We start from the raw sequence: 115,343 nt of genomic DNA, 5'->3' as shown, positions 1-115,343 counted from the left end.
CGATACGGTCAAAGGTATCGCTGATATCCGCTCATCAGAGCAAGGTCGTGAGGGCGTACAAGCGTTCTTACAAAAGCGCAAACCTGACTGGTTAACAACAGATAAAACACAAGATGATAAATAATAACGATGAGACACAGGGATAGTTATGTTTTCTAAAATTTTAATCGCCAACCGTGGTGAAATTGCTTGCCGAGTTGCCGCTACTGCCAAGCGTATGGGCGTAAGTACCGTCGCTGTTTACTCTGATGCTGATCGTATGGCCAAGCATGTCGCTGTCTGTGATGAAGCCGTTTATTTGGGCGGCTCGGCCCCCAAAGACAGCTATCTTAAAGGCGATGCTATCATTAACATCGCACTCGATGTCGGTGCACAAGCAATCCATCCGGGTTATGGTTTTTTAAGTGAAAATGCGGAGTTTGCTCAAGCCTGTCAAGATGCAGGACTGGTGTTTATCGGTCCTTCTGCGGATGCGATTCGAGCAATGGGTGGTAAGTCGGAGTCCAAGCGTTTGATGGAAGCCGCTGGTGTACCCTTGATACCAGGCTATCATGGCGATAATCAAGATGCCGAGTTTTTGCAGCAGCAAGCAGACGCTATTGGCTATCCAGTCCTGATTAAAGCCAGTGCAGGTGGCGGTGGTAAAGGCATGCGTATCGTAGAGCAGAGTAGCGACTTTATTGGATTGCTAGACTCATGTCGCCGTGAAGCCATTACCAGCTTTGGCAATGACCAAGTACTGATCGAAAAGTATGCCCTCAAGCCACGCCACATCGAAATTCAGGTTTTCGGTGACAGTCATGGCAACTATGTGCATCTGTTTGAGCGTGATTGCTCAGTACAGCGCCGTCATCAAAAAGTGCTAGAAGAAGCACCAGCGCCTGGTGTCGATGAGGCCATGCGCAAAGCAATGGGAGACGCTGCAATCGATGCTGCTCGTGCAGTCAGCTATGTTGGCGCAGGGACAGTTGAGTTCATCGTTGAGCAGCGTGCAGGCGAGATGAGCTTTTATTTCATGGAGATGAATACCCGTTTGCAAGTTGAGCACCCTGTTAGTGAAGCCATTACTGGCGTTGATTTGGTTGAATGGCAGCTCAAGGTGGCGGCAGGTCAGGCTTTACCCAAACAGCAAAATGAGCTGACCATAAGCGGTCACGCCATCGAAGCACGTATTTGTGCTGAAAACCCTGATAATGATTTTTTACCAGCGACGGGTACACTTTTTGCTTACCAAAAGCCTGCGCATAGCACCTTTGTCGTTGATGAGGTACGTATTGATGATGGGGTTCGCGAGGGTGATGTGATTAGTCCCTTTTATGACTCTATGATTGCCAAGCTGATCGTGCATGCGCCGACTCGAGAGCAGGCGTTGGCTAAGCTGGATCGAGCCTTGGGACAGACACGTATCGTTGGGTTACCTACCAATGTGGCATTTTTACGTTATATTTTAAATACGGAGTCCTTCAGTCAAGCCAACTTGGATACGGCACTGATTGAACGTGAAGCGGACGAGCTGTTTGATCAGCACCCACTAGATTTATCGACGCTTACGGTCACGGCGATCGTGCAGCAGCTGGCGAGTGAAGACACAGCACAAGCAGGTATAGATCCCTTTAGTCAATCTACTGGCTTCCGTGCTTATAGCGACTATAGCAGATCGTTTAGCTTGATTTATGATGAGCAAACTTACAGCGCCCGCATCAGTCATTGGCATAATGCAAATGGTGTCGACAGCAAAAACGGGAACGAGACTCTCAGCAGCTTTGCGCTGGTCATCGAAAAAGAGATCGCTAGTACTCAAGATGATGGCAATGTCAATGTCGCCGCTCAGACAGAAATAGTTTATGAAGGGCAAGTCAGCTACACCAGTCAAGATGCTCACAATCATACCTTATGGCTTGATGACGCTCGTATCAGCGCTCAGAGCTGGGTACACAATGAGACTGTGCATGTGTTTACTGATCAAGGTCGTGACGAGATTACGCTCATTGATATCATGGCGCATGTGGGCGAAGACAGTGCTGCTGCTGGTAGCTTAAAATCACCTATGCCAGGTCAAGTCGTGGCCTTTAAGGTCGCTGTTGGTGATAGTGTGAAAAAGGGCGAGCCATTGGCGGTGATCGAGGCGATGAAGATTGAGCACACCATTACAGCCCCGACCGATGGTACGGTAGCAGAGCTATTATTTGGTGCAGGTGACTTGGTCGCTGATGGCGATGAGCTACTGCGTATCGACACTGAAGATGGTCAATAAAAAGGACGACAAATATGAATCACTCGTATCCAGATCATGTGCGCATCGTCGATGTCAGCCCTCGGGACGGACTGCAAAACGAAGCCATGACAGTGCCAACGGCAGTGAAGCAGACGCTTATCAGTGATTTGATCGCTGCAGGGGTAAAAAAACTGGAAGCGACCAGTTTTGTTTCGCCCAAGTGGGTACCACAAATGGGCGATAACAGTGAGCTGATGACGGCGCTGGCAGAGACGAGGCGTGATGATATTGTCTATTCAGTACTGGTGCCCAATATGCGCGGGTTTGACAACGCCATCGAGCACCGCCCTGACGAAGTGGTCATTTTTGGTTCAGCCAGTGAGACCTTTAGTCAAAAAAACATCAATTGCAGTATCGATGAGAGTATTGAGCGCTTTGCTCCTGTTGCTGCTGCTGCAAAAGCACAAGGCATTAAGGTGCGTGGCGTCATCTCTTGTACGGTTGGCTGTCCTTATGAGGGCGAGATCGATCCTAGTCAAGTGGCTTATGTCACCAAGCGTTTGGTTGAGATTGGCGCTGAGCAGATTGGTATCGCTGATACTATCGGCGTCGGCACACCGCTAAAAGTGCAGCGAGCCCTACACTCCGCGCTCGAGTATGCCGATATCACTATGCTCTCAGGGCATTTCCATGATACTTATGGTCAAGCCGTTAGTAATACTTTGGCGGCACTGCAGATGGGGGTCAGCGAGTTTGATACCTCAGTGGCAGGGCTTGGTGGCTGTCCGTATGCCAAAGGCGCAACGGGCAATGTCGCCACTGAAGATGTGGTCTATATGCTGCACGGCATGGGCATCAGTACGGGTATTGATTTGGATAAGTTGGTCGTGGCAGGTGAGCGTATCAGTGAGTTTTTGGGTCGCCGTAATGGCTCAAGCGTGGCACGTGCCATTATCAATAAACGTCAGTCTTGACCGATAATGTCAATTCACTATAAAAGTGTTACAGCGTTAGCCTCGCTTGAAGTATTCAACATACATCTACACTCGGTTGTCTTGTAGCACTTTTAAATTGAATTAACTATGGCATCAAAAATACAATTAGTCTTAAGCTAAATGAATAGATAGATAGATAGATAGATAGATAGATAGATGGATTTATGGCTGGTACCAATTTTCTTCGCTTGCTGTGCGACTTCGTCACTCCAGAGGCTTCAAAAAATTTGCCCCAGCCCTATCCTCTCTTTTTAAATTGACACAGCTCTAGGGCGTGTCCTCATTTTAAAAATGGCGATAAAAATGAGATAAATTGCCGTCAAACAAGGAAAATAGCGCAGATAATATCGGGATATTACCTAGCTATTTAACGATGTTTGGCAAGATTTAGCCATTTTTAGCCCATTTAGGTATCCTTCGATTGAATTGAGGACATGCCCTAGTAAGAAACTAAACATCAAAATACAAGGAATGGTTATGAGTTTACCCGGATTGAATTTTCAGCTTGGCGAAGATATCGATGCCCTGCGTGACGTGGTACAGCAGTTTGCTGCAAAAGAAATCGCCCCACGAGCAAGCGAAATCGACAGCAGCGATGAGTTTCCTATGGACTTGTGGCAAAAAATGGGCGACTTGGGTTTGCATGGCATTACTGTACCCGAAGAATATGGTGGCTCGGATATGGGCTACGTGGCGCATATGGTGGCAATGGAAGAGATCAGCCGTGCTTCTGCCTCTGTGGCGCTGAGCTATGGTGCGCACTCAAACCTGTGTATTAACCAAATCAAACGCAATGGCAATGAGGAACAAAAACAAAAATACTTACCTAAGCTGATCAGCGGTGAGTTCATCGGGGCTTTAGCGATGAGTGAAACCGGCGCTGGCTCAGACGTGGTCAGTATGAAACTAAAAGCTGAAGAAAAAGATGGTCACTATGTGCTAAACGGCAGCAAAATGTGGATCACCAATGGTCCAGATGCCGATGTGATGGTGGTGTATGCCAAGACCAATCCAGAGCTAGGCGCCAAAGGCATGACTGCCTTTTTAGTAGAAAAAGGCATGGAAGGCTTTGGTACGGCGCAAAAGCTTGACAAGCTTGGCATGCGTGGTAGCCATACGGGTGAGATGACCTTTAACAATGTCAAAGTCCCAAGCGAAAACGTCTTAGGTGGCGTCGGCAATGGTGTCAAAGTGCTGATGAGTGGTCTCGACTATGAGCGTGCGGTACTCGCTGCAGGCCCTATCGGCATCATGCAGGCGGTGATGGATAACGTCGTGCCTTATATCCATGATCGTAAACAGTTTGGTCAGTCAATTGGTGAGTTTCAGCTCATTCAAGGTAAAGTGGCTGATATGTACACTATCTTGCAAGCGGGACGTAGCTTTTTATACACGGTCGGCAAAAACCTCGATATGCTCGATCAGCGTGGTGCAGGTCATAGCCGAGAAGTGCGTAAAGACTGTGCCAGTGTGATCCTGTGGTGTGCCGAAAAAGCCACATGGATGGCAGGTGAGGGTATTCAGATCTTTGGCGGTAATGGCTATACCAATGAGTATCCACTCGGCCGCTTATGGCGTGATGCCAAGTTGTATGAGATTGGCGCAGGTACCAGTGAAATACGCCGGATGTTGGTGGGTCGTGAATTGTTTAACGAGACCAAATAGTAATAATCTACAAGTGAAATAATTGATTCTCAATTATTTTATCTTATTGGCGTAGGCTGGGTTTTTAACCCAGCCTACGAAGCTATTTTATTATGACTATTTACTATGATCAAAATAGCGTGACAGACCATTTAACAATAGATCATCACGAATACGGACAGAACGATTGACGTGTTGAGCGATAATATGAGCATCGCCACCCGTCATAATCAGCTCAAAATTTGGATGACGGCTGCTGATTTCATTCACTGCACCGACGATAGACAATAATATCCCGCGATGAACGGCATCTTGGGTTGTTACGCCTTGGCCGACACTATCAAAGCTACCGTTCGAAATGGTGATTTGCTTGGTACCCGAAAACAGCGAGTCACGTTGCAGATAAATACTGGGGAAAATATAACCGCCCAAATGCTCAGCGTGATCAATCAAGTCGATCGTCACAGCAGTACCACAGCCGATAACACACTGGCGCTTTTGTTTGTCGACGGCGCCTAGCATCTGTAACCAGCGGTCACAGCCGAGCTGATTGGCATCATAGGAGCTGGTCATCAGTGGATGCGCGGCATCGACATGGACAAACTCAAAAGGGATATCGAGTCGGCTTAAGGTCTCTGATACCTTTACATTCAGCTCATCACCGAGTACAGACGAGATACCGATGAAGTCAGGCGCATAACGCTCAAAGCGATCCGTTAGGCCCATGAGCAGTTCGGCAGGGGCTTGCAGGTGCTGTTTGGCCTCGTGGGCTACGATTTGACCGATATCATCGGTAAGCCAGTATTTGAGACGGGTGTTGCCAAGATCTAACCAGAGCATAAAAATCCCTTTATATGGTGCTCGTTAAGTATGAGGTCTAAGCTTTACCAATCACATCAATGCGACCGGTAAAAAGCGTAGAAAGCTTACCGTTATCTTGGCGTAATTGCAAACACCCATGCTCATCAATACCGCAGGCAGCGCCAGTAATGGTGTTGGCATCGCCATGATGCTCTTGGGTGATACGCAGTCGCAACCCTGATAACGCATCTAGCGCTGCAAACTGCTGCAAAAAATGTTGGAGATAGTAAGTGTGGCCAGTGGGTTTTTCGATATGCAGATGCTCAAAGCGTGTTATAGCCGCAATTAAGGACGCACTCATTTGTTGATACAAGGTTTGCAGGCTTGGTAGAGGCGTGCTCGAGCTATTGGGTTTTAAGGATTGATAAATGTCTTGTAAGCTAAGCGCTTGATAGCTCATGCCTTCACAAGTCTGCGCCGTGAGTTTTGGCGCTGTTTGGACGTTAAGCCCCACACCCATAACGACACCAACTAACTTGCCGGCTTGTATGACAGGCTCAATCAAAATGCCAGCCAGCTTGCTAAATGGCGTCACTGACGTGTCTGCTACGGTGTTATCTGCTGTCGGTAAAAACTGATAAAAGCCCAAATCGTTGGCCCATTTTACCCCGATAGGTGTCAAATGCTGCGCCTGAAGCTGTTGATTAAGCGTTTCAATAACTGGCATTTTTGCCAGCTCAACCCCGATGATTAACGACAATAAGCCACTAATGGGCATATGCACAGGATGGTATAACGACAGATAGACATTGCCGCATGGCGACTGCCACGAGCGTCCCCGTTGGCCACGTCCTGCGCTTTGGGTCTCGGCGGTCAATAGATGCATCTGCGCGGCATTTAGCGCACCCTTCTCTACGTCAGCGATTAGCTCGCTGTTGGTAGAAACACTGCGCTTGACGTGACGGTGGCTAAGTTCAGATAAATGAACAGATAAGTGAGCAGGTGATGGCATAGTAATGGTCGATGAATATAAATGAGTAGTGCGAGTCAAATTACCTGGCACGGTTTTAGGTTGCATCAACAAAAGCGCTGTACTTTAATGATGCAAATATGTTGGCTATTATTATATAAAAATAACCATAATAAAAGGTGGTCCTATGATTTGGTTTGTGCTGGCAGTGCTTTTGCTGGTTTAGCAGGTGGTCAGCTGCCATTAAGCGAGATTGGGGATTGTGATTTACTCCTCATCAATCGCATCTAGCCCCAAACGTATCCATTTGCATGCCAGCTCACTATGATCGCTAAGCGAGTTCCATAGTCCATCTTCGCTAAAGATAGAGTAGGTCTCGCCTGAGTGCTCAATCGGTAGATCTGCTTCGCGGTCTGCCATCCATTGCGGGCTAAAGTAATAGTTCTTTAGCTCTTGTAGCAAGGCTTCAGCTTGTGCAAACTGAGCTTGTGCCTGCACTTGCTCACGGTACAACTGGCACCATTTCTCGTACTTTTGTTGCATGTCTTGTGGGTCGTATTTATCAAAATTATCTTCAGTCATTTTAACTCCTTTGGTCTTGAGTATGCAGACCAGTCATTTATATACTAAGCTCTAGGGCATATTCTCAATTCAATCGATAGCCATCTAAATGGGCTAAAAATGGCCAAACGGTGTCAAATAGCTGACTAATATCTCGATATTATCTGCGCTATTTTCCTTGTTTGACGGCGATTTATCTCATTTTTATCGCCATTTTTAAAATGAGGACACGCCCTAGTATAGCATCTCGCACAAAGCCTAAAAACATTGCCCGATTTCAGGTAGAATACCCGCCTGTTTTTGTTAATCTCATTGATCCTTCATGCGTCTAAAATCTCTCAAGCTGGCAGGCTTTAAATCCTTTGCCAATCCGACGACTTTTACCTTCCGCCATGGCATCACCGCTATCGTCGGGCCAAACGGCTGCGGCAAATCCAATGTCATCGATGCCATACGCTGGGTGTTGGGTGAAACCTCTGCCAAGCAGCTGCGTGGCGGGGCGATGAGTGATGTCATATTTGCTGGTACGCAGGATAAACCTGCCAAGAGTGTCGCCAGTGTCGAGTTGACTTTTGAACACACCCAAGATGAGCAGACCGGCATCCGTCATGAGCTCAACCTGTATCAAGAGTTATCGGTGCGCCGTCAAGTCAATAAGGAGGGACGCTCGGATTACTTTATCAATGGCACACGGGCACGGCGCCGTGATGTCGTGGATGTGTTTCTTGGTACTGGGCTTGGCGTACGCAGCTATGCGGTGATTGAGCAGGGCATGATTGGGCGTATTGTCGATTCAAGTCCGATGCAGTTACGTGAGTTTATCGAAGAGGCGGCAGGTGTCTCACGCTATCAGGCAAGGCGAGTAGAGACCCAAAACAAACTAGAGAAGACCCAAGAAAACCTGGCACGTCTGCACGACATGCAAAGCGAGCTGGTAAGCCAACAAAAGCGCTTGTCTAAGCAAGCCAAAAGCGCTGAGAGGTTCGAGGCGCTGACAGTAGAGCTGGCTGATATTAGACAGCAGCTTGCCATTCAGCAGCTCTATGAAGCCAAACACAATCAGCAGCAGCAAAAAACCGCCCATGAGCATAGCGCTCATGAGGTCGCCGGTTTACAAACCAGTTATGAAGCACTAAAAGCCAAACAAGATAAGTTGGCGGATGCTATCAATCAAGAGCAGTGGCTAAAAGACGATGCCCAAAGCAGGCATTATCAGCAGCAGCTTGCACTACAACAAGCCGAGCATGAGCTCAATGATGCCAAGGCACAGCTCAAAGTAGTCGAGCAGCAGTTGACCAGCATAGCGCAGCAGCGTCAGCAAGCCAGCGATGAGATTGAGCACTTAACTGCGGAGCAAACGGAGCAGCAACACGCACTGGAGGCGTTGCGACCCCAGCTTAAAGACCTGAGCCATAAACGTGATAGCCATAAGCATGACGAGCAACCATTACAGCATGCCTATCATGAGGCACAAAATCAGCTGTCACGGCTACAAGACAACCATCGTGCGCTTGAGCAGCAGCAAGCGCTCAACAACCAAGCCCAAAAACGCCATCAGCAAAGCCATCAGAAATGGCAGCATCGTCAAAAAAACTGGCAGCACTTATGGCAGCAGCTGCAACAGTCACTATCTGGTCATCTCGATAGCGCCAATGGGCAGCAGCATATCGAAGTAACTACTTTGCAGCAGACTTTAGAATCGAAAATTGCTGAGATAAACCAGCAGCTACAGCAAACTCAGCGTCAGCAAGAGCATATCAATGAGCAGCTGTCTGATTGGCAGCCACAAGCACATAAGTTAGAGCAAAGCTTGCACCAACAGCAGCGACAACTGCGTGAGGACGAAAAACAGCATGCGATATTGGCAGGAGAGTACGAGACTCTGCATCAGATACTACATCCTAAGCCACCCCCAAAATCGCAACCGCTTATTAATACAAATGTCGATATCAAAAATGAGCTGGGGAGCGAGACAGCCAGCGACTATAAAGACTTGGCGATCACAACCTTACGAGCACAAATTGAGTTAAGCCCAGAGGGGCAACAGCACGCAGCGCTACTCGATAGCGTATTGGCGTTATGGCTGGATAGTCATGTACTGGCTTCTAGCCAATCAAGTCATAAAAAAATGAACGGCGACGCTCAAGAAGCAACTGGCTTATGGCAGGCACTTGAGCCTGACTTAACAGCTTTGTTGACTTATCAGACTGCGCAAAATGAGCGTAGTAATAAAGAGGAAGCATCATCAATAGAAGCTGGCCATAGCTTGTGGCTGTCTGCTAAGCAAGACGATGTAGATACAAGTTCACTCGTTAGCGCATTGCCAGATACTTTGACTGGCAAAGTGGTGCCGTTATCTCAGCTGATTGCTGCGCCACGCTTAATGCTCTGGCAACACTGCTATTTATATATAACAGCGCCAGGAACAACTCAGCAGCAGACCATTGAGGTACTTGCCAAAGCCTTAACATCTTTGCCTTCTTCAGCTGTTTTACTAACGACTGATGGTTGGCTGCTCAGTCGTCAAGGCACGATCAATCTTAGCAAGTTTACGAGTGGGAAAAATGATCAAGATAATGGCAACAGTCAATTTTTGACGCAGCGGCTACAACAGCGCAGTCGCTTGCAAGCGTTAGAAGATCTGCTCGATACGCTTGAAGATGACATCCAAGATCAGCAACAAGTCATGACCAAACATCAGCGTGACCATGATGCACTCATGATCAATATACAAGAGATGCGTGCACAGGCTGAGCAGCTGACTCGTGACCAGTATCAATACCAGCAACAGCTGACGACCCAGCGCAGCATAGCAGAGCGTTTGCAAGCAGACAGCCAGCGCTTAATATCAGATAAAGCAGCGCTTGAGCAAGAGCGACAAGAGCTTGAGACAGAACAGCAGACCCTCGACCAAGAACAGCAAGAGGTCCAAGACAAAATAGCAGCGCTAACGCCACAACTTGCTGATGCTCGTATGACGATTCAGCAGTTACAAGTCCAACGTCGTGAGCTTGCTCGTACTCGTCAAGCAGATGATGACGCTTGGCAAGCATTACAGCTAAATATACAACAGAGCGAGATGCGTTTAGAGCATAGCGTGAGTCGTCTGAAACAATTACGTGAGCAATGTGACCAGTCACGACAAAACGAGAAAAATCTAAAAACGCAGCACAAACAGCAGCAAGACAAGCTGCCAGCACTTATAGAAGCATTGCAGCAAGCACAGGCTGCACGTGATGAGCAGCAAGCACTACTGATAGAGCGCAATAAGACGCTGACAGCGCTCAAACAAGACTATACTCAGCAGCAAGCAGCGCTGGACTCGCTACAACACGCGCTGCAGACTCAGCAAAGTCAGCTTGCCCATCATGCCACCGAGCTGGCACTCAGTACCGCTCGCTTAGATGATGCCAGTGCATATGCACAAGAAAGCCTCGATGCCTATTATAAGGTCAGTAAAAAACATAAGGCCGATCAGGAGTCTCAGCAGCAGGTGTTAAGCGTCGCCAATCTCTTGGCGGATTTTATCGCTCATGATCGCCGTGTACGCCCTGATAAAATCACTGAGCTTACCAGTACCCAGACCAAGCTTGAGCAGCAAATCAGTAAGATCGGTGCAGTCAACTTGGCGGCTGTAACTGAGCTCAATGAGATTAACGAGCGCTTAGAGCCGCTGGCACAGCAGACGACAGATATTGCCGCCAGTATGCAGACGTTGACGGCAGCGATTGCCTCAATTGATGAAACCACCAAGACGCTATTTATGCAGACATTGGAGGCGGTCAATCATGAACTGGCTCACTTGTTTGCCAAAGTCTTCGGTGGCGGGCAAGCCAGCTTGACATTAAATGTAGAGGATATGCCTGCAGATACCCCAAGATCAGAACACTGGCGAGCAGGGCTAAGCTTAATGGCGCAGCCAAAAGGCAAGCGCAATAGCCGCCTTGCGGTATTATCTGGTGGGGAGAAGACGCTCACCGCATTAAGTTTGATTTTTGCGATATTTAAGCAGCATCCAGCGCCATTTTGTGTGCTTGATGAAGTCGACGCACCACTTGATGATGCCAATGTCGGCCGCTTTACCGGCTTAATTGGCGAGCTGGCAGATGACTTGCAGTTTATTTTTATCAGTCATAATAAGCTTTCCATGCAGATTGCTGATGAGCTCAAAGGTATCACCATGCCAAGCGCTGGTATTTCCACCTTGGTGAGCGTCTCACTTGCTGAAGCTGCCCACTATATCGAGGACTAGAATCTGCTTAGTCGACAAACGGCCTAACAAAAACGAGTGTTAACGTTGATATAACAGCATTTGTTGTAATAACTGCCATAATAAATGGCACAGTATAAACGGCGACTATATGATGACGATAATAGTCAGCCATGCTAGACTATTGCCAGTTATTGTGCCTTTTTTATCCCTCTTTATCATAGTTATTAGGATGTATTTCTCATGACCGCTATTCAGTTTGTATTAATTGCCATTGCTGCATTTATTGTGCTTGCCGGCCTGTTTATGGTCATGCGCAGCTTTCAGCGTCGCAATAGCGCAGAGATGACAGCCGTCAATTATGATAAAAACGGTATTCCTATTATCCCGCGTCATGAGCGTAATATCGTTGATGAGCCAGATTTTGATGACACGGTCGCTGGTGAGACGACCATCGCTCCTGACCGTGAGTATCTAAATGCAGTCATCGAAGAAGAGGCCTTGACTGAGACACACACTCAGGTCGATGCGCAATTGACCCAAGGCCGTGGTGAAGCAAATAAAGCCAATGACCATGCCGACGATAAAGACTATATGCGCTGGCAGGCTGAGCAACAACGTGAAGACGATCTAGAGTTTGCAGAAATGGCCAATCAAATGCACAGCAATAACGAGCAGGAGCCAGATGCGTTTTCTAGCTTGATGTCTGCTACTGACAGCTTGATGCCTGTCATCGATACAGCAGACGAGCCAAGCTTCGATGACAACAGCCCCATCTTGGATCAGCATTTACTTGAGCCAGTAGACGAGGCGCAAAATGGCCCACTGATCAACGCTAAAGACAACATCAATATTACCATTTTGCCACACCAGTATCGTGACCGCCCACCAATGGTGATTCGAGGTCGTGATTTGTTGACGCTCATTGATAAGTACGGTCTGCGTTTTGGGGCGATGAACATGTTCCATCGCTATGAGCAAAAAGATGGGACAGGCATGCTTTGGTTTAGCATGATGGGCATTACTGATAGTGGTATCGCACCGTTTGACCCACATAGCGTGGCTACCAACACTTATGATGGCATCGTGGTGTTTTTGTCGCTGCCGCATCCGCAAGCGCTGCGCAGCTTTGATAGCATGATGAGCATCGCCTATATGATGGCTGATGACTTGAATGCGATGATACTTGACGAAAACAACGAGCCGATCACACCTGAATATAAGCAGCAGCTGCGCAATCAAGTACGTGATTATGATCTGTAAGTCAGCAAAAAATCGATAGGTATTTTTCTATAAATAGCGTCAATCTTTGACGCTATTTTTGTTTCTAAGCCGTCCTCGCTATCCAACTGAAGGCATAAACTTGCTATCATATCGATATCTTTAAATAGCCTAGATACCGACTATGACTGACTCTTTAAACTCTGTTGCACAGCCTGATTCAAAGCCTAGCTTGATCGATGACACCATAACGACACAAATGCGCACCCTCATCGATGCCATAAAAAAACACAACTATGCCTACTACGTGCTCGATAATCCAATCCTAGAAGACAGTGAGTACGATCAACTGCGTCGCTCCTTGCTTGAGCTAGAAGAGCAGTATCCTGAACTTGTTCAGCCAGACAGCCCTATCAACCAAGTCGGCGATGTGCCGCTATCCGCCTTTACTCAAGTCACTCATGATGTACCTATGTTGTCATTAGGAAATGTGTTTGATTACGACGGTATGCGCAGCTTTATGCGCCGAGTGAACGAGCGCCTAAGCGAAGCACAGCGGAATACTGAGTATGAGATGGAGCTCAAACTAGATGGTTTGGCGGTCTCGCTTAAATACCAGCGAGGGCAGTTTGTACAGGCGGTCACACGTGGCGATGGGCAGATAGGTGAGGACATCACTCAAAATGTCAAAACCATTCGCAATCTGCCGTTATGGCTGACGGACGCTGCTGACATTGAGCAATTAGAAGTACGTGGGGAGGTGCTGATGCCAAAAGCAGGTTTTGAGCGCCTAAACCGCCTAGCACAGGAGAGTGACGACAAGACCTTCGCCAATCCTCGCAATGCCGCTGCGGGCAGTTTACGCCAGCTAGATCCAAGCGTGGCCGCCAGTCGTCCGTTGGCTTTTTATGCTTATTCAGTCAACCAAGGCTTACCTGAAGCTATCAAGACACAATCAGCGGCATTAGCTTGGCTGCAGGATATGGGCTTTACAGTCAGCGCAGTCAAGGTCGTCAACAACCCACGTGAAGCACAGGCTTATTATGAATCCGTCATAGAAACCCGTGACGAGTTACCGTTTGAGATTGATGGTATGGTTCTTAAGGTCAATAACTTAGCCTTGCAGCAGCAGCTTGGCTACTTATCCCGTGAGCCACGCTGGGCGACGGCTTATAAGTTTCCGGCCGAAACCGTCATGACCCGTCTTAATGATATCGAATGGCAGGTTGGGCGCACCGGGCAAATCACACCAGTCGGCAAGCTTGAGCCGGTCAAAGTCGGCGGCGTCACCGTTAGTAATGTCACTTTGCATAACTTTGGCGAAATTCAGCGTTTGGACGTCAGGGCAGGGGATATGGTCAGTGTGCATCGGGCAGGCGACGTCATCCCCAAAGTCACTCGTGTCTGGCATGATCAGCGCCCAGATGACGCTCAGCCCGTTGAGTTACCAGCCGCTTGTCCAGTATGCGACTCGCCTGTGGTACTGCCTGAAGGGGAGGCGCTTGCACGCTGCAGCGGCGGTCTTATTTGTCCCGCGCAGCAGCAAGAGGCGCTCATTCATTTTGTCTCACGCCGAGCGATGGATATCGATGGCTTAGGCGAGCGTTGGCTCATCAGTTTCTTTGAGCACGGACTCATCAGAACTGTCGCTGATATCTATCAATTGCATAAACACCAAGACGATCTTATCACCTATGAAAAGCTGGGCGAAAAATCCGTCAATAATATCATCAATGCGATTGAAGACAGTAAGCAGACCACTTTAGCCCGTTTTATTTATGCGCTGGGTATTCGTGGCGTTGGTGAGACTACAGCGCAGAATTTGGCACAGCAGTTTGGTGACCTCGATAGCCTGATGGCAGCGGATATCGATAAGCTCTTACAAACGCCGGACGTGGGCGCCATCACCGCTGAGCTGATCTATGAGTTTTTTCGAGCACCGCACAATATCGAGGTCATCAGGGCTCTAATAGAGGCAGGTGTGCATTGGGATAAAGTCGAGCAAACCCTATCTGCTGATCAGCCGCTTGATGGGCAAACGTGGGTCATCACCGGTGCGCTCGACAGTATGCCACGAGATGAGGCCAAAGCTAAACTACAAGCGCTGGGAGCAAAGGTCACAGGTAGCGTTTCTGCTAAAACCAGCGCCCTGCTAGCAGGAGACAAAGCGGGCTCAAAGCTGACCAAAGCGGAGAAATTAGGAGTAAAAGTGGTCAGTGAACAGGAGTTTGTAGCGATGTTGGAAGAGGATTAAGTTTAAGCGGTAGGGTGCGCCCAGTGCAACATTAAGGAACGTATTTTGAATTTATAAATATTATTTTGTAAATAATTCGACTTGGAGTAATTTTCACGAATAAGTGTTTTAGTCTATTACTTCATATTCATGTGTCGGTGCGCACCCTACTATATTTAAATAAATCTTTAAGGATATAGGATGAAAAGATTAGTTGAGGGTTCATTAATTTGTTTAATAACTTTTTCAGCCAATGCCAATAATTGGTTTTATATAGATACGACTAAAGATGGTATTGATCATTATATGAATGTTAATACCTTAAGAATAGTTGATCGAAATGCTCAAATAGTGACTGTTTTTGTGAAAATGCGAGGCATAGAGAAAACAAATTTAAGATTTGACAATATGGTTGTTAGTTCTACTAGTTTCAAATTCGCTTTTGACTGTAGAAATGAAACTGGAAAAGCAATGTCCCATATATACTATGGTACAAACGGAGACGTTATTGATTCTGGTGATTATCATACCGAGCAATTTACCGTAATTCATCCAGGAACAAGCCAATACATGAACATGTATTCTGCTTGTGCTATGACAGGTTTCAAAAGTATTAGGGGCATACTCTAGGAAGAGAGTCTCATTTTTTCAATATATTATGAATATATATAACTAGCTAAGACTTCTTTGTCGCACCTAGCAGCCCTCAATTTTATTTAAAATGACGCACCCCAGTGTATATGGAAAGCCGAGTAGGGTGCGCCCAGCGCACCCTTAAGAAATGTATTTTGAATTAAAAGCGTTATTTATTAAATAGTTTGATGTTCAAAGTTTTTTATAGATAGGTGTTTTTAATCATTATTTTGTGTAAATGCGTTGGTGCGCGGGGCGCACCCTACCATTCTTTAATTCTATAAAGAACAAGCTACTCCAATTTATCCGAAAAATGCTTTGAGAAATCCATAGAACTACCACCCCAATCTTCCGAATAAAAACCCTGTCTCACGCAGCGATGAAAGCTCGAATATGGCCAATCTACAACCTTTTCAACCAAGCCATGCTTAACAGGGTTGTAATGTAGATAATCCATATGCTTAACAAAGTCTGCTTCATCCCTTATTTGATGCTCAAAAAACCGGCGTTGCCAGATGCCTTTCTCATATCTTTTGACCTTTGAATGGCTTAACTCATCTATTGATAACTGGTATTGTGGACAGGCTTGGGTGGTTAAGCGTTTTATCTGTGACCAACGCATACTGTAATCAGCATCATTTTCAGGCATTTTCCAGATACAATGCAAATGGTCAGGTAATTGTACCCACGCAATAATCTCGAAAGGATATTGATGTTGGATTTGTCTTATACTACTTTTAAATGCTTTGAGAAAGTCAACTTCGTATAGTATTTTTCTTCGATTATATGATACCAATGTAAAGAAATAAAAAGCGCCTTGTGTGTAAGAGCGAATATATTTGGACATTTTACTTCCTGCTTATTTTTCATTTTTAATAGGTGCGCGAGGCGCACCCTACATTTAAGCTCCTACAACTCGTCGTCTTTTTCAACCTCACCTTTCACCCCCTCCGGCTGAATCACAATCGGCAGCACCAACCCTTTAGCAAAGTCATCAGCCAACACATAGTCATAGCTGCTGGCAGCGACGTCAGACGTAGTATGAATGACAAGGGTCATATCTTCGCCGTCAGTCAGCTCATGCGAGGTATAGCTGTCACTGACCTGATCGAGCACTTTTGACAGGGCTTCGTTGCTAGCCATGCTGACCGTTAGATTGTGTTGAGCAGTTGCATCATCTACTTTGAAGTACTCTGCATAATCTTGTACATTTTGACTGTCTATCGCAAATGGATAGTCGTAGTTAGCAAGATTAGCAGCAGGTTCATCGCTCTTAATGACAGACCAATCAATGGTTTTAATCGTCGCTGACGGCTGTGATGCCGACTCTGCAACGGCTGTCTCTGTAGCCGGCTTAGGATCTTCAGCGCAGCCTGTTAACGCCCACATGCTTGCTGTCGTTATTATTATCATTCTTATCAAGCGATTGCTCATTGACACATCCTTTTTGCTATCGATCATAAATCGTGCGTTATATAAGATAAACGCTATTTTGACAGCTTTTTCATGGCTTCTCTAGTCTTATAAGACAGACAAAAAAACAGCCATAACCAATGACTGTTTATCTTAATGTTATACATCTTAGTAATAGATCGACTATCTGCCTATCTGACAGTTGACTTGATACTCTTTACCATTAGCCCACTTCATAGCCAAGATACCTTGGTCTTCTTTCATGTGCCAAGCGTAGATAATATCTGGATTAGAGTCATTGACATAGCTGGCAGTATCGCCTTCTACGCCGCCATTTAAGATGACGTTTTGCTGATCCCAACCTAGCTGAGGCACAGTGGCAGTGATTGTGGCTTGTTGTTTATTGATAGACTGCTTTGCCAAGATTTGACTGTCATCAGTACAGGTATAAGGCGCTGGTGCCATGCGATCATACGCTGAATCTGGCATAGTTTCAGTAGGGGTGGTTGGGGCAATAGGCGCTGTGGTAGCACAGGCACTAAGCAGGGCAAGGGCGGGTAATGCAGTTGCCAATTTGGTTAAAGTATTCATAGCAGTCTCCAAAAGGATAAAAATGATCATGTCGTTGTTTTTGACGATGCGCTAAGCATCTGACGATATAATAACCAAAATGACGGCTGCTCAATGTTAGAAATTGTTTGTTAGCTGTTAGTGTCGTTACTTAAAAACCGACAGATGTGGTTTTAATATGGTCTATTACCTCTGATTTAGACGTGAGAGCAGTTCAACTAATAGATGAGCTAAATGAAAAAAAGCGCACATAGACTAATGGCCGATGTACGCTTTTAAAAGCTTATTTCTACGCTAATAAGTCAGTTAGGCTACTTGGTTTTGCGTGGGGGCAGGCCAGTATGCTGAGTTTGGAAATTGCCTTTGCTCACTCTTTTTTTAGTTTTTTTGCTAGCCATATTGTTATTGGCTGCGCCATTGCTACGCTTGACTGAGTCGTTGCCGATACGACTGTTCTTTTTGCGTGCCGAGCGATAGCTGCCCTGCGCGGCATCACGACCTTCTAAATGCGCATTAAAGGGCGGTATCAGGCAGCCTCGATTTTTACCAATCAAATCACTGCGTCCCATATCTTTTAGTGCTTGACGTAGTAACGCCCAGTTTTTGGGATCATGGAAGCGTAAAAAGGCTTTGTGCAGTTTACGCTGCTTGCCCGACTTAACGATATCCATATCGCCTTCACTGCGGCTGACCTTATGTAGTGGATCTTTATGGGTGTGATACATGGTGGTTGCGGTCGCCATCGGGCTAGGATAAAACGCCTGCACCTGATCGGCACGATAGCCATTACGTTTTAGCCAAAGCGCTAGGTTCATCATGTCTTCATCAGTGGTGCCTGGATGAGCGGCAATAAAGTAAGGGATGAGGTATTGCTCTTTACCTGCCTCTTGGCTGTATTGCTCAAACATGGCCTTGAATTTGTCATAGCTGCCCATGCCAGGCTTCATCATTTTTGCCAGTACACCTTCTTCGGAGTGCTCAGGAGCAATTTTGAGATAACCACCGACATGATGGCTGACCAGCTCTTTGACGTATTCAGGGTCTTTTACCGCTAAGTCATAACGCAGGCCAGAGGCGATAAGGATTTTTTTCACGCCATTAATATCACGGGCTTTACGATACAGTTGAGTCAGATTGCTGTGATCGGTAATGAGGTTTTCGCAGACATCAGGATAGACACAAGAGGGTTTGCGGCAATTTTTTTCAATGGTTTCATCTTTACAGTTAAGACGATACATATTGGCTGTCGGCCCGCCCAAGTCTGAGATGACGCCGGTAAAGTTGGGTGCGGTATCACGAATGGCTTCAACCTCACGCAGGATAGAGTCCTCTGAGCGGTTTTGAATAATACGCCCTTCGTGCTCGGTGATGGAGCAAAAGGTACAACCACCAAAACAGCCACGCATGATGTTGACAGAGAATTTAATCATATCAAAGGCGGGGATGCGTGCATCGCCATAGCTTGGATGGGGCAAGCGAGCGTATGGCAGGTCAAACACATAATCCATCTCTTCAGTTGAGAGTGGAATCGGTGGTGGGTTGAGCCAGACATCGATTGCCGTGTGTGAGTTACCAGCGCCGCTACCATGACGCTGCACCAGCGCACGAGCATTACCAGGGTTGGTCTCAAGATGCAGGATACGGCTGGCGTGCGCATAAAGCACAGGGTCAGATTTGACCTGCTCGTAATCTGGCAGACGAATCACTGTTTTATCACGAGCTGGCAGCTTAAGCTTATATTTGCGTGCGGTTTTGGGTTTGTAGGCTGTGTCGTCAAAACCTCGCAACTGGACCACTTGAGTATCGTCGTTGACTTGCTCGGCATTAAGGATTTTATTGGTGACCGGCTCTGCGACAAAGCCTTGGTATTGTGACGAAAACGAGCTTTGATTTGGCGTTTGAGTGGGGCGATCTTGTTCAATCTGACAGCTATCAACATCTTCAGTCATGACATACGGATTAATAATAGGATCAACACGGCCGACCGTATCGACATCGTTGCTGGCCACTTCGGTCATATCCGCTTGCCAGTGACGACGGCTTGGCGTTAGCAAATAAGCGGTGCCACGTAATTTACTCATCTGCTCAAAGGTATAGCCTTTTGATAGACCATGTACCACATCGACGATGGCACGCTCGGCATTACCGTATAATAAGACATCGGCACGAGAGTCAAGCAAGATGCTGCGGCGTACCTTATCTGACCAATAGTCATAATGCGCAATACGGCGCAAACTGCCTTCGATACCGCCTAGGATGATTGGCACATCAGGATAAGCCTCACGGCAGCGCTGACTATAAACGATAGCGGCGCGGTCAGGACGTTTATCGGCCACGTTTCCTGGAGAGTAAGCGTCATCGCTACGAATCTTGCGATCAGCGGTATAGCGGTTGATCATACTGTCCATATTGCCGGCTGTTACACCATAAGCGTAGACGGGCTTGCCAAGCGCCATAAAGGCGTCTTTACTTTTCCAGTCAGGCTGAGCGATGATACCGACACGAAAGCCTTGTGATTCAAGCAAGCGTCCAATAATCGCCATACCAAAGCTGGGATGGTCGACATACGCATCACCGGAGATGATGATGATATCGCAGGCATCCCAACCGAGTGCATCCATCTCAGCACGGCTCATCGGCAAGTAGGGCGCAGGCTCATAGCAGCTTGCCCAATGTTTGTCATAATCGTATAGAGGCTTGATGCCTTGTTTAAAAGCGGTGCGAGCGATGGTATCGGCAGACATGAGCGGACCTATTGGCTAAAAATGTGGCTGTATATTTTTGATTTTTGCAAGATAAAGATGGGAAATCTTCCATACCTTCAAAAACCGCTCATCTTAACATGAATTGCCTTCAGGTAGCGATAAGTTATTGATAGCGTAAGATAATATTCTGGGGTTTATACCGGTCGCAGGTTTTAGTAGGCGTGATAGCTTTATTCAGCACGAGCTATTATGGGCCAACATATTCATATCTACAGCAAACGCTGTTAAACAAGACCCTATAGCCCCTTAATCAGTATCTCTCATAAAAAACGGACGACTCAACCTAAATTGAATCGTCCGTTTTCGTTGTAGACTATCGTCAATTATTTATAGGTGCTTATTGAGGACACACCCTAATTGGGTTTAGTCTAAATGCTGTTTAAAACCACGCTGCTTATCGCGTTGCCAGTCACGCTCTTTAATGGTCTTGCGTTTGTCATGCTGCTTTTTACCGACAGCAAGCGCAATTTGGCACTTCACCATCGAGCGCTTCCAGTAGCAAGACAATGGCACGCAGGCATAGCCTTTTTGATTGACTGCACCATAAAGCTTATCGATTTCACGGCGATTGAGCAGCAGCTTGCGAGTACGAGTGCTGTCAGGGCTGACATGCGTCGAGCTGGATATCAGCGGCTGAATATGGGCGCCAAAAAGAAAGGCCTCATTATTACGAAAGATAATATAAGCCTCGGTAATCGACATTTTACCAGCACGAATGGATTTAACTTCCCAACCTTGCAATTCAAGCCCAGCTTCAAAGGTCTCTTCGATAAAGTACTCATGACGAGCCTTTTTGTTGGCACAGATTTGATTGTCAGGCTTTTTTGATTTCTTTGACATAGTGTCTGTCCTTGTCTGACTGATTCCTCATCTCAGTTATCTGATGAGTCGAACCGACTATTGTAGCAAAGGCGCTGACAGATATATAGAAGTAGCCATTATGACAAATGTAGCAGATCAGTGTTAAGTTTGAGTAAAGTTTGCTAGGATATGCAGCAATACCATCGACTATATTAGCCCTGTTATGAACTCAGCGACGACTTCTAAAGCTTCAAAGCTACATACTAAGATTTTATATCCTGGTACCTTCGATCCCATCACCAACGGTCATATTGACCTAGTCAAGCGTGCGACCAAGCTGTTTGATGAAGTGGTGATTGCAGTAGCCTCAGGACATCACAAAAAACCACTGTTTGACTTTAATGAGCGTGTCGCTTTGGTTGAGTCCGTGTTTGCAGATTTACCGCAAGTGTCAGTGATTGGTTTTGAAGGCCTGCTCGTAGACTTTATGCGTGAAAAAGGCGCAACAGCCGTACTACGAGGCTTGCGTGCAATGTCGGATTTTGAGTATGAGTTTCAACTGGCCAATATGAACCGTGAGCTTGATGAAAACTTCGAGGCGGTGTTTCTCACGCCATCGCAGAACTACTCTTTTATCTCGTCGACCATGATTCGTGAGATTGCCAAGCTTGGCGGTGATGTTACTAAGTTCGTACCTCCCTGTGTCGCTCAGGCTTTTACAGAAAAGCTGGGTTCGCTTGAAGGGTAAAGGGTCAGATATCGTCAGTCGGATGGGTGTGTTTTATAGCATGATTCATAAACCAACTAAAAGGAGCAGGGCGTGGCGTTATTAATTACTGATGAGTGCATCAACTGTGATGTGTGCGAGCCTGTCTGCCCTAATGATGCCATCTCAGAAGGCGAAGAGATTTATGTCATCGATCCTGATCTGTGCACAGAGTGTGTGGGTCATTTCGATGAACCGCAGTGCGTGGTGATATGTCCAATCGACTGCATCCCCAAAGACCCCAATCATGTCGAGACCGAAAGTGATTTATTGGCAAAATATAAGCGTCTTACGGGTAAATAACTGAGTATTAAAATAATTTCTAAATTCATATGCCAGTCGGCGCAAGATTTGCTATACTAGCGCCCTTGGTAGACTAGGCGATCGCCGCTGCTTCTGGTGACAGACGTAGGGGAGGAAAGTCCGGGCTACATAGGGCAGCGTGCCAGCTAACGGCTGGGCGGGGTAACCCGACGACCAGTGCAGCAGAGAGTAGACCGCCCCGCGTAAGCGAGGTAAGGGTGAAAGGGTGCGGTAAGAGCGCACCGCGTGGCCAGCAATGGTTCACGGCACGGTAAACTCCACGCGTAGCAAGACCAAATAGGCATCGGTATGGCGCGGCCCGCGTTCGATGCGGGTAGGTTGCTTGAGCGTATCAGCGATGATGCGCCTAGACGAATGATCGTCCACGACAGAACCCGGCTTATCGGTCTACCAATTTGTTTTTATGATGTGTTTTTGTGGTTGGTCATACCTATATGACCAAGAATTGGCATAAAATGCACATTTTTTGCAAAAAAACCAAATTAGGGGTTGACGATACCCACCTCTATCGGTATTATACCGAGCCTTAAATGGCGATGTAGCTCAGCTGGTTAGAGCGCACGACTCATAATCGTGAGGTCAAGAGTTCAAGTCTCTTCATCGCCACCATATACCATAAAACTTATCAGTTTTAAAAAGCCAATCTATTATGATTGGTTTTTTTTTGCCTGTCATAAATGGGTTAAAATAACCACTTTCCTATTGCACGATAGACGATAAAAGTCGCTAGAGCGCTTAAAATATAGCGGCTAAGTTTGCTCATTTCTTGCTAAATCATAGGTTTATCTGCTTGCTCACAGATTAATTGTTGTAACTTATGTCCCGCTTACTTATCATAGGGGCTATTTTTAGTGAAGTTCTGTATGCCATGTCTGTAGAGTTGCCTCCGTATCGTCCTATCAAGCACCGTAGTGGCCTCAAAGTCATGGGTGCGGCGTTTCATGCGTTGCTGATGCGTGAGTTACAAACACGCTTTGGCGGTTATCGCTTGGGCTATCTGTGGGCGCCGCTCGAAATCATGTTTCAAGTGGCCATTTATTTGATTATATTTGGCACTATCATGACTCGAGTCATGCCAGGAATAGACTATATGCTATTTTTGGTCGCAGGCTTAGTGCCGTTTCGTATGATGAGTACTATTGCGACACGTTCTTTGGGCGCTGTTGAAGCCAATCAAGGCTTGTTGATGTACCGTTCTGTACGTCATATTGATGTGATTATTGCGCGCTCCTTTTTAGAGCTTATTATTTACTTTTTTACCTTTGTACTCTTACTAGCGATATTGTTTTTTATTGGTATTCCCATCAGCTTTGCCCAACTACATATAGTGCTATTTTGCTGGATTACCTTGTTTTTATTTGGTTTTGGCTTGGCCCTTATTATGATGGTAGTGGGTTACTATGGGGGCGAGATTAGCAAAATTATTAGTTTAGTATTTACGATTTTATATTTTGCTTCAGGTATTATTTACTCTATTCATATCATTCCTGAGCCCTATTTTAGTTATTTATTATATAACCCATTTATTCATAATATTGAGTTAATGCGCCATGCTTTAGCACCAAACTACCCTGCTTATCATATCGATATTGGATATTTTTTAGAGTGGACGATAGCTGTTAACTTTTTAGGGCTCCTTATTTATAAAGCGGTAGAGAGAGATTTAATACGTTCTAAATAAGTGATTTACGATTTTATCAGCGTTTTTATTCATGTTGGTTGGCTTTAATTTATGGCAGATAAATGATTGAAATTAAAAACATCTCCAAGTCATTTATGACCAAGCAGGGTCGGCATTATCTATTTAAAGATTTAAACCTGACCATTGGTGATAAACAAAGTGTGGGTCTGTTGGGTCGTAATGGCGCAGGCAAGTCCACCTTGCTGCGTATTATCTGCGGACTTGATGAGCCAGATCATGGGGAGATCATTACTGACTCCACGATCTCTTGGCCAGTAGGCGTGGCAGGTGGTTTCCAAGGCAGTTTGACGGGTCGCCAAAACGTGCGCTTTGTATGTCGTCTGTACTCTAGCGGTGCCTATATTGATGAAAAAATTCGTTTTGTCGAAGCGTTTGCAGATATCGGTAATTACTTTGACATGCCGGTCAAAAGTTACTCGTCAGGGATGAAGGCACGCTTAACTTTTGGTTTAAGCTTAGCGTTTGATTTTGATTATTATATGCTCGATGAGGCTGGCGCTGTCGGTGATGCTGCTTTTCGTAAGCGCAGCGAGGCCATTCTCGCCGCTCGCCGTGAGCAAGCAGGGTTTTTGATAGTGTCGCATAATATTGGTGACATTAAGCGTAACTGCGATATTGGTATCGTCTTGATGGATCAGACAGCACACGTGTTTAACGAGATAACAGAAGCGATTGAGGTTTATGAAGAGCATGTCCATAAAGCAAAAAAGTAAGATCATTAACTTCTCGCTGTTTATTGGCTTGGTGATCCTGCCTTGGGTACTGGTGATCTTTTATGTGATGACCCTTGCTCATCCACGTTTTGTATCGACCGCTGATGTGGTGGTCAAGCAAGTCAGCGATAGTAGTGTACCAGCTGGCGGCGGTCTCTCAGCGCTACTGGGGGTCAATAGTACCAGTAAAGAAGACGCCACCTATCTGACGGAGTATATCTTGTCAAATGACATGATCAAACGTCTGGATGGCAAGTTTAAGTTTCGTGAGGCTTATCATGTCGATGGCTCAGACCCGATCTATGAGATTGATCCAGAAGCCACACAAGAAGAGCTACTAGAGTACTTTAAAAAACGGGTACATATTAATCTTGATGAGCAAAGCTATATTTTGTCAGTGTCCACTGAAGCTTTTGACTCCACTTATGCCTTTGAGCTCAATAAAGCCATCCTAGGTGAGTCCGAGCAGTTTGTGAACCGTATCTCCCAAGAAGTGGCTCGTGATCAATTGGCCTTTGCTGAGACTCAGCTTGATGAGTCGCAAGATCGTTTAAACGAAGCCAAAGAGAAGCTGCTGACTTATCAAAACACCAATGAGATTTATGACCCGCAAGCCAATGCGCAGATCGTAAATCAGCTGATTGGCAGCTTGCAGGCACAATTGAGCTCACTACGCACCGAAGAGCGGCAACTGCTCAGTTATCTCAATCCAGATGCGCCGCAAGTGGTGTCCCTCAGAAGTCAGATCAAAGCCATTGAAGAACAAATTCGCCAAGAGCAAACCAAGCTGACCTCGCCGAACACCACCAAGCTTAACCGTCAGGCGGTGCAGTTTGAGACCATCAAAGCCGATGTCGATTTTGCAACCGAGCTATACAAACTATCGTTATCATCGCTTGAAAAGGCACGTTTAGAAGCCTTTAAAAAGATGAAAAATCTGATTGTCATCTCAACGCCTTATGAGGCAGAAGAAGCGCTGTATCCACGGCGAGCTTATATTATTTGGACATCGCTTGCACTGTTATTGATGCTCTATGGCTTTGTGCGCTTAGTGATGGCGGTCATTCGTGATCATCGTAGCTAGTAGGCGTTTTGCCAGCTTTGATAAACCAGACTTTAGTAATGATCGATAGATCAGCAAAGGAATACCACTCATGAATATGAAACCACGTCCTATCGTGATGATGATCCAAGCAATCAGTTTGACGATGGTTGTGACGAGCATTCCAGCATTGGCAGCGACCAGTTATGCCGAGCAGATGGCAGGCTCTAGCTTTGGTACCAGCGCTAATAGCAGCCAAAACCAAAGCCGTAGCAATGTTAACGTCTCAACCCAAGCTTTTTCTGGCGGTGTTCCTGGTCAAGCCACGACACAAGAGGCTGTAAACGCTGCAAGCCTACCAAGCCAGTCGGTCATCAATACCACCCGCCCTTATCAAGACATCAATACCCAAGACTTGATGTTTGGTGAGCAATTGTTTCGTGGGGCTTTTGCTACCACTTCTGGCTCGACCTTCAACGACAGCTATGTCATCAATCCTGGTGATAACGTGCAGGTACGGATGTGGGGCGCTTACCAGTTTGCATCGACCATGACTGTCGATCCGCAGGGTAATATTTTCCTGCCTAATGTGGGTCCAGTGCGTATATCTGGCGTCAAAAACGGCAACCTACAAAACGTAGTCAAGAGCGCAGTCAATCGTGTTTATCGCTCGAATGTCGGCGTCTATGCCTCATTAGAACAAGCACAGCCGGTTAAAGTGTTTGTGACAGGGTTTGTCAAACAGCCTGGTTACTATGGCGGGCTTGCGGCAGACTCAGTCCTGTCCTATTTAGATCGAGCCGGCGGTGTGGATCCTACTCGTGGTAGCTATATCGATATTCAAATCAAACGTAATGGCCAGCTGCTACAGCAGGTCAACTTATATGATTTTTTGTTAGCCGGTAAATTGCAGCCCTTTGCGTTTCGTGATGGCGATGTGATTACAGTCGCACCGCAGAAAAAAACCTTTGCAGTCGGCGGACAAGTTCAAAACGAATACACTTTCGAGTTTGATGTCAATGATTTGACCATTGGCGATGTCTTACAAGTGGCCAATCCCGCCGCTAATGCAACCAACGTGAGCATCACTCGTAGTGCAGGACGAGCACAAACGGCAGAGTATTACTCACTTGCTGAGGCGCAAAGTATTCCAGTCTACAATGGCGATCAAATGGTCGTCACCTCAGACCGTTATGCAGGCACTATCGCTGTACAAGTTAAAGGGGCTCATACTGGTAATGGTGCTATGGTGGTGCCTTATGGCGCACGTCTAAAAGATATCATACCGCAATTGCAACCAAGTCCACTTGCCAAGCTGACGCATCTGACGATTTATCGTGAGTCAGTCGCTGAGCAACAAAAACGTATGATTAATGAGTCGCTTGATCGTTTGGAAGAGTTGACACTTGCTACGCAATCAACGACCCGTGAAGAAGCAGCATTACGCCAAGATGATGCCAATTTGGTTAAGCAGTTTGTGGCCAAAGCAAGAGGGGTACAACCTGATGGTCAGATCGTGGTGGTCCCAAACTCTTGGCAGGACATTATCCTACAGCAGGGCGATGTCATCGAAATACCAGCGCAGACCTCAGTGATTACTGTCAATGGTCAAGTTCGATCACAAGGCGCATTGACATTTAATCCAGACTTTACCGTTGGCGATTATATTGCCAATTCAGGAGGGTTTGGTGACAATGCGGATACCAAAGAGATTTTAGTGATTCACCAAAACGGGGCCAATGAGGTGGTCAATACCGCTTATCGCATACAGCAGGGTGATGAAATCATGGTGTTGCCAAAGGTAAAAACCAAGCGTGTGGAAATTACCCGTGGTATATCACAGATTGTTTATCAGTTGGCCGTAGCAGCTAAAGTTATTTTAGACTTATAGCCGTTGATAGCGACTAAAGTATAAACTTTTAAGGGGAAAGCTAGTATGGCAAAGCGTGCGGAAAATCAAGGTAGGGGAGCTGTAGCGCCTACTGCTGATGATGCCTCTTTGTCATCTGTTGCCACCAAAATACCAAGCCACTTAGCAGTGATTGGTAAAGGCATGCGCCATAATAACTTATTGCTCCCTAGTGTGTTGCAAGCGAGTATACAGCGTTGGTATCCGTGGTCAGGGTTGCAGCAGCGCTTTGTCTCAAATGCTCAAGTACCCGAAGCTTTTATTGGTTGGGGGCACAAAAAAAGCTATCAGCGCGCAAAAAAAGCGGCTAACCGCCAACAGCTTACGACGCTGAGCATTGAGGATGGTTTTTTACGGTCATTGGACTCTGGTATCGATAGCCGTCATGCGCTCAGTGTGGTTGTTGATGATGTGGGTATTTATTTTGATCTGACACGTAGCTCACGCCTTGAACAAATGATTGTTGCGCGTGGTAATAGAAGCCCAAGCTCTGACAGCAAGATGTTGGACAAAAAACATGCGCAGCAGTTAATCACATGTATTTGTGAAGAAAAACTAAGTAAATATAATGCTGTCGTGTCTTGCCCCTCACTGGATAAGCTCGTCGCTGAAAAAAACACTACGGTCAAGCAAGACTTGACAACATCGCACGTGCTATTGATAGATCAGGTTGCAGGCGATGCTTCTATCAAAGGTGCGGGAGCCGATAAACGTCATTTTAAGCGCATGCTAAAGACCGCTTGCCGTAACCATCCTGATGCGTATATTTGGATCAAGGCGCATCCAGCAGCGAAATCAGGCTATCTTACTGATTTAAAACTGCCCAAAAACGTACGTTTACTTACCCAAGCACTCAATCCAATTGCATTGCTTGAGCAAGTCGATCATGTCTATACAGTCAGCTCGCATATGGGCTTTGAGGCTCTGATGCTAGGCAAAGAAGTCCACTGCTTTGGGGTCAACTGGTATAGTGGTTGGGGATTGACTGACGATAGCGGCGCACCACAGCAGCTGCTTAAAACCGTCACACAGCGTCGACTCGCATTTGCTGATAAACTGTCTTTGGAAGATAAAGCCTCACTAAACCTTGTAAGGCGTGAGCAAGGCATTGATCGATTTACGCTAAGCAGACGCACATTAAGCAAGCGCCTGCGAAATCTATATAAAACACAGACCTCTATAGCAGACAAGCGCTCATTACAAGTCACATTGGAGACGCTGTTTTATAGTGCATATATTGACTACAGTCGCTACGTAGATCCAGCAACCAAGCAGGCGTGCAATATTGAGACAGCGATTGATTGGCTGGTGACCAACCGATACTGGCAAGCACGTCTAGCAGGAGACTTAACGGTATATGAGTTCAGCCGCTGGAAGCTGCCTTTTGTAAAGGCCTTTGTCAAGTTTCCAACTACCACACTATTTATCAAGCCCAAACCACGTCTAAAAAACCTATTACATCCAGATCACTTACGAGTCAGTTATCAGCAGCCGCTACTGGTATGGGGGTTGGCTAAACGCCAACAAGTGCAAAAGCAGCTACGGCGCAAACTAAAGAAACTGCCATTATCCGCTATGCCAGCTGTGTATTGTATGGAAGATGGTTTTATCCGCTCCAATGGTTTGGGAGCGACGCTACTGGCACCACTATCAGTAGTAATAGATCAACAAGGCATTTATTATGATGCCACGCAGCCATCAGATCTAGAGACGTTATTAAGCAACTGTGCAGCGCTGACACCGCAGCAAAGTACTCGAGTACAGCTGCTGCAAGATAAGTTACTGACTCAAAAAGTCAGTAAATATAATGTTGGCCTTAGTATCGACAATGAGATCGACAGCACTTGGATCACAAAGGCAGCCGCATCTGGCAAACAGCGATTACTTATCGTTGGGCAAGTGGAAGATGACTTGTCGGTACAGCATTGTGGCTCAGACATTAAGACCAATCGAGGCTTGATTGAGCGTGTACGACGAGACAACCCAGATGCTTATCTTATCTATAAGCCGCATCCAGATATTGAGGCTGGACTACGAGTAGGCAAGGTCAATGCCGAAAGCCTGCGACTGGTAGATGCCGTCGCTTATGATACGGCAATGCCAGATTGCCTAGCGAGGGTGGATGAGGTGCATACCATCAGCTCATTGACGGGTTTTGAAGCTTTGCTGCGCGGTCTACAAGTCACCTGTTATGGTTTGCCGTTTTATGCAGGCTGGGGTTTGACAGTGGATGTTGATGCTCATTTGCCACCAAAGTCTATATATCTGGCTCGGCGTAAACGAGATGAACCTTTGTCCCTGGAGCAATTAATACATTGCACCTTAATTCGCTACCCACTATACCGTCTGCCAGAGGGCCATGGCTTAGCGCAAGTTGAGCAGGTGATTGATTACTTATATCCAGTCACAGAGGCGTCGACGATCGTTTTACACCACAAAACTGATGGCTCGACACACAGCTTGATAAGGTCATCCAAGCGATTAAGCTTACCCAAAAAGCAGCTGTCTTCCTTAGTTAAGCGGTTACAACGTCGAGCCATGACTCGTTTTATGCAGCAGCGCCATCAGTGGCATCAGTGGCATCAGCGGCGCAAATCCTCCTCTGGTTTGTAGATGGTCATATCGACTCTAATCTACCACGACATTTAGGAGGTTTTTCGGTATAATTTATTTTAAATTTAGATACTTAGCATTTATAAGCCTTCTCTTGACGATTCACTTTCACTTTTCACTCTGCGCTAAACACGGTATGTAATATTATGGCAGCTTCGATGCAACAACTGCTTACTCATCGACATGTGCTACTGCTACAAGGCAAGATGGGCGGGTTTTTTAGCCGCTTTGCTACTTTTTTGCATACTCAAGATATCAAGGTAAGTAAGATTAATTTTAATGCAGGTGATGCTTTTTTTTATCGGCATAGTGGTGCTTATGATTATACGGGGACTTTGGCAGATTTTTCGTCTTGGCTACAAGCGTTTATCGCAGAACATGAGGTCAGTGCGATTGTCTGTTTTGGTGATTGCCGTCCGCATCATGCCCAAGCGGCCCGTTTGAGTGAGGAGCTGGGTGTCTCGTTTTTTGTGTTTGAAGAAGGCTACTTACGTCCTGACTATATCACGCTTCAAGAATATGGTATCAATGGTAATTCACGATTAAATATTGCTGATATCAAGGCGCTCAAAAAAGCCAATGACCAGCCTGTATATACCCATAATCGTTTTTATCGATTGAGCGTGGCGGCGATTGTCTATTACGTGATTACTCGCTTATATAAGGCGCACTATCCACACTATTATCATTACCGGGGTATGACTGCCTGGCAAGAAGCGATAGCTTGGCTAAAGGCCCCTTGGCGCAAGCTGCGTGGGTATCTACCTGACAAGCAGCTGCAGCAGTATCTGGTCAGCCAGGCGGATAATGGCTTTTTTTTGGTGAGTTTGCAGGTGCATAATGACTCACAAATTACCCATCATAGTGATTATCGAGATGTAGTAGAGTTTATCGATGAGGTGATTGCTAGCTTTGCTAAACATGCAGATGCCAGTCATAAGCTGGTGTTTAAGCACCATCCATTAGATCGTGGTCATCGAGATTATCGTCAGTTGGTAGCGAGCTTAGCACGGCGCTATCATGTTGAGTCTAGGGTTTTTTATGGTTGTGACATGCATCTGCCAACCCTGATGAAACACAGTATTGGGATGGTAACGATCAATAGTACCACTGGGCTGCAATCGGTGTACCACAAAAAGCCAACCAAAGTAATGGGGCGTGCCATTTATAATACACCTAAGTTGACAGACGCAAAAGCGCTGGCACAGTTTTGGCAACAGCCAAAGTCGCCAGATAATGAGTTCTATCTACGCTTTCGTGAGTATTTAATCGAACAAACACAACTAAACGGCGCTTTTTATGGCAAGTCGCCATGGATGTATAAGCATCTGCAGCAAGTAGAGCATACCAAAATAGACACCCATACAGTGAAGTAAAAGTCATCAGTAAACCAAGTAGCTACAAATAAAATCGCCTTACTTTATAATAGAAAACTGCTAGAATATGCAGACGTGCTTGCGTGCTGTATTTGTTTTTTTATTTGTAGCGTTAGCCAATAACCGTTCTATAGCCAGTGCTCTTTGAAGCAGTGAGCCAACGAACGATTATCCAATCACCTTTTATTTAGTAGGCGCTTTGTGACTGCATTAGCCAATATTCGTAATTTTTCTATCATTGCCCACATTGATCATGGTAAGTCGACGCTTGCCGATCGCTTTATTCAAATGTGCGGTGCCTTACAAGACCGTGAAATGCAGGCACAAGTACTGGATTCCATGGACATTGAGCGTGAACGTGGCATTACTATTAAAGCCCAATCGGTCACGCTGTATTATGACCATCCCAATGGGGAGCGCTATCAGCTTAACTTTATTGATACGCCGGGCCACGTCGATTTTTCTTATGAAGTGTCACGTTCCTTAGCGGCTTGTGAAGGTGCGCTGTTAGTGGTTGATGCGGCACAGGGTGTGGAAGCACAATCAGTGGCCAACTGCTACACGGCGGTCGATCAAGGCCTAGAAGTCATGGCTGTGCTCAATAAGATAGACTTGCCACAGGTCGAGCCTGAGCGCGTCATTCAAGAAATCGAAGACATCATCGGCATCGAAGCGATTGATGCACCAAGGGTATCCGCCAAGTCAGGTCTGGGGGTAGATCAATTATTAGAAGCTTTGGTTGATTATATACCGCCACCGACAGGCGATCGTGATGCACCGTTACAAGCACTGATCATTGACTCATGGTTTGACAGCTATTTAGGCGTGGTGTCATTGGTCCGTGTCCGTGAAGGGTCAGTTAAAAAAGGCGATAAAATTTATATCAAATCGACCAAAGAGTCCTATCCGGTAAGCTCGATTGGTGTGTTTACGCCTAAACCTGTAGATACAGGGGTGTTACAGGCAGGTGAAGTTGGCTTTATCATTGCAGGTATCAAAGACATTGCAGGGGCGCCAGTAGGGGATACCATTACTCATGCCAGTACGCCTGATGTCGAGCGTATTCCTGGGTTTAAGCAAATCACGCCGCAGGTCTATTCAGGGCTGTTCCCTGTTGATGCCAACGACTTTGAAAAGTTCCGAGAAGCACTACAAAAACTACAGATCAATGATGCCTCGCTGTTTTTTGAGCCTGACACTTCAGATGCGTTAGGGTTTGGTTTTCGCTGTGGCTTTTTAGGAATGCTGCATATGGAGATTATCCAAGAGCGACTTGAGCGTGAGTATGGCTTGGATCTAATCACTACAGCACCTTCTGTTATTTATGAGATTGAAAAGAAGAACGGTGAGGTGATCTATGTCGACAACCCATCAAAACTACCTGAGCCTAATAATATCGAAGAGTTTCGTGAGCCTATTGCCCGCTGTCAGATCTTAGTGCCGCAAGACTATTTGGGTAATGTTATGACGCTGTGTATTGAGCGCCGTGGGGTGCAGGTGGATATGCGCTTTATGGGCAAGCAAGTACAGTTAATCTTTGATATTCCTATGGGTGAAGTCGTGATGGACTTCTTTGATCGCTTAAAGTCAGTCTCGCGCGGATTTGCGTCCCTTGACTACAACTTTGAGCGCTATCAAGCGGACAAGCTGGTCAAGGTTGACGTGCTGATCAATGGTGACAAAGTTGATGCCTTAGCGATGATCGTACACCAAGACCAAGCCCGCTACCGAGGTAATCAGCTGGTGACCAAAATGAAGGACCTAATCCCACGTCAGATGTTTGATGTGGCGATTCAAGCCGCCATTGGTAGCCAAATCATTGGCCGGAGCACAGTCAAAGCCATGCGTAAAGACGTACTGGCAAAATGTTATGGTGGTGATATTTCTCGTAAGAAGAAACTGCTATCAAAACAAAAAGAAGGTAAGAAGCGCATGAAGCAAGTGGGTAATGTGGAGATTCCACAAGAAGCTTTCTTGGCAGTGTTGCAGGTGGACAATCAATAATTGATTGGGTTGATAACATGACCGTTTACAATACGACTGGCTTTATCTTCAAGGGTCAACTAAACGGTGTTGCTAAACGTCAGCAAGCCTGTGTAATCGATGCAAAACATAAGCTTACCAGAGAAGTAGTGCGTTAATAGGCAGTTAAGTATGGATTTTGATTTTAATTTGATTTTGGTGCCATTAACCCTAGGCTTAGGATTGGTTTGGCTTTTAGATAAGCTGACTTTAAAACAGCGTAAAACCCGTGGGCGTGGCAAAGAAAGCATGCTGGTCCGCTGGGCCTATGATTTTTTTCCCGTACTGGCCGTGGTATTGGTGGTGCGTTCATTTTTGATTGAGCCTTTTAATATTCCGTCATCATCCATGGTACCGACGCTTTATACGGGCGACTTTATCGCTGTGAATAAGTATGCTTATGGGGTGCGGTTGCCACTGAGCTACAATAAAGTCTTAGGCTCTGGCAGTCCTCAGCATGGCGATGTTGCAGTCTTTCGGTATCCTGATAACCCCAGTATTTATTATATTAAACGTGTCATAGGCTTGCCTGGTGATACGGTAAGTTATAATGATGGTCTATTGACCATCAATGATGTGCCAGTAGATACTCAGCCGGTCGATTTTGAGGCGGACGCTGAGCTTACTGCGCAGCTATATCCAGCAGGACAGATTGCTCCAGGTCAAGTATTAACTGAAGCTGAAGCGGCGCAAGCAGGGCAAGAAGAGGAAGCGCAAGCGCAGTACTTCCAAGAGACACAAGGCGACAACCAACATCTGGTGCGCTATGTTGGTGCTACCAACAGTGCGCAGTACGCCCCGTTTTTACAGCAAGCGTCACCAGAAGTGGTCAGTTCAGCTGGGACACAGTGGCGCATTCAAGTGCCAGAAAACCAATATTTCGTCATGGGTGATAATCGAGATCGTAGTGCTGATGGTCGCTTTTGGGGGTTTGTCCCAGATGACAATCTGGCCGGTAAAGCGGTGTATATTTGGATGCACAAACCACCCGGTCTCAACCTACCTACTTTCGCACGTAATGGTGCTATTGATTAGTCAGTGTTTTATTCAGCAAATATTGTGCTAGTATTAGAACATAAACCCATCAGGAGAGGTTATGACGCAGCAGGTAACGGGCTTAAATTCGCAGCGTGGTGCTAGTGTGACAGGCATTGTCTTATTGCTAATCTTCTTGGTAGTTGCAGGAAAGCTCGTCATTGCTATTGCGCCGGCACAAGTAGGTGATTATCAGCTTACTAAGCTATTAAGTGCGCAATTAAAAGAGTCCAACAATAACCATGAAACAGCGAAACAATTCGTTGAACGTGTCAATCGGCAGCTGTCCATTAATGCTCATTATGATACCAATGCAGAAGACATCTTTATTTTCACCAATAAAAAAGCAGGTCAGTTGGCGATTCACAAGCAGTATAATGTCACCAATAACTTCTTTGCCAATGTAGATATTGTCAATCGTTTTGAAGGTGATATTGAAATGGCCACAAACGATTAGTCACCCTGTTATGGATGAGTATTGACTATATTTAGAGGGTTGGTACTTTTAGATAATCTCCTTTTTAAAGTATGAATATCTCAATCCTAGTCTTAATAAGCCAGTACCATAAATAAGTCACGGCTTATAACCCTCTATATTCAGTTAACATTGACCTAAAAACTTGAAAAAGGATAGCCAAAAGCCACGCATGAAATCGACTCCAAAACAGTACCAAGCGCTGTCTGCGACCAAAAAAACGAGCGCCACTATGGAGAGTGTGCCTGTCAGCTCAGACTTTATCCAGCGTCTGGATATATTGACACGTAAGTTAGGCTATACGTTCAATGATGTGAGCTTACCAAAACTGGCTCTAACGCACCGCTCTTTTGATAGTAAAAAAAACTACGAACGCTTGGAGTTTTTGGGTGATGCTTTATTAGGGATGATTGTTGGTGAGGCGTTATACCATCGTTATCCAACCCAAAATGAGGGTCGTTTGACCCGTATGCGCGCCACTTTAGTACGTCAAGAGTCATTGGTAACCATTGCACAAAAATTAGATTTGTCGAATCACTTGATATTAGGCATAGGCGAACGTAAAGGCGGCGGACGAAATCGTGCCTCGATACTAGCAGATGCAGTAGAGTCACTGATAGGCGCTATATATCTCGACAGTCAGGATATGGAGGTGACACGGCAGTGTGTTTTGGCGTGGTATGGTGATTTGATAGATAATGTTAATGAACAACGAGTGCTGAAAGATGCCAAGAGCCGCTTGCAAGAGTGGCTACAGTCCAAGCAGTTTGATTTACCACACTATGAGCTGATAGAAACTCGCGGTAATGCACCGCATCAGATATTTGTCGTGCGTTGTCAAGTGAACATTAATAACTGCTCTGCCATTATTGAGTCTGGCGAAAGTCGCCGTATTGCAGAGCAAAAAGCAGCTGAACTGATGATTAATCAACTGCATAAGCTACCAGGAATTCACAAAAAACGTCTATAAACTAGGGCGTGTCTAATACTGGGCTTTGAATAGCGGTTATTACACCCCACAGGATGACACTTTTATAAGTAATCACCCTGATTTGCCATTTAACCTAAAAGATAATATTAACAATATGAATGAAGACAAGCGTACAAACCAAGCAAACGATATAGAGCCAGAGCACACAACACACACCAACAAAGCGGAAGATAGAAAAATAGGGGCATCATTAACGTCCACTCAACAGCACAGTGATAATGCAGTGGATGAAGGTGCTGACTTCGAAAATAACGACACTACTGATACCATCGATAGCTTTTTTGCATCTAGCGGTAGCAAAGACATCACAGATGACTTCAAAGCAGGTTATGTGGCGATTGTTGGCCGACCCAACGTCGGTAAGTCAACCCTCATGAATCATTTGTTGGGTCAAAAGCTATCGATTACGTCACGTAAACCACAAACCACCCGCCACCGCATCCATGGTATTTTGACGACCGATGAGATGCAGGCCGTGTTTGTAGATACTCCAGGTATCCATCACAATGAAGTACGGGCTATTAATGAGCGTATGAACAAAGCCGCCTTGTCAGCATTGGTAGACGTGGATTTGGTATTGTTTGTGGTTGACTCAGATCAATGGCGAGACGATGACTTACTGACTCTACAAAAGCTCGGTGAGACTGATTTAACGATTGTGTTGGTTATTAATAAGGCGGATACCTTGAGCGATAAGGGCACGCTATTACCACTTATCGAAACCTTTAGTGATAGCTTTGACTTTGCTGATATTGTGCCTGTTTCAGCGCTTAAAAACCAAAACCTTGATCGTTTAGAGGAAGTCATTGCCTCACATCTGCCTACAGCCTTACCGATTTATGATTTAGAACAAATCACCGATCGCTCGGAGCGATTTTTGGCCAGTGAGATCATCCGCGAAAAAATTATGAGAAGTAGCGGTGATGAAGTGCCTTATGACTTAACCGTACAGATTGATCAGTTTAAAGACGAGCCTGCTCATAAAGACCCTAAAACGGGTCGTCCACGCAAAGCCTGTACCTTTATCGATGCGACGATATATGTTGAGCGTAGTGGTCAAAAAGCCATCGTCATTGGTGATAAAGGTCAGCGTATCAAGCAGGTTGGCATAGACGCTCGCAAAGATATGGAGCAGTTGTTTGACAAAAAGATTATGCTGACGCTGTGGGTAAAAGTGAAGCGTGGCTGGTCTGATGACGAGCGGGCGCTGACCAGCTTGGGCTATTAGGGCGTATTAAACTTTAGAGTGATGCTGAGGTAATAGGAAATGCGTAATGAAGCATTGATAGGTTATTTATTACATCAGCGTCCTTATCAAGAAAAACGCGCCATTTATTACCTGTTTTCTCAGCAGCATGGAATCGTACATGGTATTGGCAAAAAAGGGGCGCCGCTGTTTGAGCCATTACAGCTGTTTGCCACAGGTAAGCGAGAGCTGAAAACCTTTAGTCAAATCAACCTCTATCAAGCTCAGCTTCAGCCGCCAACGGATACTTCAGGCGACCCGCCCAAAGACGCTGTGACAGCCAAAGCAACTGCCCCAGACAATAATGCTATTATTGAACCACAGCGTTATCAATACATTAAAGGTCAACAACAATATGCAGCCTTGTATTTAAACGAAATATTGTGGAAGCTACTGCCTACCGAAGACCCAATGCCCGTATTATGGCAACACTATCAACATAGCCTGCAAACGCTAAAGCAGCCATTATCAGCCCATGCATTAAGGTTATGCTTACGTCAATTTGAACATCATCTCTTTAATGAGCTTGGCTTTGCGCTGACCTTTACTCACGATAGTACGCTGACTCCTATCAGCGCTCATGATGAGTATCGGTTTTTACCTGATGTTGGCTTTGTTGTACAGAATCATAGTATGGAGCCAGACAAAACGACGATTTCTACCTTGCAGCCTATGTTTACTGGTACTGAGATTATAGCGATGGCGCAAGTAGGGATTGCCAATACCACTCTAAGCTCGTGGTCACGTTTACATCGATACCTGATAGACCACTTGCTCGATTATCAGCCTTTGCAGAGTCGCCTATTGTGGCAACAGCAACAGCGTTATCAATCATAAAATACAAACACGACAATTTACGTGATGGTTTCTCCTACTAAAGAACGATAAAAGCAATGAAAAGGATCTTTTATGACTATGTTGTCCCAGAATTCCGTTAATAAACCCTTACTAGGTGTTAATATCGACCATGTTGCCACCTTGCGTCAGGCTCGTGGCGTGCGCTATCCCAGTCCATTAGCAGCGGCACTGCTGTGCGAGCAAGCGGGCGCTGACGGTATCACGATTCATTTGCGTGAAGATCGTCGTCATATCCAAGACTCCGATGTCTATGAGATAGCAGCGCAGTTAACGACCAGACTAAACTTAGAAATAGCAGCAACGACTGAAATGTTGAATATTGCCTGTGAGGTCAAGCCATACTGGGTGTGCTTAGTACCTGAGAAGCGTGAAGAGCTTACGACAGAAGGTGGTTTAAACGTTGCAGAGCAGATCAGTTATTTGCAAGGTTATATTAAAAAACTTCAAACAAACGGCATCAAGGTCTCTTTGTTTGTAGATCCGGATGAGACGCAGATTCAAGCAGCCATTGACTGTCATGCTGATGCGATTGAGATCCATACTGGAGCTTATGCAGAAGCGGGATTAGCAGAGGATGTCACCGCCCAAAATGCTGAGTTACAGCGTATTCAACAAGCAGCTGCCACTGCACAGCGTCTGGATGATAAGCTACTCATCAATGCAGGGCATGGCCTTACTCGTGACAATGTCAATGCCATCGCTCAAATCGACGGTATCTACGAGCTGAATATCGGGCATGCACTGATAGCGGATGCTGTGTTTATGGGTCTAGAGCAAGCAGTAAAAGAGATGAAAGCAGCCATGCATAAATGATGCAAGGTGCTCTATTAAGAAACATTGAATAAAGACTAACCGGCGCATCCTGTGTCATGGATGCTGTTGGGCTTGTATTTAATGATACCTACTTGATTAAAAGACACTTGATACATGGCTCGATTGTAGCTTTTGTTAGGACAGTATTTGATATGACCAAAATGACCACGTGGTTTACCTGAGTCACCATAAAACCTGACATAGTGGCGCTTGCCAGCCCTTAGATGCAAAGTGCCGTATTTAGGATTGATATGCTGTTCACTGAGTAAGTGGTCTGTGGTCTGATCAAAATGTTTGTTGTCATTGTTATCGATGAATAACAGCAGTGCTTTCTTGCTGTCTTTATGACAGCGGCCACCTGAGTCTGACAAACAGACCACTAGGTTTTGTCTGCGAATATAGCTTTCAGCTTTCGCAGTACTAAAGGTATTCATTAGGGTGTGTCTGACGCGCTTTGCTTCCATATTGGCGAGTTGTGTCAATATAGAGGGGGTCGCAATCGTGGCTATGATGGCTAAAACCAAGGTGGTGATAACAACCTCTATAAGTGTAAAACCTTGGTTCGCTCTACAATGTATAAACGTTTTTGTACTTCGTGTTTTGTTTTTTGTCACAGTAGGGGGTAAGGACTGCTGGTTGTCAAAGTGAGTAGAGCTGAAGGCTGAGAAGGTACGGGCGATAGCAATAACGGCGGTCTTTACCAAATAAATAATAGCTATCCGCTGACTCTTTAACAAAGACTGACGCAGCATGATCAATATTCCCTATGATTACTATATGCGATATAAACTTTAGTGTAGACGTACAGATAGCTATAGTATTTAGTCCGAAATAAATGGTATTGCACCCCAAGTAAAGTTGATCCATCCTAGACCGTATGCTGTGGGGTAAATATTACGCAGCATCGAGCTGTGTCGGACAAGATGGCACTATAGCAGCAGTCCTGTACTGTCTTTATATTGAGCCCGTGGTTACATTGAGTTAGTGCATACTTACTGAAACGTAAACCCTGCGACATACCATGATAAACAAGTGGCCCACTAGGTAAAGGTGCTATATTTGATAATGTCGATATACAGTAATATAGCAGATAGTTGAAATAATGTTTACTCTTTTGTGCCGTTAGGAAATAAGTAAACTGTCAAAATATGTATCAATTAGTGAATGGCAAGTTCTTATGATAGAGAAAAGATTTTAATTGTAATAAAATAATACTGACTGATAACCAAGACTTGTTTTAAAATTAAAAATAGACTTTTAAAAGTTTAGTAGTGCAAACACTGTTTGTTATTAGTAAAATGAGTTGGTTATTGTGTTTTAGTTACAACACTATCGTGTAATAATGTGTAGCTGTACATCGAAAAAAGTTGTAAACTGAATTAATAATCGATAAGCTACTCCCTAATTAGTTTCGTTGTATTTTTATACGACCGTAAATGATGTCTGTTTTTTAGTTCATCTGGGAAGTGGTTGTGCTTAACGCATCACTTAAATAATCCTTTGGAGGAAGTCCATGAAATTAAATAAAATTGCTTTAGCTATAGTTGCTGTAGCAGCGGCGCCACTAGCGGCAAACGCTGGCGTTACGATTAGCCCACTATTATTAGGTTATCACTACACAGACGAAGCGCATGATGAGCAGCGTGAAATCCTACGTACTGGTAAGCAGCTTAATACTGGCAGTACCTTGAATGGTGGTGTTGCTAAAGAAAGCGGCCTATACACTGGTGCGGCACTAGGTATCGAGCTAACCCCTTCTACTCAGTTCCAAGTAGAGTACGGCGTATCAAACACTGATGGCCAAGCATCTGACGCTTCAGCAGCAGATCCAAAAAACCGCTTTGATATCGAACAAACCATGATTTCTGGTAACTTTTTGATCGGTACTGAAGAGTTCACTGGTTATACTGACAATGCCTTTAAACCATACGTATTGATCGGTGCTGGTCAGTCTAAGATCAAAGTAGAAAACCAAGAACAGTATACAGCTGACTCAGATGTTGCTGGCTATGCAGCTGGTACGAATGTTCCTGCTGGCACTGAAGTGTCTGAGTCAAAAGACACTATTGGTAACCTAGGTCTAGGTGCTATGTATCGTATCAACGACGCACTAAGCCTACGTGGTGAAGCACGTGCGATCCACAACTTTGACAACAACTGGTGGGAAGGTATGGCTCTAGCTGGTTTAGAAGTCGTACTTGGTGGCCACTTAGCACCAACAGTAGCAGTACCACCACAAGTAGAGCCAGATGTCGCAGCACCACCAGTAGTCGTGGTTGAAGAAGATATCGACTCTGATGGCGACGGTGTACCTGATAGCATCGATGAGTGCCCAGGCACTCCAATGAACGTCGTAGTAGACGAGCGTGGTTGCCCAGTAGAAGTTGATATCACTGACGAGCTAAAAATGGAGCTACGTGTATTCTTTGATAACGACAAATCAAACATCAAAGCTCAATACCAGCCTGAAATCGCTAAAGTAGCAGAGAAGATGCGTGAGTATCCAAACTCTACCGCTCGCGTCGAAGGTCACGCTTCTAAGACTGGCCCATCAGCCGCTTACAACCAGCGTCTATCAGAAGCTCGTGCTGTTGCTGTGAAGTCTATGTTGACTAACGAGTTTGGCGTAGCTCCAAACCGTCTATCAACTGTTGGTTACGGTTATGACCGTCCAATCGCAGATAACGACACTGAAGAAGGCCGTGCTATGAACCGTCGTGTTTATGCCATCATCACTGGTGACAAAACAATGACTGTTGAACAAACTAAAGATATGGTTGTTCAGTAAGCACTGACTTAGTAAGTGAGTTACGCTCTATAGAGTTACAAAAAAGTCGTCCAAATGGGCGGCTTTTTTTTAATTTATATTTCTAGGTCACATTATTGCATAAAATTATGATGCAATAATGTTATACTATCGACCCAAACACTTTGTAGATTGACAAAGTGTCCATTAGCAAAGCTATCTTTATGATGGGCTTATCTGTATAACTATCTTACTCTTTTATAATCTATGACCCTATCCTGCATATTGCACGGTAACTCAAGGTAAGAGTTAGAGTATCTACCTGTATGATGATAAAAGCCTATTTAGTGACGCTTATTGCTACTGCATTTTTTTAAGATAAAACGAGCATTTTATATGGCGAACGACATCAAACACCTGCGTAATATTGCAATCATTGCCCACGTTGATCATGGTAAAACCACCTTGGTCGATAAACTATTGCATCAATCTGGCACTTTTGACGAACGTGCAAACATTGCAGAACGTGCAATGGACTCAGGTGATATTGAGCAAGAACGTGGCATTACTATTTTGGCTAAAAACACAGCCATCAGATGGACAGATAAAACAGAAAACACTGAATATCGCATCAATATTGTTGATACCCCAGGTCACGCTGATTTTGGCGGTGAAGTAGAGCGTGTCATGTCGATGGTTGACTGCGTGCTTTTGGTCGTAGATGCGGTTGATGGCCCAATGCCACAAACACGCTTTGTGACCCAAAAAGCGTTTGAACAAGGTCTAAAGCCCATTGTTGTCATCAACAAGATTGATCGTCCTGGCGCTCGCCCTGACTGGGTTATGGATCAAATCTTTGATTTGTTTGACAATCTAGGTGCCACTGATGAGCAGCTAGACTTTCCAGTCGTTTATGCTTCGGCCTTGAATGGTATTGCAGGTTTAGAAGCAGATGACTTGGCTGAAGACATGACGCCATTGTTCAAAACCATCGTTGATGTGGTACAACCACCTCAGGTTGATGCAGATGCGCCATTCCGCATGCAGATCTCAAGCCTTGACTATAACAGCTTCGTCGGTGTTATCGGTATTGGCCGTATTCAGCGCGGTAGAATCAAAACCAATACACCAGTGACTGTCGTTGATAAAAATGGTAAAACCCGTAATGGCCGTATCCTAAAGATTATGGGCTATCATGGTCTTGATCGTATCGATGTAGAAGAAGCACAAGCAGGTGATATCGTTTGTATTACGGGTATTGATAACTTAAATATTTCGGATACGATCTGTGACCCAAATCATGTAGAGGCGTTACCACCGCTTACCGTTGATGAACCAACGGTCTCGATGAACTTCCAAGTAAACAACTCACCATTTGCAGGCCGTGAAGGTAAGTTTGTGACGTCGCGTAATATTCGTGAGCGTTTAGAGCGTGAGCTTATCCATAACGTGGCGCTGCGGGTAGAAGACACGGAGTCTCCTGATAAGTTTAAAGTGTCAGGTCGTGGTGAGCTGCACTTGTCTGTATTGATTGAAAACATGCGCCGTGAAGGTTTTGAGCTGGGCGTATCTGGTCCAGAGGTTATCGTTAAAGAAGTCGATGGTAAGCCACAAGAGCCATATGAGAATGTTATTTTTGATGTCGAAGAAGAGCATCAAGGCGCTATCATGGAGCAAGTTGGTTTACGCAAAGGCGAGATGACTGACATGCAGCTCGATGGTAAAGGTCGTATGCGTATTGAAGCGACGATGCCTGCTCGTGGTCTGATTGGCTTCCGCTCTGAGTTTATGACGCTCACATCAGGCACGGGTATCTTGACCTCTAGCTTCTCGCATTATGGCCCACAAAAGATCGGTGATGTCGGTGGCCGTGTGAACGGTGTCCTAGTGTCTATGGCTACTGGTACCTGCTTAGGGTTTGCTCTGTTTAACTTACAAAAACGTGGTAAGTTGTTTGCTGAGCCTCAGCTTGAAGTTTACGAAGGTATGATTGTTGGTCTTAACTCACGCAGTGATGATATGGTTGTGAATCCAACCACTGCCAAACAGTTAACTAACGTCCGTGCCAGTGGTACGGATGAAGCGTTGACGCTAACCCCAGCCATCAAGTTTACTCTAGAGCAAGCGCTTGAATTTATTCAAGATGATGAGTTGGTTGAGGTGACACCAAAAGCGATTCGTTTACGTAAGCGCTATTTGACAGAAAGTGAGCGTAAGCGTCACAGTCGTAGTAAGACAGCTTAATACTCAAACGTATAAAACAGCACCAAAAAAAGGTTAACCATAGGGTTAACCTTTTTTGTATTTGATACGCTTTAGTCAGTTGATGATAAAGGGGTTATGATTTTATTGGGCGCATGACTAGCATCAATATCACTTATATGCAGTAAGTAAGGGCGTGTCTATAAGCCAAGACGTCTAATTAAGGCGTGACCACCACATAGTCGTCAGTACTGATTAAAATCTCAGATGGCTGATCAACCACAATACGTACCACGTTATCATCAGCGGCTTGTGATTTATAGTAATTGTCTTCTGCCACACTGCAGCCTAAACAGCGACCCATAGCACTCCAAGGCTCAACAAGTAGCTTTTGCTGTGCTTGATCTGCATTACCACCAATTAATGAAAAAGGCAGGCTAGCAAAGTAAACAGCGGTACCTGCAACGGCATTTACGAGCTGCAGCGGCTTACCCGCCACAGTATCGACCACCATCGTCTCATATGAAGGTCCGAAATCAGTCTCATCAATCTCTATTGCTGCTGAGGCAGGCTGCATGATAGCCATAGTAGCGCACATACTGATAATCATACTGAGTACTTTATATTTAGCACTACGCTGAGCGTTTTTTTTAATAGTCATGATGATACCCTAAAACTTATTATTAGCAATATTGTCAGTATCTACCTTATCAGATAGACATGCTGAAACAACAACTAAAAACATGGATTAAATATTACAGATAAATAAATGGTTTGCATTATTTGTGTAAACGTAATGACTATTAAAGCAATATATAGGTAAATAAGCAACAAAAAAGCGCAGGAGGTTTTAAATGCTCCATACGCTTTAGTCTTTACCAAGGCTTTATTTAAATGTGCAATTGATTCTGGTTAAATAGAAGGCTGACAACTGGGGCAGTAAACACTGGCTCGGCCATTGAGTTTTATGTTGTCAAGCGTTGTGGCGCAATGTGGGCACGCTTCACCTTGTCTACCATAGACATTTAGGGTCTGCTGAAAATAGCCTGTTTGTCCGCTCGCTACTGTAAAATCACGTAGGGTGGAGCCTCCTAAATCTATCGACTTTTGGAGGATGGCTTTAGTATGCTCGACTAGGACTTGAATTTGTGTGTAAGGTATTTGATTGGCTGGTGTGGCTGGATGGATGCCAGATAAATATAAACTTTCAGTGGCATAAATATTACCAACACCAACCACGACTTGCTGCTCCATAATAATAGACTTAATAGGGCGCACGATGGGACGTTTTTTGGATTTTTTATCCTGCGTGACGGAGTCGGTAGTTCGCTGAATCAAATGATATAAATAATCTGCAGTGAACTGGTTTGATAATGGCTCGGGACCGAGATGGTTGAGGAGTTTATCTTCATACTCTTCGTACCATAAGACCGCACCAAAGCGTCTGGGGTCGTGGTAGTGTAGCTGCACACACTGGCCATCTGTAGCCATAAAAGTCATCACTAAATGATCGTGTTTACGTTTTTCAGCACCTATCGGATATTGCTGTAAGCTCCCAGACATCCCCAGATGAATGATCAGTTGCTTTTGAGGTATACAGGGCTTGTCATTGGTATTTTTAATACCCTGTAATGCTGCCTTGGTAGCAACAAACTCCAATATAAGATACTTTGCACGGCGCCGAATGCTGTGCAAAGAATAACCGACCAAGTCTGGTAGATCAGCTGGCATAGGCCAACGTAGTTTAGGCTGAAACACCTCTATGTTGGTTGTTTTTTGACCTATTAATGGTTTGAGGCTGGCTTTGGTGGTTTCGACTTCAGGTAGCTCAGGCATGATGTTTTATGGTGACCTTCTCGATAATAGAGGGTGAAAGGTAGGTAGCGTCAGATAATTTATGCTCGTTATGCAATAGCACGGCGAGCATGCAAAATACCTGGCTGTTGTTCAAGCTTGGCGAGTAGTTTGGATAAGTGTGCCAACCCCGAAACCTCAACATGAAATTTTAAAGAAGCGATATTGTCATCGGTGCTTAATGTCTCGACCCTGCGAATGTTGACGCTTTCTTTATCGATGACTTGTGTTAGGTCTCGCAGTAAGCCCCGTCTGTCATAAGCTTCGATATGAATATCAACGGGCTGATAACGGCCAGACTTAGACTTCCAAGCAGCGCTAATTTTGCGCTCAGGATCACGTTCGATCAGTCGTAGATACTCTGGACAGCCCCGGTTATGAACACTGACACCACGAGACTGGGTGATGTAGCCAGATATCGGCTCGCCATGAACGGGATGACAGCAGCCAGCCAAATTGACCTCGATATTATCTAGACCATCAATACAGATTTTATAGGCACCAATTGAGCCCGTCGACTTTGGATCAACGCTCGGTGTATATTCTTCTGGTTCTTTTTCAGGCTCGAGGCGCAATTGCCGAGAAATATGTCCAGTAAGCTGATGTAGTCCAATCTCTCCTGTCACCAAACCAACGACGATGTCATCGGCGTTATTGACATGGAAAAACTGTGTGTAATCATTTAAGTCAATGCTATTTGGATGCACAGATAAGCGTTCAAGCTCTTTTTTGAGCATCTGCCGACCAATTTCAATGTTTTTATCACGGTCTTGTTTGTTGAACCATTGACGTAGTTTTGAGCGCGCACGATTGGTCTGAATATAGCCCAGTGAGGCCACCAGCCAGTCACGATTGGGCTCACGTGATGCTTTGGTAATAATCTCTACTTGCTCACCAGTCTTGAGTTGATAGGTCAGCGGCACGTAGCGCTGGTTGACTCGTGCTGCTTGGGCACAATTACCAACCTGTGTATGCACATAATAGGCAAAGTCTAGGACAGTTGCGCCTTTTGGGAGTTCGGTAATGTCACCGTCACGGCTAAATACATAAATCCGCTCACGCTCATCAAAGTCCACGATTTGTTCGCTTTCTTCGAACTCGCTCAGACTTTGATTGCCACTGTCGTCATCACTTGCTGAGCTGGCATATACCGGATCATTAATAGACAGCAAGTGACGTAACGAGCTGATTTTTTGGTTTAAATAGTTGTCCTTTTTACCTTTGCCGCCTTCTTTGTAGTTGACATGCGCGCACATACCCAGCTCAGCCTCAAAATGCATTTCATGAGTACGAATTTGCACTTCAAGCGATTTGTTTTCGGCGATGACAGCCGTGTGCAAAGAGCGATAGCCGTTTGGTTTTGGATTGGTAATGTAGTCGTCAAACTGCTCTGGTATATACCGCCATAGACCATGTATCAACCCTAGGACGTGATAGCAGTCTGAAGGACTATCCACCAAAACCCGCAGCGCACGAATGTCATAAAGCTGATGAAATGACAAACTTTTAAGTTTCATTTTTCGATAAATAGAGTAAATGTGCTTCACTCGTCCTGAAACGTCAGCAGCAATACCCGCATCTGCTAAAGCGAGGTTGAGCTTATCCTGCATACGCTGGATGTATTCTTCGCGCTCGCTGCGTTTTTCGGACAATAGCTTAGCGATTTCTTTATAACGCTCAGGGGCCAGATAGCGAAAAGCCAAGTCCTCAAGCTCCCATTTTAACTGGGCAATACCTAGGCGGTGAGCAAGCGGTGCATAAATGGTCATGACCTCACGAGCGACACGCTGTTGACGATCGGTGTCAGAAAAAGACAGCTCACGCATGGCAAAAGTACGTTCAGACAGTTTAATCAGCACCACACGTACGTCATTGGTGACAGACAAAAGCATACTATAGATATTTGACAGCTGATCACGTTGGTTGTTGGCAAAGTGATCCTCTAAGCGCTTATTGCTTTCAATAATGGCAGACAGTTTACCCAGTGCTAAAGCATCTTTGACTAAAACAGCGACATCTTTACCAAACTGCTTTTCGATATCATTCAAGCTCACCATCGACTTACGGGCACTACGGTATAGCATTGCAGCGACTAAGGCATTTTCATCTTGATAAAGATAGGTCAGGATATCAGCCATACCGATGCCCATAACATAAGCGCCAGAGCGTTCAGACTCGCTGGTATTCATGCGACTGCGAATAAACTCACAAGCGATAGCTAGGTTGGGTACTGAGTCTTGACCGATACGTTTTGCCACATTATCTAGCCACGCAGGCACATCAATATTAGCCTGATCCAGGTCGTCATTTGCAGAGGCTTTGGGTGCTATGTTTTTTTCATCTACAAGCGTACTATTTAGATACTCGTCTTGTAGTTTGGGATCATGGTTGTGATAAGAGTATTGTGCAGAGCGATCAAAAGTGGTGTGCAGCTTATGAGTGGCAAGCTGTTGTTTGATGTCTAGTGGAAGCTGAGCATAGCTATTGGCAGACTGCTGAGAACGCTGACTGGCAACCAGCTGAGCAGCTAATGATGCACTATCAGTCTGTGTGGTTTGACCATCTATTAATGGTAACCCTTCTCGAATCTTTACCATAGCCGGCTCCTGCTCCTCTTAGCTATTTTTAACGTTACTTTTGCCTAGTATACTTCTGATAAGATAAATAGTTTGCTGGATTGGATTAGCGCTATTATTTTTAGCAGTTTGATCTAGGAAAAGCATTATATTTATAATCTAAGCATCTATTGGTCTCGTGCTTATTTAAATGTACATGTCTGCAACTATTAAAGTTCCATCTTTAAGTTGCGGCTTTGATATGATGATTAATCAAACCTATCAAAGCGGTAATCATAAAAGTAATATAGGTCGTATGTTGACAGAATATGTCATAGTACAGTATACGACTCAACTATTGTACTTCCAATGTCTAAATACACCTCCAAAACGAGCCATGCTTGAGTACCAAGCACAGCTCCAATGTCTATTAAAGCGCCAATATACAATTATGTCATTTCAGGCCTGTAATTCAAGCGAGGCTCTGTAATCAGCTTTATGCCTGCGTAACATAGAGAGAGTACTAAATAAAATCGATACATTAATATTGGCATGCTGCTGGTATAGATTTTCTACGCTTACTGTGCACGTTCGTTGCACTCCAGAGACTGCACAACACTCATCGCATTAGGGCCACCGCTCAGCTATGAAGGATGGCACTGTATAAGAGACTAAAGGGATGGTGATACTTTTTCAAAACGAGCAATTGATTCGACATGACCGGTATGACAGAACATATCCATCACGCCAGCATGAGTGAGACGATAGCCTTGCTCTAATAACGCCTTGGTATCTCGAGCGAGTGTTGCCGGGTTACAAGACACATAAACGATGCGCTCAGCATTAAACTTAGGTAAGTACTGCATGATTTCCCAAGCACCAGAGCGGGGTGGGTCGATCAACAACGCATCAAAGCCTCGATTGGCCCAAGGCTGATCTGAGCAGTCATGGGTCAAGTCTTGGCTATAAAACTCGGTATTATTCAGACCATTACGACGGGCGTTGTCTGTCGCACGGGCAGTCATTGCATCACTGCCTTCTACACCGACCACTGAGCCTGTCTCACCGACAAGGCGAGCAAGTGGCAAACTAAAGTTGCCTAAACCGCTAAACAAATCCAACACTCGCTCGCCTGCCTTTAAGTCCAACAAATCACAAGCAAGCTTGGTCATCTGACGGTTTACCGACAAATTCACTTGGGTAAAGTCAGTCGGAATAAACTCAAAGGTTAAGTCAAACTCAGGCAGCTGATAATATAAGCGCCCAAACTGCTGGCTCATATCATCATCGTCTGTCAAAGCGATACGCTGGATGCTGTCAACGCCTTTTGACTGTAGATATAACTGCCAATTGCGTGCGGCAAAAAACGACTTGAGCTTCTCAAGGTCAGCGTCTGATAAGGGTGCTAAGTTACGCACGATTAAGGCGACAGGCTGATCGCCGTCTGGTAGCTCAGGTATTTGCTCACCCATAGCCAGCTCGAGTTGTGCAATTTTATCACGACTCTCTAAGGTGCTGATAAGCGCTTTTAAGTTTTCAATCTCAAAGCCAATACGGGGGTCTAAGATATGACACTCGTTTAGCTCTGCTAAAAAATTGCTTGAGCGCTCACGAAAACCAACCAAGGCGGTCTCTTTTTTGGCGACATAACGTACCCCAAGTCGTGCTTTGGTACGATAGCCAAGGCGATCTCCGACCACAGGTGCAAGCCAGTGTTCAGGCTCTATATTGGCTTGATGTCTCAGCATCTCCGCCAGTACCGACTGCTTAAAGTTTATTTGCCCATCAGGCTGCCAGTGCTGCAGGCTACAGCCACCACAAACACCAAAATGTGGACAAGGTGGCACAGCACGCTCAGAGTTAGGGTTGGCCGTGATACTGACAGCATCGCCTTCTTCAAAGCTGGCACGGCTGTTGGTCAGTTTGACTAAGGCGCTCTCACCAGGCAGAGCAAAGCTGACAAAGACTTTTTTGCCGTGTTTGTCCTCGATGTGACCGTCATCGGCATCAAACCCTTTACCATAGACAGCGACACCACGGCCATCATGAGACAGGCCATCAATGACAAATGGGAGCGGTTCGGCATCTTTTAGGCGGCGACGAGTCTTTGAGGAAGGTTTGGACTTCTTTTTATTGGGCGGTATAGTAATGGTTTGCTTGTCGCTCGTAAGCGCTGTTGCATCAGACGTCATAGGAGAGTTTGAATCGGTGGGCTGCATAAACCTGCCTTAATAATTGATGATAAATAGCTAAATAATAAAAAACTACAGGGTAGAGTCAGAAACAATCGCTAACGACACGCCCAGTCTATGATTTGGGGGCGGAGGACCAGTCAGCGATAAACTCGTGATGACGTGGACTGCCATCCGCTTGGGTATACTGTGCCAAATAACTCAGGCTTTGCTGCTGCCAAGTGTCAAAACCTTGTGAGGATAGTTGACCAGTCAAACGCAGCCAGCGTAAGTAGATCAGCCAAGTATTCATGACATCAGATTCACAATATATCGATAACGTTTGCCAATCCTCTTGACTGACTAGGTCACCGACCATGCTGCCATCGACATCAGTCTTACCGGGCAGGCCATAGAGGCTGGCGACCACATCCATGGCTTCACGGCGACTGGCACCGTATTGGCTGAACCTGTCCATCAGGTCAAGATGGCGAGTGTGAAAGCGATTGACATAATTATCAAAACGCATGTTTTTGATGCGCTCGCCTTCTTCAAATAGCCATGGCGCTGCCAGATCATATTGCATGGCACGATAGATCAGCACTGGAATATCAAAGCCTGATCCGTTCCAGCTGATCAACTGCGGTAGTGTCTCAAGGTCGCTAAATGCCCGAAAAAACTTAGCAAGAATGTCTTGTTCGCTAAATTTATCTGCCGTTAGAGAAAACAAAGAAAGCTTACCATCTTTGACATACAAGGCTGAAATACAAACGATACGCTGCAAGGGCAGGCGCATAAAATCATGCCCCGCTTCTTGAGTGCGTATCGCTGTCAAGGCACTCAAGGCATCAGCATCACTGAGCTCAGACAGCTGTGGATAGATACGGCGAGCCGCATCCGTATCAGCAACGGTCTCGATATCAAAGACCAGTATCGGGTCGGATGGTAAGGCTTGTGACATAGGTAGACCTAATTAATTGTTAGCTTATTGTGCTGCGTTTTCTGTACCGTTATCAACATTGTCGTCATTAACATTATCGTCATTAACATTGTATAAACCAGTCGATAAATAACGATCCCCGCGGTCACAAACGATAAACGCGATGACGGCATCAGGATTGGTCTTGGCGACCTGCAATGCTGCCCATGCAGCAGCTCCTGAGGATACGCCAGCGAAGACACCTTCGGTCTTGGCCAGTTTGCGCATATAAACCTCTGCCATATACTGATCGATATCCATGACCTCATCGACCAAATCTGCATCATAAATACCAGGCATATAAGCGGCTGGCCAGCGTCGAATTCCTGCAATGGCAGCGTCTTCGTCAGGCTGTAGTCCGATGACCTTAATGTCTGGGTTTTGCTCCTTGAGGTAGCGAGAGACTCCTGTGATGGTGCCAGTCGTGCCCATTGAGCTGATAAAGTGAGTGATTTTACCCTCTGTTTGTGCCCACAGTTCAGGGCCCGTGGTAAGGTAGTGCGCTTGGCTGTTGTCAGGGTTGTTAAATTGATCCAGTACTACCCCTTTGCCATCTGCTTGCATCTGTAGCGCCATATCACGTGCCGCCTCCATGCCTTCATCGACCTCGATCAAGGTCGCACCGTAAGCGGTCATAGCATCCTTGCGCTCTTGGGTTGAGTTGGTTGGCATCAGCAGCGTCATCGGATAGCCACGCATCGCTGCGACCATTGCCAAAGCGATGCCAGTATTGCCACTGGTGGCTTCAATTAACATATCCCCTGGCTTGATGTCGCCACGCTGTTCTGCTTGATAAATCATATTAAAGGCGGGGCGATCTTTGACAGAGCCGGCAGGGTTGTTACCTTCAAGCTTGGCAAGTAACGTGGCACCATTAGTGATCTGCTCCTGCTCAGGCAGTCGTTGCAGTTTGACCAAGGGCGTCTGTCCGACGCAATCAGCAAGAGTGGTCACTTGAGAGATGAAGTTGGGGGTGGACGTGGCCATAGCGGACATAAGACATCCTTGTTATTTTGTTAAAGGTTATATTCTAATATTCGTGATTCAACGTTTTTAGCACAGACAGCATTCAATCAGCGGCTCATATTAATATGAATATCCTACAGACATAAAGTGCCAGCATGAATAAGCAAAACAGCGAGCCATAAATGTGGCTATTATATCATTTTGTCTTTAGCTGCGCTGATGACTTCAAACACTATAGTCAAGGAATTTTAAAATCGCTACAAGGCGACCGACCGCAGATAGTACACTAAGTACATCCAGGGCGAGTAACACCGTAGCGGTTTAAAAGTACTCCGACTATATTGGTAAATAGATACGCATCCAAAACAGGGGAGCGTTTAAGCTGTGAGGTTAAATCTTTGTTACTATATAGTCGATACTAGGGCATGTCCTCAATTCAATCAATCGTCATTTAAATGGGCTAAGAATGGCTAAATGTTGCCAAACAGCGGCAAATAGCGAGTTAATATCTCGAGATTATCAGCGCTATTTTTCTTGTTTGCCTGCCATTTATCTCATTTTTATCACCATTTTTAAAATGAGGACACGCCCTAAACAAAATGGATACGTTATTTGATAATGCGAAACGGGTATAAATTTTTCTAGCTTGCTGTGCCTACGCCGACAGAGGCTGCAGAACCAACATCAAAAAACTAAGCATCCCAGTTTCGCTGTATCTTTTTCATACTGGACTGACTATAGTCGCTATTGAATGATGGGTTGAGTCCTCGAATACTGTTAAAATACCTCATACAACAGGCCTTATGACGTCAACGTCAGCGGAGATGGAAACGAGCATGGCATACAAAAAACGCTTTGATACGAGTAGCGCCTACGGTCAGTTAGTCCTATTGGTGTTTTTACCGATTTGTATATTGGCAGTGGTTGGTGGGATTTTGGTGTTTTATGAAACCATGCGAGCCAGTGACTCAGAACAAGAGGCGCTAGCAGAGGCCGTGCTGATTCGTTATAAGCCAATGGTTATTGACTTAATTCCAACTTTGCTTGAACAACAGCAGCAAATATTACAAGAGCAGGAATCTGCCGCAGCAAAAATCACGGATGGATCTACCTCTGCCGACAACCGCCTAAAACAAGCCCAACTACCCGTGTCACAGGTGCATTCTGATCATTATGGTAAGCTAGGTGCTCAAAGCCTTGATGGCATCCTGCTGTCAGAAGACGTGCTGGGAGGGGTTACCATACCAGCACAGGCGGGTATGTCCATCACTGATAAACAGCTTGAAGACCCAAGCACTGTCGCCCAAGGCGCTATGGCAGCACTGGTGACGATCCGTGATAGATTGAGCCGTATGCACTCTGAACAGCATGTGCAGCGTATAGCGATTATCAATGAAAACAATCACGTACTTGCGACAGTAGGCTATGGTGTTGATGAAAGCTGGCCTCGTATTGACACCTCAAAAAACTTCTTATCCCAACAAGCCACGGCTATCGGGACCGCTTATGGCAGCTTGTTGGGCAACTTTGAAGGACAAAACCTGTGGTTGCTGATAGATATGGATAATGAGCCGCTTTATATTGCTCGTTATCGTATCGCTATGGCGCTGGCTATTACAGGTCTGTTTACGATATTGATACTGTTATTGAGCCTCAATATCTATGCCAAGCGCTGGATTGCGCCTATTTATGAGCTGCGTCTACAGCTACAGCGCACGCATGTCGATAATTTATACAAACCTATACCGGTAGAGTCTGACGGTGAGTTAAATTTATTGCAGCAAGATTTGGTAAAGACCTTACGCCGTTTGCATAGCAGCTTTCAAGACCTCAAGGACCATGCTGAGCAAACCGAAGATGACTTGCGTTTGGCGTTTGATGAGATGGAAATGCAAAATATATCTATCAGAAATGCACGTGATGCCGCCATCTCAACCAGCCAAGCCAAATCAGCATTTTTAGCCAATATCAGTCATGAACTGCGCACACCGCTCAATAGTATCGATGGTTTTATCAATTTGCTCGCTCGTCATGGTGAGCTCAACCCTGAGCAAGACTTGTATGTACATACGATTCGTAAATCGTCCGCTCATCTGTTGGCACTGGTCAACGACGTCTTAGATTTTTCTAAGATAGAAGCGGGCAAGCTGGTGCTTGATCGTCATGAGTTTGATCTTTATGACACCATTTATGATGTGGTAGATATGCTCTCGCCAGTCGCAGCAGAAAAAGGACTGCGGATGGCGGTGCTGTTTTATAATGATGTGCCGATGCGCATCAATGGAGATGCGCTGCGCCTCAAGCAAGTCCTCACCAATCTGGTCGGTAACGCCATCAAGTTCACTGATAGTGGTGATGTGGTCGTGAGAGTCAGCCTAGATGATCATCGTGACAACTATCTGATGATAAGCATTCAAGACAGCGGCAAAGGCATCTCGCTAGAAGATCAAAAGATGCTGTTTCAAAGCTTTAGCCAAGGCGATCCCTCGACGACACGCCAATATGGTGGTACGGGACTGGGACTTGTGATATCCAAACAACTCACAAAGTTGATGGGTGGAGAGATTGGATTTTATGACAATGCGCAAGAGAATATCGCCAATCAAGGCGCAACGTTTTGGTTCCGTATGCCCGCTCATGTCGATGTTTTAGAAGCAGCGACAGGACAAACCATAGCACTCCCCATGCTGGCCCCACTGGCAAGCGAGAGTGATGAGTTTAATGTCTTGGTTTGGATCAATCATGTCGCCTCAAGACAAGTGCTCAAAGCCAGTCTACAAAACCTGCCTATCAAGCTGACTCAAGCCAACTCACTACCAGGAGTGCTGGAATCGCTAAAAGAGTATGGCAACTACTGGGACTGGGTCATCGTCGATAATGATACCCAAGACGACATGATGGCGCTTCTCAAACAAATTAGGCTGCATTATCAAGGTAAACTTGCGGTCTTTGGTTATCAAGTGGCTGCAGATCAGGCGTTACTAAACCGTTATCAAGCCAATATATTGTATGAGCCTTTAGACAAGCGCCAGCTATATACCATGCTTGATACTCAAAAGGAGAGTGAGCCTGAAAAAGTACAAACACTGCGCTGGCAAGGTATCACAGTCTTGGCTGTAGATGATCACTTACCAAACCTACTGGTGCTCGATGCGCTGCTTAGTGAGCTAGGCATTCAGGTGATTACAGCAAGTAGTGGCTTTGAGGCGATTGAGCTGATGAGTAAACAGCAGGCCAAACATATAAAAGACACAACATCAGCACCAAAGAGCCTGACCACTAAAGCTCAGAGCTCAAAAGCACAGGACTATGACAGTATTGATTTAATCTTTATGGATATTCAGATGCCACGTATGTCAGGTCGCGAAGCTGCTCAGCAGATTCGTAATATCGAAGTGGCTGACCATCATATTCCTATTATTGCCCTGACTGCGCATGGGTTGTCTGATGAGCGTGACAAATTGCTCGCAAGCGGTATTGATGATTATGTCGGTAAGCCAATCAGTCAGCCGCAGTTATTACAAGTACTCCAAAAGTGGCTCGGACGAAAATCCACCTCACAAAGCTCAGCCACAGATGCAGACAATTATATGAGTGCTGAGACAGAGCCGTCTGCTGCTAAAGAGAATCATGCGCAAAATAGCACCCCTGTCACTATGTCAGCTGAAAAAAGAATCTCCCGACCCTTATCATTAAAGAAAATCCGTGACGACTATCTGAGGGACAGCCAACCTCGTGATGACCACCTGCGAGAGCCACAGCGTGAAACCCAACCACGCTATCAAAATCTGCCGTATCAAAAATTACAGGCGCAAAGTCAGCTGATAGACTCTGATGTCAAACAAGAATCCAGCGTATTAGCGCCGCAGTCAAAAGACAACCAATGGAAGCGCAGTGGCATTGAGGAGCTTGCAATACTAGACTGGCATGATGCGCTGACTCGTTCTGCCAACAAGCCAGATCTGGCTGCCAAGCTTATAACCATGATGATAGATACTATCGCTGATGAAAAAGAAGCATTGGGACAGGCATGGCAAGCCCGTGATCGTAATATGCTGGCACAGATTGCGCACCGCATATTGGGTGCCAGTCGTTATACCGGTGTGCCACAAATCCGCCAAGCCAGCCAAGACTTAGAGGATAAGTGCTTATTAAATGTACAGCATACGACACCGGCACAGTTTGCAATGCTAAAACCTTATTATGAAACTTTGATACTGGCATTGAACAATCTACAAACATTGGACTTGTCTCCTTATCCGCAGTTGACCTACCACCGTTTAAGCGAAAACGACATGACTTGGAAAATGATTTAAACACCATGCCGTGATTATAATGTGTGTTGTCACCTTAAAAATTAACGGCTCACTCAATCAAACGACCATCATACTCAGAGCCTTGCATTGCAAATCAATGATATCGCTACAGTCAGTTTTTGATACGGTATGGGTGATATAAGACTGCTAAGATTAAAGTTGTATTGTCATTATGACGGTTACTTTATCTTCTTTGTTTACCATTAAGGATTATTATGCACCCTCTTGCTGCTTATGAATATGAGACCTTACAAATCAGTGTTACCCATCAAATTGCCACCGTCACAATCAATCGACCAGCGAAAAAAAACGCCATGAGTTTTAAGGTGGTCGATGAATTGATTGCCGCCGCAGAACGTATCAGCAAAGATAAAGCATTACGAGCTATCATTCTCAATGGTGCAGAAGGAACATTTTGTGCAGGCATAGATTTGGGGGATTTAAACCATCCCAAAAACCAAGCGTTTGCATTTTGGGAGTTGGTAAAGCCAGGGCAGAGCTTATATCAGCGGGTCTGTCTGGTTTGGCGTGAGGTGCCAGTGCCGGTCATTGCGGTATTAGAAGGCCATTGCATCGGTGCAGGGCTACAACTGGCGCTGGCGTGCGATGTGCGTATTAGCCATCCTGACTGTAAGCTGTCTATTATGGAAGCCAAATGGGGTTTGGTGCCTGATATGGGCTTGACACAGTCAGGGTTTGGCGTGGTGCGAGAGGACGTCCTAAAAGAGCTGGCAATGAGTGCACGCATCGTCGAAGCAGTAGAAGGCAAAGAGCTAGGCTTGGTCAGTCATTGTAGTGAGACACCGCTGCAAGCTGCACAGACACTGGCAGATGAGTTTGCTCAGCGCTCTCCTGATGCAGTGCTGGCCAGTAAACGGGTAATCAATGCCATGCATCAGCAGTCTGCCATGACTTTGTATAAAGAAAAAATGTGGCAACTCAAAATGATGCTAGGACGTAACCGTAAATTTGCGGTAAAAAAAGCCAAAGACGCCAGTGTTGAGTTTGCCAAGCGTCAATTTGGCTAGGCCTTGTAGTCAAAACGGACAGAGCCAGTAGACTTTTTATGATTTAGGTTTGTTCTATTAGGGTTAAGTGAGTATTGAAATGCGAGCAGACAGTACGATATAACACGGTCTGCTTGCATAATTGTGTGCAAATACTGCACTATTGAAGGTAGTATCTCAATATGTGCTCATGTAATGCTTAAAACCCATCCCCTTTATATCAATAAAATGGTCTGAAATATGTCTGCCCCTAACTCTTCTTTGCCTAATAAACCTATTGCTTCTGAACGAGTGCGCTCAGCGGATTTGCCTGTGGCATGGATTATGATGCTAGGACTTATTGTGGCAATAGGGCCGCTGTCTATTGATATGTATCTGCCAGCACTACCTGAGATGGCAGAAGATTTTGGTGTATCAACGGCGTTTATGGCCAACTCTGTCCCTGCGTACTTTGTCGGTTTGGTATTTGGGCAGCTGTTCTATGGTCCGTTTAGTGATCGTGTCGGACGGGTCAAGCCTTTATATATAGGTATGACGTTATACGTGATTGCTTCAATCGTTTGTGCGACAACCAGTAACGAGTATGTGCTGTTTGTCGGGCGAACATTTCAGGCGCTTGGCGCCTGTGTTGGCGCAGTGGTGACCCGTGCTGCTATTCGAGACCGGCTTACTGCGAAGCAAACTGCCAAAGCATTCTCTATTATGATTTTAGTGATGGGACTGGCACCAATATTGGCCCCATCGCTTGGTGCGTTGTTTTTGCGGTTTTTTGATTGGCATTCTATTTTTTGGTTCTTGACTGCCTTTGGGGTTCTCAACCTACTATTGACCAAGTTTTTCTTCTTTGAAACACTTACCGAAGAAAACCGTAATGCACGTCCTGCTAGAGAAGTGTTGAGCCAGTATTGGGATTTGTTAAAAGACCCACGCTTTAATTATCCGGCGATTGGTGGTGGCCTGCTGATGGGCGCGATGTTCGTTTATATCAGCTCGGCCTCTGAGTTGATTATGGATACTTATGGCGTTTCAGCAACTCACTTTGGATGGCTGTTTGGTATGAATGCCGCAGGGTTCGTTGGATTGACTCAGCTCAATCAGTGGCTGACCAACCGTTTTCGGATTTTGAGCATCTTACGCTTTGGGGCGATGATGCAGGTCATATCTGCAGGTACTTTGTTTTTTGTCGGTATGTTTTTGGGCACGGATGCTTGGTTGCCTTTAGTACTCAGTTGCATATTCTTTTGCATTGCAGGTTTGGGACTGACGCAGCCAAACGCTTCCGCCATCGCACTGGCGTTTCAAAAGCAGCGTGCTGGGATGGCTAGCGCACTGCAAGGCTCACTGATGTTTTCGGTAGGGATATTTGGTGGCTTATTATTAAACCTGTTTCCCGTCAATCCTGTGTTCAAAATCGGTATCGCCATGTTTGCCTTGATGAGCCTTGGCGCTTATTTAATTTGGCAAATAGATCGTAATCTCAACCTTGATGAGGTGGGATAACTGACCAAAAAGGTCAAATCCTCTTATATACTGGTTTAGCTAAAAGGGCACTCACTACGTACTGAACGTTGTGAGTGCTTTTTTTGTGCAATTATTACGCCTTATAAGAGGTAATTATGACAGTTTATCCAAAACTGGTATGCATATTGCAGTATATTTTACAGATTGATGCTGTTGTCTGTCGTTCATTGGTAGAACGGCTCATTAATCTGAATTTAGCTTATAAATGGAATCAAGCTACCCTTTATATTCAAAAATAAGAATATTAGGCTTTTAAATTTCAAGGATGGATTATGAAACAGTTATTTCGAGTGCTGCCCATTGTATTAAGTGTTGGTTTATTTGGCTGTGGCAACAATGCTAACACTACCGCTACAACAGAGAGTGCCACGCCAGCAGTCCCTGAGACCAAAGAAGAATTTGTTAGCAATCTACCCGATGATGCGCCAATAGTAAAGGTTGCATCTGATACTGACTTTGCACCCTATGACTTCAAAGATGAGTACGGTAATGTCACCGGTTTTGACATAGAGCTGATGCGTCATATTGGTGAAGATCAAGGCTTTAAAGTGGTTAACTATAGTGATCGCTGGGAGGAGGTATTCGTCAATCTAGATAATAAAACCCGCGATATGATAGCAGCGGCAGTGCCTTACAATCCTGAGCGTGATAGAAAGTATCTCCTTTCAGACCCTTATGCGCCTCTACCTTCCACAATTTTATATCTTGATAAATCAAAAAACATCACTTCACTAGATGACTTGAGTGACCTAAAAATTGGTGTGCTCGATGAGACAGTGCAGTATGACTATTTTAGAAGTGATGAGGTTAGCGTTAAATCAGTAGAGCCTTATATCACTATTTTTGCTGCTATACAAGCTATGGCGCAAGGAGAGGTTGATGCAGTGGCAGAGGATGCAGGTGCACTACGATACATGATGAGAGACTTCTCAGAGCTTGAGCCACAGTATTTTGATTATGAAGACATCCACGCAGATAGTGCCTATAAAGTGTTGGTAGTTGATAAAGATCAGCCAGAGTTATTAGACAAGATCAATGCAGGACTAAAGAACCTGAAAGAAGATGGCACGTATGCTGAGCTGACTACCAAATGGTTTGGTGAAGATTTAACCCAAGCCGTCCTAAAACAGACAAAACCACAAGCATCGTCTTAGAGCTAATTATGACTGAGCAGTAAATCATTCAATTATTTACTGCAAAAGTGTTTAGAAAGCTATGTTTTAACTGCTTTTTTTGGCCATGGAAAATAAGGCTAAATGAATGAAGTAGAAGGACTTGAAATATTTCTAGTTAGCAATAAAATGTAACTTTAGGTATATTTATATATCTAAAGTTACATTTCAGTAATTAAAATTCTCTAGTTCTTAAATATCAAGGATAGATCATGAAACAGTTATATCAGGCATTACCCATTGTACTTACTATAGGTCTGTTTGGATGTAGTAACTCAACCACTCAAGAGAACACCAGTAAAACAACCGCTCCTCCTGCCACAGAAAATGAAGATACTTTTGTTAGCGAATTGCCAGATTCAGCACCGATCGTAAAGGTTGCTACTACTGGCACTATGCCGCCGTTTTCGTTTCAAGATGACTATGGAAATATGCAAGGTATAGATATTGATTCAATACGAGCTATTGGCGAAGAACAAGGGTTTAAAGTCGAGTTTTATAAAGAAACCTGGCAGAACATGTTTGACACTGTAGAGTCAGGAGGTAGGGATCTTGCTATTTCAGGTATTTCATATAAAGACGATCGTAATACTCGTTACGGTTTATCTCAGCCATATTTTTTCAACCCATCTGCAATGATGTATGCAGAAGGTAAGCTTAATGCTAAAAGTTTAAAAGATTTGAAGAATTCAAAAATTGGCGCCATGGAAGCGGCTAAGCCTGTTGATCAGTTAAATGAGTTAGGTGGGTATGAAGATAACTTAACTACTAATACGACTGCATACTTGCTGTATGAGGACTTAGTTCAAGACAGAGTCGATGTAATTCTTCATGATATGCCTATCCTGCAGTATACGGCTAAAAACTATCCTGAATATAAGGTGACTATTGTTCCTTATGAAGGGGAAGACAATCCATCTGCGCAACAAGTTATTCTAATGGCAAAAGAAAACAATCAACTGATTGATACCGTTAATGAAGGAATTGAAAAGTTAAAAGCCAAGGGTACTTTTAAGGAGATTGAAGAGAAGTGGTTGGGCACTACAGAGCCATCCACTGACAGTGAGTCTACTTCCAATCAAGCGAGCTAAGGATTTCTGAAATGGCAACTACAAATAATATCGATAATAAACGCTATCAAGGCCTGATCATTTCAATTGCGCTGTTTCTATCATTGATCGGTGCTCTATTGGCTTTTACTTTTTACACTTCAAGTTTACTAGAAAGAAACACGGCTCTTATTGATCAAACCAACCAAGTCGCTAATAGTGCTCAGGCAGTAATTAAGGACTTGTTTGACTTAGAGAGTAGTTACGGTGAGGATATTAGCTCTCCTCATATTCAAAGAGTCCTGACCCGTCTAGAAGAAAATACAGCATTAATTACCAACTCTCTTTCTGCAATCGAGCAGGGTGGGGTTATTACAGACAATTTAGGTAACCGTTACCAACTCCCTAATATCAGTAATGACGCACGTTTAGATGTTGCTGAAGCCAAGGAGCAATGGAACGTTTTAGAGCCGAAGATTCAAACATATCTCAAAGATGCCAACAATATTATGGTTTCTTCTGCAGATGAGCTGGCTCAAGCAGTTGACCAAGCAAAAACATCTAGTTTATTTATTAACGAATCGTTAGATAAACTGACCAGAGACGTTTTTAGTAATGCAGAACGTCAAGCAACGACCATTCGTTTGATTCAGGTTCTTGGTGTCGCTGCGATTTTTGCCTACTTCTTGATCTTCGTATTCTTCTTTGTCCGCCGGTTACGTGAGACAGATGCCGAAGCACTCGCAGCCCGCCGTGAGACTCAAGAGATTATGCAAACGGTGAATACAGGTCTGTTCTTGCTTGATAAAGACTTAAAAATTGGCCAACAGCACTCTCGTGCACTCAATAAGATTGTGGGAGAAGAAAATCTTGCAGGAGAGAACTTTACCAATGTACTGCGTGGTCGTATCTCTGATAAAGATCTCAATACCACCAAGCAGTTTATCGAGCAGCTTTATAACCCACGTGTAAAAGAAAAGCTCGTTGACTCTCTCAACCCATTGACCAAAGTATTGTTGCACAACACCTCAGGCACAGGATCGGACAGTCGCTTCTTGGATTTTAAGTTCTCACGAGTATATGAAGATAAGGACATCGCGCGAATTTTGGTCAACGTCAATGACGTCTCAGATGCGGTCTATTTAGAGCAGCGTTTAGAAAAAGAACGCTCACAAAACGACATGCAGATTGAGATGCTCACCACTATTTTGAATGTTAAACCAAAAGTAATTCATGAGTTTATTAGTAACACCAAAGCTCATATCGAAAAAATGAATAATATTCTAAAAAATCCAGGCAGTTCACAGTATGAGCTTGAAGCGAAACTAAAAGCGATTTATCGAGATATGCATAGCTTAAAAGGCGATGCTTCTGCGCTAAAACTGCATAGCTTTACCAAAATCGCCTCTGATGCTGAAGACAAGCTGAGTGCACTGCAAAACCAAGGCGCACTATCGGGTAATGACTTCTTGCAGTTGGCAGTGCATTTGGATGACTTACTCAGTCTGTCTAACACCATTGAGATGCTGGGTGAGCGCATCAATCAGACGTCTGCAGCCAGTACCAAAGCTGCGCACACCACACCAACTGCTACTGCAGCGGGAGTGAGAGCAGCAGGCGCTATAGACAGTACCCCACAAGCCAATAGCCAAGTAATAGGTAGCTTAGACTTTGATGAGGGAGAAGACATTGATTTAGATGATGAGTCGGACAGTCATCTGTTGGCCTACTACCAAGACTTTGCTCAAGACATTGCGTCCCGACAAGGTAAAGAAGTACAGCTAAATAGTGCGACCTTAGAGCAAGTTCAGATACCAGAGCGACTTAAAAAAACAGTGAAAGAGATCAGTATTCAGTTGGTACGTAATGCTATCGTTCATGGCATTGAGCCCCCTACAGATCGTCGTTCAGCTGGTAAACCGAGTACTGGTAATATCAGCCTGGAGATGCAAAGCGTTGGTCAAGACTTTATCGTCAGCCTACAAGATGATGGTCAAGGGATTGATTATGACAGTATTCGCCAAAAGCTAGTGGAATTGGGGCGCTTTAGTCTCGAAGAAGCCGAACAGTTGGATCGTAACCAGTTATTAAAACAGCTGTTTTCTTCTGGGTTTTCTACCAAAGATGAAGCCGATGAAGATGGGGGCCGTGGTGTTGGCTTAGATATTATCAAAACTCAAGTAAAAGAATCTAACGGCAAGCTCAATGTAAATAGCGAGCTTGGTGAGATGACACGTTTTGTCATCACATTACCTAAAGCATCATAAGGACTGAAGTGAGCCATGTATAAATTAATGATCGTTGATGATTCAAACATCATTCGAAACCGAATTCAACGCGCTTATGATTCAGGGCAGTTTATGTTGGTTGCTACGGCAACCAATGGCGCTCAAGCGCTAGAGAAGTTCAATGTCCATCGTCCTGACGTGATTACCATGGATTTGACCATGCCACAGATGGATGGGCTTGAATGTATCGAAAAAATTGTTGCTACTGACCCTGACGTACGCATTTTGGTGGTATCAGCATTGTCCGATAAGTCTACAGGCATCGAAGCACTGTCACTGGGTGCCAGTGGGTTTTTGTGTAAGCCCTTTTCTGAAGAAGAGTTGATTGAGTCCTTGTATGAGTTAGTACAAGACTGAAACCCTTCAACGCCCTAAGTAGACCACCATTGAAGACAATATTATGAAAGAACAAAAGTTACAAATTTTTTTGAATATTATCAGTAATTACTTTAATCAGTTTGGTAGAGAAGCGCTTGTCGCTGATACCCCGTATTTGCTAGAAAACAAACAGCCTAAAGTCCATGATTATACGGGTGTGATTGGTATATCAGGGGTGCAAAAAGGGGTGGTTTATTTTTCAGCGACACGTGGTTTACTCTCTTCTATATTGGATAGTGTGGGCGAGACCGATGACAGTGAAGAGATGTATGTTGATCTCGCCGGCGAAGTTGCCAATACCATCGCTGGTAATGCTCGTACTGAGTTCGGTGCAGAGTTTCATATATCGGTACCGTTTATGTTTAAGGGTTCACCGCAAGGGGTGGTACTACCAAGTGATGAGCGTTCTTTTATAATACCTATCACATGGTTGTCACAAGCTGGTGAAATTGTTGTTTGTTTGCAGGACTAAACCATCAGCCAGTAGGTATATAAAAAGTGTCATGAATATGGATGTTAATATATTATGGTTAAAGTAGAGAAGTTAGGGGTGTTTTTAAGCTCAATCAATGCTTTTTTTACACAGATTGATAGTGCAGAAGTGACGCTTGATACCCCTTATTTACATGACAACAAAAGCGCAGTTGGTTATGACTATAGCGGTATCATCAAGATATCAGGTCCTCTAAAGGGCTGTGTCTATGTCAGTGCGCCTACAGTTATGTTGCGCGAAATTATTAAAGTTATGGGTGAGCCTGATCTGTCCATCTCGATGATGAAAGATTTGTTGGGTGAGATGGCCAACACCATCTCGGGTAACGCTCGTACTGAGTTTGGTCCTGAATTTATTATCTCTACTCCGCAGATCACTGAAGGGGTACCCAGTGTGTCTTATTTGCCCAAAGAGCGTCACAGTTATATCACACCATTTGTATGGCGTGGCTATGAAGCAGTGATTGGCATCTGCATTGCATAGATGATAAAAACGATTGTTCATAACTAAACTATAAACGGCGTGTCAACGTCGTTTTTTTATGCCTAAAATTTTAAACATTTGCTGGATATGGTTTGTTTAAACAACCATTAATAATGTTGGAGCTTAGAATTTAATTTATGCTATAATACAGCGCAGCTATTTTTATAATTTGATTTCAATAATTAAGTTTCAATGATAGTTCAATTTCTTTAACCAACCAATGACACACACATCACGGCAAAAAACTGCTGGGTGTTTGGCGACTTGATTAATTTGCAATTGACAGTATGGCAGCAATAGGCTGGTACCGTTAGCAGATGCGTGTCGCTAAATAGGCCGTTTTTGTGATGTGGAGGCATAACCCAATCAATAGGATATTTAATCATGGCTAATTCAAATCCAACCAAGATGGAAATGCGCGACTTACTACAAGCGGGCGCCCACTTCGGTCACCAAACACGTTTTTGGAACCCAAAAATGGGTCCATATATCTTTGGTGCACGTAACAAAATTCATATCATCAACCTAGAGCACACGGTTAAAGCATTTAACGAAGCATTGACTTACGTAAACGGCTTGGCCGCTAAGAAAAACAAAGTACTTTTTGTTGGTACTAAGCGTGCTGCTAGCGGTGTGATCCGTGAGCAAGCGCAGCGTGCTGGCATGCCATATGTCGACCATCGCTGGTTAGGTGGTATGTTGACTAACTGGAAAACACTACGCCAGTCAATCAGCCGTTTAAAAGAGCTAGAAAAGCAGAGTGAAGACGGTACTTTTGCTAAGCTGACTAAGCGTGAAGCGCTAGAGCGTACTCGTGATATGGAAAAACTTGAGCGTTCACTTGGCGGTATTAAAGACATGGGCGGCCTACCTGACGCCATCTTTGTGGTAGACGTTGATCATGAAGCGATTGCGATCAAAGAAGCCAAAAACCTAGGTATTCCAGTAATCGGTATCGTAGATACCAACTCAAGCCCAGACAATGTTGATTACATCATTCCTGCAAACGATGATGCTATTCGTGCGGTTACCTTATATGTCACCGCTATGGCTGACGCTATTATTGCTGGTAAAGAGTACGCACAAACTCAAGCTGGTGGCAAAGCTGAACAAGAAGCGCCTGCTGAGCAAGAAGCGCCAGCAGCAACTACAGAAGAAGCCCCTGCTGAGTAAGATGATTAACGCTTATGGATGACTTGATATATTGCCTATCAGTGTCCATATAGTGTCATAACAGTAGATAGACATATAGCAGGCATGATGCAGTTTTACTCGTCATGCCTTGTTGCATTAATAAAATTGCTTTATTAATAACCTTGTTATGAATTTGCTTGTTAAGCACCCCCATACACTACAATATTGAGGTAACTCACATGGCACAGATTTCAGCCAAAATGGTAAAAGAATTGCGCGACCGTACTGGTCTTGGCATGATGGAATGTAAAAAAGCACTAGAAGAAGCAAATGGTGACGTCGAAGTTGCCATCGATAACCTGCGTAAATCTGGTCAAGCAAAAGCAGCCAAAAAAGCAGGCAACATCGCTGCTGACGGTGCTATCATCATCGCTCATGGCGACAACAAAGCTTTCTTGCTAGAAGTAAACTGCCAAACTGACTTCGTCGCTAAAGATGACAACTTCACTGCATTTGCAGAAAAAGTCGCAGATATCGCACTACAAAACAACACCACTGACGTTGCCGCTATCGCTGAACTGCCTTATGGTGATGGTCAAACAGTTGAAGAAGCCCGTGTGTCTTTGGTACAAAAAATCGGTGAAAACATTCAGATTCGCCGTGTAGAAACTATCGAAGGCGACAACCTAGCATCGTACCGTCACGGTCTGCGTATCGGTGTGGTCGTTTCTTATGAAGGCGGCACTGAAGAGACAGGCAAGAGCCTTGCTATGCATATCGCTGCGTTCAACCCTGTCGCTGTTGATGACGAAAGTGTCGATGCTGACGTATTGGCTCGCGAAAAAGAGATCATCGAAGCCAAAGCCAAAGAGTCTGGCAAGCCTGATAACATCGTAGAAAAAATGATTGAAGGTGGCCTACGTAAGTACCTAGACGAAGTAACCTTACTACGTCAGCCATATGTTATGGACAACGACAAAAAAGTTGGTGATGTCCTAAAAGCTGAAGGCGTTAAAGTACTTGGCTTTAAACGTCTAGAAGTTGGCGAAGGTATCGAGAAGAAGCAAGAAGACTTTGCTGCTGAAGTTGCTGCTGCTCAGGCTGCTAGCCAATAAGCTATACTAAACCTTTGCCACAGCTGGGGATGTTGAAGGCTTCTTTATCCTCAGCTTGGCTGTATTAGGCTTATATTTATCAGGCTGATACAGCTGCTAAACATAAAAAATCCCGTTATTTATATAACGGGATTTTTTATGCGTCATGCTTTTATCTGTAACACTAGGGCTTGTCCTCATTTTAAAAATGGAGATAAAAATGAGATAAATTGCCGTCAAACAAGGAAAATAGCGCAGATAATATCGGGATATTACCTAGCTATTTAACGATGTTTGGCAAGATTTAGCCATTTTTAGCCCATTTAGGTATCCTTCGATTGAATTGAGGACATGCCCTAGCACTGATATTAGCGTAATGCAGCATAGGCTGAGTTGGCGTAGCTGGCACCAGCGCTATTGTTGCTGGTCGCATAACTCACCGTCTGTATACCGCTATTACTGCCAGTTGTGACATTGCTGGCGTTCATCGTCACATCAGACAAGCCTGCATCGTTTTTATACAAGGTATGATACCGGCTCATGACCCTCTTGACATAGTTCCGAGTTTCTTTAAACGGTGGAATGCCACCATATTTGTCCACATTGCCTTCACCCGCATTATAACCAGCGATAGCGTGTTCGACATTATTATTAAAGCGGCGCATCAGCCAAGCGATATATTTAGCAGAGCCTTCGATATTGTCAGCAGGGCTCCAAGGATTACTGACTTTGAAACGGCGAGCAGTGGCGGGCATCAGCTGCATTAAACCTTGAGCGCCTACAGGGGAGCGGGCATTTGGGTTAAAGGCAGATTCAGTATGCATCATGGCTTTCATCAAGGCGGGATCAACGCCATGACGCGCCGCAGAAGCACGAATGTAGCTGTCATAAGCATCACGATTGCCACTATTGCTGGCTGTGCTGCTGCCATAACTGCTATTGCTACCGTCGTACATTTTTGAATCTTTGTAATAAGTGACTTTCACCTTTTTGGTAAATTTATCAAAGTTACCGCTTGGACTGACGTTGGTCAGCAAGACTTGTCCAGCATTATCTTTATAGATATACATATTGCCAGCTTGTGCTGTCATGGCTAGAGTAGAGAATGCTGCGATAGCGGTCCATAATATAGGAGATAGAGAGCGATTGATGAAAGTAGATGTATTTATCATAAAAGAATCACTTTTTATCGAATATTAGCAAAATGAGGATTAACAAAACCTACTTGCAAAAGATACAAAAAATAATATCTGTTTACTATAGCATACAATTATTTTTATACCTATCTACTTGATTAAAAAGGCATAACAGTCGATATGTCTTTATATTCCTACAGCGCTGATAAAAACAGGCACCCATACTGCAGTGACCAAACCGTTTACAGCCAGACCAAAAGCTGCATAACGCCCCGCAGTTTGGCTAATCTGCCAAGCTTCAACAGTACCAAAAGCATGTGCAGCCAGCCCAAGCGCCAAACCTTTAGCACGATCGTCATCGATACCACGAAATAAAGAACGTGCTACTGCACCACCGATGAGCCCTGAGATAATGATGATGAGATTGGCCATTGCTAAGGGCGCTTGAATCAAATCTGCCACACTCAAGCCAATAGGGGTGGTGACTGAACGAGTTGCAAAAGCCAACAAGGTGTCGTGGCTTAATGAAAACAGATAAGCCAATGACATTGGTAACAGCGCTCCGACCGCACTAGCAATGACCACAATTAGGGTGAGTTTTTTGACGGGAAGGCCTTTAAAATTCATCGCTGCCAAAGGCACAGCCAGTAATACGGTCACATAACCAAGCAGATGATCAAATACGGGCTTGGCGACACTATAATAGTGGTCGTAATCCCATTGTAAAATAAACAAAAACAACAGCACTAAGACCAAAGCGGTAATGACCATAGGTAGCCATGACAGCTTTCGTGCCAATACACGTGCGATCACGTGAGCTGCCAGAGTGAGCACTATCGCTGCTAGCGTCGCTACAAATACACTATCAAAAGTCATAATCTCTCTTTACAGCTTAAAGCTGATCGGGATGTTTGGTGGTGGTATCGCTGCCGATATCAGCATCAGTATCGTGATTTAGCCAGCGGTTGGCAAGGATAGCAAGTCCCCAGAGTGGTATGAGGGTACTGATAAGCATGGTCGCCATCACACCCCATAGCTCATCACCGAGATTAAAGAGTAGTATGCCTGCACCAGCCGAGACTGGCAAAAAGGCAAAGCCACTATCGACCAGTAAGGTATTACTGGACTGAGTCAGCCAATTTGGAATGCCTTTGATCAGTCGCCAGGCAATCAGAATGAAGAACATAGCTAATAAGCCAACGATATTGGCCGCTTTTTCGATACCGGCCCACTGACAGATCACGACCGCTGCCTCACGAACGATGATGACCAGCGCTAAGGTCAAGACTAATCCTAACCATGGAGATATACCGGAGGAGGGAGTAGGCTGCATAAGTCATTCTGCCCAAGTCAGAGTTAGATAAGGCGATTATATAGAGAGTGTGACAACTAATAAAGCCTATAAAATAACTGGGCTGATTTTGAAAGGTGGTCGTGCGCAGTAGAAGTACAAAAGATTGCTAGAACGCATTAGGTTGGATAAAAAACGGGCGATATCAATTGATATCGCCCGTTTAGTAATAAAGACCTAAAAGACTGGCTTAAGGTGCATTGAACTCATCAAACGCACGTTCTTGCGTTTCGGTCATAGTTGGCTCATCGTCGTCGGGCTGCTCAAAGGCTTCTAGCACTGGCATCAATAAGGTCGCCTGTGCCAAAGGCAAAACATCCAAAGGATCTAAACTGGCTTGACCAAGCAGTTGTTTTAAGCGCTCGCTAGGCAGGCGAATGGTTAGGCATTCATGCCCCGTATCGTCGTAGCTTTCTTCTAAAATAACCCCCAACTCATAGAGCGTGTTTTTGAGCTGACCGGCGTCATAGGGTAGGGTCAAATCAAAAGTAGTCAGGGCACCGGTCAATAGTTGCTGCACAGCCAAAGATAGCTTTTCTATACCTAGGTTGTCTTGGGCTGAGACATAGACACGGTTAGGCTCGCCGTCACTGGCATAACCAATATGCGCAGGCTCGCCTGTTAGATCGATCTTATTGTAGACATTGAGGACAGGTACGTCGTTATCAATCTCAGCCAAGACGTCTTTAACCGCCTGTATCTGTTCGTGCATATCTTCACTAGAGGAGTCGATGACATGCAAGAGTAAATCGGCTTCCAAAGTCTCTTCAAGTGTGGCATGAAACGACTCTACTAATTCGTGCGGCAGATGACGGACAAAACCTACGGTATCGACCAGTACCACTCGGCCAACACCCTGCCAATCTAAGCGGCGCAGCGTTGGGTCCAAGGTGGCAAACAGCTGATCTGCAGCATAGATGTTTTCATCGACCAAGCGATTAAATAAGGTTGATTTACCTGAGTTGGTATAACCGACCAAAGAGATGGTCGGTACGTCTGACTTTTGGCGGCGGGCACGACCTTGCGCACGGGTTTGCTTTACCTTATCGAGACGGGTTTTGAGCTGATTAACTCGTGCCTGCAACAAACGACGGTCCGTCTCAAGCTGCGTTTCACCTGGCCCACGCAGACCGATCCCCCCTCTTTGACGCTCCAAATGCGTCCAACCACGGACTAAACGGGTCGAGAGATGGTTCAGCTGCGCCAGCTCAACTTGTAGCTTACCCTCGTAAGTCCGCGCACGTTGAGCAAAAATATCTAAAATCAAGCCGGTACGATCAAGGACTCGACATTGTACCAGCCTTTCAATGTTACGCTCTTGGGAGGGCGATAAGCTGTGATTAAACAGAACGATGTCAGCATCATGCTCACGGACCAGCTCGGCAATTTCTTCAACCTTACCACTCCCAACGAAGTATTTGGCATCCGGTTTAGAGCGTGACCCTGTGACCAATGCCAGACGATCTGCCCCTGCAGAGTCTGCCAAAAGCTCAAACTCGCTAAGATCGTCAGGATCTTGGATTTGGCGAATGTCTAAATGTACGATAATGGCACGCTCGCCACCTTCATGTCTGTCAAAATATTCCAAAAAGTATCACCTATCAATAAAATAAAAAAGTCGCTACGGGTTTGGCCTTAAGGGTCTGGTTCAGCAGAAGTTATAACGTGTTCGTAGCTTGTAGTTAGCTGTATATATGTGGCCTTAGAGAGTGATATTAAAGCGTATCAGCATAATTATCGATGGTTTTATGTTACAGAACAAAGCGATAGACACGCCTTTATAAAATCACAAGCGTCTAAATGCAGATAATCAACTTAGCATATAGTGAGTTCACTCTAAAATGATACCGCATGCCAGTAAAGCTCATACCAGTTCTGCACTGGCATATAATGTAGCTGTTTTATGTAGGAGCCACTATAGCTGAGTGATAGAGATTTGGCCTATGATCATTGAGTGAACAAATAGACACTGAGATACTATAAATTTGTTATACTAGTCCCAATTTTTGCTGTTAAAATAGCGGTTTTTAGCGCTAAATGGCAATCACATTTTCTAATTCTTTGTACCATAACTATGGCATTGTTCAGTAGTTATCTAATCATGAGGGATACAGATGAGCCAATCTAAGTCAGGCTTTTCACTTAGAAAACAGTTAGGCCGTGGTAAACAGATTGCGGGTATGAGTACCACTATTGCGGGTGGACTACGTACGGCACAGCGTATTGGTGCCTTTCGTGAGCCGCCACGTGAAAAGCTACCACGTTATATTCAAACGTTTTGTCGCAAGATGGCAGGCTCGTTTGGGGTCAAGATTGAACAAGTTGAACCTGTACCACAGCATCATGGTCTCTGGGTTTCTAATCATGTGTCATGGATGGATATTCCAGTAGTCGGCACCGTGAGCCCAGCATTTTTCTTGTCAAAGGCTGAGATAGGGGATTGGCCAGTCTTTGGTAAGCTTGCTCATGCCGCAGGCACACTATTTATACAGCGTGGGTCAGGAGATGTAGGCTCGGTGACGACCCAAATTGCCAGTTTCTTAAGTGAAGGCTTTTCGGTGGTGTTTTTCCCTGAGGCGACCACCACTGATGGCAAAAAAGTGAAGCGTATCCATGGCACGCTGCTACAATCTGCCATAGATGCTGGCGTACCTGTACAGCCGATCGTACTTTGTTATGTCAATAAAGACGGCACGCTCAGTGAAGATCTGCCTTATTATGGCAAAATGACCATGAAAGAGAGCATAAAAAAGGTACTCGATAGTAAAAGTGTGACCGCTTATGTGTTGCCTCTGGAGCCACTAGATCCAAATGGATTTAGTAAAAGTGAGATGACGAATATGCTACAACAGCGGATGCAAGAAGGTTTGGCAGAGCTGCATCGCCGTGTGTTGACCACACCACCTGAAGTTTAAAGCTTTCGATGTATCGCAAAGATAGTAACAATAAAGATAGTAACAATATAGTCGGAGTGCTTTTAAGCCGCTACGGTGTTACCCGCCCTAGATGTACTCAGTGTATTATCTGCGGTCGGTCGCCTTGTAGCGATTTTAAAATTCCTTGACTATAGATGGTCACGACAACTGAAAGACAACTGAGGAAAGGCGCAAATTGTTATGATTTGCGCCTTTTTTTATGCTTATAAATGCTTGAATGAATGACACGATCTAAGGCGATGGATTGGGCTGACGGGTATGCACCGCTTCGATAGCGTCTAATACATCAGTGCTTAAGATCAGATTGACACTATCGATATTGGACTTAAGCTGCTCAAGTGTGGTTGCTCCGATGATATTGCTGGTGACGAATGAGCGTGAATTAACAAAGGCCAGTGCCATTTGTGCCATATCAAGACCAGCGTCATCTGCAATCTTGGCATACTGAGCGGTGGCTGATTTGGCCTGCTCGTTTACATAACGCTGAAAACGATCGTACAAGGTCAAGCGTGCGCCAGCTGGGCGCTTACCTTCAAGGTACTTGCCTGACAGTACGCCAAAACCAAGCGGTGAGTAAGCGAGTAAACCGACGTTCGAACGATGGGCAATCTCCGCCATGCCAACTTCATATAGACGATTGAGTAGGCTGTATGGGTTTTGTACTGTAATCGGCGCTTTTAAGCCGTTTTTATCCGCTTCCCAAAGATAGCGCATCAATCCCCAAGCTGTATCGTTTGACAGACCATAAGCACGAATACGGCCTTTTTTAATCTCGTCATTTAAGGCTTGAATGGTCTCTAAAAATGGCGTTAAATCATCTAATGGCTGCGCTGCCATGTCTTCAGTATAGCCACGCTGACCAAAAAAATTGGCCTGACGTTCAGGCCAGTGCAGCTGATAAAGATCAATATAATCCGTCTGTAGACGCTCAAGGTTACCGTCAATAGCACGGCTGATTTGCTCAGCGTTAAAACGGGTCTGCCCATCACGCAAAAAGCTCATCGGTGACATCTTGCTGGCGAGAATGACCTTGTCACGTTGCTGCGTTTTTTTAAACCATGTGCCGATGTAACGTTCGGTGTCGCCTTGCTTGTCCTTATCTGGCGGTGACGGGTACATTTCAGCGGTATCCCAGAAGTTTACGCCCTCACTCAATGCCATATCCATCTGGGCATGCGCTTGCTCTTCAGTGTTTTGCTGTGCCCAAGTCATGGTGCCCAAACAAATTTTAGACACCTTTTCATTCAGTTGTGGCAATGTTTGATATTGCATATGAGTATCCTCTCTGATGTTGGTTTAATACTTGCAGCGTTTTTAAAAACTACATAAGTTGCACACCGGTAACACCTGGTGGCGTGACTTGAAAAATTTGCACTTTAAATAATACTGATTGACCAGCCAGCGGATGATTAAAGTCTACCTCAATCTCGTCATCAGTGATGGTACTCACGATACCCGGTAAGGTGTTTTTACCCTTGTCTTCAAACTCAATCATCATACCGATTTCTGGCTTATCAGCGGCCAGTGCAAATTGAGCATGGCTAAAATGCTGCACGTTTTCAGGGTTCCACTCACCAAAGGCTTGCTCAGGCTCAAGGTGCGCTGTACGAGTATCACCCGCACGTAGATTCATCAGCACTTGCTCAAATCCCGGCAATAAGCTCTCGTCGCCAATGGTAAGGGTAACTGGGGTGTCACGGCTAAAGGTTGAGTCAATGACGGTGCCGTTTTCTAATGACACTTCAAAATGCAGCTTAACCAGACTGCCATAAGCGATGCGTGTGTCTTCATTAGGGTTGATAAATTGGGGTGCGTTTTTAGATTGGGTCATAATTTATAGCCATTTTTAATAAAAAAAGAGGTCTTGTTCAATTGATACACTGTCAGAAATAATAAGCCAAATGCGCAACGATGTAAGCGTCAATAGTGTAACGCAAACAGGGTAAGATATCAGCCGTATAGTCGGAGTACTTTTAAACCGCTACAGTGTTGCTCGCCCTAGATGTACTCAGTGTACTATCTGCGGTCGGTCGCCTTGTAGCGATTTGAAAACTCCTTGACTATATCTAAAGAGGAACCAGAAGCGAAATGACAAACAGACAACAAGGCCAAATTAAAAAATGGCAAGACAATAAAGGCTTTGGTTTCATCGAAACTGAAGCTGGCGAGTCAGTATTCTTTCATGTTAGTGAATTCAAAGCTCAGCGCCGCCCTGAGGTAGGCGAGCAAGTGGTGTTTACTATCGGACAAGACGGTCAAGGGCGTATGCAGGCCAAACAAGTACAAGAGCTGGCCTTTGTACAGCAAAAAATGGCACAAAAAAACCAGCAAATCCGTCAGCGTAATCAAAAGCGCAGTGCGCAAGCGGACTTTGAAGCAGGACAGAGAAAGCGTTTGTTTATGGGCGTGGGTTTTTATGGCGTCTTAATCTTATTAGCGGCGACAGATAAATTGAGCTGGCTGGTGATAGGCTGGTATATCGCATTGGGAGTCATCACCTATGCGATCTATGCCAAAGACAAAGCCGCCGCACAGAGCAATGGTTGGCGTACACCTGAATCAACGCTGCATTTGCTCAGTGCGCTTGGTGGTTGGGTTGGCGCAATGGTGGCGCAGACTTATCTACGACATAAGTCAAAAAAGCCTGAGTTTCGCATGGCGTATTATTTAACGGTAATTATGAATATGGCGGGATTACTGTTCGTGTTGATGGGTGCGGATTTGAAGTTTTTGGCAGAATTGTTGTAGATTTAAGAAGTCGAGGGTCTTTCATATTCTGTGTAACTGCCGTTGCAGTTAAATACCTATCAATACGGTCAGCACTGTATATCTACAGGTTTTTTGAGTTTGAATATATGTTAACAATTATTGTGGGTCATCTGTTAGGGGCTGTTGTCCCTCTATTTATTTTTAAAAATATAAAGATAACACCATCTGATTTTGGTGGAGAGGCAATAGTATATTTAGCATTAATTGTGCTACTACTGTTTGTTGAATATCAGCTAGTCAGAAGCATTAAGTATGGAAGGGTTTATTTTCGTGGTCATATTGATGAGTCTGAAGGTTTGAGCTTCAAGAGCTGTCAGTTTGCCTACGCAGTGCAGGGTGGGTTTTTTATCGCCATTTTACTGCAAGGTTTATTTTCATAAAGATAAAAGTAATCTCCAAATTGACTGTCACTATTTAAGAGAGTGCGTGAGACGCTAGTATAATTTGTTCTGTATATAATATATATTACAATATTATGTTTATAGGCATGATATCTTTAGTGATGTGTTTATAAATATAAATAATGCTGACGATACTTTTATAGGCATTTAAAGCTGTGAATAAAGTGACAGGAGATGAATATGGCCAAGTTAATCAATGTGGATGTGGCGATTATCGGTGCTGGTACAGGCGGAATGTATGCGTTACGAGAAGTACGCCGTGCCAAAAAAAGCTTTGTGCTTATTGATGCAGGTCCGCTTGGGACAACCTGTGCACGAGTGGGCTGTATGCCCTCAAAAGTGGCGCTGCACATCGCTGAGTTTTGGCACTCGCAAAAAGAGTTTGCCCGTTACGGGATAAGTGGTGCCGAGCATTTACGTTTAGATGGTGCGGCCGCTTGGCAAGCGCTACGTGAGCAGCGTGACCAATTTGCCAATAGTGCAGCTGGAAGTGCCAAAAAAGGCGCTGGTGAGCATCTGATGATGGGACGAGCACGATTTTTAGAGCCAACTTTATTAGCAGTTGAGCAAGCATCAGGCACGCAGCACGTCAGAGCTAAGGCAGTGATTATTGCCAATGGCTCGCGTCCTGTGATGCCAGCATTTTTAGAGCCATTTAGCGAACACTGTATCACCACTGATGAGTTTTTTGAGATGCAAGACTTGCCCAAGTCCATCGGTATCTTAGGTTTGGGTGCGATTGGACTGGAGATGGGTTTGGCGCTGGCTCGTTTGGGTGTCGAAGTACATGGTGCGGATATGGCGCATACCGTCGCTGGCATTAGTGACCCTAAGGTGAGCGAGGTTGCCTTGGCTGAGTTTGCCAAAGAGATACACTTGTATTTGGGTGCTCCAGCGGCGTTGGCTAGCGCTGAGCAAGGTGTCTTGCTTAAAGCAGGGGATAAGCAGGTTCAGGTAGACAAAGTGCTGGTGGCCTTAGGTCGTCGACCCAATACTGATCAGCTGAATTTAGCTGAAGCTGGGTTTGAGCTTGATGAGCGTGGACAGCCGCTGTTTGATGTCCATACTCTACAAGTAGGTTCGCATCCTGTGTTTATCGTGGGAGACGTCAATGGCTATCGCCCTCTCATGCATGAGGCTGCGGCAGAAGGCGCTATGGCTGGTTATAATGCGGTACAGTCTGCGCCAGTGTCTTTTAGACGTAAGACAGCGCTTGCAATAGCCTTTACCAATCCAGATGTGATTAGCGTTGGTAAGCGCTTTGATGAGCTGGATGAGAATAAAGTGTTGATTGGAACCGCCTCAAGTCAAGCCAATGGTCGCAGTCGGGTGCTGACGGATCGAGAAGGCGTATTACGAATTTATGCTGATAAAGTCAGTGGTACTGTGTTGGGTGCCAGTATGGTAGGTGTACGAGCTGAACATGTGGCACAATTGTTGGCGTTAGCCATTGAGCGTGGAGATACGGCACATGATTTATTACAGATACCTTTTTATCATCCTGTGGTGGAGGAGATGATACCAAGTGCTCTACAAGATATTGCACGGCACATCCCAGATTCAGCAGGACTGCCGTTTGGTTTAGCAGTGGTTGAATAATCAATCTGGAATCTGTACTGCGTGTATCCTCTTAACGAAATCTAGCCCATTGCTCACTGAAAGTTGACAATGGGCTTTTTTAATATTGTTATGATGTTGGGGTGTTTGAAAAAATATTTAGAAAATTAAAAATCAAGCTCTTAATAAATAAAGGAAATAAATAATGAGTAATGATACTGATGTTGACTTAAAAAAAGATATTTTTGCAGCCTTAATTGAAAAGCACGAAGTACAACGTGCGCTATGCGATAAGCTCGAAAAAGCAGAAGGTGACGCCCAGCGTAAAGCTGTGTATGAAGACCTTAAGCTAGAGCTACAGGCGCATGCCGCTGCTGAAGAGCGTCATCTCTATGTACCCGTCATGCAGCATGATGAAGGTCTGGATTTATCACGTCACGCCATCACTGAGCATCATGAAATGGATGAAATGATGGAGACTTTAGATGATGGCCGTATTGGACAAGAAAAGTGGGATAAGACCTGTGCCGATCTGATTCATAAGGTGCGCCATCATTTAAAAGAAGAAGAAAATGAGTTCTTTAAACAAGCCAGACAGATTTTGGATACGGATCTACAGCAACGTCTGGGTGCTTTGTACCAAGTGGAGCATGCTGAGTTTGAGCAAACCCATGCAGATGATTAATTGTTAAGATACTTTGCGTTTTCGATGAATCGCAAAGTTAGCGCATAAAAATAGCCACTATAAAAAGTGGCTATTTTTTTGGTAGTCAGTGTCATAAAGGCTGCTTCAGTGTAATTCTAGTAGTTGTTTATAAACAGCGGCATCGGTCGCTGAAAAACAGCAAAATATTATTTCACGGATTGAAAAGTTAGTCGCATTCTCTAAGCAGCTCTGTACATAAGCCTCAACCGTATCAATCGCAACCTCAGTTGCTTGCTCTAGTGGATAGCCATAGACGCCAGTGCTAATCGCCGGAAAGGCAATGCTTGACACATCATTTTCAACCGCTAAATCAAGTGAATTCCGATAGCAGCTCGCCAGTAGCGCTGCTTCATTATCATTGCCCCCATGCCAAACAGGGCCTAAGGTATGAATCACATACTGAGAGGGCAGATTAAACGCTGGACTGATTTTAGCTTCTCCTGTTGCGCAGCCGTTCAAGTTGCGACAATACTCAAGCAGCTCAGGACCCGCCGCCCGATGAATCGCACCATCGACACCGCCACCACCAAGCAAGCTTGAATTGGCGGCGTTCACAATTGCGTCAACGTTTAACGTGGTGATATCCGCCTGTAATACTGACAAAGTCACGCTATTTTCGCTTCCAGCATCATTAGCTGTGGAAAGGTGCTTTTGCAAGATAGGTTTTGTTTGAGTATTTGACATAGAAAAATCCTTTTATTTGTTCAATACGATTACTTTATAACTTATTCTAAATTGTTTTCCATCATTTGCTGGTATCTACGACAGAAAAAAACCCCACTATAGAAAACTATAACGGGGTTTCTATTTACATTAACTAGTGCTAAATAGTGCGCTTTTTTTCCAAAAACAGCATATCAATCACGATCATTGCCACACCGATACTGATGCCCATATCAGCAATATTAAAGATCGGATAGTGCCAGACATCAGCATTATGCACATGAATAAAATCAATGACGTGACCGTGCAGCAAACGATCGATCAGATTGCCAATCGCACCGCCAAGCACCAATGCTAGACCTGTTGATAGCAGCTTGGCTTGACGTGGGGCCTTAACTAAATATCCAATCAAAAACAGCGACATCAGTAGAGCAAGACCTGCAAAAAACCACTTTTGCCACCCGCCTGCATCAGCTAAAAAACTAAAGGCGGCGCCATAGTTATAAGCCAAGGTCCAATTTAAAAAAGGCTCAATCACAGGCACAGGCTCATGAAAAGTAAGCTTGGTCTCGGCCAGCCACTTTGTCCATTGATCGACGACAAGCACTGCAAGTGATAGCAAATACCACATAAAAGCGCGACTGCCATTGGCAACTGACTTTGGCGTTTTCATCAGTCGACCTCTAGGCGTGAGCGAGCTGCCAGTGGTGACATGTGCAGGCTTAGGGCTGCTGTCTACACCATCCACACTAGCAACGGTCTGCTCCTGCTTAGAGGAGTCAGGTGGGTTAGGCGCATTACGCATAGTGTCGCACCTCACCGGCGCCGCTGACGTTGGTCACACAGCGCTCGCACAGCTCTGGGTGTGCAGGATCAACCCCGATATCATCACGGATATGCCAACAGCGTACACATTTGCTACCTGTAGCGGCGCTGATGGTGACTTTTAGGTCGGCCAAGCTCTCTGAATCTGAGGCATCTGCTGCTTGGTTATTGGCATCAGCAGGCGCAGCACTCATTGGTGCAAGCGTGGCCTTACTGGTGATCAGTACAAAGCGCAGTTCCTCACCGAGTTTAACAAGGCTGTCATACATCGCACCATCAGCATAGATAGCCGCATCAGCAGATAAGTTGGCGTTGATGATTTTGTCACCCCGAGCGGTTTCGATATGCTTATTGACGATGTCTTTGGCTTGCATGATGTGCTGCCAGTCATCAGTGTTGATAACGCTAAGCTCAAACGCTGGGAACTCATACCATTCTTTGGTAAATACATAGCCGGTATCGCTGTTATTCTTACCTTGCAACACTTCCCACGCCTCTTGAGCGGTAAATGACAATATCGGTGCAATCCAGCGAATGAGTGCATGAGCGATATGATAAATCGCTGTTTGTGCAGAGCGGCGTGGCTGACCATCAGCTTGAGTAGTGTATTGACGATCTTTGATGATATCTAAATAGAAGCTGCCCAAGTCTTGCGAGCAAAATGCAGTGATGTGCTGAGTGACTTGGTGAAAGTCCATCGCATCATAAGCGGTAATGATTTGCGCTTGTACCGTTTGGGCACGCTCAATGATAAACTTATCAAGGCTGACCAAGTCGTCCATCGCCACATTGTTGCTGGCAGGGTCGAAGTCGTCAGTATTGGCGAGCAAGAAGCGTAAGGTATTACGGATACGGCGATACATATCGATGGCGCCTTTAAAGGCTGATTTGCCAGCGTTCATCTCATAGCGATAGTCGCTTGAGGCAATCCATAGGCGCAGCATATCGGCACCTGTTTTATTGATTTCGTCTTGTGGGGTGATGATATTGCCCAGTGATTTACTCATCTTGCGGCCATTTTCATCGACCACAAAGCCATGGGTCAGTACTTGCTTAAATGGTGGACGCTCATACATCGCTTCTGAAGTTAATAGCGAGGTTTGGAACCAACCACGATGCTGATCTGAGCCTTCTAGGTACATGTCAGCCGGATTGGTCAGCTCATCACGTTGCTCAAGCACAGCAAAATGGGTCGTGCCTGAGTCAAACCAAACATCTAGCGTATCAGTGGCTTTGTCATAATCAGCAGCTTCGCTACCTAGATAGTCCTCACAGCTGGCATCAAACCAAGCTTCAACCCCGCCCTCAGCGATTTTTTGTGCGGCAGTTTCCATCAGCTCAAGCGTATTTGGATGCAGCTCACCCGTTTCTTTATGAATAAAGAAAGGAATGGGCACGCCCCAAGTACGCTGACGTGAAATACACCAGTCAGGACGACCATTCATCATCGCCTCGATACGGTTTTGACCCCATGATGGCGTCCATGTCACGGAAGGGATATCAGCCAGGGCACGCGCGCGTAAGCCTTTAGCCTCCATGCTGATAAACCACTGTGGTGTCGCTCGAAAGATAATCGGCGACTTATGACGCCAGCAATGCGGGTAGCTGTGCTCAATCTTGGTATGGCTGACAAGATGGCCACTTTCTTGCAGGGTGGCAATGATTTTTGGATTGGCTTTATAAATATGCTCACCAGCAAACACAGCGGCACTGTCTAAATAAACCCCATTGCCGCCTACTGGGTTTTCGACAGGTAAGTCGTATTTTAACGCCACAATGTAATCATCAAGACCATGACCAGGGGCGGTATGAACGAGGCCCGTACCACTATCTGTGGTCACATGGTCGCCTAAGATAAGTGGGACTTGACGATCGCTAATCAGTGGATGCTGCGCACGCAGACCTTCAAGCTCACGTCCTGATACCGTTGCCAATATACCGTTATTGTCCAGCTTTAGCTCAGTTAAAGCGCTCTCAACGAGATCAGTGGCGAATAGCAAATTGCCCCTTGGTGTCGCAACCACGCTGTAGTCGTGCTTAGGATGTACAGAGATGGCTTGGTTGGCAGGCAAGGTCCACGGCGTCGTCGTCCATATCACAGCGCTGACTGTGCCTTCGATATCAGCCAATGCGGTGACTTTGTCCATATCCAAGACGTCAAAGCTGACATAAATAGCGTCTGAGACCTTGTCTTTATATTCCACTTCTGCTTCAGCCAGTGCTGAGGTACAGTCCAAGCACCAGTTGACTGGCTTCATGCCACGAGTGACGTGACCATTGTCATAGATTTTTGCTAGAGCACGGACGATATTGGCTTCTTGTGCAAAGTTCATAGTGAGATAGGGGTTGTCCCAATCACCGAAGATGCCTAAGCGCTTAAAGTCGGCCTTTTGCAGCTCAATTTGCGTATTGGCATATTCACGGCATAGACCACGAAACTCAGTTGCCGAGACTTTTTGCCCGACTTTCCCAACTTTGGCTTCTACCTTTTGCTCGATAGGCAGCCCATGACAGTCCCAACCCGGCACATATGGCGCGTCAAATCCTGATAGGGTCTTGGACTTCACAATGATGTCTTTAATGACTTTGTTTACGGCATGGCCTAAGTGAATCTGTCCATTGGCGTATGGAGGGCCATCATGCAAAATATATTTGGGTGCACCCTCACGCGCTTGACGAATCTTGCCATAGATCTCATCCGCCTCCCATGCAGCGAGCCAATCTGGCTCACGTTTAGCCAAGTTCGCACGCATTGGAAATACGGTATCGGCAAGGTTTAAGGTATCTTTGTAGTCTTGGCTAGGAGTGTCTGTCGCTTTATCAGTCATAGAAGGTTTCTTATTTAATGATTAAGTTGAATGCTTAAGAAAATGGTAGGCGATGATAGCTGTGTTGGTCGTTTAATAGTACTGATTCAATAACTGCTTAATGGTCACTGAAGCACTATGTTTATCGTAAGAACTATATGTATAGCAAGTTGTCACAAGACGAATGCAATAATATAGAAAATGTCTATAAAAATGAGTAACTAAAAGATGTGTTTAGAACGTCAGCCATTATATGACAAAACGAGTAGGGTAAAAAGGGCTAGACAGTTTGCTGTTAATTCTCGTAACCTTTTCTCGTAATATTATAATGACCTTAGGGCGTGTCTTTATTTTAAAAATGGTCATAAAAATGAGATAAATTGCTGTCAGACAAGGAAAATAACGCAGATAATATCGGGATATTAACCAGTTATTTGACGCAGTATGACAAAATTTAGCCATTTTTAGCCCATTTAGATATCATCATTTGAATTGAAGACACGCCCTAGTGCCTGTGATACTGTAAAAGGATTAGGGCGTGTATAAAATTGGCTATTAGTTTACTATAAATCATCGATGATAAAGCATTACTCTTATTTATCTTGTTAATAACCGATAGCAACCACTAATAATACTGACCATTAGTGGACACCAGTATGTACATACAAATGAATATCAATAACTAAAATGAAATAAAGGGGCAGTTATGAAAATAGGTATTCCAAGGGAAACAAAAAACAATGAAAATCGGGTCGGTTTGACCCCAAATGGCGTTAATGTATTGGTCGACGAAGGACATGAGGTGCTGGTCGAAACACAGGCCGGTATTGGCTCACAGTTCACCGATAAAGACTATAAAGACGCAGGCGCAACCCTTGTCAATAACGCCGCCGAAGCATGGGATGCAGAGCTGGTAATCAAGGTCAAAGAGCCACAAGAAGATGAATACCAATATCTCACTGAAGGGTTGGTGCTATTTACTTATCTGCATCTGGCCAATGAGCCAGAGCTGGCCAAAGTATTGATTGACCATAAAGTAACCGCTATCGGTTATGAGACCGTACAGCTTGACGACGGCTCACTGCCACTGCTGACACCGATGAGTGAGATTGCAGGACGTATGAGCACACAGATCGGGGCGCAGTTCTTACAGTCGTTTTATGGTGGCAAAGGCATATTGCTCGGCGGCGTACCAGGGGTACAAAAAGGCCGAGTGACTATCATTGGTGGCGGTGTATCAGGTACTGAGGCGGCCAAGATTGCGATAGGGCTGCGAGCGGATGTGACGATTTTGGATCTGGATCCTAAACGTCTAAAGACGCTATCTGAGATGTTTGGCAATAATGTACAAACACTGGTATCCAATAAAGTCAATATTGCCAAAAGTGTAAAAAATAGCGATTTGATTATCGGTGCGGTATTGATTCCAGGTGCTGCCACACCAAAGCTCGTCACCGAGGAGATGATCAAAGATATGGATGATGGCGGCGTGATTATCGATATTGCCATTGATCAAGGCGGTGTTTTTGAGACGACAGACCGCATTACCACGCATGATAAGCCAACCTATACCAAGCATGGCATCGTGCACTATGCTGTGGCCAACATACCTGGTGCCGTACCACGCACCTCTACGATGGCCTTGTCTAATGTGACTTTGCCTTATATAAAAGCACTGGCCAAAAAAGGCGCCCAGCAGGCGTGCGCTGATGATGCGGCACTGGCCAAAGGCATCAATACCATGCAAGGCCACATGACTTATGAAGCGGTGGCTGAGGCGCTGGATTATGAGTATAAGGCGGTGGATTCACTGATAGGTTAAGGCTGTCTCAACAGATCATAAAGTTATGTTAAAAAACCAGTGACTGAGTTTTTATAGCTGCAAAGACCAAAGCTCGTACCCTACCTGTGGTGACGAATCAACGAGTGGGATACGAGTTTCTTTTAATCTCTGCAGGTATTAAGTTACCAGATTGAGCTGAGCCACAATCTGAGCTTCAATGACCACAGCGGCTGAACACCGGTCAGTCCTTGGGTCATCTCGCCATCTTTTAATACCACATACGATGGCGTGACTTGTCCTTGCCAATCGGCGAATATTTGACCGTCTTGATCATTGACAGTGGTAAAACGGAAGTCGTTTTCTTTAAGGTAGCTGTCGAGCTGCTGATCAGAGCCTGATTTAATCGCAATAGTGACTACCGGATAATTATCTGCAGCCGCTAGTTTGTCGATGGTCGGCGAGGTTATGCTACATATCGGACACCACGTACCCCAAAAATACACCAGCGTTGGTTGTTCAGCACTCATGCTGGCCAAGTCAATGGTCTGGCCTTGATAGTCAGTCAATTGCAGCTGCGGATCAGCTGGCATAACAGGCTGTCGCCACCAATTAATCACACTATAAATGACCAAAAACACCAAACCATATAACAATACAGTCTTTAGTAATGAAAAGGCTTTTTGTTTGGGTGTTTTTTTTACAGAGTTTTTGGTCTTAAGGTCTTCTTTACTGGTGTTGGCATCCATCGTCATAGCATTTACTTTGATTTTAATAAAGGGGTTGGGTGGCTAAAAACAAACGGCTGAAGCGCTCAGCCGTTTATACAGTCAGCATAACATTGGATTGATGATAGACTCTATCGCTAGTGCAGTGATTAAGTATCCTGTCTTGGTTCGATAGATGCGAGCGATAGCATTAGGATTTTTCTGCTCGGTTTTGTAGCGGTTGACCTTCTAGTACGCTGCCAGTATTTTCACGGCGCTCCTTATCACTGAGCTGGCTGGCTGAGACTTTGGATTTTTGCTTCCACTTCAAGCTAAACAAATCATCACGACGGTCCATCAGATTGTGTACCGAGCCTTCGTTGCGCACATGAATGAGCTTATCTAAGTTAACATCAGAGAAGAAAACCATCTCAGTGTTCGCTGTCGTCTCCGCCATAATCGCATCATGGGGAAAAGCAAAATCAGAGGGCGAGAAGATAGACGACTGGGCGTACTGAATGTCTAGGCTTTCAACTTGCGGTAAGTTACCCACCGAGCCACAAATCATCACATAGCATTCGTTTTCGATAGCGCGTGCTTGGGCACAATGACGCACACGCAGATAGCCGTTTTGAGTGTCTGTCCAAAAAGGCACAAACAAAATGTCCATATCATCGAGCGCCATCAGACGTGCCAGCTCTGGAAACTCGACGTCGTAGCAGATTAAGATACCAATACGGCCTGCGTCAGTGTCAAACACCTTTACTTCATTGCCACCTTCAATCACCCAAGCACTACGCTCATGGGGAGTGATATGGATCTTGCGCTGCTCTTCGACCGTCCCGTCACGGCGACATAAGTAGCTGATATTATATAAGGTATCGTCTTCATCTAAAATCGGCATCGAGCCTGTGATGACGTTGACATTATAGCTGACGGCTAGATGTGAGATTTCATTTTTGAACCATTCGGTATAGCCTGCCAAAAAGCGAATGGCGATGTTTTGATCAGTAGACTCGCACAGCCCCATCAGTGGCGCATTAAAAAACTCTGGCAAGCAAGCAAAGTCGGAGTTGTAATCCGCCATAATATCGACGAAAAACTCGACTTGTTGCAGCAGCTCTTCTGGGGACTCTACTTCACGCATTTGCCACTGAATACCACCAATCCGCACTTCTGATTTACGAGTGTTGGGCTTGTAATCTTTTGGCTCATAGTAAATATTTGCCCACTCAAGTAAGGTAGCAAAGCCCTTAGATTGAGCGTCATCTGGTAGATAAGCGGTCAAAATTCGCTTGACGATAAAACCGTTTGACAGTTGAAACGATAGGGCTGGATCATGGATTTCACGTGACTCTACGGCATCGATATAGTCGCCTGGCGTGAGGTCTTGATGATTATGATAATTGGGAATACGGCCCCCAGCTAAGATAGCGCGTAAGTTCAGCTGTCGACACAGCTCTTTGCGAGCATCGTATAGACGGCGTCCCAAACGATAGCCCCGATAGTCAGGGTCAATCAGGGCATCAAGACCATAAATGGCATCGCCCTCTGGGTTGTCTTTGATAATCTCCTTTTGACCAATGAGATCATCATAGGTATGAGGGTTAGAAAACTTAGCATAATCGACACGCATAGAGAGTACGATACCGATCAGCTTGTTATGATCAAATAAAGCAATTTGCCCTTCAGGAAAAGCGTCAATCAGGGTGTGGATGGTGGTTTTTGACCATGCACCGCCAAGGGTGGGGTATACCCGATCCATCAAGGCTTTTAGTTGCGGATAGTCTTTTTTCTTAATCTCGGCAATCGTTAAATGAAAGTCGTCTATTTTTTCTATCTTGCTCATAATGTTCCTAGTTTAAGTGGTTTTTTGATGTTGGTTTAAAGGGAAGTCATAGCTATAAAATGTCAAAAATTAAGGATTTAAAGCAGCACATCTTACAAAAGTTTGTTAGTATTGTTATATAATAGTGACTACTGTATGCTTGTCTTTATCATGATAAAAAAGCCAGTAGGTCGCTCAGTTATTGAATAATAGATGAGTGAGTATATCGGCTATCATTCTTTTGATGAGTATTTTAGCCGTCAATATACCAAACATTCGCTTAATCTATAAGACGACTATTGGCTAATAAGGTGGGTGCGGCTCGCTATTTTAACAAGCTATAGAGGTAATGACAGTCTAAGGCAGTAAAAACTTACTGTGTTTTTGTCATTGTAGCCAGCAGTTTGGGTTGGTGTCGCTTGAGTTACTGCCACGTCTATAGTGCTTTACGTCAGTTTTTTACTTTTGCCAACAACAATGGTGGCGGTTCAGGGTTGTTTTATCATGTCACTTCAGCACACAGATAAGGGTCACGCTATAGAGCAACTTGCGGACACAGCGCTGATTCAAATGGTGTATGTCAGTAGCTTGAGTCTAAAGGGACGTCTGAGTTCGTCGATATTTGTTGATTTAGGCAAACATGCTCGAGCCTACAATACTGCAAATGGTATCACAGGTATTTTATGTTATGGCAATGGGCACTTTTTACAATGTATCGAGGGTGAAAAAGCAAAAGTAGAAGCGCTACAGCAGCGTATATTTACTGATTCCCGTCATAAGAATATCAAGATACTGTTACTGCAAGCGATACATCAGCGTAGTTTTATGGATTGGCGTATGCGGTCATTATTTTTGGAGCGTTGGTTGTGGTCGCCAGAGACCAAGCAGCAAGCATCACAACTGGCTGTTTTTTTGCCATTTAGGCCTTATGCTTGGGAGCCTGAACGTACGGAGTATTTTTTACAAGTGATTAAAAACTTTGATAATTCGCCTCATGTGAAGGCCACTCGTATTACTTATAGTGCTATGGCAAATAAGTTTCGTCATATTATCGCTCCGCACCAAGCTTTTTTGGTTATTCAAGGGTTTTTGGCGATACTGCTTGTCATGGCTTTATTATGGTTATATTTTTAATGTCAGGGGTGATAACGGGGCTACACTGCGGCCGCTATATAGAAAAGACGCTAAACCATTCGGCTTAGCGTCTTTTTTATTTAAATTTGAAAGGAGAGTTGATAAGCAATCAAACATCACATATCAAAAATCTTACCACGGTTCATAATGTTATTTGGATCAAAAACGTGCTTAATCTGTTTGAGATAATCCATTTCAGTTTGACTGCGGCTATAGTGTAAGTAAGGCTTTTTCGTCATACCGACACCGTGCTCAGCTGACACTGAGCCGTTATATTTTTCAACTGTTTCAAATACGTATTTATTGACCACTTGACACTCTGCAAAAAAATCATCTTTACTCATATTCTCAGGCTTTAGAATATTTAAGTGCAGATTGCCATCGCCGATATGACCAAACCAGCAGACCTCAAAGTCAGGGTAGTTGCTGGCAACGATATGATCAATCTCAGCGATAAACTCAGGCACATGGCTGATGAGTACCGACACGTCGTTTTTGTAAGGCGTGAAGACAGAGATGGTCTCAGAGATATATTCACGTAGCTTCCACAGCTCTTCTGCTTGCGCTAAGCTTTGGCTCATAACGCCATCGACGACCCAGCCTTGCTCCATACAGTGCTCAAATATCCCCATGGCCTTGTCCATGATAGGCTCGTATGGCGCTTCAAACTCTAATAAGGTATAAAACTTGGTGCGTGATTCAAACGGCTCTTGTACTTGCCCATGCGCCATGAGCTTATCCACCGCTACTGCGTCAAAAAACTCAAAGGCGGTCAAGTCAATTTTGGCCTGAAAGGCTGAGAGTACATTCATGACGTCATTAAAGCTGTCCATCCCTAGCACCATCACGTTTAGATCTTGCGGCTGACGCTCAAGCTTGATTTGGGCGTGGGTAACGAAGCCAAGAGTGCCCTCACTACCGATAAACAGTTGACGCAAATCATAGCCAGTAGCGTTTTTGATCATGCCACGATTCAGATGCAAGATATCCCCTTTACCAGTCACCACGGTCAGGCCCATGATCCATTGGCGGGTCATGCCATAGCGAATGACTTTGATGCCGCCAGCATTGGTACCGATGTTACCACCGATTTGGCTAGAGCCTGCCGAGGCAAAGTCGACAGGGTAGTAGAGGTCTTTTGATTCAGCGAATTGCTGTAGTTGCTCAGTGACCACGCCGGCCTCAATCTCCACCATACGATCTGCTGGATAAAACTGCCCAATCTGGTTCATCTTATCGAAACTGACGACGATCTCGCCATCTGCAGCGACTGCACCAGCTGATAAGCCAGTACGACCACCACTGGGGGTTAAGACAACATGATGCTCATTGGCAAGGAGTACGATGGCCTGTACTTGTTCGGTGGTTTTTGGAAAAACGATAGCAGAAGGTGCCGGGGCGAAGTGTTTGGTCCAGTCCTTACCCCAGTGCAAGAGGCTTTCGTTATCGGTTTTGATTTGGCTGGGCTCAAACTGATGTGTGTCTATAAGGGTACTTAACATCGTCGTCACAGCATCATTGTCAGGGTTGGTCGTCGTGGGCTGCGGTGCATATGGTGTCATGATTAAATCTCTATATAAACGTAATATATGGTCAGTTCAAAATAAAAAGCTAAGCGTCTCTTAATGTGCTACTGGTATAAAACCTCTTTGGGTACCAATCGGGTACTAGGTTACGACCAGCACTCAAACGGCGCTAAGCAGCATAAGGGTTACTATAAACTAAAGTTTAACATATAAGTATAGCGCAAGAATCAGCAGTGTGGATATTTGAGTAACCAAACAGACCCTTAGTAAATTTCAGGCATCATAACCAATAATTCATCGAATCCCCCTAACATCGTGGCGAAATTTTGTGTAAGATAACCGGACTGTTTTCATTTCGACTATCGTAGATTTTTTATAAGACAATTATAGGACAGTTCTCACATGGCGCTATCACTGCAAAAAGACAAAATCCGATTTTTATTACTCGAAGGGGTGCACGAAAACGCACTTAAAGTACTAGAAAAAGCTGGCTATCAAAACATTGAGTATCTCAGCCATGCTTTAGATCAAGATGAGCTGATCGAAAAGATTAAAGACGCTCATTTCATCGGTATTCGTTCACGTACTCAATTGACTCGTGAAGTGCTTGAGCATGCCAAAAAGCTAACAGGTATCGGTTGTTTTTGTATTGGTACCAACCAAGTCGACCTTGATGCTGCTCGTGAGCTGGGTATTCCAGTCTTCAATGCGCCATACTCAAACACTCGTTCAGTGGCTGAGCTGGTATTGGCAGAAGCCATCATGTTGTACCGTGGTATTCCCGAAAAAAACGCCGTTGTACATCGTGGCGGTTGGGGTAAATCAGCCAAAAACTCGCATGAAGTACGTGGTAAGACCATCGGTATCGTGGGCTATGGCTCTATTGGCTCACAGCTGTCTGTATTGGCAGAGAGCTTCGGCATGAAGGTCATCTATCATGACGTCGTGACCAAGCTACCATTGGGCAACGCTGTACAGGTAGGTAGCCTAGAAGAGCTATTGTCTACCGCCGACATCGTAACCCTGCATGTCCCTGATGTGCCAAGCACTCGCTATATGATGAAAGCAGAGCAGTTTGCGCATATGAAAGAGGGCAGCTACTTTATCAATGCGGCACGTGGGACTTGTGTTGAGATTGATGATTTGGCAGCAGCGTTAGAGTCAGGTAGAGTCCTCGGGGCGGCGATTGATGTGTTCCCTAAAGAGCCAAAGTCTGCTGACGAAGAGTTTGAGTCACCGTTACGTAAGTTTGATAATGTCATCTTGACGCCGCATATCGGCGGCTCAACCCAAGAAGCACAGGCCAATATTGGCCTAGAAGTCGCAGAAAAGTTCGTTAAGTACTCAGACCAAGGTGATACCGTTACCGCTGTGAACTTCCCAGAAGTCTCGATTCCATTTAAGGAAGGCTCGCATCGTCTGCTGCACATTCACAAAAACGTGCCAGGCGTACTGTCGCAAATCAACCGTCTGTTCGCTGAAGCTCACATTAATATCTTGGCGCAAAGCCTAATGACTGAAGGTGATGTCGGTTATTTGGTAATGGACGTGGATTATAACGACTCAACCGCTGCTCTCGACCAGCTCAAAGACGTCGAAGAAACCATCAGAGTGCGCATTTTGTTTTAGATGAAGCATTAGCGTGTACTGTTACACTCGATTCAAATGAAAGAGAGGCTCTAATACATAGAGCCTCTCTTTTTTGTCTTTTCTTTCTTAGCGTTGATTAACGCTTAGTATTGATGAAAACAGTCGCTTATCCAGCTTTAGGTTCGTTCTCTGTTTCTGCTTGTAGACGAGCTTTCATCTTAGCGGCTTTGCGTTTTTCTATCACGTCTATGACGTCACTACCGATATGTGTCTCACCACGCTGTCTGGCCAGTTGCATCTGATGCTCACGCTCACGGAAGCGAGCTTTTTGTGCTTCGGTGGCTTTATCGATACAGTGCGGGCAAGACTCCCCTTTTACATAGGCAGCGCTTTGCATATCATCTTGGGTAATCGGCATACGACAAGCAAAGCATTGCTCATACTCGCCTTTTTCTAGATCGTGGTTGACCGAGACACGGTTATCAAAGACAAAGCAGTCACCTTGCCACATGGACTCTTCGCTGGGGACTTCTTCTAGATACTTCAGGATGCCACCTTCTAAATGATAAACCTCCTCAAACCCTTGCTGACGCATAAAGGCGGTCGATTTTTCACAGCGAATACCACCCGTACAAAACATCGCCACTTTTTTATGCTTGGTGGGGTCTAGCTCTTTGGCCACATACTCTGGAAACTCACGGAAGGTATCCGTGTTTGGGTTTACCGCATTTTCAAAGGTGCCGATTTGCACTTCATAGTCGTTGCGAGTGTCAATAAGGATGACCTCAGGGTCGGAGATGAGCGCATTCCATTCACTCGGCTTGACATAGCGTCCAACCGACTGCAGCGGATCGATACCCTCAACACCCATGGTAACGATCTCTTTTTTGAGCTTAACCTTAGTACGATAAAAAGGCTGCGTATCAGTATAAGACTCTTTAAACTCAAAATGACCAATTGCGTCAATGCTGCGTAGATAGTCAAGGACGTTATCGATGCCTTGGCGACTGCCTGAGATAGTACCATTGATGCCTTCATTGGCCAGTAGTAGCGTGCCCTTAACCTCGTTATCGAGCATGGTGTTTAATATAGGCTGACGATACTGCTCAAAATGAGCAAAAGGGGTAAATTTATAAAGGGCAGCGACGACGATATTGTTGGTCACGCTATCATATTCGGTGGCTTTTTTGGGTGTGGCTGATGGTGGTGCAGTGTTGATGGTGCTCATGGGTGTCTCCTGCTGGCTAGGTCGCAAACCTAGTGCAATGGGTTAAAAGTGTTGTCTATAACATTGGCACAGTTGTGGATTTGGCCAAATGTTGGCGCAGTGTAGCAAATTTAGCGCGGTTTTTGAATATTTTATCAAAGCATGTCACCAATCCATCTAAATGATCATACGCCCTAAGCTGACCCATATCAATTGAGCCGTTTTTTGACTGTTTATTACTGCTCTATAAAGGTAGACTATATAACACTAAAGCCCTGTCAATGGAGATGACACATGAGTAATCCAACTATAACCCCCTCTAACAGTATGCCCATCAGCCGCTATCCTGTTCCTGAATTAGATCAATTGCCTGCTGATATTCTTGAGCGTATTCTTGCTGTACAAGAAAAAGCCAAGTTTATTCCCAACGTATTTTTAGCACTGGCGTATCGTCCGGCAGAGTTCAGAGCTTTTTTTGCATATTACGACGCTGTCATGGAGCGAGAAGGCAGTACGCTCAGCCCAGCTGAAAAGGAGATGATCATTGTTGCTACCAGTGCCGCCAATGGCTGCCAATACTGTGTCATCGCTCATGGTGCGCTACTGCGGGTGTTCGCAAAAGAGCCATTACTGGCAGATCAAATAGCAATCAATTACTTGCATGCGCCTATCAGCCCTAAACAAAAAGCTATGCTGGCGTTTTCAGTCAAGCTCTGCCGTACCCCAGAGCTCGTTCAAGAGGCAGATTATGCTGCACTTAGAGAGCACGGTTATGATGAGGAAGATATCTTAGATATTGCTGGAATTACCGCATTTTTTGGCTTGTCTAATAGAATGGCCATCGTGATGAGTATGCAGTCCAATGAAGAGTTCTATACCATGGCTCGTACACCAAAAGGATAAAAGCTGAGAGAAACTCAAAAAAAATCCAGCATAAAAGCTGGATTTTTATATTGGAATTATTTATACCTTATCTGCTCTGGAACCAGCTATCTGCTTGGCTACGAGCATTAGCGATGTCTGAGCTTGATAAGTTCAATGCCAACTGGCCAATCTTACCACGAGCTTTGCTGCGTACTTTGTCATCTAGCATGCCATCACGAGCGGCTAGATCGTACCATTTATAGGCGTCGACGAGATTTTTTTGCTTTTCATCGAGTAGGGCAAGCGTATAGCTGGCACGGTTATCACCACGCATAGCGGCTTTTTCTAACCAATGACGGGCTTGTTGCAAGTTAGGCTGTACACCTTCACCACGTAAATACATAATCGCAAGGTTCAGCTGAGCTGGGGCCACGCCTTGTTGTGCCGCTTTGGTGTACCACTGTATTGCTTGCTGAGTGTTTTTGGTGATGTCTTGTCCCTTTTGCAGACGCTTGGCCAAATAAAACTGAGCATGGTCATTGCCTTGGTTGGCACGAGCAGTCAGCTCACTCACATTCATCAGCTCAAAACGTGACACATCAAGTGGGACGTTCGAGATTAATTCAGCATTGGCCAAACCAGCAAAAGAGAATAAGGTCGTAAACAACGCAGCTTTGAATAATTTCATAACAGCTCCAAAAATAGGCAGTTGATCAGTAGCTTATCGATAACCCATGCCTGTAGCACAGTCTGTCTATATGGCGATGATACGTCGATAGTAACTACTAAAAACCAATAGTTAAAAATAAGGGTCAGATGCAAGTGCTCAGAACACAAGTCGTAATACGCATTTATCTATTTGTTTAATAGTAGTCATGCAATATCAACAGATAAACGATTGCAATGAAAAAGTGCAAAAAGGATGCCATTGACAATATTTTGTAAGCTTAACACCCGAAGTTACGAAACTCAAATACTAATTACCTAGTTTAACAGTGTCCAACTGACCATAGTATGTAACAAAATCATACAGTTACTGATCAGCAAGTAAATATATACGATAAGTAGACGGTCATTAAGCGACACACTAACTCAGCAAAAAGCCTGTAAAGCGCATGAGCTGCTGGACCTATGTTTGATGTTGGTCTTACTTGTCGTGTTCTCTGCGTTACATCTTATCTGTGCTTGGTCACACGATAGATGGCAACATCGGCCAGTAAGTTGGGCGCTTGTTTTATCAATGTCGTCATCAAAGGAGAGTGACCTTTGTCTGAATCACTAACCGCAAAACGACTGATAATATCGATATCACGCTCGCTACACAGTTGTTCAAAATCTTTAAAGGTACATAAATGGATATTAGGGGTGTTGTACCATTCATAAGGCAGGGCTTCTGAGACAGGCATGAGCCCTTTTAGACCTAAATGTAGGCGGTTTTGCCAATGAGCAAAGTTGGGAAAGGTAATAATGGCCTCACGAGCGACTCGCAGCATATCGAGTAGCAGGATATCAGGGGCGATCACCGCTTGTAATGCCCGCGCCATCACCACGGTATCAAAACTATCATCAGCAAAACGGCCAAGACCGTCGTTCAGATCTTGCTCGACGATAGACAGGCCTTTACCAATGGCTTCATTGATTTTTTCTTCATCAATCTCGATTCCGTATCCGGTGACCCCTAGGTTTTGCTGTAGATGGGCGAGCAGCTCGCCATTACCACAGCCTAAGTCAAGAATGTGTGATTTTGGCGCAATCCAGCGTTCAGCTAACTGATGATCCATTCTCATGACTGCGCTCCTTTTGTCGCCTGCTGATTGGTAATGAAGGGCGCATTTAAAAACCCTCTGACAGCGCCCATATAGCGTGGAATATTAAATAAAAAAGAATCGTGACCATGCGGCGCATCGACATTGATATAGCTGACAGGTTTGCCTGTCGCCATCAGCGCATCGACGATCTCTTGTGAGCGCTCAGGGGCAAAGCGCCAGTCAGTGGTGAATGACACCACCAAATACTGACATTTGGTATGAGCAAAGGCCGTTTTTAGGGCATTAAACTCATGTTGACGGTCATTATCAGCTTGTCCATCGGTAGCGTTATCAGCGCTGAGGTTTTCATCAGCATTGGTGCTGTCTATAGGGTGTTCCGCCTGCTTGTCATCGTCAGGCTCAGCGTAATCACGAGTTGGATCAAAGTAATCTAGTGCTTTGGTCATCAGCAGGTAAGTATTGGCATCGAAGTTTTTGCTAAAGCGTTCGCCTTGATAACGCAAGTAGCTCTCGACCTGAAACTCAACATCATAGCCATACATAAACTTGCCAGACTTTAGGTCACGGCCGAATTTGGCCTTCATCGCATCATCGGTCAGATAGGTGATGTGGCCAACCATGCGTGCCAATATCAGCCCGCGGCGAGGATAAGTGCCGGCCTGTAAATAGCGCCCATCTTTAAAGTCTGGATCGGACAAGATAGATTGGCGAGCGACCTCATTAAAGCCAATGTTTTGTGCTGACAGCTTTGGGGTACTGGCAATGACGACGCAGCGCTTGAGCCTGTCGGGATAGTCAACCGACCACTGCATGGCTTGCATGCCGCCCATAGAGCCACCAACGATAGCATGCCAGACGTCGATACCCAGTCGGTCTGAAAGCAGCGCTTGGGTTTTTACCCAGTCTTTTATCGTCACCAGTGGAAAGTCAGGGCCATAGACTTGTGGTTCGCCGCCGTTTTTGATGCTATCAGGGTTAATGGTCGTCGGACCTGTAGAGCCAAAGCAGCTACCGATATTGTTGACACATACCACATAAAACTGATTGGTATCGATAGCTTTATTAGGACCAATCATATTGTCCCACCAGCCTGCTTTTTTGTCGTCGCTGCTATGATACCCTGCCGCATGATGACTGCCAGATAAGGCGTGACAGATCAAAATAGCATTAGATTTGTCGCTATTAAGTGTCCCATAGGTCTCGATGACCAAGTCAAATGAAGGCAAGGTGCGATTGCACTCCAAGGTCAACGGCTCTGCAAAATGCAACGTTTGAGGGGTGACGATACCTACTGAGCCGGGCTCAGTGGCTGAGCGATCTATAATAGGGTTATCCACATTAGAACGATCTTTGGGGGAATGACCAGTACTATCGGTACGTGCTCTCAAAGCTACCTCGCTAGACAACAGTTATCTACATAATGACTGATACAGCCGTGATTTATAAACAATACAGCTATACCTCTATATATGATGTGTGCCAATTGATATGAATTGGTATATCGTCATGTGCGTCTATTGTATGGCGATGTGGGCATGAGTACAACCATCATACTCAGACTTTATGATAATGGGCGTATTAAATCGTATAAATACAGCGTTTTCGGTGCGTCATTAACAGGTAAGTGCTACACTAATAAGGTGTTAAATTAATAATCCCTTAATAATCCTCTTTAACCATTTATCGATAAAGTAGTGCTATTATGAAACCTGAATTACCCCCACGCATTGCTGTACTATTAGTTAACCTTGGTACGCCAGATGAGCCCACTGCACCCGCTGTCCGACGCTACTTAAAGCAGTTTTTATCAGACCCACGAGTGATTGAGATTCCCCAATTTTTATGGGCGATTATCCTTAATTTATTTGTATTGCCAAGTCGCCCTAAGCGTGTGGCAGAAGCCTATGCCACTATTTGGGAAGGTGACTCACCGATTCGGAATATCCTAAAAAAACAAGTCGCGCTATTACAGCCGCGCTTATCTGATAGCGTCGCTCCGTTTCGAGTGTCCGTGCATCCTGCCATGAGCTATGGCAATCCAGGTTTGCCTGATGTGATGGATACTTTGCGTGCGGAAGGTGTGGATCATTTTGTCATCTTACCACTGTTTCCACAGTACTCTGCGACGTCAGGCGGTGCGGTCTATGATGCATTGACGAAGTGGACGCTTAAACAGCGCAATTTGCCTAATTATACGATTGTGAAAGATTACTTTGCTCATCCGCTGTATATTCAAGCATTGGCGGAGTCGATTCGTCGGTTTCAGGCTGAGCATGGCAAGCCTGAAAAGCTGATGTTTAGTTTCCATGGTATCCCGCAGCCTTATGCTGATAAAGGAGATCCCTATCCTAAGCGCTGTAAATGTACCGCAGCGCAAGTGGCTCATGCACTAGGTCTGGGTGAGGATGAATGGATTATCAGCTTCCAGTCCCGCTTTGGTAAGCAAGAGTGGGTCAAGCCTTATACTGATGTGGTACTAGAGGATTGGGGTAAGTCTGGCGTACGCTCGGTACAGGTCGTTAGTCCTGCGTTTTCTGCGGACTGCCTAGAGACGTTAGAGGAGTTAGCGATAGAAAACCGTGATAACTTCCTAAATGCTGGCGGGCAAGAGTACCACTATATCCCGGCACTCAATGCAGATGAAGCGCATATTGATTTATTAGAAGCGTTAAGTAAGCCGCTGATACAAGGCTGGGCAGGCACGCTGGCTGGTTGGGCTTAATCTATTGTTGTTTTATTTTTTTGAGGTATATGATGTCTGTCCCTAACGAGCCACCACTCAATGTGTCGTTACAAAAGCCCAATGGCCAACCGCCATATCTGCCACCTACCGATGATTATGGCAACCCATTGCCACAGCTCCTAGCAACCCCGCGCAAATGTGGTGCGGCGGCTGGTATAAGCTGGATTGTCAAAGCATTTGGATTGTTCAAAAGTCAGCCGCTTTTATGGCTTGGTATCAGTGTGACGTTTTTGGTCATTATGGCTATTGTCTCCTCAATTCCCTTGCTCAGTATTTTACTGATTCCCATGGTCTTTATCTTTATTGCTGGTATTGTCAAAGGGGCGGCGATACAAGCACGAGGGGATGAATTGCGCTTTGATCATCTGTTTTCAGCGTTTAAAAGTCACTGGCAGCCGTTAGCCATAGTCGGATTGGTGTATTTGGTAGGTATCATAATTGCTATGATTCCATTATTTATCGCTATGGGCAGTATGTGGTTTTCGATGATGACAGGCAATATGGGCAATACCTATGGAGCGATGAATAATGTCTCTATGGGTGGCTTGTTCTTCGGTTATCTGCTCTCTATGTTGCTCATGATTCCCTTGTATATGGCCGTTTGGTTCGCTCCGGCATTGGTGAGCTTGCACGATGTTGATGCCATTACAGCAATGAAAAAGAGCTTCCGTGCAGGCGTTATTAATATCATGCCCATACTGGTCTATGGTTTGGTATGTATTATCTTGCTGCCAGTACTGATGACCCTGACTTTAGGTCTGGGCATACTGTTGGTGCTTCCTGTTCTGTTATTGACTTACTACACCAGTTATCGTGATGTCTGGACAAATCAGCCGTTATCGAATACATGAGCCTTAGCGGTACTGATTAAGAATACAGATGACAATGAAAAAGCCCGCTCAAACTAAAGAGTGGGCTTTTCACTATAAAAAGTCAGCTGATGTAAGTGGCTTATAAGTCGCCCTCATTGGTGCGTTCAGCGGCTTCTTTATCAGCGATATCGACGATATCAGGATAATCAGTATCATCTAGATTGCCTTCAACCAGCAGTTCAGGCACTTGCTCTTCATCGACGTTTTGACGGTGCATAGGCGTAAGGCCCTGAGTAGCGCCAGTACCGACTTCTGAATTATCAAACCCTGCGCTATTGTCAATCACATCTTCATTGTCAATCGTGTGCAACATCGGGTTGTCCAAATCGACCTGCTGATTGTCATTGCCGTCGATACGATCTTGCTCATTTGGGAGTGGGGTTTTTGAATTATCCATACATCATTCCTTTCATCTTATTTGTGATTGTTATTAGCTGTTATTTAATTAAGGACTAAATACGCTGAGTTATTTAAGTTATCTAGCGTCTATGTTCCATTATCGTTTTAGTATCTATGTTCTAATATCTATGCTGCGTATCCAAGCCAAGTTAATATCTAATAAGTCATGAGTGTCATTGTGCCGTGTTATGGTCATGGCTACTAGTGATAAGGTGTCACAGGATGTTCAAAAAATGTAAGACAAGCAATAAATAAGGGCGCTGCAATGATAGTCAGGCATAAGTTACTCATGACAGTAGCAATGATAAAGGTGATATCAGGCTTGACCGCTTGTGAGCGCACGCCTTTCGCTAGTGACGATGCAAATTATGATGATATCGCCTTAACACAGCCATTAACGGTTGATGCCAATTTGCCTTCAGCGACGACGATAATAGAGTGCGCTCAGCTGATGCCCAAGCAGACGGTGGTAATACAAGGGCATAGTGTATTGAGTAAAGCGTGTGGCTTATCAGGGCAGTCAGTACGCTTTGAGCTGAATGACTCTCACAGCTCACTTGACTGTCAGGGGGCAACGATGAGTACCATGACTGACGATCAGTCAACGACAAGTGCCATTACCATTCAGCCAAAAACAGACACAGCTATCGAAGATATCACGGTGGCCAACTGCCATGTACAAGGCTATGGTCATGCGCTGCACATTCGTCAATTTAGCCCGCCAAATCAGCGATATAGGCGAGGGCATATAGATCCTGCTGCCAATCGAGCGTTGGCTCCAAGGGACATTCATATCATCAATGTCAGCAGTCAAAATAGTATCAATAGTGGCATGTTTGTTGGTGATCATGTGCATGATGTGACTTTTGATCGCATACACATTCAAAACTCTGGTACCGTTGGTCTATACTTAGAATTCGGCAGTCGCAATAATGTGATTAAAAACGCTGTGTTTGTTGGTAATGGCTTTCGCCCGCTCAAACCCAACCGTGAAGCCATTGCAATCGACTCTTCTAGTCATAATCTTATCGAAAACAGTCGCTTCATTCGTAATGGTGCAGGCGCTATATTGCTGTATCGTAATTGTTTTGAGCATGCAGATGACCCAACGCGCAGCAATCATTTTAAACGCACGGAGTCGAGTCGTGACAATGTGATTCGAGGCAATGTGTTTGAAAATGAGCCAGTCGGTGTTTGGGTGGCAGCAAGACAGTCACGCAATTTAAAGGGCTTCGCTTGCGGGGCTTATTTAATCAAAAAAACGCTCTTTGCCAGCTATCACTTAGACAGTGCTAAAGACAATCAGATTATCAATAATCGTTTTGAACAGGTAGAGCGAGGTATTATCGCTGAAGACGATGGTACGCTTATCAGTGAAAATGAGTTTGCTGCTGAGGTGGGATTACCCATTAGTATTGGCTCAAAGGTTCGAGAAAGCAGCTCAGCAGGCGCAGTAAAAAATACAGTCATTGAAAACAATGTATTTACGGGTAAAACAATCGAGCAAGCCGTTAAGATTCGAGATGCCAGCAAACCGGCCACCGATATTTGGTAGCCGTCTTTAGGTATCGTAAGCTTCGGGTCTCTTGACTGTCCAACAGACCCGAATCAAAAGGTTATTTTGCCCCAACCTTAGTATTGACCCAGCGTATGATTGGATCTGGCGTGACTTGTGCCAAGGTTTGAAAGACTTTGGCTGGCATGCCAACCGAGTAATGCGTGCTTTTAAGCTTACGGTTTGGACTAACCGTCAGTTTGCCCAGTGTTTTGGCCACATCATTGACAGTTAGATTGATGCCCAGACGATCAATACTGGTGACTTCGATATCTTTAGTCATATCAGACTTGACCCAAAGCGGCATCACATCGATCACTTTAACCCCCAGTTTCTCGTACTCGATATTTAAGCCTTCAGTTAGGCCCCGCACAAAAAACTTACTGGCAGAATAAGCGGCGACTTCAGGTTGACCATAGATAGCAGAAGCAGAAGAGACGTTGATGATTTTACCGTTTTTGCTATCTGCTAGATAAGGGGCCAGTTTGTGGCAACCAATGAGCACGCCTTTACAGTTGATATCAATCAAAGACAGCTGCTCATCCAAATCAGTGGTTGGTAGGGCGCCACTAATGAGTACGCCGGCATTATTAATCAAAGCATCGATACTACCAAAGGCCTCAACCATTTGAGTAATAGCCTCTTCCCACATATCGGGCTGGGTGACATCGAGCGCTCCGATAATCACACGGTCTTTTTTCAATGCTTTTTTAAAGGCTTTGTCTTTAATAGCCTCTGTAAGCGTGGCCGTATTGGTGGCAAACAGTCCCACATTATGCCCTTTTTCGGCCAGCCTTTTGGCAGTGGCCAGACCGATACCACGTGACGCACCAGTAATTAATATGTTCATAAAGACTCACTTAATGATTGTTAGCAGGCCATAAACGACAGAGGACAAACTTCAATAGGTTTGTCCTCTGATGTTCAATAAATCTCAGTATAACAAATTTGCCCGCATGTGTTTGATGATGCGCCGCCATTGTGCAGGATGGGCTTGCTGTGTAGTTGATACGTGGTGATCTATAGTCAAGGAGTTTTAAAATTGCTACAAGGTGACCGACTGCAGATAGTACACTAAGTATATAGTCGATACACTCTAAAAATGTCATAGCGCTACTGGGATGCTTGCTGTTCAACATATAGGTTGCGCAGCATCGAAGGTACGCAGCACGCCAGTAAAATTTATACCAGTAGCGCGTTTAAATCCATAACAGTTTTACATTCAGCTGACTATATCCAGTGCGGGTAACACCGTAGCGGTTTAAAAGTGCTCCGACTATAAACGAGCAATTACTAGGAAACGACTTGATGCTCAGAGTCAAAGGTAAGCTGTGACTGATGACTGTAGTCATTTACATTTAATCGCCATAGATATAGTAGGGTGACGCTATAAATAATGAGCTCAGTCAACTCTTCAACCATCACACCAAGGCTATGAGGGAATACGATGGCGTTTTCTCCCATATACTGTACTGCTGCCAATACACCGACAATGAGATATAGTGCTAGAGGTACTTTTTTTATGACCGCCCGCAGGTATTGCTGTGCATAAACCAATAGCCCAACGATCAGAAGATAAACGACAGTAAGGACACTATCCTCCCACCAGTCATAAGTATGGTTTAACAGTAAAAAGTCACTCGAGATAAATAAGTCTGGTAGATGGTTTAACTCTCTACGAATAACCGCAAAAAATACCAGTACGCCTGCTAACCAAAAATAACGAGCTGATTTGATCTGGCTTTGCGTGACATACTGTATACAGCGCAACAGACAGATAATTAAAATAACAGTACTAACGATTTCGATGATGCCATTTTCAGAAAAAATGTGAAACTCCTACGATATAAAAAAGTGAGCACTGAGGCTCACTAATTTACATAAAAAAACCAGTGTAATGGTGCCTATTATACGCCCATCTGATACGAATCCGTGTTAAAAAATAGAACCAATTGGTCATCAGCCACGTTCAACTATTTGGTAAGCTGTCTAATTTAAAACAAGGCTTCCATCCGTAATAAAGCAGCAGGGTAGTGGTCTTTGTCTTCCGTTTTATCGTTATAGTAATTCAGCTCTGTCTGTATATAGAGCCATTCTCGCCAGATGGGCTGGCGATAGCTAATCGCAGGACCATAGCTGTTTAGTGTTGATTTGTTTTGATCAAAATAGCCACTGGTAGAGATGCCATAAGCCAGCTTTTTTTCTTTCCCTAAGTGATGGACGTGCCGTAGATCATTGTTCCAATCGGTGCTCTCTTCATCGTCTCGATTGCGATAGCGAAGGGTAGTGCGGTTATTGATGAAACGATTGGCATCTGCGGCGTACTTTAGCGTGAGGCCTCCTCTCACATAATGCTCACTATCAAGCCCATAGCGATAAAAGTTATCGTTACTTACCGTGACTTTAGGGCCCTCGTACCAGTTTTTATCTACGCTCACTTTGACATAAATATCATCGACAGATCGAACGCCAAGATCGACATCGGTTTTCACGCCCAACTGCTCCTCAATAGCATCATCAAATCGTGACCAGCGTAGAGCAATAGAGGTATTGTCTTCTCGTGTTTTTCTTCTATTGATGAGCTGGTTGGAATTGGTTGGGCGGGCATCTGCTGTTGCGCTTTGCTTTAAAAAAGTGTCTTCGTCAAGCTCCTCATCACCAATGATCAAACTCAAACGTTCTTCCAGCACGGGCAAGCGCAGGCGACCACGAACCCTTGGCTCAACCCTTGTCTCTTGGCCTTCTACTGGATCGTTTGCCCAGTGCGTATCCAAGACCAAGCGCAGACTGGCTCTAGCGGGTTTTTTTGGATCAGGCTCACCAAACCAGCCATCCATGTTATGCGCCCAATGATTTAACTGCGTTTTAACCTCTTGCCTTTTCTCATCTGTCCAGCCCCAAGCGTCACTATCTGGAGTGGGCGATAGGTCAGCGTCTTGGTTATGGGTTTGGTCGTTAGAGTCAGTTTGGCTTGCTTGATTGGCTTGGTCATCAGCAGCAGTCTCTGCCATGGCTGGCAAGCCCAAACTGACACTTACGAGAGTATAAAAGGTAAGAGTGTATAATCGATATGATTTCATGAAAGTATGTTTTTATTGGTTTTTAGATACAGAGACAAACAAGACAAGCTTAAATATAGTCAGCTGAATGTAACACTGTTATGGATTTAAATGCGCCACTGGTATAAGTTTTACTGGCATACTGCTATCTTTGATGTTGCGCAAGCTATATGTTGAACAGCAAGCATTCCAGTAGCTCTATGACATTTTTAGAGTGTACCGAAGATATAGGGCGGCATTAAAAATGGCCAAGCAAATTGCCCAGCCATTTGTTTTATTTTTATCTCCACTTTTTAGATGAAGACACGCTCTAGTTAATGCGCCTCGTCCCAATTTTTTCCACTATCTGTTTCCACCAGTAGTGGTACCGCAAAGCTCACCTGCCAGCCTTTCTCCACTGCTGTATCGGTCAGTACATTTTGCATGGCCTCAGTAATCAGTTGGCTCACCTCGTCGACTTTGTCACTGTCTACTTCAAACACGAGCTCATCATGGACTTGTAGCAGCATTTTTGCTTGCGTCTTAGGCAGTACTTTATCGACAGCAATCATCGCAAGCTTGATAAGGTCAGCCGCTGAGCCCTGCAGTGGTGCGTTAATGGCTGCTCGCTCAGCCCCTTGCTTGACCATACGGTTGCTATGGTTGATATCAGGAGTGTAGAGCTTGCGCCCCAAGATAGTCTCGACATAGCCCTTTTCGTGGGCGCTGGCTCGGGTATTCATCATATATTCTTTGACCCCTGGGTAGCGCTCAAAGTACATATCAATATAATCTTGTGCCTCACCTCGGCTCATCTGTAGCTGCTTAGCGAGCCCAAAGGCGCTCATGCCGTAGAGCAGCCCGAAGTTAATGGCTTTAGCATTGCGGCGCTCGGTGGCAGTGACATCAGTGACTTCTTTGCCCAGTACTTCAGCAGCGGTGGCGGCGTGAATATCCAGCCCTTCATTAAAGGCACGAGTGAGGTTTTTGTCACCTGAGAAGTGTGCCATTAGGCGCAGTTCGATTTGGGAGTAATCCGCTGCCAAAATGACTCGCCCTTTTGGTGCGATAAAGGCTTGGCGAATCAGGCGCCCCGTCGCAGTACGAATCGGGATGTTTTGCAGGTTAGGATCGGTAGAGGAGAGGCGGCCGGTACTGGTCAGTGCTTGATGATAGCTGGTATGTACACGATCGGTCTCAGCATCGGCGACATTATCAAGCGCATCAGTATAAGTGCTTTTGAGCTTAGATAGTCCGCGGTATTCTAATGTAATATCGACAAGTGGGTGGTCAATTTTTGAGAGCACCGCCTCGCTGGTAGAGTATTGACCAGATTTGGTTTTTTTGCCACCAGCAACGCCCAGTTTTTCAAACAGCATTTCCCCAAGCTGTTTTGGCGAACCTAAATTAAACGTCTCTCCTGCCAGTTCATGAGCTTGCGCTTCTAAGGCGATGATTTCTTCATCAAAACGTTTGGAGAGCTCATTCAAAAACGAGCGTTTGATTAAAATACCCTGCGCTTCCATTTGACATAGGATTTGAGCGGTGGGTATTTCTAGCTCATGAAGTAACCTAAAGTTGGTGTCGTTCTCAGCAAGCTTTTGACGGAAGATATCAAACAGCTGATAAGTGATATCAGCGTCTTCACAGGCATAGTCGCTGGCGATATCGATAGCCACTTGATCAAAGCTTACTTGCTTAGCGCCTTTACCGGCGACATCTTCAAAACTGATGGTCTGCGTCTGCAAATAATGGCGTGCCAAGTCATCCATGCCGTGACGAGTAATGGCAGCATTGATGACATAGCTGGCGAGCATGGTATCCATTGCCCAGTTGTTTGGACTGCTATGGATACTACCAAGCAGGTCAATATCATAATGGCTTAAAACGTGGGCGTCATATTTGAGATGTTGCCCAATTTTGCCGATATTAGGGTTTTGTAATATCGGTTTAAGTTTGGCAAGGACAGTATCACGATCGAGCTGTTTGGTTGTCAGCTCGTCATCTTCTAGACGATGTGTGAGCGGCACATAATAGGCCTCATGTGCTTTTACAGCAAAAGACAGCCCCACAAGCTCAGCCTCACGCCAGTACATACTGGTGGTCTCAGTGTCGATGACGAAGTGCGCTGCGGTTGTCAGCTGTTTAAGTAGGCTCTCAAAAGCGGGCTCATCTAATACGGTGTGCCAGGCTTTATCATGGCGCTTACTGTCTTTAATGTTTTCAATCTTGCTCGATTGCAAGGATTTTGCGACTTGGGCTTGCGACTCAGCATCAGCTTGACTGTCAGCGACACTTTGCGAGCCATTGGCGGGGTGGTTGGGGTGGTCGAGAGAAGCCAGCTCGTTTTTGAACTCAAGCTCGGTGTACAGCGCTCGTAGCTTTTCGATGTGGGCGCACGGATCGGTATTGATTTTGAGGTCACTCCAGTCATGGCCAACCGCTAAGTCAGTCACGATAGTAGCCAGCTGGGCATTGAATGGAATATCGTCTGCATACTCTACTAGGTTTTTGCCGGCGCGCCCTTTGATCTCAGCGACATTTTCTAGCATGGTTTCGATGTTGCCATATTTATTCAGTAGGTCTTTAGCGGTTTTTTTGCCGATACCAGGCACACCTTTGATGCCGTCTGATGAGTCGCCCATCAATGTCAAAAAATCAATCATTTGACTGGGCTCGATACCGAACTTATCCACCACTGCTTGGCTATCAGTGACTTTACCTGTAAAGCTGTCCTCTAATATCACGCAATCATTGACCAGCTGCATCATGTCTTTGTCGCCGGTTGAGATGACCACGTGATGCCCTTGTTCAACGGCACGATAAGCAAGTGTCCCGATGATGTCGTCGGCCTCTGCGCCTTCTATACGCAGTAAAGGAATGCCAAGGGCGGCGACTAGATGATGAATGTATGGAATCTGCTCTACCAGCTCAGGATCCATAGGCGGACGAGCCGCTTTATAATCAGAAGACATGGCATGTCGAAAAGTCGGAGATTTGGTGTCGAAGCACACGGCCATATGGGTGGGGTGATAACGACGCATGACTTTAAGTAGCGCATTTAATGTGCCACGGATGGCATTGGTGGTCAGGCCTTGCGTATTGGCCATGGTCTTGGGTAGCGCATGATAGGTGCGAAACAGGTAATAAGAACCATCTACCAAGACAAAAGGTGGCTGGTCTTTGTCGACGTGGCTGGTATCCATCATGGCCACATTGGGCATAGCATCGAAGTTTGGGCGCATATCAGGGTCGATAGGCGTGTGCGAGTTGTGGTCATTGTCCGTCATAAAAGTCTCTGTTTATCGTTTAAATAAAAAACATAACCCATTATAGCGATAAAAGTGAGGCGTGCCGAATGACTGACCACAAAAAAAGAACCCAGACCAGCTGAGTTCTTGTTATTGAATGATCTTAGGATGATCAAATATTTATTTGACTTCTGAGGTCACTTCGACATTAATATTGCCTCGTGTCGCTTTTGAATATGGGCAAACTTGGTGCGCCTTTTCGACCAGCTTTTGGAACTCATCAGCAGACAAATCCGTATTTTCACCAATCACATGAATTTTTGCTGCCAGTTGATAATCATGCCCCTCACCTTGTAGCAGGTCTACTTCTACTTGGGTGGTTGAGTCAAACTTGGCATTTTCCATCTGTTGTACGGCACCAAGAGCACCGCCAAAACAAGCACTATAGCCCATGGCAAATAGTTGCTCTGGGTTATTGCCGTCTTTACCAGAACCCGGCGGCACCATATTGATATTAAGGTCGCTGTCATTTAGGCTTGAAGAGCCAGCACGGCCGCCAGTAGTCGTGGCTTTAGTAGAATATAACGTTTTCATAGCACATCCTTTGTTGTCGGTTTTTTAGTATGTTTTGTTCATCATATGACTTGATTAGCATAACAAATCTCTGGCGCTGCTCTATATAACAGTGGTAAACCTATGCTACTAAATTGTAAATAGGGCTTGTGTGGTCAATTGAGTATATCACTATGCTGCTATTCTCAAGTTAATTTAGCTTTGTTTAAGCGCTGCAGGTTTGAGCACCTCAGAACCCTAAGTTTGTACGCCGAGGTGTCGACGCTCTGCAGGCGTGCCAGTGTTATGCTCGGTCGACGGCTTGATTTTAGAAGCCCCTGCCCGCAAGCGAGCAGCATTAGTAATCACCATTAATGAGCTTGCCGCCATGGCCACTGCTGCAGCTAGTGGTGGCACGGTACCAAAAACCGCTAAGCCCAGCGCCAATACATTATAGACCACAGAAAACACCAGGTTTTGTCGCAATACACGGCGGGCTTTTTGTGAGATGGCGATGGCTTCGCCTACTGCAGTCATGCCCCCTTTTGCAATCACCACATCCGCTAAAGCAATGGTGGCAGGGGAGGCGTTGCTCGCAGCGATGCCGACATCAGCACGCACGATAGCCAGCGTGTCATTGACCCCATCGCCGACAAACGCAGTAGGTCCAGCGCCTGCCTCGACCAGTTCAGCCTTGTCCTCAGGAGTACAAGCCGCGAGAATCTCCTCTGGCCGTAGCCCTGCTATAGCGCCGACGTGATGACAGGGAGCGGGCGCATCGCCGCTTGCCATACCAAGTGTCAAACCTGCCTCTCTAAGCTGTGATATCGTGGCTGCGGCGTCTGGACGTAGCGTATCCCCTAAGAAAAAGGTGGCTGCCCAAGCATTATCAATTGCCATATAAACTGCCGTCAAGCCAGCATCTTGCTTTAACTCAGGCAAGGAGACAGCATGACGTAATAAAAACCCACGGCTACCTACCAATACCTTTTTATCGGCTATAGTTGCTTTCACCCCATCATCACAACGCTCAGACTGTGACGACTTTAGTGGCTCACTATCCTTGGCCGCTTGACGCAGCGCTTCGGCGACTGGGTGCACCACTTCGTTTTCTGCGGCTGCTACCAGGGCCAAGATGCGCTCACGCTTTAGGTCTGGGCGCAGCTGTAACTCTCGAAGTACCGGCCTTCCTTCTGTCAAAGTTCCTGTCTTATCAAAGAGTACTCGGCGTATGGCACCAAGGCTTTCAGATGCTGCATGTGTGCGAAAGTGAATACCTGAGGCTGCTGCTGCGCCAGTCGCTGCTAAATGAGAGACAGGAGCCGCAATGGCGACCGCACAAGGGCAAGCGATAATGAGCACCGACAGGGCTCGCAGACTGGCATCTTCTCCAGACAGCCCCATAAGTAGTCCAACAACCAGCGTCAACGTAGCGAGCGTAATGGCAAGCGGCACGATCACACGGGCAAGCTTATCTGCCAGTCGATGGATCTCAGGGCGGGCATGGAGGGCATTGGCAATATCTACACCCATAACATCGATTCGGCGTTTGCCTATCTCAGCGCTGACGCTTATTTCAATCATACGTGACAGATTGATGAATCCTGCTTCTACAAAGTCACCTTTGACGATAGTACGTGGTACCGATTCCCCAGTCATGATACTGGTGTCAAAACTGCTATCATTGTTAATTAACTGACCATCAAGAGGTACACGCTCACCAGCAGCCACTCGAATGTGCTCTCCTGCTTGAATCTCAGAGGCTAACACCTCATGCGCAACACCATGAGTATCGATGCGGCGAGCGGTTTCGGGCAGGGCGGTGCGAAGTGCTGCGATAGCTCGACTAGATTGGCGCAGGGTGCTCATCTCTACCAACCGTGCTAAGGTCAACAGTATCACCAGCATGACAGCAGTATCAAACCATATCTCTGAGTGGCCAGCCACGAGTGACCAAATGGATGCCACCATGGCACCGAGAACGCCAAGACCGACGAGGCTGTCCATGCCCGGTACACCCACACGAGCGGTTCGCCACCCTGCCAGTAAAATAGGCGCTCCTGCCCAGATGACCACAGGTAGCGCTGTTGCTCCTGCTGCCATTGCAAGTGCCCGTCCAATCTCACCTGTTGCTATATTGTCAGGGTTTATATAGAGTAAGATGGATAGCACCATCGTCCACATACCAAAGACAATCGCCACCACCAGACGAATAGAGACACGGCGCATCTCGGCGACGATTCGTGCCTCCATATCATCACCCATATCAGGCGCAGTCAAGCGGTATCCCATAGCGCTGACCTTGCGTGCTACTGCACCAAGATCAGTGCCTTGCTCCCAAGCAAGCGCAACTGACGCACCAGCATAAGAAACCTCAGCGCTGGTTACTCCCGGTACTTTAGTCATGGCACGGCCTGCAGCCGCCGCACAGCTTGGGCACCAAAGCCCATCTATCCCAATAATGCCACGATCAAGGCCATCGAGGGTAGCGGGGTCAAACTCTGGCGCAGCAGTCATCGTTAATGCTCCGGCACGACAGTGCCTGTAGAAGAGGGCACTGCCTCTGGATCAGCGCTGACGCCTTTACCGATGACATGACCCTGTACTTCTTTATTGTAGTAACATTTGTGATCATGATAATGCTCTGCCGCTTGAGCGACACTCAATTCTTCATCAGGTTGCCGTGGGTCTGCGGGGCGCTCATGACTGTTGATATAAGCAGCGACATCCCATGCCTCTTGTTCCGTTAATGAAAAAGGCAAACCTAACGGCATATTAGCGTAAATGAATCCAGCGGCGGTATTCACTCGGTGCATTCCGGCGCCCCAGTTATAGGAGTTAGGCCCCCAAAGTGGCGGGAACACATAACGCCCATTCATATCTTGGCGTCCTTGACCCTCGTCACCGTGACAGACCGCACACTGAGTTTCAAACACTTTTTCGCCACGTCCCGCATCATAGCCTGCTTCAGGCTCATCAAGCTCAGGATAACCAGAGCCAGGCAAATCTACTCGGTTTGGTGCGCCAGTTGCCATCCAGTGAAAATAGCTCTCCAAGTCCTTATAGATTTGGTGCCCCTCTGGTGGCGGCCCACCTGACGGACTGTTGGGCGCATTCATCGAGTAAGTAAAGCAGCCATTTACTCGATCTTCCATGGTGTTAATCTTTTTGTTTTTGCCACGATAAGTGGGGTACATACCTGCCGCCGCCCACATCGGCGCTGAGTGAGCTTGCTGTCCAGCGTTTAGATGGCAGTTGGCACAGGCAAGTGAGTTGCCCACAAACGCTGTTGCATTAGCACCAGGGTTTAAAAAGATCTCACGTCCACGGATAATAGAGTCGCCAAACTCATTATCTGGGATTTCACTTTCGTTAGGCGGCGCAAAAAAGCCTTCTGGGTCTGTTGGGATATTTAAGCCAGAGATACTGTTATCTACGCTGAGCGCATCACTGGTCTGTAAAAACTCTTTACGGGCGGCTTCTATCTGTTCCGTCGCTTGCTGCGCCTTACCCACTTCATCAGCCGTACCCATAAACCGATTGACAGCATCTATTCGAGCCAGATATATGATGATGAGACTAAGAATCAAAGCACCGAAGCCTGCATACAGCCAACGCTTGACAGCACTTCCGCTTCTTGTTTCGTTTTCGTACTGTTTTTTTTCAGACATCTTTGATCCTCCTAATCAGCGTTGCCAGCATTGTCAGCGTTATTAGCCTTGGTATCATTGAGGCTGCGTAACTGAGGTGGGGGTAGCGTCGCAAGATAATCAGACACCGCTCGCATATCTTGTTCTGAGAGGGACTCGGCGACAGAGTGCATCAAACCCAGTGGTGAGTTGGCACGCTGACCTGACTTCCAAGCAGCAAGCTGACTGTGTGTATAAGCCGGATGCTGTCCTGCGATGGCAGGAAACGTCTCGCCAACCCCCCATCCCAGTGGACCATGACAAGAGAAACATGAGGGCAGGTCAACCGTCCAGTCGCCAGCCAATGCCAGCTCTCGTCCACGCTCAAGATCGCCGCCCAAAGAAGCCTTGGCCGAAGGCAAGGTTTCAATGCTGGCGTAGTAAGCGCCAAGCGCCGTCATCTGCTCATCAGTTAATGTGGAGACCACATATTGCATATTGTCATTGGTACGTACACCGCTTTTGTAGTCGTGTAACTGCTTAATCAGATAACCTGCTGACACGCCCGCCAAGCGAGGAATGTCTTGTGCACCTTGGCCGCTATCGCCATGACAAGAGGCACAGGCCCAAGGGTCTTGAGCTGCTTCTGTACCAGCCGATGATTTTTGGCCGACAATCAAAGGCATGACGCTATTGGGATCAGCAGTCGTAGCGGCAGCAGCATAGTTCTCTGCCGCTCGCCAGTCAATCTGTTCACCGTCCACCTTGTTGTCGGCCTTGGAGCAAGCCGCTAAAAATAGCAGCGATAGCGCGATAGGGAGTATTGGCATAACTACTTTCATTGTGCGACCTCCTGATCTTCTGCATGTTGCGCAGTCACTTCCGTTTGAGCCTGTATTGGATCTGAGCTCACCGATGCGATACCAAAGACGCTTTGTAGCTCAAAGCCACCTTGCCATGGCTGATTAAGATTGCCTGCAAACGCTTGACGAGTCCTCGCCACTTGCTCGGCTGTCACTGCCTCCGCTGCGTTTGACCAGCTGCTACGGACATGAGTTAAGATCAGCGCAATTTCTTTGTCATCAAGTGTGGCGTAAAAGCTTGGCATGCGGCCATTATAGGTATTGCCTTTGACCTCGATAGGGCCTGAGATACCACGCAACAATATAGCAATTGGAGCCGTTGCCTCAGCCAATACATAGCGTGACTCATCAAGGGGCGGGATAGCACCACGCACGCCAGAGCCGTTGGTCTGATGACAGGTGGCGCAATGAGTCGCAAAAAGCGCAGCGCCTTGGGCTGCCGTCATATCCCCATCAGCCTCATCCATGTCGGCAGCAGTGACCTTAGCAGGCGCTGTGTCTTTATCGGCTACTGTTTTTGCCAATTGCTCATCGCCACCATCATCGGTGGCCTGTGCATCAAGATAAAGGGTAAAGCCACCAAATATTGCAAGTGCGACGGCTATGGCGATAAAAGGCCAAGGCACTGGGTTTTGCAGCTCAGAAGGCTCAAACTTATCGTCGACATTTCTGACCGCTGAGCCAAAGTCTTTAGTGAGTTTGTTGTTACGTTTTTTCATTCGTAGGTCCCCCTGTCGGGCGAATATCCATGATCACGTAGCTCAGGATTAGCAGCAGGATAAGTTCGATCAAGACCAAGTAAATAATCTACCAGATCAAGCGCTTCATCACTCGCCACGACTACTTTGTCTGAAGGTTGATATGCTTTTGGCAGCCGGACGACGACATCATCTGGACTGGCCTCAGTTTTGGTCTCAAACAAAAAAGGATAGCTTGGCATGATGGAGGTTGGATGAATGGCACGTGGCTGATAAAGATGGGTAAGATGCCAGTCACGACTGGGCATACGAGCGCCAATATTTAGCAGATCTGGACCAGTGCGCATAGTCCCGAGCAAGTGCGGCTCATCATAAGCATAATCTGAGGCAGTAGAGGGTCGACCCCAACCACGCTGCACATCAGGGGCTTGCTCAGGCGCACGAGGCTGCTGACTGTGACAATAAACACAGCCAAGATCCACATACTTGGCACGTCCACGTAGCTGGCTTTCGGTATAAGGCTCAAGCCCAGGTGCTGGGGCTGCCGTACGAATCTCATCGGCAGGCAATATGACCAAAAACACAGTGGCAAATGCCAAAATAGCAGCTGACAGTAACATCAATGGAATAAAGCGGTTCATCTGTGTCTCCTCACTTCTCTAGCTGCGCTGTAGGTTGGGTTTCTAGCAGTCCTGGTCCTGCTTGACGCTTTTTACCTTTTCCTGCCAACATAGCGATCATATTGGCTGCAAAGACAAAGTGACCTAAAACCATCAACGAACCACCAACCGAACGTCCAGTCAAATAAGGTACCGTCAGCTCCATACTTTCCATAAAGTCGCGTGCAGGATCGAGCATGGCCTTACCCTGTAACCAGCCACCAGTAGTCAAGGAAATGAAGTAAATACTAAAGCCGATAACCACCAGCCACCAATGCACTGTCATCAGCTTTGGATACGGCCAGACCCTTCCTATCAGTCGTGGAATGACATAGTACATGGCACCAAACAGAACAAAGGTCACAAAAGCATAAGTACCTAAGTGAGCATGACCAACCGTATAATGAGTAAAGTGAGTCACTGAGTTGACCGAGCGTAGGGCTTCAAGAGAGCCTTGAAAAGACGCAGCGGTATACATGAGCGCCCCAATGGCCACAAACCTTAGGGGAATACTGGCTTTAAATACATCGAGATTTCCAAGCCAAAGAGGGTGTTGGTTAATAGCAACCGCAATCACAGGCACAAACATCATCAACGATTGCACAATAGAGAGCGTCACCACCCAAGTCGGTACCGGACCACCGATTAGATGATGAATACCAACTTGACTATAAAACAGCGCCAATGCCCAAAAACCCACTAGCGATAAGCTATAAGAATATATTGGTTTACCGATAATGCGCGGCAGTAAATAGTAAGCCGCCCCAACCCCTATCGGAGTCAGCCAAAGCCCTAAGACGTTGTGTGCAAACCACCAGTTCACAGTACCTTGCTGCGCACCGACATGCAGGCCCGGAAGGTTGGCAACGATAAATAAAATCGGAAACCAGACCATGGCCCCAAGGTAATACCAACCGGTAACATAGATGTGGCGCACTTCACGATGCCATGCCGTGACCAACAGCGGTATCACAAATAAAAACACCGCAAGGGCTATAAATATGTCGATTTGCCACGGAATCTCTAGCCACTCAAGCCCATCCGTCCAACCAGTGCCTATCGCCCATGCGCCTGCTGCTACAGCGAGATTCATAATCACCGCTCCTGCAAACGCCAGTATGGGCAAACGCAAGTGAGTAGAAAATATGGTCGGAATGAGCCATAGCGACAGACCCAATCCCCCAAGAGACAGCCAACCATATATCACAAGGTTGAGATGCATCGGTCTGATACGACCAAAGGTTAGCGCCTCCATACCATTTAGCCAATCAGGCAAATGCATCTTTAGCGAGGCAATTAGACCAAGCGAGCTGCCAAATAGCAGCCAAAATGTCGCAGTAGCAAAAATAAACAGAATAATTCGCCTACTATTTAAAGGTATAGTCAGTTCTTTTTAAATAAGATACAATCGTTTTAAAGCAAGCGAAATAGCAGAAGAACAAATGACCTATTCAGCAGATTTTCGAGCACAAGTGATTAAAAGTGTCAAAAACAAAGACATGAGTATCCGTCAGGCTTGTACTTTCTATAATGTTAGCAAAACCGCATTACAGCGCTGGCTGAGAAACCCAAGTATCAAACAAACTCGAGATAAATCACCAACTAAAATACCGAATGAAGCACTCTTAAAAGACGTTGAACAATATCCAGACGATTATCTGTACGAGCGAGCTAGGCGATTCAACTGTAGTAAGACCGGCATGCACACTGCTTTAAAACGTCTAGGTATCAGTCAAAAAAAAGACCTTAGAGCATCCAAAAGCCTGCCTGATAAAAAGAGTGGCTTATCAGAGTAAACTTGATCGCTTTACGCAGCAAGGCTATCCCATTATCTATATGGATGAAAGCGGCTTTGAGCACGAGACCATCCGCTCTCATGGCTATGCACCGATTGGTACACCCTGTATCGACAGCTACAACTGGCAAGCAAAAAAGAGAACTAACGTCATCGGTGCTCTTTATAACAAGATGCTGTTTGCGCTTGATTACTTTGAACAGAATATCAATAGCAATATATTTTATGACTGGTGTAAGATCACACTTATTCCAAGTCTCAAGACTAAATGCGTGATCGTTATGGATAACGCTAGGTTTCATAAAAGCAGACGTATCCAAAAACTGCTCAACAGACATGGTCATCGCATTCTATGGCTGCCACCCTATAGCCCTGATCTTAACCCCATTGAGAAAAAATGGGCACAAG

The 115,343-nt window shown here is 45.4% G+C and carries 93 protein-coding genes, 1 tRNA gene and 1 other RNA gene (1 of these 95 running past the window's edge); 52 read left to right on the top strand and 43 right to left on the bottom strand.

Features of this window, described 5'->3' with window-relative positions; all coding sequences use genetic code 11:
- The 4 genes from J3492_RS03825 to J3492_RS03810 all read left to right on the top strand — a co-directional run.
- Window positions 1-124 carry the 3' portion of an enoyl-CoA hydratase/isomerase family protein gene (locus J3492_RS03825; protein WP_207990061.1) on the top strand. 689 nt of this gene lie to the left of the window's left edge, so 124 of the gene's 813 nt are visible here — the last part of the coding sequence; its start codon lies off the left edge, out of view; its stop codon occupies window positions 122-124.
- Between the two features lie 24 nt (window positions 125-148).
- Entirely contained in the window at window positions 149-2,254 is a 2,106-nt protein-coding gene (locus tag J3492_RS03820; protein ID WP_207990059.1) for an acetyl/propionyl/methylcrotonyl-CoA carboxylase subunit alpha, read from the top strand.
- 14 nt (window positions 2,255-2,268) lie between these two features.
- Window positions 2,269-3,189 carry a hydroxymethylglutaryl-CoA lyase gene (locus J3492_RS03815; protein WP_207990057.1) on the top strand — a complete coding sequence of 307 codons (921 nt, stop codon included), beginning with the start codon at window positions 2,269-2,271 and terminating at the stop codon, window positions 3,187-3,189.
- A gap of 498 nt (window positions 3,190-3,687) precedes the next feature.
- Window positions 3,688-4,875, top strand: coding sequence for an isovaleryl-CoA dehydrogenase (locus J3492_RS03810; RefSeq protein ID WP_207990055.1), 1,188 nt, complete (start codon window positions 3,688-3,690; stop codon window positions 4,873-4,875).
- 96 nt (window positions 4,876-4,971) lie between these two features.
- Here the strand turns inward: J3492_RS03810 and J3492_RS03805 are convergent, their stop codons facing one another.
- The 3 genes from J3492_RS03805 to J3492_RS03795 form a co-directional block, all read right to left on the bottom strand.
- The gene (locus J3492_RS03805; protein WP_207990053.1) at window positions 4,972-5,694 is read right to left on the bottom strand and encodes a pantothenate kinase; all 723 of its coding nucleotides are present in this window, start codon (window positions 5,692-5,694) and stop codon (window positions 4,972-4,974) included.
- Window positions 5,695-5,731: 37 nt separating this feature from the next.
- Entirely contained in the window at window positions 5,732-6,733 is a 1,002-nt protein-coding gene (locus J3492_RS03800) for a biotin--[acetyl-CoA-carboxylase] ligase (protein ID WP_243453083.1), read from the bottom strand.
- Window positions 6,734-6,892: 159 nt separating this feature from the next.
- The gene (locus J3492_RS03795; protein ID WP_207990050.1) at window positions 6,893-7,207 is read right to left on the bottom strand and encodes a DUF4298 domain-containing protein; all 315 of its coding nucleotides are present in this window, start codon (window positions 7,205-7,207) and stop codon (window positions 6,893-6,895) included.
- 301 nt (window positions 7,208-7,508) lie between these two features.
- Between J3492_RS03795 and J3492_RS03790 the strand changes: the two genes are divergently transcribed.
- The 4 genes from J3492_RS03790 to J3492_RS03775 all read left to right on the top strand — a co-directional run bounded on the left by J3492_RS03790 (window position 7,509) and on the right by J3492_RS03775 (window position 15,480).
- Window positions 7,509-11,438 (top strand): AAA family ATPase, encoded by a 3,930-nt coding sequence (locus J3492_RS03790; protein ID WP_207990048.1) that lies wholly within the window; start codon window positions 7,509-7,511, stop codon window positions 11,436-11,438.
- Between the two features lie 201 nt (window positions 11,439-11,639).
- Window positions 11,640-12,659, top strand: coding sequence for a cell division protein ZipA (locus J3492_RS03785; protein WP_207990046.1), 1,020 nt, complete (start codon window positions 11,640-11,642; stop codon window positions 12,657-12,659).
- A gap of 217 nt (window positions 12,660-12,876) precedes the next feature.
- Window positions 12,877-14,871, top strand: coding sequence for an NAD-dependent DNA ligase LigA (ligA, locus tag J3492_RS03780; RefSeq protein ID WP_243453089.1), 1,995 nt, complete (start codon window positions 12,877-12,879; stop codon window positions 14,869-14,871).
- A gap of 180 nt (window positions 14,872-15,051) precedes the next feature.
- Window positions 15,052-15,480: a surface-adhesin E family protein gene (locus tag J3492_RS03775; protein WP_207990042.1), complete on the top strand. Its 429-nt coding sequence runs from the start codon at window positions 15,052-15,054 to the stop codon at window positions 15,478-15,480.
- A 295-nt stretch (window positions 15,481-15,775) separates the two neighbouring features.
- Here J3492_RS03775 and J3492_RS03770 read toward each other — a convergent pair whose 3' ends face one another.
- The 5 genes from J3492_RS03770 to smpB form a co-directional block, all read right to left on the bottom strand.
- A complete protein-coding gene (locus J3492_RS03770; RefSeq protein WP_207990040.1) occupies window positions 15,776-16,330 on the bottom strand; it encodes an REP-associated tyrosine transposase in 555 nt (184 codons plus the stop codon).
- A gap of 62 nt (window positions 16,331-16,392) precedes the next feature.
- The gene (locus tag J3492_RS03765; RefSeq protein WP_207990038.1) at window positions 16,393-16,917 is read right to left on the bottom strand and encodes a hypothetical protein; all 525 of its coding nucleotides are present in this window, start codon (window positions 16,915-16,917) and stop codon (window positions 16,393-16,395) included.
- A gap of 162 nt (window positions 16,918-17,079) precedes the next feature.
- Complete coding sequence (locus J3492_RS03760) at window positions 17,080-17,487, bottom strand: hypothetical protein (RefSeq protein ID WP_207990036.1); 408 nt, start codon at window positions 17,485-17,487, stop codon at window positions 17,080-17,082.
- Window positions 17,488-17,777: 290 nt separating this feature from the next.
- The gene (locus J3492_RS03755; protein ID WP_207990033.1) at window positions 17,778-20,210 is read right to left on the bottom strand and encodes a YgiQ family radical SAM protein; all 2,433 of its coding nucleotides are present in this window, start codon (window positions 20,208-20,210) and stop codon (window positions 17,778-17,780) included.
- A gap of 384 nt (window positions 20,211-20,594) precedes the next feature.
- Window positions 20,595-21,071, bottom strand: coding sequence for an SsrA-binding protein SmpB (smpB, locus tag J3492_RS03750; protein WP_207990031.1), 477 nt, complete (start codon window positions 21,069-21,071; stop codon window positions 20,595-20,597).
- A gap of 184 nt (window positions 21,072-21,255) precedes the next feature.
- Between smpB and coaD the strand changes: the two genes are divergently transcribed.
- The 17 genes from coaD to J3492_RS03665 all read left to right on the top strand — a co-directional run bounded on the left by coaD (window position 21,256) and on the right by J3492_RS03665 (window position 38,917).
- Window positions 21,256-21,780 (top strand): pantetheine-phosphate adenylyltransferase, encoded by a 525-nt coding sequence (gene coaD / locus J3492_RS03745; protein WP_207990029.1) that lies wholly within the window; start codon window positions 21,256-21,258, stop codon window positions 21,778-21,780.
- Window positions 21,781-21,852: 72 nt separating this feature from the next.
- A complete protein-coding gene (locus J3492_RS03740; protein WP_207990027.1) occupies window positions 21,853-22,101 on the top strand; it encodes a YfhL family 4Fe-4S dicluster ferredoxin in 249 nt (82 codons plus the stop codon).
- 65 nt (window positions 22,102-22,166) lie between these two features.
- Window positions 22,167-22,520, top strand: an RNA gene (gene rnpB, locus J3492_RS03735) — RNase P RNA component class A.
- 134 nt (window positions 22,521-22,654) lie between these two features.
- Window positions 22,655-22,731: transfer RNA gene (locus J3492_RS03730), tRNA-Met, on the top strand.
- Window positions 22,732-22,939: 208 nt separating this feature from the next.
- The gene (locus tag J3492_RS03725) at window positions 22,940-23,803 is read left to right on the top strand and encodes an ABC transporter permease (protein WP_243453082.1); all 864 of its coding nucleotides are present in this window, start codon (window positions 22,940-22,942) and stop codon (window positions 23,801-23,803) included.
- 62 nt (window positions 23,804-23,865) lie between these two features.
- Window positions 23,866-24,537 (top strand): ABC transporter ATP-binding protein, encoded by a 672-nt coding sequence (locus tag J3492_RS03720; protein ID WP_207990026.1) that lies wholly within the window; start codon window positions 23,866-23,868, stop codon window positions 24,535-24,537.
- Window positions 24,515-25,621 (top strand): KpsE/RkpR family capsule polysaccharide export protein, encoded by a 1,107-nt coding sequence (locus J3492_RS03715; RefSeq protein ID WP_243453081.1) that lies wholly within the window; start codon window positions 24,515-24,517, stop codon window positions 25,619-25,621. Before J3492_RS03720 ends, J3492_RS03715 begins: the two co-directional genes overlap by 23 nt.
- Before the next feature lie 70 nt (window positions 25,622-25,691).
- Window positions 25,692-27,470 (top strand): polysaccharide biosynthesis/export family protein, encoded by a 1,779-nt coding sequence (locus J3492_RS03710; protein ID WP_207990021.1) that lies wholly within the window; start codon window positions 25,692-25,694, stop codon window positions 27,468-27,470.
- A 45-nt stretch (window positions 27,471-27,515) separates the two neighbouring features.
- A complete protein-coding gene (locus J3492_RS03705) occupies window positions 27,516-30,101 on the top strand; it encodes a capsular polysaccharide biosynthesis protein (RefSeq protein WP_207990020.1) in 2,586 nt (861 codons plus the stop codon).
- 146 nt (window positions 30,102-30,247) lie between these two features.
- Window positions 30,248-31,477: a capsule biosynthesis protein gene (locus tag J3492_RS03700; RefSeq protein WP_207990018.1), complete on the top strand. Its 1,230-nt coding sequence runs from the start codon at window positions 30,248-30,250 to the stop codon at window positions 31,475-31,477.
- 201 nt (window positions 31,478-31,678) lie between these two features.
- Window positions 31,679-33,481 (top strand): translation elongation factor 4, encoded by a 1,803-nt coding sequence (lepA, locus tag J3492_RS03695; RefSeq protein WP_207990016.1) that lies wholly within the window; start codon window positions 31,679-31,681, stop codon window positions 33,479-33,481.
- A 150-nt stretch (window positions 33,482-33,631) separates the two neighbouring features.
- Window positions 33,632-34,534 carry a signal peptidase I gene (gene lepB / locus J3492_RS03690; RefSeq protein ID WP_207990014.1) on the top strand — a complete coding sequence of 301 codons (903 nt, stop codon included), beginning with the start codon at window positions 33,632-33,634 and terminating at the stop codon, window positions 34,532-34,534.
- 61 nt (window positions 34,535-34,595) lie between these two features.
- Complete coding sequence (locus J3492_RS03685; RefSeq protein WP_207990012.1) at window positions 34,596-34,991, top strand: DUF4845 domain-containing protein; 396 nt, start codon at window positions 34,596-34,598, stop codon at window positions 34,989-34,991.
- 250 nt (window positions 34,992-35,241) lie between these two features.
- On the top strand, window positions 35,242-35,979 hold the full coding sequence (gene rnc / locus J3492_RS03680) for a ribonuclease III (RefSeq protein ID WP_424108379.1): 738 nt from the start codon (window positions 35,242-35,244) through the stop codon (window positions 35,977-35,979).
- 115 nt (window positions 35,980-36,094) lie between these two features.
- Window positions 36,095-37,228: a GTPase Era gene (gene era, locus J3492_RS03675; protein WP_243453080.1), complete on the top strand. Its 1,134-nt coding sequence runs from the start codon at window positions 36,095-36,097 to the stop codon at window positions 37,226-37,228.
- A gap of 39 nt (window positions 37,229-37,267) precedes the next feature.
- A complete protein-coding gene (gene recO / locus J3492_RS03670) occupies window positions 37,268-38,083 on the top strand; it encodes a DNA repair protein RecO (protein ID WP_207990008.1) in 816 nt (271 codons plus the stop codon).
- 72 nt (window positions 38,084-38,155) lie between these two features.
- Window positions 38,156-38,917: a pyridoxine 5'-phosphate synthase gene (locus J3492_RS03665; protein ID WP_207990006.1), complete on the top strand. Its 762-nt coding sequence runs from the start codon at window positions 38,156-38,158 to the stop codon at window positions 38,915-38,917.
- A gap of 35 nt (window positions 38,918-38,952) precedes the next feature.
- Here J3492_RS03665 and J3492_RS03660 read toward each other — a convergent pair whose 3' ends face one another.
- A complete protein-coding gene (locus J3492_RS03660; RefSeq protein ID WP_207990004.1) occupies window positions 38,953-39,669 on the bottom strand; it encodes a pilus assembly FimT family protein in 717 nt (238 codons plus the stop codon).
- Between the two features lie 761 nt (window positions 39,670-40,430).
- Between J3492_RS03660 and J3492_RS03655 the strand changes: the two genes are divergently transcribed.
- Complete coding sequence (locus tag J3492_RS03655) at window positions 40,431-41,705, top strand: OmpA family protein (RefSeq protein ID WP_207990001.1); 1,275 nt, start codon at window positions 40,431-40,433, stop codon at window positions 41,703-41,705.
- A gap of 354 nt (window positions 41,706-42,059) precedes the next feature.
- Window positions 42,060-43,907 carry a translational GTPase TypA gene (typA, locus tag J3492_RS03650; RefSeq protein WP_207989999.1) on the top strand — a complete coding sequence of 616 codons (1,848 nt, stop codon included), beginning with the start codon at window positions 42,060-42,062 and terminating at the stop codon, window positions 43,905-43,907.
- A 178-nt stretch (window positions 43,908-44,085) separates the two neighbouring features.
- On the opposite strand, the gene J3492_RS03645 is transcribed toward typA, so the two are convergent.
- From J3492_RS03645 to cysM, 6 genes are all read right to left on the bottom strand, one after another.
- The gene (locus tag J3492_RS03645; protein WP_207989996.1) at window positions 44,086-44,526 is read right to left on the bottom strand and encodes a hypothetical protein; all 441 of its coding nucleotides are present in this window, start codon (window positions 44,524-44,526) and stop codon (window positions 44,086-44,088) included.
- Window positions 44,527-44,777: 251 nt separating this feature from the next.
- On the bottom strand, window positions 44,778-45,701 hold the full coding sequence (gene mutM / locus J3492_RS03640; protein WP_207989992.1) for a bifunctional DNA-formamidopyrimidine glycosylase/DNA-(apurinic or apyrimidinic site) lyase: 924 nt from the start codon (window positions 45,699-45,701) through the stop codon (window positions 44,778-44,780).
- 68 nt (window positions 45,702-45,769) lie between these two features.
- Window positions 45,770-48,316 carry a RelA/SpoT family protein gene (locus J3492_RS03635; protein ID WP_207989990.1) on the bottom strand — a complete coding sequence of 849 codons (2,547 nt, stop codon included), beginning with the start codon at window positions 48,314-48,316 and terminating at the stop codon, window positions 45,770-45,772.
- 629 nt (window positions 48,317-48,945) lie between these two features.
- Entirely contained in the window at window positions 48,946-50,493 is a 1,548-nt protein-coding gene (rlmD, locus tag J3492_RS03630) for a 23S rRNA (uracil(1939)-C(5))-methyltransferase RlmD (protein ID WP_207989988.1), read from the bottom strand.
- Between the two features lie 88 nt (window positions 50,494-50,581).
- Window positions 50,582-51,406 carry a 3'-5' exonuclease gene (locus J3492_RS03625; RefSeq protein ID WP_207989981.1) on the bottom strand — a complete coding sequence of 275 codons (825 nt, stop codon included), beginning with the start codon at window positions 51,404-51,406 and terminating at the stop codon, window positions 50,582-50,584.
- Window positions 51,407-51,430: 24 nt separating this feature from the next.
- Window positions 51,431-52,420, bottom strand: coding sequence for a cysteine synthase CysM (gene cysM, locus J3492_RS03620; protein WP_424108378.1), 990 nt, complete (start codon window positions 52,418-52,420; stop codon window positions 51,431-51,433).
- Between the two features lie 806 nt (window positions 52,421-53,226).
- Here cysM and J3492_RS03610 point away from each other — a divergent pair.
- The 11 genes from J3492_RS03610 to tsf all read left to right on the top strand — a co-directional run bounded on the left by J3492_RS03610 (window position 53,227) and on the right by tsf (window position 67,346).
- Window positions 53,227-56,706, top strand: a complete 3,480-nt coding sequence (locus J3492_RS03610; protein WP_243453079.1) for an ATP-binding protein — start codon at window positions 53,227-53,229, stop codon at window positions 56,704-56,706.
- Window positions 56,707-56,921: 215 nt separating this feature from the next.
- Window positions 56,922-57,734 (top strand): crotonase/enoyl-CoA hydratase family protein, encoded by an 813-nt coding sequence (locus tag J3492_RS03605; RefSeq protein WP_207989979.1) that lies wholly within the window; start codon window positions 56,922-56,924, stop codon window positions 57,732-57,734.
- 219 nt (window positions 57,735-57,953) lie between these two features.
- Window positions 57,954-59,213, top strand: coding sequence for a multidrug effflux MFS transporter (locus J3492_RS03600; protein ID WP_207989977.1), 1,260 nt, complete (start codon window positions 57,954-57,956; stop codon window positions 59,211-59,213).
- A 293-nt stretch (window positions 59,214-59,506) separates the two neighbouring features.
- The gene (locus tag J3492_RS03595) at window positions 59,507-60,388 is read left to right on the top strand and encodes a substrate-binding periplasmic protein (protein ID WP_207989975.1); all 882 of its coding nucleotides are present in this window, start codon (window positions 59,507-59,509) and stop codon (window positions 60,386-60,388) included.
- Between the two features lie 230 nt (window positions 60,389-60,618).
- Window positions 60,619-61,497 carry a substrate-binding periplasmic protein gene (locus J3492_RS03590; protein ID WP_207989973.1) on the top strand — a complete coding sequence of 293 codons (879 nt, stop codon included), beginning with the start codon at window positions 60,619-60,621 and terminating at the stop codon, window positions 61,495-61,497.
- An 11-nt stretch (window positions 61,498-61,508) separates the two neighbouring features.
- Window positions 61,509-63,722, top strand: a complete 2,214-nt coding sequence (locus J3492_RS03585) for an ATP-binding protein (protein WP_207989971.1) — start codon at window positions 61,509-61,511, stop codon at window positions 63,720-63,722.
- A gap of 15 nt (window positions 63,723-63,737) precedes the next feature.
- Complete coding sequence (locus J3492_RS03580; protein ID WP_207989969.1) at window positions 63,738-64,100, top strand: response regulator; 363 nt, start codon at window positions 63,738-63,740, stop codon at window positions 64,098-64,100.
- Window positions 64,101-64,143: 43 nt separating this feature from the next.
- Window positions 64,144-64,593, top strand: coding sequence for a chemotaxis protein CheX (locus tag J3492_RS03575; RefSeq protein WP_207989967.1), 450 nt, complete (start codon window positions 64,144-64,146; stop codon window positions 64,591-64,593).
- 54 nt (window positions 64,594-64,647) lie between these two features.
- On the top strand, window positions 64,648-65,097 hold the full coding sequence (locus tag J3492_RS03570) for a chemotaxis protein CheX (RefSeq protein ID WP_207989965.1): 450 nt from the start codon (window positions 64,648-64,650) through the stop codon (window positions 65,095-65,097).
- Between the two features lie 384 nt (window positions 65,098-65,481).
- Window positions 65,482-66,270: a 30S ribosomal protein S2 gene (gene rpsB / locus J3492_RS03565; RefSeq protein WP_207989963.1), complete on the top strand. Its 789-nt coding sequence runs from the start codon at window positions 65,482-65,484 to the stop codon at window positions 66,268-66,270.
- 200 nt (window positions 66,271-66,470) lie between these two features.
- Window positions 66,471-67,346, top strand: a complete 876-nt coding sequence (gene tsf, locus J3492_RS03560) for a translation elongation factor Ts (RefSeq protein WP_207989961.1) — start codon at window positions 66,471-66,473, stop codon at window positions 67,344-67,346.
- A 347-nt stretch (window positions 67,347-67,693) separates the two neighbouring features.
- Here the strand turns inward: tsf and J3492_RS03555 are convergent, their stop codons facing one another.
- The 4 genes from J3492_RS03555 to hflX form a co-directional block, all read right to left on the bottom strand.
- Complete coding sequence (locus J3492_RS03555; protein ID WP_207989959.1) at window positions 67,694-68,497, bottom strand: lytic transglycosylase domain-containing protein; 804 nt, start codon at window positions 68,495-68,497, stop codon at window positions 67,694-67,696.
- A gap of 150 nt (window positions 68,498-68,647) precedes the next feature.
- The gene (locus tag J3492_RS03550; RefSeq protein WP_207989957.1) at window positions 68,648-69,337 is read right to left on the bottom strand and encodes an LrgB family protein; all 690 of its coding nucleotides are present in this window, start codon (window positions 69,335-69,337) and stop codon (window positions 68,648-68,650) included.
- 16 nt (window positions 69,338-69,353) lie between these two features.
- Window positions 69,354-69,794 carry a CidA/LrgA family protein gene (locus J3492_RS03545; RefSeq protein ID WP_207989955.1) on the bottom strand — a complete coding sequence of 147 codons (441 nt, stop codon included), beginning with the start codon at window positions 69,792-69,794 and terminating at the stop codon, window positions 69,354-69,356.
- 208 nt (window positions 69,795-70,002) lie between these two features.
- Window positions 70,003-71,400 (bottom strand): ribosome rescue GTPase HflX, encoded by a 1,398-nt coding sequence (gene hflX / locus J3492_RS03540; protein ID WP_207989953.1) that lies wholly within the window; start codon window positions 71,398-71,400, stop codon window positions 70,003-70,005.
- Window positions 71,401-71,926: 526 nt separating this feature from the next.
- Here hflX and J3492_RS03535 point away from each other — a divergent pair.
- A complete protein-coding gene (locus J3492_RS03535) occupies window positions 71,927-72,727 on the top strand; it encodes a lysophospholipid acyltransferase family protein (protein WP_207989951.1) in 801 nt (266 codons plus the stop codon).
- Window positions 72,728-72,979: 252 nt separating this feature from the next.
- On the opposite strand, the gene J3492_RS03530 is transcribed toward J3492_RS03535, so the two are convergent.
- Both J3492_RS03530 and fkpB read right to left on the bottom strand, forming a co-directional pair.
- Window positions 72,980-74,020, bottom strand: a complete 1,041-nt coding sequence (locus J3492_RS03530; RefSeq protein WP_207989949.1) for an aldo/keto reductase — start codon at window positions 74,018-74,020, stop codon at window positions 72,980-72,982.
- A gap of 49 nt (window positions 74,021-74,069) precedes the next feature.
- Entirely contained in the window at window positions 74,070-74,579 is a 510-nt protein-coding gene (gene fkpB / locus J3492_RS03525; RefSeq protein ID WP_207989947.1) for an FKBP-type peptidyl-prolyl cis-trans isomerase, read from the bottom strand.
- A gap of 257 nt (window positions 74,580-74,836) precedes the next feature.
- Here fkpB and J3492_RS03520 point away from each other — a divergent pair, with 257 nt between their 5' ends.
- From J3492_RS03520 to J3492_RS03505, 4 genes are all read left to right on the top strand, one after another.
- The gene (locus tag J3492_RS03520; protein ID WP_207989945.1) at window positions 74,837-75,496 is read left to right on the top strand and encodes a DUF1294 domain-containing protein; all 660 of its coding nucleotides are present in this window, start codon (window positions 74,837-74,839) and stop codon (window positions 75,494-75,496) included.
- Between the two features lie 107 nt (window positions 75,497-75,603).
- Window positions 75,604-75,897: a hypothetical protein gene (locus J3492_RS03515; protein WP_207989943.1), complete on the top strand. Its 294-nt coding sequence runs from the start codon at window positions 75,604-75,606 to the stop codon at window positions 75,895-75,897.
- 201 nt (window positions 75,898-76,098) lie between these two features.
- Window positions 76,099-77,517 (top strand): dihydrolipoyl dehydrogenase, encoded by a 1,419-nt coding sequence (locus J3492_RS03510; protein ID WP_207989941.1) that lies wholly within the window; start codon window positions 76,099-76,101, stop codon window positions 77,515-77,517.
- A 163-nt stretch (window positions 77,518-77,680) separates the two neighbouring features.
- Window positions 77,681-78,160, top strand: coding sequence for a hemerythrin domain-containing protein (locus tag J3492_RS03505; protein ID WP_207989938.1), 480 nt, complete (start codon window positions 77,681-77,683; stop codon window positions 78,158-78,160).
- Between the two features lie 105 nt (window positions 78,161-78,265).
- Here the strand turns inward: J3492_RS03505 and J3492_RS03500 are convergent, their stop codons facing one another.
- The 3 genes from J3492_RS03500 to ileS form a co-directional block, all read right to left on the bottom strand.
- Entirely contained in the window at window positions 78,266-78,865 is a 600-nt protein-coding gene (locus J3492_RS03500) for an O-acetyl-ADP-ribose deacetylase (protein ID WP_207989936.1), read from the bottom strand.
- A gap of 139 nt (window positions 78,866-79,004) precedes the next feature.
- The gene (lspA, locus tag J3492_RS03495) at window positions 79,005-79,649 is read right to left on the bottom strand and encodes a signal peptidase II (protein ID WP_207989935.1); all 645 of its coding nucleotides are present in this window, start codon (window positions 79,647-79,649) and stop codon (window positions 79,005-79,007) included.
- A complete protein-coding gene (gene ileS / locus J3492_RS03490; protein ID WP_207989933.1) occupies window positions 79,642-82,497 on the bottom strand; it encodes an isoleucine--tRNA ligase in 2,856 nt (951 codons plus the stop codon). Before ileS ends, lspA begins: the two co-directional genes overlap by 8 nt.
- Before the next feature lie 685 nt (window positions 82,498-83,182).
- Here ileS and ald point away from each other — a divergent pair.
- Complete coding sequence (gene ald / locus J3492_RS03485; protein WP_207989931.1) at window positions 83,183-84,298, top strand: alanine dehydrogenase; 1,116 nt, start codon at window positions 83,183-83,185, stop codon at window positions 84,296-84,298.
- A 143-nt stretch (window positions 84,299-84,441) separates the two neighbouring features.
- Here the strand turns inward: ald and J3492_RS03480 are convergent, their stop codons facing one another.
- Window positions 84,442-85,011: a protein disulfide oxidoreductase gene (locus tag J3492_RS03480; RefSeq protein WP_207989928.1), complete on the bottom strand. Its 570-nt coding sequence runs from the start codon at window positions 85,009-85,011 to the stop codon at window positions 84,442-84,444.
- 163 nt (window positions 85,012-85,174) lie between these two features.
- A complete protein-coding gene (locus tag J3492_RS03475; RefSeq protein ID WP_207989925.1) occupies window positions 85,175-86,812 on the bottom strand; it encodes a carbon-nitrogen hydrolase family protein in 1,638 nt (545 codons plus the stop codon).
- 483 nt (window positions 86,813-87,295) lie between these two features.
- Here J3492_RS03475 and J3492_RS03470 point away from each other — a divergent pair, with 483 nt between their 5' ends.
- A complete protein-coding gene (locus tag J3492_RS03470) occupies window positions 87,296-87,925 on the top strand; it encodes a BLUF domain-containing protein (RefSeq protein WP_207989923.1) in 630 nt (209 codons plus the stop codon).
- 116 nt (window positions 87,926-88,041) lie between these two features.
- Here J3492_RS03470 and J3492_RS03465 read toward each other — a convergent pair whose 3' ends face one another.
- Window positions 88,042-89,427, bottom strand: coding sequence for an FAD-binding oxidoreductase (locus tag J3492_RS03465; RefSeq protein WP_207990139.1), 1,386 nt, complete (start codon window positions 89,425-89,427; stop codon window positions 88,042-88,044).
- A 426-nt stretch (window positions 89,428-89,853) separates the two neighbouring features.
- On the opposite strand from J3492_RS03465, the gene serA reads away from it, so the two are divergent.
- Window positions 89,854-91,080 carry a phosphoglycerate dehydrogenase gene (gene serA, locus J3492_RS03460; RefSeq protein WP_207989921.1) on the top strand — a complete coding sequence of 409 codons (1,227 nt, stop codon included), beginning with the start codon at window positions 89,854-89,856 and terminating at the stop codon, window positions 91,078-91,080.
- 127 nt (window positions 91,081-91,207) lie between these two features.
- Here serA and trhO read toward each other — a convergent pair whose 3' ends face one another.
- Window positions 91,208-92,269 (bottom strand): oxygen-dependent tRNA uridine(34) hydroxylase TrhO, encoded by a 1,062-nt coding sequence (trhO, locus tag J3492_RS03455; protein ID WP_207989919.1) that lies wholly within the window; start codon window positions 92,267-92,269, stop codon window positions 91,208-91,210.
- A gap of 273 nt (window positions 92,270-92,542) precedes the next feature.
- Here trhO and J3492_RS03450 point away from each other — a divergent pair, with 273 nt between their 5' ends.
- A complete protein-coding gene (locus J3492_RS03450) occupies window positions 92,543-93,151 on the top strand; it encodes a peroxidase-related enzyme (protein ID WP_243453078.1) in 609 nt (202 codons plus the stop codon).
- A gap of 67 nt (window positions 93,152-93,218) precedes the next feature.
- Here J3492_RS03450 and J3492_RS03445 read toward each other — a convergent pair whose 3' ends face one another.
- The 3 genes from J3492_RS03445 to metX form a co-directional block, all read right to left on the bottom strand.
- Entirely contained in the window at window positions 93,219-93,800 is a 582-nt protein-coding gene (locus J3492_RS03445) for a tetratricopeptide repeat protein (protein ID WP_207989917.1), read from the bottom strand.
- A gap of 487 nt (window positions 93,801-94,287) precedes the next feature.
- On the bottom strand, window positions 94,288-94,899 hold the full coding sequence (gene metW, locus J3492_RS03440) for a methionine biosynthesis protein MetW (RefSeq protein WP_207989915.1): 612 nt from the start codon (window positions 94,897-94,899) through the stop codon (window positions 94,288-94,290).
- Window positions 94,896-96,203, bottom strand: coding sequence for a homoserine O-acetyltransferase MetX (metX, locus tag J3492_RS03435; protein WP_207990135.1), 1,308 nt, complete (start codon window positions 96,201-96,203; stop codon window positions 94,896-94,898). The genes metW and metX overlap by 4 nt, the downstream gene beginning before the upstream one ends.
- A gap of 380 nt (window positions 96,204-96,583) precedes the next feature.
- Between metX and hemH the strand changes: the two genes are divergently transcribed.
- Window positions 96,584-97,603, top strand: coding sequence for a ferrochelatase (hemH, locus tag J3492_RS03430; RefSeq protein WP_207989913.1), 1,020 nt, complete (start codon window positions 96,584-96,586; stop codon window positions 97,601-97,603).
- Between the two features lie 32 nt (window positions 97,604-97,635).
- The gene (locus J3492_RS03425; RefSeq protein ID WP_207989912.1) at window positions 97,636-98,475 is read left to right on the top strand and encodes a BPSS1780 family membrane protein; all 840 of its coding nucleotides are present in this window, start codon (window positions 97,636-97,638) and stop codon (window positions 98,473-98,475) included.
- A gap of 100 nt (window positions 98,476-98,575) precedes the next feature.
- On the opposite strand, the gene J3492_RS03420 is transcribed toward J3492_RS03425, so the two are convergent.
- Complete coding sequence (locus tag J3492_RS03420) at window positions 98,576-98,893, bottom strand: hypothetical protein (RefSeq protein ID WP_207989910.1); 318 nt, start codon at window positions 98,891-98,893, stop codon at window positions 98,576-98,578.
- Between the two features lie 291 nt (window positions 98,894-99,184).
- Here J3492_RS03420 and J3492_RS03415 point away from each other — a divergent pair, with 291 nt between their 5' ends.
- Complete coding sequence (locus J3492_RS03415; protein WP_207989908.1) at window positions 99,185-100,450, top strand: right-handed parallel beta-helix repeat-containing protein; 1,266 nt, start codon at window positions 99,185-99,187, stop codon at window positions 100,448-100,450.
- Between the two features lie 61 nt (window positions 100,451-100,511).
- On the opposite strand, the gene J3492_RS03410 is transcribed toward J3492_RS03415, so the two are convergent.
- From J3492_RS03410 to J3492_RS03360, 11 genes are all read right to left on the bottom strand, one after another.
- Window positions 100,512-101,300 carry an SDR family NAD(P)-dependent oxidoreductase gene (locus J3492_RS03410; RefSeq protein WP_207989906.1) on the bottom strand — a complete coding sequence of 263 codons (789 nt, stop codon included), beginning with the start codon at window positions 101,298-101,300 and terminating at the stop codon, window positions 100,512-100,514.
- 443 nt (window positions 101,301-101,743) lie between these two features.
- Window positions 101,744-102,220 carry a hypothetical protein gene (locus J3492_RS03405; RefSeq protein WP_207989904.1) on the bottom strand — a complete coding sequence of 159 codons (477 nt, stop codon included), beginning with the start codon at window positions 102,218-102,220 and terminating at the stop codon, window positions 101,744-101,746.
- Window positions 102,221-102,444: 224 nt separating this feature from the next.
- Entirely contained in the window at window positions 102,445-103,461 is a 1,017-nt protein-coding gene (locus J3492_RS03400; RefSeq protein ID WP_207989902.1) for a hypothetical protein, read from the bottom strand.
- A gap of 362 nt (window positions 103,462-103,823) precedes the next feature.
- Window positions 103,824-106,778 carry a DNA polymerase I gene (gene polA / locus J3492_RS03395; protein WP_207989900.1) on the bottom strand — a complete coding sequence of 985 codons (2,955 nt, stop codon included), beginning with the start codon at window positions 106,776-106,778 and terminating at the stop codon, window positions 103,824-103,826.
- Window positions 106,779-106,919: 141 nt separating this feature from the next.
- On the bottom strand, window positions 106,920-107,333 hold the full coding sequence (locus J3492_RS03390) for an organic hydroperoxide resistance protein (protein ID WP_207989898.1): 414 nt from the start codon (window positions 107,331-107,333) through the stop codon (window positions 106,920-106,922).
- 216 nt (window positions 107,334-107,549) lie between these two features.
- Window positions 107,550-109,808 carry a heavy metal translocating P-type ATPase gene (locus tag J3492_RS03385; protein WP_207989896.1) on the bottom strand — a complete coding sequence of 753 codons (2,259 nt, stop codon included), beginning with the start codon at window positions 109,806-109,808 and terminating at the stop codon, window positions 107,550-107,552.
- A 2-nt stretch (window positions 109,809-109,810) separates the two neighbouring features.
- The gene (locus tag J3492_RS03380) at window positions 109,811-110,962 is read right to left on the bottom strand and encodes a c-type cytochrome (protein ID WP_207989894.1); all 1,152 of its coding nucleotides are present in this window, start codon (window positions 110,960-110,962) and stop codon (window positions 109,811-109,813) included.
- 11 nt (window positions 110,963-110,973) lie between these two features.
- On the bottom strand, window positions 110,974-111,750 hold the full coding sequence (locus tag J3492_RS03375; RefSeq protein ID WP_207989892.1) for a c-type cytochrome: 777 nt from the start codon (window positions 111,748-111,750) through the stop codon (window positions 110,974-110,976).
- Between the two features lie 8 nt (window positions 111,751-111,758).
- Window positions 111,759-112,502 (bottom strand): c-type cytochrome, encoded by a 744-nt coding sequence (locus tag J3492_RS03370; RefSeq protein ID WP_207989890.1) that lies wholly within the window; start codon window positions 112,500-112,502, stop codon window positions 111,759-111,761.
- Window positions 112,499-113,122, bottom strand: coding sequence for a cbb3-type cytochrome c oxidase subunit II (locus J3492_RS03365; RefSeq protein WP_207989888.1), 624 nt, complete (start codon window positions 113,120-113,122; stop codon window positions 112,499-112,501). Before J3492_RS03365 ends, J3492_RS03370 begins: the two co-directional genes overlap by 4 nt.
- Window positions 113,123-113,132: 10 nt before the next feature.
- A complete protein-coding gene (locus J3492_RS03360; protein ID WP_279381139.1) occupies window positions 113,133-114,494 on the bottom strand; it encodes a cbb3-type cytochrome c oxidase subunit I in 1,362 nt (453 codons plus the stop codon).
- An 88-nt stretch (window positions 114,495-114,582) separates the two neighbouring features.
- Between J3492_RS03360 and J3492_RS03355 the strand changes: the two genes are divergently transcribed.
- Together J3492_RS03355 and J3492_RS03350 are read left to right on the top strand one after the other, a co-directional pair.
- Complete coding sequence (locus tag J3492_RS03355) at window positions 114,583-114,936, top strand: IS630 transposase-related protein (RefSeq protein WP_207988742.1); 354 nt, start codon at window positions 114,583-114,585, stop codon at window positions 114,934-114,936.
- Window positions 114,920-115,343, top strand: a 424-nt coding sequence (locus J3492_RS03350) for an IS630 family transposase (RefSeq protein WP_207988744.1), incomplete at its 3' end; no start/stop codon positions are given. The genes J3492_RS03355 and J3492_RS03350, both read left to right, overlap by 17 nt.

This window comes from Psychrobacter coccoides (assembly GCF_017498085.1).
In the GTDB taxonomy this organism is placed as follows: Bacteria; Pseudomonadota; Gammaproteobacteria; order Pseudomonadales; family Moraxellaceae; genus Psychrobacter; species Psychrobacter coccoides.
Note: the sequence above shows the minus strand (reverse complement) of the source record. Positions and strands in the feature narration are given on the sequence as shown.

What these genes read in the sequence shown, in the direction of transcription:
- J3492_RS03810 (WP_207990055.1), top strand. Translation starts at nt 3,688, where the DNA reads ATGAGTTTACCCGGATTGAATTTTCAGCTTGGCGAAGATATCGATGCC.
- J3492_RS03625 (WP_207989981.1), bottom strand. Translation starts at nt 51,406, where the DNA reads ATGTCACAAGCCTTACCATCCGACCCGATACTGGTCTTTGATATCGAG.
- J3492_RS03425 (WP_207989912.1), top strand. Translation starts at nt 97,636, where the DNA reads ATGTCTGTCCCTAACGAGCCACCACTCAATGTGTCGTTACAAAAGCCC.
- J3492_RS03610 (WP_243453079.1), top strand. Translation starts at nt 53,227, where the DNA reads ATGGCATACAAAAAACGCTTTGATACGAGTAGCGCCTACGGTCAGTTA.
- J3492_RS03535 (WP_207989951.1), top strand. Translation starts at nt 71,927, where the DNA reads ATGAGCCAATCTAAGTCAGGCTTTTCACTTAGAAAACAGTTAGGCCGT.
- recO (WP_207990008.1), top strand. Translation starts at nt 37,268, where the DNA reads ATGCGTAATGAAGCATTGATAGGTTATTTATTACATCAGCGTCCTTAT.
- polA (WP_207989900.1), bottom strand. Translation starts at nt 106,778, where the DNA reads ATGACGGACAATGACCACAACTCGCACACGCCTATCGACCCTGATATG.
- J3492_RS03420 (WP_207989910.1), bottom strand. Translation starts at nt 98,893, where the DNA reads ATGGATAATTCAAAAACCCCACTCCCAAATGAGCAAGATCGTATCGAC.
- J3492_RS03795 (WP_207990050.1), bottom strand. Translation starts at nt 7,207, where the DNA reads ATGACTGAAGATAATTTTGATAAATACGACCCACAAGACATGCAACAA.
- J3492_RS03720 (WP_207990026.1), top strand. Translation starts at nt 23,866, where the DNA reads ATGATTGAAATTAAAAACATCTCCAAGTCATTTATGACCAAGCAGGGT.
- J3492_RS03700 (WP_207990018.1), top strand. Translation starts at nt 30,248, where the DNA reads ATGGCAGCTTCGATGCAACAACTGCTTACTCATCGACATGTGCTACTG.
- hemH (WP_207989913.1), top strand. Translation starts at nt 96,584, where the DNA reads ATGAAACCTGAATTACCCCCACGCATTGCTGTACTATTAGTTAACCTT.
- mutM (WP_207989992.1), bottom strand. Translation starts at nt 45,701, where the DNA reads ATGCCTGAGCTACCTGAAGTCGAAACCACCAAAGCCAGCCTCAAACCA.
- J3492_RS03445 (WP_207989917.1), bottom strand. Translation starts at nt 93,800, where the DNA reads ATGAAATTATTCAAAGCTGCGTTGTTTACGACCTTATTCTCTTTTGCT.
- J3492_RS03820 (WP_207990059.1), top strand. Translation starts at nt 149, where the DNA reads ATGTTTTCTAAAATTTTAATCGCCAACCGTGGTGAAATTGCTTGCCGA.
- metW (WP_207989915.1), bottom strand. Translation starts at nt 94,899, where the DNA reads ATGAGAATGGATCATCAGTTAGCTGAACGCTGGATTGCGCCAAAATCA.
- cysM (WP_424108378.1), bottom strand. Translation starts at nt 52,420, where the DNA reads ATGTCCGCTATGGCCACGTCCACCCCCAACTTCATCTCTCAAGTGACC.
- J3492_RS03480 (WP_207989928.1), bottom strand. Translation starts at nt 85,011, where the DNA reads ATGACGATGGATGCCAACACCAGTAAAGAAGACCTTAAGACCAAAAAC.
- J3492_RS03450 (WP_243453078.1), top strand. Translation starts at nt 92,543, where the DNA reads ATGAGTAATCCAACTATAACCCCCTCTAACAGTATGCCCATCAGCCGC.
- J3492_RS03500 (WP_207989936.1), bottom strand. Translation starts at nt 78,865, where the DNA reads ATGTCAAATACTCAAACAAAACCTATCTTGCAAAAGCACCTTTCCACA.
- rnc (WP_424108379.1), top strand. Translation starts at nt 35,242, where the DNA reads ATGGAGAGTGTGCCTGTCAGCTCAGACTTTATCCAGCGTCTGGATATA.
- J3492_RS03655 (WP_207990001.1), top strand. Translation starts at nt 40,431, where the DNA reads ATGAAATTAAATAAAATTGCTTTAGCTATAGTTGCTGTAGCAGCGGCG.
- J3492_RS03575 (WP_207989967.1), top strand. Translation starts at nt 64,144, where the DNA reads ATGAAAGAACAAAAGTTACAAATTTTTTTGAATATTATCAGTAATTAC.
- J3492_RS03725 (WP_243453082.1), top strand. Translation starts at nt 22,940, where the DNA reads ATGTCCCGCTTACTTATCATAGGGGCTATTTTTAGTGAAGTTCTGTAT.
- J3492_RS03805 (WP_207990053.1), bottom strand. Translation starts at nt 5,694, where the DNA reads ATGCTCTGGTTAGATCTTGGCAACACCCGTCTCAAATACTGGCTTACC.
- J3492_RS03550 (WP_207989957.1), bottom strand. Translation starts at nt 69,337, where the DNA reads ATGACTTTTGATAGTGTATTTGTAGCGACGCTAGCAGCGATAGTGCTC.
- J3492_RS03790 (WP_207990048.1), top strand. Translation starts at nt 7,509, where the DNA reads ATGCGTCTAAAATCTCTCAAGCTGGCAGGCTTTAAATCCTTTGCCAAT.
- rpsB (WP_207989963.1), top strand. Translation starts at nt 65,482, where the DNA reads ATGGCTAATTCAAATCCAACCAAGATGGAAATGCGCGACTTACTACAA.
- smpB (WP_207990031.1), bottom strand. Translation starts at nt 21,071, where the DNA reads ATGTCAAAGAAATCAAAAAAGCCTGACAATCAAATCTGTGCCAACAAA.
- J3492_RS03760 (WP_207990036.1), bottom strand. Translation starts at nt 17,487, where the DNA reads ATGAATACTTTAACCAAATTGGCAACTGCATTACCCGCCCTTGCCCTG.
- J3492_RS03665 (WP_207990006.1), top strand. Translation starts at nt 38,156, where the DNA reads ATGACTATGTTGTCCCAGAATTCCGTTAATAAACCCTTACTAGGTGTT.
- J3492_RS03715 (WP_243453081.1), top strand. Translation starts at nt 24,515, where the DNA reads ATGTCCATAAAGCAAAAAAGTAAGATCATTAACTTCTCGCTGTTTATT.
- era (WP_243453080.1), top strand. Translation starts at nt 36,095, where the DNA reads ATGAATGAAGACAAGCGTACAAACCAAGCAAACGATATAGAGCCAGAG.
- J3492_RS03595 (WP_207989975.1), top strand. Translation starts at nt 59,507, where the DNA reads ATGAAACAGTTATTTCGAGTGCTGCCCATTGTATTAAGTGTTGGTTTA.
- J3492_RS03585 (WP_207989971.1), top strand. Translation starts at nt 61,509, where the DNA reads ATGGCAACTACAAATAATATCGATAATAAACGCTATCAAGGCCTGATC.
- J3492_RS03785 (WP_207990046.1), top strand. Translation starts at nt 11,640, where the DNA reads ATGACCGCTATTCAGTTTGTATTAATTGCCATTGCTGCATTTATTGTG.
- J3492_RS03375 (WP_207989892.1), bottom strand. Translation starts at nt 111,750, where the DNA reads ATGCCAATACTCCCTATCGCGCTATCGCTGCTATTTTTAGCGGCTTGC.
- J3492_RS03385 (WP_207989896.1), bottom strand. Translation starts at nt 109,808, where the DNA reads ATGACTGCTGCGCCAGAGTTTGACCCCGCTACCCTCGATGGCCTTGAT.
- J3492_RS03605 (WP_207989979.1), top strand. Translation starts at nt 56,922, where the DNA reads ATGCACCCTCTTGCTGCTTATGAATATGAGACCTTACAAATCAGTGTT.
- ileS (WP_207989933.1), bottom strand. Translation starts at nt 82,497, where the DNA reads ATGACTGATAAAGCGACAGACACTCCTAGCCAAGACTACAAAGATACC.
- J3492_RS03580 (WP_207989969.1), top strand. Translation starts at nt 63,738, where the DNA reads ATGTATAAATTAATGATCGTTGATGATTCAAACATCATTCGAAACCGA.
- J3492_RS03710 (WP_207990021.1), top strand. Translation starts at nt 25,692, where the DNA reads ATGAATATGAAACCACGTCCTATCGTGATGATGATCCAAGCAATCAGT.
- J3492_RS03570 (WP_207989965.1), top strand. Translation starts at nt 64,648, where the DNA reads ATGGTTAAAGTAGAGAAGTTAGGGGTGTTTTTAAGCTCAATCAATGCT.
- J3492_RS03390 (WP_207989898.1), bottom strand. Translation starts at nt 107,333, where the DNA reads ATGAAAACGTTATATTCTACTAAAGCCACGACTACTGGCGGCCGTGCT.
- J3492_RS03515 (WP_207989943.1), top strand. Translation starts at nt 75,604, where the DNA reads ATGTTAACAATTATTGTGGGTCATCTGTTAGGGGCTGTTGTCCCTCTA.
- coaD (WP_207990029.1), top strand. Translation starts at nt 21,256, where the DNA reads ATGAACTCAGCGACGACTTCTAAAGCTTCAAAGCTACATACTAAGATT.
- J3492_RS03600 (WP_207989977.1), top strand. Translation starts at nt 57,954, where the DNA reads ATGTCTGCCCCTAACTCTTCTTTGCCTAATAAACCTATTGCTTCTGAA.
- J3492_RS03365 (WP_207989888.1), bottom strand. Translation starts at nt 113,122, where the DNA reads ATGAACCGCTTTATTCCATTGATGTTACTGTCAGCTGCTATTTTGGCA.
- J3492_RS03755 (WP_207990033.1), bottom strand. Translation starts at nt 20,210, where the DNA reads ATGTCTGCCGATACCATCGCTCGCACCGCTTTTAAACAAGGCATCAAG.
- J3492_RS03520 (WP_207989945.1), top strand. Translation starts at nt 74,837, where the DNA reads ATGACAAACAGACAACAAGGCCAAATTAAAAAATGGCAAGACAATAAA.
- J3492_RS03355 (WP_207988742.1), top strand. Translation starts at nt 114,583, where the DNA reads ATGACCTATTCAGCAGATTTTCGAGCACAAGTGATTAAAAGTGTCAAA.
- fkpB (WP_207989947.1), bottom strand. Translation starts at nt 74,579, where the DNA reads ATGACCCAATCTAAAAACGCACCCCAATTTATCAACCCTAATGAAGAC.
- ligA (WP_243453089.1), top strand. Translation starts at nt 12,877, where the DNA reads ATGCGCACCCTCATCGATGCCATAAAAAAACACAACTATGCCTACTAC.
- serA (WP_207989921.1), top strand. Translation starts at nt 89,854, where the DNA reads ATGGCGCTATCACTGCAAAAAGACAAAATCCGATTTTTATTACTCGAA.
- J3492_RS03465 (WP_207990139.1), bottom strand. Translation starts at nt 89,427, where the DNA reads ATGTTAAGTACCCTTATAGACACACATCAGTTTGAGCCCAGCCAAATC.
- typA (WP_207989999.1), top strand. Translation starts at nt 42,060, where the DNA reads ATGGCGAACGACATCAAACACCTGCGTAATATTGCAATCATTGCCCAC.
- J3492_RS03510 (WP_207989941.1), top strand. Translation starts at nt 76,099, where the DNA reads ATGGCCAAGTTAATCAATGTGGATGTGGCGATTATCGGTGCTGGTACA.
- J3492_RS03770 (WP_207990040.1), bottom strand. Translation starts at nt 16,330, where the DNA reads ATGTCCAAATATATTCGCTCTTACACACAAGGCGCTTTTTATTTCTTT.
- ald (WP_207989931.1), top strand. Translation starts at nt 83,183, where the DNA reads ATGAAAATAGGTATTCCAAGGGAAACAAAAAACAATGAAAATCGGGTC.
- J3492_RS03590 (WP_207989973.1), top strand. Translation starts at nt 60,619, where the DNA reads ATGAAACAGTTATATCAGGCATTACCCATTGTACTTACTATAGGTCTG.
- J3492_RS03635 (WP_207989990.1), bottom strand. Translation starts at nt 48,316, where the DNA reads ATGGTAAAGATTCGAGAAGGGTTACCATTAATAGATGGTCAAACCACA.
- tsf (WP_207989961.1), top strand. Translation starts at nt 66,471, where the DNA reads ATGGCACAGATTTCAGCCAAAATGGTAAAAGAATTGCGCGACCGTACT.
- J3492_RS03765 (WP_207990038.1), bottom strand. Translation starts at nt 16,917, where the DNA reads ATGAGCAATCGCTTGATAAGAATGATAATAATAACGACAGCAAGCATG.
- J3492_RS03410 (WP_207989906.1), bottom strand. Translation starts at nt 101,300, where the DNA reads ATGAACATATTAATTACTGGTGCGTCACGTGGTATCGGTCTGGCCACT.
- J3492_RS03470 (WP_207989923.1), top strand. Translation starts at nt 87,296, where the DNA reads ATGTCACTTCAGCACACAGATAAGGGTCACGCTATAGAGCAACTTGCG.
- J3492_RS03415 (WP_207989908.1), top strand. Translation starts at nt 99,185, where the DNA reads ATGACAGTAGCAATGATAAAGGTGATATCAGGCTTGACCGCTTGTGAG.
- J3492_RS03370 (WP_207989890.1), bottom strand. Translation starts at nt 112,502, where the DNA reads ATGAAAAAACGTAACAACAAACTCACTAAAGACTTTGGCTCAGCGGTC.
- J3492_RS03660 (WP_207990004.1), bottom strand. Translation starts at nt 39,669, where the DNA reads ATGCTGCGTCAGTCTTTGTTAAAGAGTCAGCGGATAGCTATTATTTAT.
- lepB (WP_207990014.1), top strand. Translation starts at nt 33,632, where the DNA reads ATGGATTTTGATTTTAATTTGATTTTGGTGCCATTAACCCTAGGCTTA.
- rlmD (WP_207989988.1), bottom strand. Translation starts at nt 50,493, where the DNA reads ATGCAGCCCACCGATTCAAACTCTCCTATGACGTCTGATGCAACAGCG.
- J3492_RS03400 (WP_207989902.1), bottom strand. Translation starts at nt 103,461, where the DNA reads ATGGCAGAGACTGCTGCTGATGACCAAGCCAATCAAGCAAGCCAAACT.
- J3492_RS03775 (WP_207990042.1), top strand. Translation starts at nt 15,052, where the DNA reads ATGAAAAGATTAGTTGAGGGTTCATTAATTTGTTTAATAACTTTTTCA.
- J3492_RS03475 (WP_207989925.1), bottom strand. Translation starts at nt 86,812, where the DNA reads ATGAGCAAGATAGAAAAAATAGACGACTTTCATTTAACGATTGCCGAG.
- J3492_RS03380 (WP_207989894.1), bottom strand. Translation starts at nt 110,962, where the DNA reads ATGTCTGAAAAAAAACAGTACGAAAACGAAACAAGAAGCGGAAGTGCT.
- J3492_RS03800 (WP_243453083.1), bottom strand. Translation starts at nt 6,733, where the DNA reads ATGCAACCTAAAACCGTGCCAGGTAATTTGACTCGCACTACTCATTTA.
- trhO (WP_207989919.1), bottom strand. Translation starts at nt 92,269, where the DNA reads ATGAGCACCATCAACACTGCACCACCATCAGCCACACCCAAAAAAGCC.
- J3492_RS03505 (WP_207989938.1), top strand. Translation starts at nt 77,681, where the DNA reads ATGAGTAATGATACTGATGTTGACTTAAAAAAAGATATTTTTGCAGCC.
- J3492_RS03555 (WP_207989959.1), bottom strand. Translation starts at nt 68,497, where the DNA reads ATGATAAATACATCTACTTTCATCAATCGCTCTCTATCTCCTATATTA.
- lspA (WP_207989935.1), bottom strand. Translation starts at nt 79,649, where the DNA reads ATGCGTAATGCGCCTAACCCACCTGACTCCTCTAAGCAGGAGCAGACC.
- J3492_RS03815 (WP_207990057.1), top strand. Translation starts at nt 2,269, where the DNA reads ATGAATCACTCGTATCCAGATCATGTGCGCATCGTCGATGTCAGCCCT.
- J3492_RS03685 (WP_207990012.1), top strand. Translation starts at nt 34,596, where the DNA reads ATGACGCAGCAGGTAACGGGCTTAAATTCGCAGCGTGGTGCTAGTGTG.
- J3492_RS03645 (WP_207989996.1), bottom strand. Translation starts at nt 44,526, where the DNA reads ATGACTATTAAAAAAAACGCTCAGCGTAGTGCTAAATATAAAGTACTC.
- J3492_RS03705 (WP_207990020.1), top strand. Translation starts at nt 27,516, where the DNA reads ATGGCAAAGCGTGCGGAAAATCAAGGTAGGGGAGCTGTAGCGCCTACT.
- J3492_RS03545 (WP_207989955.1), bottom strand. Translation starts at nt 69,794, where the DNA reads ATGCAGCCTACTCCCTCCTCCGGTATATCTCCATGGTTAGGATTAGTC.
- J3492_RS03530 (WP_207989949.1), bottom strand. Translation starts at nt 74,020, where the DNA reads ATGCAATATCAAACATTGCCACAACTGAATGAAAAGGTGTCTAAAATT.